A 113,973-nucleotide genomic window follows, 5' to 3' on the forward strand; every position below is an offset into this window, starting at 1 on the left:
GTGGACGACGAGCAGAATGTGCTGACGGCTGTCTGGCCCGAGGTGATCGCCGAGTTGGCGAGTGGTTCCGCGGACGGGGAGATCCAGCCGGTCAGCAAGGCCCACAAGGCGTGGCTGAACACTATCGAACCGATCACCTTCGCGCAGGGCTTCGCTCTGCTCTCGGTGCCGGGCACGATGGCGCAGGTGACGGTCGAGCGGGACCTGCGGGAGCTCATTTTGCGATCCCTGGCCCGCCGCGGTCTCCAGGTCGAGGGCCTGGGCGTGCGTATTCGCGCGCAGCAGCATCCCCCCGCCGGTCGCTCGGGGAATGCCCCGCGGCACGCGCGCATGACCTCCCGGCCCGAACGCCCGCGCGAACCCGAACCCGCGCCTCCCGCGTATCCGGCCGATCCGCCGATGGGCGAGCGTCCACAGCCCATGTATCCGAGTCCGCAGGAGTACGCGGCACCGCGCTACCTGCCTCCCCAGGACTACTCGGCCGAATACGACGAGCGCGATTCCTATCCACCTGTGGAATTCGGGCAGCCGCCGATGGCCGAAGAGTTGCCGATGTCGGCGCCGGACCGTCCGATGCCGGTCGGGGAGCCGCCCGCGCCGCCCCGCCGCCGCGACAACCATCGCAGCGCGCCCATGCCGCCCGGGCAGGAGTCGCTGTTCTCGCCGGACCCCGACGACGGACCCATCCGTCCCGCCTCGCAGCGGTATTCCGACGAACCCCAGCGCTATGCCGATGAACCCGCCCCGCAGCGGTACTCGGACGAGCCCGCGCCCCAGCGTTATTCGGACGAACCCGCGCCGCGCTACTCGGAGGAACCGGCCGCGCGCCGGCCGCTGGACGAGGCGCACGACGACGAACCCGTGGTCAATGTCCGCAATTCGTGGCCGACCTACTTCAACCGGACGCCCGAACGCGAGCCCGCGCCCGCCCCGTCCTCGGCCAGCCTGAACGCGAAGTACACCTTCGACACCTTCGTCATCGGCGCCTCGAACCGCTTCGCGCACGCCGCGGCGGTGGCCATCGCGGAGGCGCCGGCGCGCGCCTACAATCCGCTGTTCGTCTGGGGCGCTTCGGGTTTGGGCAAGACACACCTGTTGCACGCGGCCGGCCACTACGCGCAGCGGCTGTTCCCGGGCATGCGGGTGAAGTACGTGTCCACCGAGGAATTCACCAACGACTTCATCAACTCGCTGCGTGACGACCGGAAGGTGGCGTTCAAGCGCCGCTACCGGGAGACCGACATCCTGCTGGTCGACGACATCCAGTTCATCGAGGGCAAGGAAGGTATCCAGGAGGAGTTCTTCCACACCTTCAACACCCTGCACAACGCCAACAAGCAGATCGTGGTGTCCTCCGACCGGCCGCCCAAGCAGCTGGCGACGCTGGAGGAGCGGCTGCGCACCCGGTTCGAGTGGGGGCTCATCACCGATGTGCAGCCGCCGGAGCTCGAGACCCGCATCGCGATCCTGCGCAAGAAGGCCCGCATGGACCGCCTGGACGTGCCGCACGATGTGCTCGAACTGATCGCCAGCCGGGTCGAGCGCAATATCCGGGAGCTGGAGGGCGCGCTGATCCGCGTCACCGCGTTCGCGTCGCTGAACGGGCAGCCGCTGGATCTGTCGCTGGCCGAGGTGGTGCTGCGGGATCTGATGCCCGACACCGCGACGCTGGAGATCACGGCGGCCACGATCATGGCCGTGACCGCGGAGTACTTCAACACCACGCTGGAGGAGCTGACCGGTCCCGGCAAGGCGCGGCCGCTGGCGCAGGCCCGGCAGATCGCCATGTATCTGTGCCGCGAGCTCACCGATCTCTCCCTGCCCAAGATCGGCCAGGCCTTCGGCCGCGACCACACCACGGTCATGTACGCGGAGAAAAAAGTACGCAAGGAGATGACCGAGCGGCGTCGCGTGTACGACCAGGTTCAAGAACTCACAGCCCGAATCAAACAGCGTTCGCGCTGATCCACAATCCACAGGACCCCACGTCGTCTGACGTGGGGTTCTTTGTTTTCCGGGGTTGTGGATTCCTCGAGGAGTCCTCGAGGAAGGTGTGTGGACTCCTCGAGGAATCCCACTGTTGTCCACCGGGTTGCCCCCAGGCCGTCATGCACAGGGGTGCACAACTTTTCGTGCACAGTTCCCACAGGTGGATTCATCCTCGAGGGCTGACCTGCCCGGATGCGCTCAGCGGCTTGTGGATTCCTCGAGGAGTCCATGTCAGGTCCTCGAGGAATCCTCGAGTTGTCCCCGGTTTCGCTCAGATGTGCGCAGCATGGCCCGAAACGTGGGACCAACTCGAGGATGGCTCGAGGAGAGCTGTGGAGCAGCAGGTCAACTCCACAGCCACGCGTTGTTCATCCTCGAGCCACCCCGACGACATCCACACGCCGCCGGACGCTCCGACCTGGGTGAATGGCCGAAGTCCACAGAACTAACAGGACCTACTACTACTTCAGTTCTTCTTCTAGAAAAGGTTCTTCTAAAACAGGGTGTGTGGAATCTCGGGTTGGGAGGACACGGTTCGATGGGCAGCCCCTCCCCACCCGATCGGGCAGCAAGGAGAAGGACGGGCAAGGGATCGGTGCCGAACGGGTTCAGGGGCAACGACCCTCGGAGCCCACGAGACTTCCGGTGGTGAGCCGGAGGGTCGGCGTAGGCACGTCGGTCTCGCGCAGGTACGGTTTGGTGTCGGCCCCGTGTGCGAGACTGCCGATTACTGATCCGAAGATCCGAACGACCGACAGTGGAGAGGACAGACCGGGCGATGGAGCTTGCAAGCATGAAGTTTCGGGTCGCCCGCGAGGACTTCGCCGAATCCGTAGCCTGGGTGGCCCGCAGCCTGCCGTCGCGGCCTCCGGTTCCTGTGCTCGGTGGCGTGCTTCTCGTGGCTGACGAGGACGGCCTGACGGTCTCCGGTTTCGATTACGAGGTCTCCGCACAGATGCGGGTGGCCGCGGAGGTCGCCGGTCCGGGTCAGGTTCTGGTGTCGGGCCGCCTGCTGGCCGATATCACCAAGGCGCTCTCCAACAAGCCGGTCGACGTGTCGGTGGACGGCACTCGCGTGCTGATCGCCTGTGGCAGCGCGAAGTTCTCCCTGCCGACCATGCCGGTCGAGGACTATCCCCAGCTTCCCGAGCTGCCTCCGCAGACCGGTGAGCTCGCGGTGGACCTGTTCTCCGAGGCGGTCTCCCAGGTGGCCGTGGCAGCCGGCCGCGATGACACCCTCCCCATGCTCACCGGTATCCGCGTCGAGATCGAGGGCCCCAAGGTGGTCCTCGCCGCGACCGACCGCTTCCGTCTCGCCGTGCGCGAGCTGGAATGGCAGCCGGGTCGCGCCGATGTGGAGACCGCGGTGCTGGTCCCGGCCCGCACCCTGTCCGAGTCCGCGAAGACCCTCGGTGCGTCCGATCAGCCGGTGCAGCTGGCGTTCGGTACCGGCACCGACGGCCTGCTGGGCATCGTGAACGGCGGCCGCCGGACCACCACACGCCTGCTCGACGCGGAATTCCCCAAGTTCCGTCAGCTGCTCCCCAAGGAGCACACCTCCATCGCCACCCTCGCGGTGAACGCGCTGACCGAGGCCATCAAGCGTGTGGCCCTGGTGGCCGAGCGCGGCGCCCAGGTGCGGCTGGAGTTCTCCGAGGAGGGCCTGCTGCTCTCCGCCGGTGGCGACGACGCCGGCCGCGCCGAGGAGTGGCTGGAGGCCGAGTTCCGCGGTGAGCCGCTGACCATCGCCTTCAACCCCGGCTATCTGCTCGACGGTCTCTCCGCCTCCCACTCGGATCGGGTGACCTTCGGGTTCACCACTCCCAGCCGTCCGGCCGTGTTCCTGCCGGCGCCGGAGGAAGAGCCCGCCCAGCTGGAGTCGGGCGCGTTCTCGGCGCTCAGCGGCAGCTACATCTACCTGCTGATGCCGGTGCGGTTGCCGGGCTGAGCCCGTTCGGCGACCCATCGGCCCGGCGCGGATGACACACCTGTGCACAGTGTTGACAAACCTGTGAAAAACTCGGCGCGCGTGGCGGATTCGCCGCGCGCGTTCGAGTATCCCCAGCCGGGGCCGGTACTGGACCCGATCGCGGGCATGGTGGACTAGCCGGATGCACGTGCGTGCGCTGTCGCTGCGCGATTTCCGGTCCTGGGAGGCCGCCGAACTCGAACTTTCGCCCGGTGGAACGGTTTTCCTGGGCGCCAACGGGAACGGCAAGACCAACCTGATCGAGGCCGTCGGCTATCTGTCCACACTCGGCTCACACCGGGTGGCGGCCGATGCTCCGCTCATCCGGATCGGCGCGCAGAAGGCCCGGATCGGTGCGACGGTGGTCAATACCGGCCGCGAGCTGCGAGTGGACATGGAGCTGAATCTGGGCGCGGCCAATCGCGCCCAGATCAATCGCTCACCGGTGCGGCGGCCGCGGGAGATCCTGGGGATTCTGCAGACCGTGCTGTTCGCGCCGGAGGATCTGTCGCTGGTGCGCGGGGATCCGGGCGAGCGGCGGCGCTTCCTGGACGAACTGGCCACCGCGCGACTGCCGCGGCTGGCCGGCGTGCGCGCGGATTACGACAAGGTGCTGCGGCAGCGGTCGGCGCTGTTGAAAACGGCTGGGCGCAATGCCCGTTCGGGTGCGCGTGGCGCGGAGATGAGCACCCTCGATGTCTGGGACGGCCATCTGGCGGCGCACGGGGCGGTGCTGCTGGCGCAGCGGCTGCGGCTGGTGCACGACCTTTATCCACATCTTGCACAGGCTTATTCGGATATCGCGCCCGAATCCCGGCCCGCGGCAATCGGTTACCGCAGTGCGAGCCTGCCACCGGAATTCCTGGATCCCGCGCGGGCGCCACAGGCCGAGGACGAGGAGGCGCTGGAGGCGATCCTGCTGTGCGAGCTGGCCGCGGCGCGTCCCAAGGAGCTGGAGCGCGGGGTGTGCCTGGTCGGCCCGCACCGTGACGATCTGGATCTGATGCTGGGTTCCGCGCCCGCGAAGGGCTTCGCGAGTCACGGCGAGTCCTGGTCCTTCGCCCTGGCCTTGCGGCTCGGGGCCTTCCAGCTGCTGCGTTCCGCCGGAACCGATCCGGTGCTCATTCTCGACGACGTGTTCGCCGAACTGGATCGCCGGCGTCGCACCGCCCTGGCGGCGGTCGCCACCGGCGCCGAGCAGGTGCTGATCACCGCCGCTGTGCCCGAGGATGTGCCGCCGGAGCTGGATGCCGCGCCGCTGCGGGTGGAGACCACGGGCGAGGCCGATCACCGGGCGTCCCGGATAGCCGAGTCGGCGTCCATGTGACCTTGCGACGGAATCGCGCGTCGTGCCGGTGAATCCGTCGGTGCGATACGGCAGAATCACGTGACGAACCGCCGATGATCATCGGGATTCCCAGGTGTGGAAGGAGTTGTGGATGGCCGAGCCGACCGAAGGCAACGACCGCACCCCGCCCGAGGCGAATCCTGGTGCCCCCCGCCGATCCAGCGACGAGACCGGCCCGGAACCGGAGTTGCGCGGCGTCGACCTGGCTCGCCGCGCCCTCGAAGAAGCACGTGCCGCGGCGCGCGCGGCCGGTAAGTCGGTGGGTCAGGGCCGAGCCTCGCCGCGCAAGGGTGGCGTCCGTGCCCTGCGGCGGCGCAGCGGCTGGTCGGGTGCGCATCCGGACGAGCGTGATCCGCAGACCCTCTCCGCGCTGGCCATGCAGCTGGCCAAGGGCCGCGGCTGGTCGGCCAAGGTCGCCGAGGGCACGGTTTTCGGCCGCTGGGCCAGCGTGGTGGGCGAGGACATCGCGTCCCACGCGCAGCCCATCTCGCTGGAAAACGGTGTGCTGAGCATTCAGGCCGAGTCCACGGCCTGGGCGACTCAGTTGCGCATGTTCCAGTCCCAGATCCTCGCCAAGATCGCGGCCGCGGTCGGCAACGGTGTCGTCAAACAGCTCCGGATCAACGGCCCGACCGCACCGAGCTGGCGCAAGGGCGAGCGGCATATCAAGGGCCGGGGCCCGCGCGACACCTACGGGTAGGCCGCGAATTCCCGTTCCGGGGTGTTTGTTTCACGTGGAACGAGAAGAGATCGTCACGCGGAGCGGAGATCACGGAGAACCTTCGCGCAAACCGCTCCGGCCCCGCGCTCACATCGCCCGCTGAGGCTTCCGGAACACCCCGCACCCATAACGGGTCATATCGCTGGTCGATTTCATGACCCTACGGCCCACTCAGGGGTGTCATAGGTGGGTTCTCTGTCGGTCGTACCAGTAGGATGGGGGAGTAACTAGCGGCGATACCTCCCGGCGCGTTCCGCAGCGCCCGCGCGTGAGCCCCCGTAATTCTCGAGCAGACAGCGTCTGGGTACTCGAGCAGACAGCGTCTGAGGGCTCCACGCGTGTCATGCACTGTGCCGGGGGGATCAGCAAGTAAGGAGAGCTACCCACCAGTGGCTGCCATGGACTCCAACGCAGAAGGCTCGACCAAGCAGGGCAATCAGTCGTACAGCGCGACCTCGATCACGGTGCTCGAGGGGCTGGAGGCGGTACGCAAGCGCCCCGGCATGTACATCGGCTCCACCGGTGAGCGCGGCCTGCACCATCTGATCTGGGAGGTCGTCGACAACTCGGTCGATGAGGCGATGGCCGGGTATGCCACGCGTGTCGATGTCACCCTGCTGGCCGACGGCGGTGTCGAGGTCGTCGACGACGGTCGTGGTATCCCCACCGATATGCATGCGCAGGGTGTGCCGACCATCGAGGTGGTCATGACCCAGCTGCACGCCGGCGGCAAGTTCGACGGCGAGTCCTATGCGGTGTCGGGTGGTCTGCACGGTGTCGGCATCTCCGTGGTGAACGCGCTGTCCACCCGCCTCGAGGCCGAGGTGAACTACGGCGGCTACCACTGGACGCAGGAGTACAAGGACGCCAAGCCGGGCAAGCTGATCCAGGGCGAGTCGACCAAGAAGACCGGCACCACCATCCGGTTCTTCCCGGACCCGGACATCTTCGAGACCACCACCTTCAGCTTCGAGACGGTCGCCCGCCGCCTGCAGGAGATGGCGTTCCTGAACAAGGGCCTCACCATCACGCTGACCGATCAGCGGATCCACGAGGGCGACATCACCGACGAGGTGGTGAGCGAAACCGCCGAGGCGCCCAAGCATCTCGACGAGAACGCGCCCGCCGCCGAACCGAAGCTGAAGACCCGCACCTATCACTACCCGGGCGGTCTCGAGGACTACGTCCGCCACATCAACCGGACCAAGACGCCGATCCACAATTCGATCGTCGGCTTCACCGGTAAGGGCACCGGCCACGAGGTCGAGGTCGCGATGCAGTGGAACTCGGGCTACTCCGAGTCCGTCCACACCTTCGCCAACACCATCAACACCCACGAGGGCGGCACCCACGAGGAGGGCTTCCGCGCGGCGCTCACCACGGTGGTGAACAAGTACGCGAAGGACAAGAAGCTCCTCAAGGAGAAGGAAGGCAACCTCACCGGTGACGACATCCGTGAGGGTCTCGCCGCCATCGTGAGCGTGAAGATCGCCGACCCGCAGTTCGAGGGCCAGACCAAGACCAAGCTCGGCAATACCGAGGTGAAGTCCTTCGTCCAGCGCACCTGCAACGAGCACATCTCGCACTGGTTCGAGGCGAACCCGGCCGATGCGAAGACGATTGTGCAGAAGGCTGTTTCGTCGGCGCAGGCGCGGGTCGCGGCCCGTAAGGCGCGTGAGCTGGTGCGCCGCAAGTCGGCCACCGATATCGGCGGTCTGCCGGGCAAGCTGGCCGACTGCCGCTCGAAGGATCCGAGCAAGTCCGAGATCTACATCGTGGAGGGTGACTCCGCCGGTGGTTCGGCCAAGTCCGGCCGCGATTCGATGTACCAGGCGATCCTGCCGCTGCGCGGCAAGATCATCAATGTGGAGAAGGCGCGCATCGACCGCGTGCTGAAGAACACCGAGGTGCAGTCGATCATCACGGCGTTCGGCACCGGTATCCACGACGAGTTCGACATCAACAAGCTGCGCTATCACAAGATCGTGCTGATGGCCGACGCCGATGTGGACGGCCAGCACATCTCGACGCTGCTGCTCACCCTGCTGTTCCGCTTCATGCGCCCGCTGGTCGAGCACGGTCACGTCTTCCTGGCCATGCCGCCGCTGTACAAGCTGAAGTGGCAGCGGTCCGAGCCGGAGTTCGCCTACTCCGACCGGGAGCGCGACGGTCTGCTGGAGCGTGGTCTGGCGGCCGGCAAGAAGATCAACAAGGACGACGGCATCCAGCGCTACAAGGGTCTCGGTGAGATGAACCCGAAGGAGCTGTGGGAGACCACCATGGATCCGAGCGTGCGCGTGCTGCGTCTGGTCACGCTCGATGACGCGGCTGCGGCCGACGAGCTGTTCTCGATCCTCATGGGTGAGGACGTGGAGGCTCGCCGCAGCTTCATCACTCGCAACGCGAAGGACGTGCGGTTCCTGGACGTGTAGTCCGGCGGGGCACAGGGGGATCGAACCTCCGGCCCCCTGCCTCCTTGCACTCGGATCCGCCCCAAATGACTTCCTACGGAGACTAATTCATGACTGAGACTTCGCTTCCGCCTTCGGGTGGCGACCGCATCGAGCCGGTCGACATCCAGCAGGAGATGCAGAACTCCTACATCGACTACGCCATGAGCGTGATCGTGGGCCGCGCGCTGCCGGAGGTGCGCGACGGCATGAAGCCGGTGCATCGCCGCATCCTGTACGCGATGTACGACAACGGGTATCGGCCCGACCGCGGCTATGTGAAGTCCGCGCGCCCGGTCGCCGACACCATGGGTAACTACCACCCGCACGGTGACTCGGCCATCTACGACACCCTGGTGCGCATGGCGCAGCCGTGGGCGATGCGCTACCCGCTGGTCGACGGCCAGGGCAACTTCGGTTCCCGCGGCAATGACGGCGCGGCCGCCATGCGCTACACGGAGTGCCGCCTGACGCCGTTGGCGATGGAGATGCTGCGCGAAATCGACCACGAGACGGTCGATTTCATCCCGAACTACGACGGCAAGACCCAGGAACCGGTCGTGCTGCCGAGCCGGGTGCCGGCGCTGCTGATGAACGGCTCCAACGGCATCGCCGTCGGTATGGCCACGAATATCCCGCCGCACAACCTGACCGAGCTGGCCGAGGCCATCTACTGGGCGCTGGACAATCACGAGGCCGACGAGGAGGCCACCCTCGCGGCGTGCATGGAGCGGGTGAAGGGTCCGGACTTCCCGACCTCGGGCTTGATCGTCGGTACCCAGGGCATCCACGACGCCTACACCACCGGTCGCGGTTCGGTCCGTATGCGCGGTGTGGTGGAGATCGAGGAGGACAACCGGGGTCGCACCACGATCGTCATCACCGAGCTGCCGTACCAGGTCAATACGGACAACTTCATCAATGCGATCGCCGAGCAGGTGAAGGACGGCAAGATCGCGGGTGTCTCCGACATCCACGACGAGTCCTCGGACCGTGCGGGTCTGCGCATCGTGGTCACGGTGAAGCGCGACGCCATCGCCAAGGTGGTGCTGAACAATCTCTACAAGCACACCCAGCTGCAGACCTCGTTCGGCTGCAACATGCTCTCGATCGTCGACGGGGTGCCGCGCACGCTGCGCCTGGATCAGATGATCCGGCTGTATGTGAATCACCAGTTGGACGTGATCGTCCGGCGTACCCGGTACCTGCTGCGCAAGGCCGAGGAGCGGGCCCACATCCTGCGCGGTCTGGTGAAGGCGCTGGATCAGCTGGACGCGGTGATCGCGTTGATCCGCCGTTCGGCCGATACCGAGACCGCGCGCAGCGGCCTCATGCAGTTGCTGGAGATCGACGAGATCCAGGCGACCGCCATCCTCGATATGCAGCTGCGCCGCCTGTCGGCCCTGGAGCGTCAGAAGATCCTGGACGAGTTGGCCAGGATCGAGGCCGAGATCGCGGATTTGAACGACATCCTGGCCAAGCCGGAGCGGCAGCGCGCCATCGTCCGTGACGAATTGGCGGAGATCGTCGACAAATACGGCGACGACCGCCGCACCAAGATCATCGCGGCCGACGGCGATGTGCAGGACGAGGATCTGATCGCCCGCGAGGACGTGGTCGTGACGATCACCGAGACCGGCTACGCCAAGCGCACCAAGACCGACCTCTACCGTTCGCAGAAGCGCGGCGGCAAGGGCGTGCAGGGCGCGGGTCTCAAGCAGGACGACATCGTCAAGCACTTCTTCGTCACCTCCACTCATGACTGGCTGCTGTTCTTCACCAACAAGGGCCGGGTGTACCGGGCCAAGGCCTACGAGCTGCCCGAGGCCAACCGCACCGCGCGCGGCCAGCACGTGGCGAACCTGCTCGCCTTCCAGCCGGACGAGAAGATCGCCCAGGTCATTCAGATCAAGTCCTACGAGGACGCGCCCTATCTGGTGCTGGCCACCCGCAAGGGTCTGGTCAAGAAGTCCAAGCTGACCGACTTCGATTCCAACCGGACCGGCGGCATCGTGGCGGTGAACCTGCGCGACGAGGACGAATTGGTCGGTGCGGCACTGTGTTCGGCGGACGACGATCTGCTGCTGGTGTCGGGGCACGGCCAGTCCATCCGCTTCAATGCCAATGACGAGGTGCTGCGCCCGATGGGCCGCGCCACCTCCGGCGTGCAGGGCATGCGCTTCAATGCCGACGATGAACTGTTGTCGCTCAACGTGGTTCGCGACGCGGAGGGCATCTATCTGCTTGTCGCGACGGCGGGTGGGTACTCCAAGCGCACGGCCATCGACGAGTACACGGCGCAGGGTCGCGGCGGCAAGGGTGTGCTGACGATCCAGTACGACGCGAAGCGTGGCAATCTGGTCGGTGCGCTCATCGTCAATGATGATGATGAGCTGTATGCGATCACCTCCGGTGGCGGTGTCATTCGCACCGCGGCGAACCAGGTTCGCAAGGCCGGTCGCCAAACCAAGGGCGTGCGGTTGATGAACCTGGGCGAGGGCGATATTTTGCTCGCGATCGCCCGGAACGCGGATGAGCCCGACCAGGTTGCCGAAGATGACACCAGCGGTTCGGCGAAGCAGTAGTTTCACCACAGCAGCGGCGGCACAAACGGATCGAAGGATTCACCATTGACCACGAATCAGCCGAATGACCAGCGCGGTCATGCCAATGGCGTGACCGAGCGAATCGCCCCGTCCCCGATTCCGCCGCGGCCTATTCCGCGGACCGGCGGGAACGACGGCGGTGCGCCGCAATCACCCGAATTGTCGGACAAGTCCGGCGATTTCGGGCCGGAAGGTAACAATTCGGCAGCGGCCGCGGCACCGGAGGCCGCGGACGCCCAGGGCGGTTCGCCCTTCCAGGAAGGCTGGTCGCAGCTGCCGCAGCGGGAGCCGCAGTCCAACCTGTACCGCCCGGGCCAGGCCCCGACGCCGGGCAGCACCGCCAGCCTCAAGGGCGGCGGTCTGCAGGGCGGCGGCCTCAACGCCGGCGTCTCCAATGCCCGCACGACCACCGACCTGGCGGCCAAGGCGGCGCGCAAGGAGGCGGCCATGGTGAAGTCCGTCGGCATCGACGGACCGACCCGCAGCATCTCCCGCCCTGAACTGGTCAAGGACCTGCCGGATCTGTCCGAGTTGCGGCACCCGTTGCCGCCGCCGGAGCCGATCGCGCCGGCCGGTCCGGTCTCGCCGTCCGCCCCCGCGGCGGTGGCCCAGGCCGCGGCCACCGGTGAGCCGCTGCGCGCCACCGTGCAGCTGCGCCACATCGACCCGTGGTCCACGCTGAAGGTCTCGCTGGTGATCAGCGTGGCCATGTTCTTCGTGTGGATGCTGGCGGTCGGCCTGCTGTACCTGGTGCTCGAGGGCATGGGTGTGTGGGAGCGCCTGAACTCCACCTTCACCGACATGGTCTCGGACAGCTCCAGCTCGGCGCTCATCGACGCGGGCACGGTCTTCGGCTACGCCGGTGTGATCGGTCTCATCAATGTGGTGCTGCTGACGGCGTTGTCCACGGTCGGCGTCTTCGTCTACAACCAGTGCACCGATCTGGTCGGCGGCATCCAGGTCACCCTGGCCGATCCCGACTAGAAACCGCTGTTTCGATCCGCCGCTACGGCCGGTCCGTCCTGCGCTGTGCAGGGCGCTGACCGGCCGTTTTGGTTATCGGCGCTCCGGTACGGTAATCTTCTGCCTCGTTCGAGTCACACACTTCGAACACCCACTGAGGGCCTATAGCTCAGGCGGTTAGAGCGCTTCGCTGATAACGAAGAGGTCGGAGGTTCAAGTCCTCCTAGGCCCACTCAAAAGATCGAAAATGCCTTCCGGGAATCCCGGGAGGCTTTTTTCATTTTCACGATCAGGCCACTGCCGCATCCGGATACGACGCGCACGGAATACGAAAAAGCCGCAGGCTGCGAGGCAGCCTGCGGCTTTTTCGTTTGTGGAGCCTAGGGGAATCGAACCCCTAACCCCTGCCTTGCAAAGGCAGTGCTCTGCCAATTGAGCTAAGGCCCCAGACCTGCACGAAGGTACATGTCGGAGTTGGCCCAGGTCAAACGCCGTGCTCAGTCGGCTGCCGGTTGGTGCTCGGGGCAGTTGACACGGAGGTCACGCGGGGGGAGCGGCTGCTGGAGCAGGTCGCAGCGGGGCGTGCCCGCATCGCCCGGGCGGTAGAAGCGGCAGGTGGTGCAGGTGCGGGCCACCTGCACCACCCCTGCCCGGAGCAGCCCGGCTATCAGGTCGAGCAGGGTGCGCAGGGTCTGATCCTGTTGTGCGCCGGGCAGATCCGCGACGCAGGCGCGCAGCACGTCGTCCTCGGCGCGGATCTCGGCGGCCAGTTCGACGCCGTCGGGGGTGAGGACGATGGCGCTGCGCCGCCGGTCGCCCGGGGCAGGCTGCCGGGCCACATGACCCTTGCGTTCCAGGGCCAGCAGCGAATCCGACACCGTGGGCTGGCTGACCCCGAGTTCGGCGGCCAGCAGCCCGGTGAGGGGTTCCGGCGGCGGACCCTCGGCGAGGGTGCGCAGTAATTCGAGTTGCAGGGGCGTCAGGCCGGTGCGCGAGGCGATGGCCTGACGGTGGGCGCGGACGCCGCGGGCGATCCGGTCCATTGCCGCGACCACCTTGTCCGCGACCTCCGCTCCGGTTCGGTCGACGCCGGTGTTGTCTCCCGCATTCACCACAGGTCAGGACTGTACGGCCTGGCCCACAGCACCGCCGACAGGGTGATCGCCTTGAACCAGGCGTGATACATGACATCGACGTCGGCGGCGGGCGCGCCGGTCGCGCCGAGAAAGTCGCGGACCGTCACGGTGATCGGCACGATGAGCGCGAGCAGATGCCGCAGGGGGATGTGGGTGGCGGGTGAGTCCACCCCATCGGTGCGATTCTTGCCGGAGGTGTGGTGCCGGCGCGCGATCTCCTCTTGGTAGGCCAGCCAGTTCGCGTCGTACTCGCGGGTGCACACATCGGCGATCCACCGCCCGAACCGGGCGCGCACGGCGGCCAGGTAGGCCGGATCGGGTTTCCCGTCGGCGCCGGCGAAGGTGGCGACCAGATGACTGTTCGCGCCGACGAATCCGTACCAGACGTCGAGGATTCGATCGGTCTGCGGCACCAGGATTTCCCCGGCGCGCCGCAGGGCTGCGGCGTCCTCGGCGCTCCACAGCAGCGACCGCTGGAGTTCGGCGAGCTCGCCCAGTGAGATCGGGGAGGACGTGAGATTCGGGCTGTCGTAGGTGTATCCGGCGGGGGCTGGGATCGTCATGCCGAAAACCATAGGAGTCCTATGTTTGTTCGTCAAGACTCCGCCAAGTAGGGTGGGAGACATGAAATTCGTCCTCACCCTCGTTGTGATCGCCGCCGTTGTCTTCGGAATCAGCAAGCTGCGTCAGCGCAATGACGCCGACCTCTGGCACGAGGTCACCACCCGCTGAAAACCGCTGACGGTGTGCCGATTTCGTCAACCCGATGACGAATCGGCCCACCGTTCGCCGGATGCGTCGCGCCGCCGAAAGACACTCCCGCGCAGGCGATCCGGCGGCAGCCCTGACACAGGTGGTGCCCGGTGGCGGCGCGGCCACCGCGGTGGGCGGTATCGCACGCAAGCTGGGTGCGGGATCGCTACTGATACTGGACAACTGCGAACAGGTGCTGACCGGTGCCGCCGAATTGGTCAGTGCGCTGGTGTCATTGACCCGCGACCTGCGGATCCTGGTCACCGGCCGCGCCCCGCTCGGCGTGAATTCCGAAGCGGTGCATCAGCTTCCGACCCTGGGCGGCGCGCACCGTGTCGGGTTCGGTGCGCGGGTCGTGCCCGGCCACCCTGATCTCGCCGCCGTCTGCGGCGATGAGAGCGGACAGGATCTGCACCGTGGTGGTCTTGCCCGCGCCGTTCGGTCCGAGCAGCGAGAAGATGGTTCCGGCTTCGACATTCAGGTCGATGCCGTCGAGCACGTGGTGGTCGCCGTAGGACTTGTGCAGCCCGGTCGTCGTGATCGCCGGTGGGCGCGGGGCGGTGGTCATGGTTCTCCCTCTGGTTCGCGACCGTGGCGGCCGCTGCTGAGAGGAGAGTGCGGGCGTGGATTCACGGCGGTATCACCGCGGTTTCACTCGCTGGCGCCGATGAAACCGATCGGGAAAGTTCGCGGCTGTGACACGAAACAAGCGGGGGTTTTCCGGTCGATTCACGCCGTAAGGTCGAAGTATGGCGCCCACTGAGATGTCCGAACTGGTGCAGTCCGTGGTGGAGCCCTATCTGCTGAGCGGACCGCGCAAGTACAACCGGCACCAGGTGGCGGACCTGACCGGGCTGCCCGAAAGCGTCACCCGGCGGCTGTGGGTGGCGCTCGGTTTCCCGGCCGACCCGGACGACGACGCCGTGGAGTACGGCGATTCCGATATCGAGGGCGCCCGGACCTTCGCCAAACTGCACGTGCTGGCCTCCGCGGACGTGCACCGGCAGACCACCGCGGCGCGCACGCTGGGCCGATCCATGGCCCGGCTGGCCGAGTGGCAGGTCGATCTGGTGACCGAGGAGATCCTGGATCGCATCTCCACCATCACCCGCGAGCGGCCGGACATCGATCCGACCGAGGCCGCCCGCATCGCCACCGACGAGGTGGTCACCGAGTTCGAGACATTGCAGCGCTACGCCTTCCGCCGGCACCTGGACGCTGCGCTGGCGCGGTCGCTGGATGGGGGAGCGGTGGCCGGGGACACGGTGCGCGAGCTGGCCGTCGGATTCGCCGACATGGTCGGTTACACCCGCCTGACCCGTCACCTGGAGGCCGATGAGCTGTCGGCGCTGCTGGAGGCCTTCGAGACGGCCACCAGCAATGCGATCGTCGCCAATGGCGGCTGGGTGATCAAGAACGTCGGTGACGAAGTCATGTTCGCGGCCAATACCGCCCCCGAGGGGGCGCGCATCGCGCTGGCCGTGCAGGAGGCCGCCATCGCCTCGTACGGCGTCACCCAGGAACTGCGGGTGGGTCTGGCCTACGGCGAGGTGCTGCAACGCTTCGGCGACCTCTACGGCTCGGTGGTGAATACCGCGGCACGGCTCACCGGTGTGGCCCGGCCGGGCACGGTGCTGGTCGACGACGGTGCGGCGGCGGCGATCGAGACCGACCCGGAATTCATGCTGCGCCATCTGGCCACGGTGCGGGTGAAGGGCATCAACCGGTTGTACGGGCATGTGCTGCGCCGCAATATGATTCGGCCGTTGGTCTGAGCGATTCCGGCGCCGGACGGTGATCCCGCCGCGGGGCGAACCTACTCCGGGAATGGGGGCGGGCCTCGGCGAAGGGGGGGAGTTAGCCGAGGCCCGCGTAAGGTCGGCCCGGGGGGGAGGGGCCGACGGGAACGATCCTACGCGACGAATTCGGATTGTGTGGCTATCGGGGGCCCGCGTTCCAAGTTTTTTCGCGGAAAAAGTGTCGTACCCGGGTGAGACCATGGCGACGTGACCGAAATGCGCTCTTCGCCGAAATCGATTCGAGTAGTGCACTACTCGCGATCGTGGCCGGTGTGTGGGCGGATCATCGAATCGGCCGCATCCCGTACCGGCAACCCCGAGCACCGCCGGACCCCCAACGGGATGCGGCCTCTTTGGTGTAATGGCAGTTGAGAGCCGTTGCGTCAGACCAACCACGAGACACCAGGAGCATCATGCCCGACGCGATAGTCGCCGAGGGTCTGGTCAAGAGGTACGGCCATCTGGTCGCCCTCGACGGCCTGGACCTGTCCGTTCCCGAAGGCACCGTGACCGCCTTGCTCGGCCCCAACGGCGCGGGCAAGACCACCACCGTGCGCGTGCTCACCACCCTGCTGATCCCGGACGCGGGCCGCGCCACCGTCGCCGGGGTGGACGTGCTGAAGGATCCGCAGCTGCTGCGCTCCCGTATCGGCACCTCCGGCCAGTACGCGGCCGTCGACGAATACCTCACCGGCTTCGAGAATCTGGAGATGGTCGGGCGGCTGTACCACATGGGCGTGCAGCGCAGTAAGGAGCGCGCCCGCGAGCTGCTGGACCGCTTCCGGCTCGCCGACGCGGCCGACCGGCCGGTGAAGGGCTACTCCGGCGGCATGCGGCGGCGGCTCGACCTGGCCGGCGCGCTGGTGGCGAATCCGCCGGTGCTGTTCCTGGACGAACCCACCACGGGCCTGGATCCCCGTGCGCGCCTGGATCTCTGGGATGTCATCGAGGAACTGGTGGCGGGCGGCACCACGCTGCTGCTGACCACCCAGCACCTGGAGGAGGCCGACCGGCTGGCCGATTCCATCGCCGTCATCGACCACGGCCGGGTCATCGCCGAGGGCACCTCAGACGAGCTCAAGGCCATGGTGGGCGGCGACCGCATCGAGCTCGTCGTCGACCATGCCGACAATCTGGCCATCGCACAGCAGGCGCTGGAAGGCTTGGCGCACGGGGAGATTCGCCTCGAACCCGGCCTGCGACGCATCGTCGTGCCGGTCGAGGACGGCTCGCAGGCCCTGGTGGACGCCATCGGGCAACTCACGAAACACGAAGTGCGCATCCATGATGTCGGTCTGCGCCGACCCTCGCTGGATGACGTGTTCCTGTCGCTGACCGGGCACGAGGCCGAGGAGCTGGTCAACGGAAATCGTTCCGCCGACGAGAAGATGGAAGGTGGTGCCCGATGAGCGCAATCCTCGCCGTCGCCGAGAAGCCCTCGCTCGCACAGCGACTCGCCATGGTCGTCAGCGACAGCCTGACCATCACCAAGCGCAATGTCATCAAGATTCGGCGCGTGCCGGACGTGCTGGTCTTCTCGACCTTGGCGCCGATCATGTTCGTGCTGTTGTTCGCCTACGTCTTCGGCTCGGCGATCACCGTGCAGGGCACGTCCTACCGTGAATTTCTGATCGCCGGCATCTTCGCCCAGACGGTGGTGTTCGGGGCCACCTATACCGGTCTGAGCCTGGCCGAGGACATGCAGAAGGGCATCATCGACCGCTTTCGCTCGCTGCCCATGGCGCCGTCCGCGGTGCTGATCGGCCGCACCGCGGCGGACATGGTGACGAATGTGGTCAGTCTGATCGTCATGTCGCTGACCGGCCTGGTGGTGGGATGGCGGATCCGCGGCTCCCTCCTCGACGCCGTGCTCGCGTATGTCCTGCTGCTGTTGTTCGCCTACGCGATGTCGTGGATCCTGGCCACGATCGGCCTGATCGTGCGGGCGCCGGAGGTGTACAACAATGCCAACTTCATGGTGATCTTCCCGCTCACCTTCATCGCCAACACCTTCGTGCCCACCGCCAACCTGCCCACGGTGCTTCGTGTTGTGGCGGAGTGGAATCCGGTGTCGGCGGTGACGCAGGCGACCCGCGACCTGTTCGGCAACACCAGCCCGATGGGGCTGAGCGCGGATGTCTGGCCCATGCGGCACCCGGTCGCGACCACCCTGATGTGGATCGTGGTGATTCTCGCGATCTTCGTGCCGCTGGCACTGAATCAGTACAAACGGTCGGTGAGCCGCTGACCCGTCGGCCGATGCCGCCGACCCGTCAGTGGGTCGGCGTCAGGTCCGGAGTCGGCGCCGAGCCGTTGCGCGAGTAGCCCAGGCGCGGCGGCTCCGCGGCCGGCGCCTGCGGCTGCGGGCGCTTGCTCACGAAGAACGCGATGACGCCGCCCGCAATCGCGACGAGGGCGGCCACGATGATCTTGTTACGAACGCTCCCCAGCTCCATCCGACCATGCTGGCACAGCAATGGAATTCATGCACGAACGGGGGAGCGAACGCGGTTACTCGACGGTAACGCTCTTGGCCAGATTGCGGGGCTTGTCCACGTCCCGGCCCAGCGCCATGGCCGTGTGATAGGCCAGCAGCTGCAGCGGGATGGTCAGGATGATCGCGTCCAGTTCCGGGCACACCGCCGGGACCCGAATCACCGCGTCCGCCAGGCCATCCGGCAGATCGGTGTTGGTGACCGCGATGACCGGCCCGCCGCGCGCCTTGATCTGCTCGATGGTGGTGATGTTCTTGGCCAGCAGCTCGTCGCCGGGGACCAGCACGATGCTCGGCATCTCCGGATCGATCAGCGCCAGCGGGCCGTGCTTGAGCTCGGAGCCCTGGTACGCCTCGGCGTGAATGTAGGAGATCTCCTTGAGCTTCTGCGCGCCCTCGCGCGCCACCGGCCAGGCGCGCACCCGGCCGATGAAGAACATGCTGCGTGCCTTGGCGAATCGGGACGCGATATCGGCGATCTCCTCGTCGGCGGCCAGCACCGCGTCGATCGCGTCGGGCAGCGCGCGCAGTCCGCTGACGATGCGCTCACCGCCGGCCGCGGACAGGTCCCGCACCCGGCCCAGCAGCAGCGCCAGCATGGCGAACGACACCGTCATATTGGTGAGCGCCTTGGTGGAGGCCACCGACACCTCCGGGCCCGCGTGCAGGAACACGCCCGCACCGCACTCCCGGGCGATGGCGCTGCCGACCACGTTCACCGCGCCGATCACCCGGCCGCCCTTGCGCTGCAATTCCTGAACGGCCGCAAGGGTATCCAGGGTCTCGCCGGACTGGCTGATGGCCACGTACAGGGCATCCGGGTCCACCACCGGATTGCGGTAGCGGAATTCCGAGGCGGGCTCGGCGGTGGCCGGAATCCTGGCCAGCTCCTCGACCAGCTGCGCGCCCAGCTGGCCCGCGTAGTAGGCCGAGCCGCAGCCCAGGAACACCACCTTGCTGATGCCGCGCAGCTCCCGCGCGTCCATATTGAGGCCACCCAGGTGAGCGGTGGCGAATCGTTCGTCCAGGCGGCCGCGGAGCGCCCGGCGCACGGCGTCGGGCTGTTCGGCCATTTCCTTGCGCATGAAGTCCGGGTACCCGCCCAGCGCGTAGTCCTCGGCCGCCATATCGATGGTGGTGGGGATCTTGTCGGTGCGGCGCGCCTCGAGACCGAGTGTGCTGGTGCGGAATTCGCCCGCGCGCACGGTGGCAAGCTCGCCGTCGTCGAGGAACACCACGCGCTGGGTGTGGTGCACCAGGGCGGCCACGTCGGAGGCCACGAACATCTCGCCGTCGCCGACGCCGAGCACGATGGGGGAGCCGTTGCGGGCCACCACCAGTTCGTCGGGCCGGCGAGCGTCGAGCACCAGCAGGCCGTAGGTGCCCTCGACCCGGTGCAGCGCGGTGCGGACCGCGTCCTCGAGCGTCTCGGCCCCGTCCAGGGCGGCGGCCACCAGGTGCGCGATGGCCTCGGTGTCGGTGTCGGAGACGAATTCCACCCCGTCGGCGGTCAGCGCGGCGCGCAGTTCCTCGGCGTTCTCCACAATGCCGTTGTGCACGACCGCGATCCGGCCGGAGCCGTCGGTGTGCGGGTGCGCGTTCGCGTCGGAGGGCTCGCCGTGGGTGGCCCAGCGGGTGTGCGCGATGCCCACATTGCCGCGCAGCCGGGCGCCTTCGGCGTCGGCCCGGTCGCGCAGGTCCTGGACCCGGCCCTGGGTCTTGGTGACCCGCAGCCGGCCGCGGTGCGGCACGGCCAGTCCCGCGGAGTCGTAGCCCCGGTACTCGAGCCGGTGCAGGCCCTCCAGCAGGACCGGGACGGCCTCACGGTGCCCGATGTAACCGACGATTCCACACATTGCGCGACGGACTCCTCACCCGTAGACGATGCGACGCAGTTGTCGTTCGGTGAAGTCGGGGGCGGCCACCGGGCGCTGCGCGAGTTCCGCCGCCAGGCGCTGCCAGATCTCGGCATTGCGGACCTGACGGCCCTGCAGTTCGGCATGTCTGCGGCGCACGAACTGCTCGGCGGTCTCGTCGAAGTATCCGACGACATCGGCGACCACGCGGGCCGCGACGGCGGGCGGCAGGCCGGTGGAGGCCGCGACATGGCGCACCAGATCGACCGGAACCCCGTCATTCACCCGACAGAACATGCCATGCCGACGCCGTTTTTGCCACTTTTGTGCCCGAAAACGGGCAGATTCGACCGTGACGACTGATTTTGCAACTTTCGGGGTAACTCGCCGGGTACCCCCGGAACTGTTTCGGCGCCCAACCGCCGGCACGGGTGGGCTACGCCGACGGCGCTCAGCCGCCCGCTGAGGTCCCGGGGAAGCGGGGGAGTGTGCCGATTCCGGGCGCGCCCCAGCACTGCGCCTAGGCTGGCGGGCGTGACCTCACCGAATCAGACCGCCGTGGCGACGCTGCACACCAGCCTCGGTGACATCGAGATCTCGCTCTTCGGTAACCACGCCCCCGCCACGGTCCGCAACTTCCTCGGCCTGGCCGACGGTTCCGCGCCGTACACCACGAAGAACGCCTCCGGCACCGACTCGGGACCGTTCTACGACGGCGCGATCTTCCACCGCGTGATCGACGGATTCGTGATTCAGGGCGGCGACCCCACCGGCACCGGACGCGGCGGTCCCGGCTACGAATTCAAGGACGAATTCCACCCGGAGCTGCGGTTCACCCGCGGCTATCTGCTGGCCATGGCCAATGCCGGGCCGGGCACCAACGGCTCCCAGTTCTTCATCACCCTCGGCCCGCAGCCGGGCCTGAACCGCAAGCACACCATCTTCGGTGAGGTCCTCGACCCCGAATCCCGCAAGGTGGTCGACGCCATCGCCGACTTGCCCACCGATGACGACGACCGGCCCAGGGACGGCGACGTCGTGATCAACAGCATCACCATCTCCTGACATCGGCCGAATCAGGCCAGAGCCGAAGAGAATTCACATGCAACCCCAGCCGCCCGCGCCGACCTGCTACCGCCATCCCGACCGGCCCACCGGTCTGGCCTGTACCCGGTGCGGGCGCTCGGCCTGTCCCGAATGCCTCACCCCGGCCGCGGTCGGCCAGCACTGCGTCGAGTGTGTCCAGCAGGGCCGCAACGACGTCCGGCCGGTCCGCAATGCCGCCGGGACAGCGGTGTCGCGGATACCCAACCCGTACGTCACCTACTCGCTGATCGCGATCAATGTGATCGTCTACGCGGCCACCGCGCTCCAGGCCCACAGTGTGATGGACAACCAGCGATCGCGGCTGTTCTACGACTGGGTGCTGGTGCCCGCCTTCGTCGGCGACGGCGGCTGGGTGCGGGTGCTGGGTTCGGGCTTCCTGCACTACGGGCCGATTCACCTGCTGGCCAATATGTTCGCGCTCTACGTGCTCGGCCCGTACTGCGAAGTGGCGCTGGGCCGTGGGCGATTCGTGGCCGTCTACCTGGCCTCGCTGCTCGGCGGTTCGGCGGCGGTGACCGCGCTGTCGGATCCGCTCACCGCCTCGGCGGGCGCGTCGGGCGCGATCTTCGGCATCTTCGGCGCGGTCGCCGTGATCATGCTGCGCACCCGGCAGAACCTCACCCAGATCGCGGTGCTGCTGGTGATCAACCTGATCATCACCTTCTCGGTGCCCGGCATCTCCATCTGGGCGCATATGGGCGGACTGCTGGCGGGCACGGTCGCCACCACCGGCATCCTCTACGTGCCGCGCTGGCTGGGGATTCGAGAGACCCGCACCGCGCTGAACATCGGCTGGGCGGCGGTGGCGGTGGTGGCGCTGCTCGCGGTGCTGGCGACGGTGCTGGCCGTGCCGAGCCTCTAGCGCGCCAGGTGAATACGCAGCACCTCGAGGACATCCTCGGGGTGCGTGCCCAGATCCCAGCGGCCCAGGATCAGCAGCTTGTCCTCGCCGTGGTGATCCACATCCATCTCGAGCATGGGCATCCGCCGGCCGAGTCGCCGGTAGTACACCACGCGGACGCGCAGGATCTGCTGAGGCGTGTAGCGCTGCGACCCGGTCAGGCCGCGCACCACGATATGCACAGGGTCACCGGGCTCGATCGCCAGGCGCGGCCGCTGCCGCAACCCCATGCCGGTGAGGAAGAGCAGTCCCAGCGCGGCCACTCCGATGAGCAGGCGGCCGGGAGCGTCGTTCGTGACGAAGGCGGCCACGGCCAGCACGATGGCGCCGACGCCGCAGGCCGCGAGCGCGGCCGGGGGTGTGGACCAGGCCAGACGGGAGGAGGGATCGGGGGCTGTCACTGTCCCCACTCCCTCCTCGAGTTGTCCACAGGCTCATCCACAGGTGTGTATGAATAACAATGGTGTAAGCCACACATGTGCTGGACTCAGCGCCAGCGCATGGTCATGATCAGGCCGACGACCATCAGGCCGAACCCGATCAGGAAGTTCCACGCGCCCAGGTCGCTCATCCAGCCGATGTGCTCGTTCGCCAGGTAGTAGACGAGCAGCCAGGCCAGCCCGGCCAGCATGAAGCCGAGCATGATTGCGACGTACCAGACCGGCGACGGTCCTGCCGACTTCACCCGCACTGGGGTGCGGCTGGCCGGGTTGATCGTGTAATCGGTCTTCTTCCGGACCTTTGACTTAGGCATGACGTCCTCGTATTCGGCGGTCTGTCTGCGTAAAGGTTATCCCAGCTCACTCGAGGCATCTCAAGGCGACGACCGGTTTCGGGAGGCGAGAGGGTGACTCGCCGGGTACGTCCAAAATTGTTTCGGCACGCGACCGGCGGCACGGGTGTGGGACACGAAACGCTCCCCAAGCTGCCCGCTGAAGTTTCGGGGAGGTGGGGGAGCCCGTTACTCTCGAATCATGCGTGTACTGGTCGTCGACAACTACGACAGCTTCGTGTTCAACCTGGTCCAGTATCTCGGACAGCTGGGTGTGGATGCCGAGGTCTGGCGCAACGACGATGATCGGCTCGCGGATGTGGACAAGGTTGTGCAGGACTACGACGGGGTGCTGATCAGCCCCGGGCCCGGCACCCCCGATCGCGCCGGCGCCAGCATCGCCCTGGTGCACGCCGCCGCCCGCCACGCCACTCCGCTGCTCGGCGTCTGCCTGGGTCATCAGGCCATCGGAGAAGCGTTCGGCGCCACCGTGACCCGCGCCCCCGAACTGTTGCACGGCAAGACCAGCGAGGTCTTCCACATCGGGGCGGGCGTGCTGGCCGGTCTGCCGGATCCGTTCATCGCCACCCGCTACCACTCGCTGACCGTCCTCGAGGCGACCATGCCGCCGGAGCTGGAGGTGCTGGGCCGCACCGAATCCGGCATCGTCATGGCTATGCGGCATCGCGATCTGCCCATCCACGGTGTGCAGTTCCATCCCGAATCCGTGCTCACCCAGGGCGGGCACCGCATGCTCGCCAACTGGCTGGGCGTGTGCGGCGAGCGGCCGGCGGAGGGACTGGTGCAGACTCTGGAGGCGGAGGTCGCGGCACTGGCATGAGCGGTCAGGGCCCGGAGGCGGCAGCCCGCGTAACCACGCAGGGCCGCCGATCATGCCTGATGGATGCAGCGTCATGAGGCCGCACGTCATGCTGTCGGTGGCCGTCAGCATCGACGGCTATATCGACGACACCGGCCCCGACCGGCTGTTGCTGTCCAACGCAGCCGATTTCGATCGGGTGGACGAGCTGCGCGCGGATTCCGACGCCATCCTGATCGGCGCGGAGACCCTGCGCCGCGACAATCCGCGGCTGCTGGTCAACGGTGCGGATCGGCGCCTGCGTCGGGTCGCTGCGGGCAAGCCGGAGTATCCGGTGCGCGTGATCGTCACCGCCGGTGGTGATCTCGACCCGGAACTGCGGTTCTGGCACTGCGGCGGCGAAAGACTGGTCTACACCACCGATTCCGGGGCCACCCGCATCGGTGACCGTTTGACCGGACTGGCCGGGGTCGTATCCCTCGGCTCGTCGATCGAATTCGATGCCCTGCTCGATGACCTGGGTAAACGCGGCCTGGAGCGGCTCATGGTCGAGGGCGGCGGTGCTATTCACACCGGCTTCCTGTCCGCCGGTCTGGCCGACGAGATCTGGATGGCCGTGGCGCCGGTCGTGGTCGGGGATCCGGCCGCCCCGCGCTTTCTCGGGTCCGCCGCCTTCCCGGGCGGCCCCAATCACCGCATGCAGCTGGCCGATGTGGGCCGGATCGGCGATATCGCGCTGCTGCGCTATCTGCCGAAGGAGGATTCCGATGTCGGATGAGGCACGGCTGGATCGCGGGTGGATGCGCCACGCCATCGGCCTGGCGCGGCTGTGCCCGCACAGCGACACCGCCTTCTCGGTGGGCGCGGTGATCGTGGGTGTGGACGGGGTGGAGATCGCGCACGGGTGGTCGCGGGAGACCGACGACAAGGTGCACGCCGAGGAGTCGGCGCTCGACAAGCTGGAGCCGGACGATCCGCGGCTGCCGTCGTCCACGCTCTACAGCACGCTGGAACCGTGCTCGCAGCGGGCGAGCCAGGATCGGCTGCCCTGCACGGATCGCATTCTCCGGGCCGGTATCCGGCGCGTGGTCATCGCCTGGCGGGAGCCCGGCACCTTCGTGGACAACTGCATCGGGGTGGAGAAGCTGCGCGAGCACGGCGTCGAGGTGATCGAGCTGCCGGATCTGGCCGAAGAGGCCATGTCGATGAACCGTCATCTGCGACTGTAGGTTTCGCGCGCCGAAGGTTTCACATGAAACAAAGGGGGGTTCGCGGACAGTCCGCGAACCCCCTGTTCTCACAGTGGAATCGGCATCACGGCGGGCCGAGCGAGAGCACGCCGGTCGTGATGGTCACCGTCTGGCTCTTGCCCAGCGGCGAGCCCGCGGTGGGCTGCTGGGCCAGGATGCGCCCGACCTCACCCGCGTTCAGGGTGCTCATGTTGTTCTGGCTGACCTGCCCGTTCCAGCCCTTCTGCCGCAGCATGTCCACGGCCTGGGCCGGGGTCATGCCGCGCAGGTCGGGCATGGTCAGCTGGTCACCGCTGGAGACCTGCACGGTGATGCTGGAACCCTTGTCGGCCTGGGTGCCCGCGGGCGGATTGGTGGCGATGACCGTGCCCTTGGGCTGGTTGTTCGGCACCTCCTGCACGGTCACCTTGAAACCGGCGGTGTCCGACAGCGTCGACTGCGCGACGTCGATGGACTGCCCGACCACGTCGGGCACTCGCACCTTGTCCGGGCCGGAACCGAGGGTGATGGTGACCTGCCCGTCGGAGTCGATCTTCTGCCCCGCGTCGGGGGTCTGCCCGACGATCTTGTCCTTGTCCTCGGTGCTGGACGCTTCCCGCTTCACCTCCGGATTCAGCCGCAACCCCTGGGAATTCAGCTGCTGTTCGGCCTGCTGCTGGGTGAGCCCGGCCAGTTTCGGCACCGGCACCTGCTGCGGGCCGGCCGACACCTGCAGGGTGACGGTGCTGCCCTTGTCGACCCGCGAACCGCCCAGCGGCTGGGTGGCGATGACATTGCCCTGCGCCACCTTGGGATCGTTCTTCTGCTGGATGGCGACCGTGAAACCGGCTCGCTCGAGATCGCGTTGCGCCAGTTGGTAGTTCTGATTGGCCACATCCGGCACCGCGACCTGATCCGGATGCGAGCCGGGTCCGATCAACATCCACAGCAGACCGCCGACCGCGGCGATCGCGGCCACCGCGAGCACGGCGATCAACGCCGTGCGCCGGTGCGGGCTCGCCTCGACGATCTCCTGCTCGGTGGTGTCGTCGCGGCGTTCGACGGTGCGGTAGCTGCGCGGCGGCGGCAGTTCGTCGTCGAAACTGCGGTCCTCATCGGTCATCACCATGGGCGCGGTGGGCTTCTGCCCGCCCAGGACCCGGATCAGGTCGGCGCGCATCTCGGCGGCGGTCTGGTACCGGTTGGCCGGGTTCTTGCTCATGGCCTTGAGCACGACCGAGTCGAGTTCGCGCGGCACGCCCGGATGCACCTGCGACGGCAGCCGCGGATCCTCCCGGACGTGCTGGTAGGCCACCGCGACCGGCGAGTCGCCGGTGAAAGGCGGTTCGCCGGTGAGGATCTCGTAGAGCACACAGCCCACCGAGTACACGTCCGAGCGCGCGTCCACCTGTTCGCCGCGAGCCTGCTCGGGCGAGAGGTACTGGGCGGTGCCGATGACGGCGGCCGTCTGGGTCATGGGGTTCGAGCTGTCGGCGAGGGCCCGGGCGATGCCGAAGTCCATCACCTTCACCGCGCCGGCGCGGTTGATCATGATGTTGGCGGGCTTCATGTCCCGGTGCACGATGCCGTTGCGGTGCGAGAAGTCCAGCGCCGCACACACATCCGCGATGACCTCCATGGCGCGCCGGGGCGGCAGCGGGCCCTTGCCGCGCACCAGGTCGCGCAGGGTATCGCCGTCGACGTACTCCATGACGATGTAGGGCAGCGGGCCGCCGTCCACCTCCGCCTCACCGGTGTCGTACACCGCCACGATGGCCGGATGGTTGAGCGCCGCCGCGTTCTGCGCCTCCCGCTTGAAGCGCAGGTAGAACGTGGGGTCGCGGGCGAGGTCGGCGCGCAGCACCTTGATGGCCACATCCCGGCCGAGCCGCAGATCCCGGGCCTTGTGGACCTCGGACATGCCGCCGAACCCGATGATCTCACCCAGCTCGTAGCGGGAGGAGAGGTTCTTCGGGGTCGTCATGGCAATCCTTGCTGCGGGACTGTGGATGAATAGGGGTCGGACTCGTAGACAGGACCGCGGTTACTGCCGGGACTTACTACGCCGGGAGTCACCCCGCCGGGATTCCCGCCGCCGGGACTCGCTCCGCCCGGATTCGCTGGCAATGATGGTATGTCGTTGTTCGGCCAGGGCCAGCGGCCGGTGGTGGTCGGCCGTGTCGAGGTGGTGGTCTTCGGCACGGTGGTGGTGGGCGGCACGGTGGTGGTGGGCGGTGGCGTGGTCGTCGGTTCGGGTGTGGTGGTCGGCGGCGGCTCGTAGGTGGTCACCGCGGGCGGCGGCACCGGCCGTTCCCGGGTGGTCGTGGTGGTCGGGGGCGTGGTGGTGGTCGGCGCGATCACCGGGGGCGCCACCACCGCGCTGGTGCGGGCGGGCGGCGTGGAGTCGTGCGAGGAGCTGCTCATCAGCACGATGGCGGCGGCCGCGCCCAGAATGAGCGCGCCCACGCCGAGCCCGGCGATGGCCTTCTGGCCGGCGGTGAATCGCCCGGTTCCGGGGTCTTCGGCGCCGGTGAAGGTCATCGGGCCCACCGGGGTGCGTGGTCCGGGCATCACGGTGGTCGCGGAGGCGGGCGGCTCGGCGACACCGCGCATGGGCTGCTGCGGCGCGTACCGGGTGGTGGCCTGGTCGGCCCGGGCACCCGGAATGATCATGGTCGGTCCGGGCGGCAACACCCGGGTGGCGCCGGTCATCGGCGGCACGGCCGGCATGCCGCCGGGCGGGGTGGGCCGGCGACCCGACCGCACCGCGGCCACCGCGTCGGCGAACTCGCCGCCATTGGTGTAGCGCTGGCTCGGATCCTTGGCCATCGTGATCTCGATGAGCTCCCGCACATTCGGCGGCAGATCGGCGGGCAGCGGCGGCGGGGCCTCCCGCACGTGCTTCATCGCCACGGTCAGCGCGCCGTCACCGGTGAACGGCCGGGCGCCCGAGAACGCCTCGTAACCGACCACACCCAGGGAGTACACGTCGGAGGCGGCGGTGGCGTCCTCGCCGGTGGCCTGCTCCGGTGCGATGTACTGGGCGGTGCCCATCACCATGCCGGTCTTGGTGACCGGGGAGGCGTCCACCGCCTTGGCGATGCCGAAGTCGGTGATCTTCACCTGTCCGGTCGGGGTCACGAGGATATTGCCGGGCTTCACATCCCGGTGCACCACGCCCGCCAGGTGCGCGACCTGGAGCGCGCGCCCGGTCTGCTCGAGCATGTCCAGACCCTGCGCCACCGAGAGCCGATTCAATCGCGACAGCACCGCGTTGAGCGGTTCACCCTGCACGTATTCCATGACCAGGTAGGCGATTTCGCCGCCCGACCCGTCCTGCGTCTCGCCGTAGTCGTAGATGCTCGCGATACCCGGGTGGTTCAGCTGCGCGGTGGTCCGCGCCTCGGTACGGAAGCGCTGCCGGAAGGTCGGATCGGCGGAGAACTCCGCCTTGAGCACCTTCACGGCGACCCGGCGGTCCAGCCGGGTGTCCAGCGCCTCCCAGACCTGACCCATGCCGCCGGTCGCGATCAGCCGCTGCAGCCGGTACCGGTCCGCGATCATCGCACCGTTGTTCAGCATTCGTGACCCTGTCTACCTTGCACTTTCATGTCGTTCAGCCCCCCAGTCCGGCATCCAGCACCGCTCGCGCGATCGGGGCGGCCACGGAGCCGCCGGTGGCCGCCAGTGCCCGGTCGCCGCCGTTCTCGACGATCACCGCGATCGCGATCTTCGGGTTCTGCGCCGGCGCGAAGGCGATATACCAGGCGTGCGGCGGCGTGTTGCGCGGATCGTTGCCGTGCTCGGCCGTGCCGGTCTTCGACGCGATCTGATACGAGCGCGGCTGCGTCCCTCCCTGCGTGTTCTTCTCCGACTCCAGCATCAGATTGGTGATCTGGGTGGCCACCTGCGGTGTCACCGCCTGGCCCACCGAGGTCGGTTTGGTGGTCTCCAGCGTGCTCAGATCGGGCGCCTGCAGCTGGTCCACCAGATACGGCTTCATCCGCACGCCGCCATTGGCGATGGTGGCCGCGATGACCGCATTGTCCAACGGGGTGAGCGCGACGTCGCGCTGGCCGATGCTGGACTGGGCCATGGCCGCATTGTCGGGAATCGTTCCGACGGTACTGTCCGCCCACGGGATCGGAAGATTGGGGTGCTGGGTTCCGATCCCGAACGCGCTGGCCTCGTCCTTGAGTTTCGCGGCTCCGACCTTCATACCGAGCTCGGCGAAGGCGGTGTTACAGGAGTACTTGAAAGCGTCGGTGAGAGAAGCGGTTTGGGCGTCGCCGGGACCGCAGTGGCTGCCGTTGTAGTTCTCCAGCGTGGTGGTGGTGTCGGGCAGCGTGATCCGCGGCGCCGCGGTGAACTGGTCGTCGGGCTTGGCGATGCCGTTGGACAGCGCGGCCGCGGTCACGATCACCTTGAAGGTGGAGCCCGGCGGATAGGTCTGCGAGACAGCGCGATTCAGCATCGGCTGGCGCGGATCCTGCTGCAGCTGCTCCCAGGTCTTCTGGGTGGCGGCGCCGTCGTGCCCGGCCAGCAGGTTCGGGTCGTAGGACGGGGTGGACACCATGGTCAGGATGCGGCCGGTGCTGGGCTCGACGGCCACCACCGAACCGGTCAGGTTCTTGGCGGTGAGCTGGTCGTAGGCGACCTTCTGCATGACCGGGTTGAGCGTGGTCACCACATTGCCGCCGCGCGGATCCCGGCCGGAGATCATGTCGATGAGCCGGCGCCCGAACAGGCTGTTGTCGGAACCGTTGAGCACCGAGTCCTCGGCGTGCTCGAGCCCGTTGCTGCCGTACTGCATCGAGTAGTAGCCGGTGGCGGGCGCGTAGGCCAGCGGATCGGTCGGGTAGGTGCGCAGGTACTTGTAGCGGTCGTCGGTGGCGACCGACGAGGCCAGCACCGTGCCCGCCGCGGAGATCTGGCCGCGCTGACGGGCGTACTCGTCCAGCAGGACTCGCACATTGCGCGGATCGTTGCGCAGGCTGTCGGCCTTGAACACCTGCACATAGGTGGCATTGGCCAGCAGCGCGACGATCATCACCATGACCGCCAGTGCCACCCGGCGCAGAGGCGTGTTCACGCGCCACCCCCCTCGACCTTGCGCAGCAGTTGAGTCGACGCGTCCGCGATCGGCTCCGCCCGCTTCCGGGCGGGGGCCGGTCGGCGAGCGGCGTCGGACACCTTGATCAGCAGGCCCAGGAGCACGTAGTTGGCCAGCAGGGACGAACCGCCGTAGGACATGTAGGGCGTGGTGAGACCGGTCAGCGGAATCAGCTTGGTGACACCGCCGACCACCACGAACACCTGGATGGCGATCGTGAAGGACAGGCCCGCGGCCAGCAGCTTGCCGAAGCTGTCGCGAATGGCCAGCGCGGTGCGGATCCCGCGAATGGTGAACACACAGAACAGCATCAGGATGGCGGTCAGCCCGATCAGGCCGAGCTCCTCCCCGATGGCGGAGATGATGAAGTCGGTCTTGGCGAACGGCACCTGCGAGGGCCGCCCGCTGCCCAGCCCGGTCCCGGCCAGTCCGCCGGTGGCCAGCCCGAACAGCGACTGGGAGATCTGGTAGCCGGTATTGGAGTAGTCGGCGAAGGGGTGCAGCCAGGTCGAGAACCGCACCCGCACATGCCCGAAGGCGAAGTAGGCGAACACGACCCCGATGGTCAGCAGCACCAGCCCGACCGCCACCCAGCCCACCCGCTCGGTCGCGATGTAGAGCATGCACAGCACGGTGGCGAAGATGAGCAGCGAGGTGCCCAGATCCTTCTCCACCACCAGCACGCCCACCGACAGCACCCAGACCAGCAGGATCGGGCCCATGTCGCGCATGCGCGGCAGCTCCATGCCGAACACGTGCTTGCCCGCGCCGGTGAACAGGTCGCGCTTGGACACCAGCACACCGGCGAAGAACACGATGAGCGCGATCTTGGCGAACTCACCGGGCTGAACACTGAAGCCCGGCAGGCGAATCCAGATCTTCGCGCCGTTCACCATCGAGTACCGGTCCGGCAGCACCGCGGGCAGGGCCAGGGCGATGACCCCGATCAGACCGAGGGTGTAGGCGTAGCGGGCCAGGCTGCGGTAGTCACGCAGCGCGATCAACAACCCCGCGAAAACCACCATCCCCAGCCCCGTCCACAGCACCTGCTGGTTGGCATCGGGGGAGGGGATGGGCAGGGAGGCGAACGCGGCGTCCTGTGCCTGTGCCAGGTCGATGCGGTGGATCACCACCAGGCCCAACCCGTTCAGCAGCGCCACGATCGGTAGTAGCAGCGGATCCGCGAAGGCCGCGAACCGCCGCACCGCCAGATGCGCGACGCCGAACAATGCCATGTACGCGGCACCGAGTTTGGCGATCTCCCAGGTGATCGCCTGCTCCTGACTGGCCTCCACCAGCACCAGCGACACCGTCGTGATGACGGCCGCCAGCCCCAGCAGCAGCAACTCGACATTGCGCCGGGTGGCGGGCGGCGGCGCAGGAGCGAATCCGCCCGGTGGACTGGGAAAAGCCCCAGTGGACGGCGGTGCCGGTGCGGACATCAGTCCGCCGTCCTGCAGTTCTGCCCCGGAGTCTGCGGTGCCGTGGTGGTGGTGACAGGAGCGGTCGGCTGGTCGGTCTTGCGGGGTTCCAGCGGGTGGTTCTCGCCGGTGCGCTCACCGCCGGTGAGGTTGCCGGGCGCGGCCGGGGTGGTGGTGACAGGTGTGCCCGGCTGGTTGGGGTCGGCGGGCGGCGGGACCGGCGTGGTCGACGGAGTGGCCGGCGCCTGCTGCTGCTTCTCGCACGGGGGCAGCAGTTCGCCCTGCACCAGGTTCCGGATCTGCTTGACGGCGTCGTCGCGGGAACCGGGCGGCAGTCCCTTGTCGACCGAATCGCGGCCGCTGGGGCGGAGATCGTTGCGGGTCAGCTGGGCGCAGCCGGAGGGAAACTTGTCGCCGGGCGCGGTCAGCGTCAATTCGCCGCCGCGCGTGACGCATCCGACCTGATCCACATCGCGGATGGAGTAGCCCAGCACCGAACCGGGCAGGCCGCGCAGCACGACCACCTTCTCGCCGTCCACACCGACGTAGTAGTTGCTGCGAATCATGTTGTAGCCCACGGTGAGTCCCGCGCCCACCGCCACCAGCAGGGCCAGCGACAGCGCCAGCCAGCGCAGCTTGTGGCTCTTCTTGGGCGGTTCGGGTTCGGGCTGCGGCACCGCGCGGCGCGGCGTGGCGCGCGGCGGGCGCATGGCGGCGGCCCGGCCGGCGGCGGTGTTCGGCGGGGGAGTGTCCTCGTCCTCGCCGGAGGCCGCGCCCGCCACGATCGGGTGGCTCTGGCCGTAGTCCAGATCGATGACGTCGGCGACCACCACGGTCACGTTGTCGGGACCGCCACTGCGCAATGCCAATTCGATGAGCCGGTCCGCCGACTCGTCGGTGGTGCCCTCGCGCAGCGTGTTGGCGATGGTCTCGTCGCTGACCACGTCCGAGAGGCCGTCTGAGCAGAGCAGATAGCGGTCCCCGGCACGCGCCTCCCGCACCACCAGGGTGGGGTCGATCTCGTTGCCGGTGAGCGCCCGCATGATCAGCGAGCGCTGGGGATGAGTGTGGGCCTGCTCCGGGGTGATCCGCCCCTCGTCCACCAGCGACTGCACGAAGGTGTCGTCGCGGGTGATCTGGGCCAGCTCACCGCCTCTGAGCATGTAGGCGCGGGAGTCGCCGATGTGCGCGAGGCCGAGTTTGCGCCCGGCGAACAGGATGGCGGTGAGCGTGGTGCCCATGCCGTCGAGTTCCGGCTCCTCCTCGACCTGGTCGGCGATGGCCGCATTGCCTTCGTGCACAGCACGATTCAGCTTGCCCAGCAGATCGTCGCCGGGCTCGTCGTCGTCCAGATGCGCCAGGGCGGCGATCATCAGCTGCGAGGCGACCTCACCGGCGGCGTGGCCGCCCATGCCGTCCGCCAGCGCGAGCAGTCGCGCACCTGCGTAGACGGAATCCTCGTTGTTGGCTCGGACGAGACCACGGTCGCTGCGCGCTGCGTAGCGGAGAACAAGTGTCACGATCGCAGCTCGATCACTGTCTTACCGACACGGACAGGGGTGCCGAGTGGAACTCGGACCGGAGTGGTGACCTTCGACCGGTCGAGGTAGGTCCCGTTGGTGGAACCGAGATCCTCGACGTACCAATCCTCACCGCGCGGAGACAGTCGCGCGTGGCGGGTGGAGGCGTAGTCGTCGGTGAGAACCAGTGTGGAGTCGTCGGCCCGCCCGATCAGCACCGGCTGTGTGCCGAGCGAGATGCGGGTGCCGGCGAGAGAACCCTGAGTCACCACGAGATATTTGGCGCCCTTCTGGCCCCGGCGAAATGATGGGAGCACCGCGGAACCGCCTGCGGCCCGAGGCGCGACCCGGAGGCCGGAAGCCGCGTAGATATCGCTGCGCAGGGTTCGGAGCACCGCCCACACGAACAGCCACAACAACAGCAGGAACCCCGCACGGGTCAATTGCAGGATCAATCCCTGCACGGTGCTCCACCTCCTGTTCGACCGTGTCGTAAGTACGGGGCAGTTACGGAGGTGTGGCTCCGTGACCCCCAACCGGTGTGTTGCTGGTCAGCGCGGCCAGAGTCCGCCGCGAGTATTCGCAGCATCATAGGGCCGTCGACCGGTTGCGATCACGATACGACCGAGGAATTCCCAGCCATATCGTGACCTGCACCGCGAGCTTACGGGATCAGACGATCCGGATCAGGATCTCGGAATGTCCGGCGCGGATGACATCCCCGTCGGCGAGCTGCCAATCCTGGACGGGAGACCCGTTGACCAGCGTGCCATTGGTCGAACCGAGGTCCGAGAGCATCGCGGTCTGGCCGTCCCAGCGAACCTCGATGTGCCGCCGGGAAACTCCCGTATCCGGCAACCGGAAGTGCGCGTCCTGCCCGCGGCCGATGATGTTGCTGCCCTCGCGCAACTGGTAGGTACGGCCGGAGCCGTCGTCCAGCTGCAGCGTGGCGGAGTAACCCGAGCCGCCGCGTGCCGGCGCAGCGCCGTAACCGGCCTGCTGCTGACCGTAGCCCTGCTGCTGTCCGTATCCCTGCTCGTCGCCGTAGCCGGCCTGCTCCTGGTACTGGTCGTAGCCTTGCTGGCCGTAGCCCTGCTGCTGCCCGTAGCCCTGGTCGGCGTAGCCCTGCTGCTGGCCGTAGCCGCCCTGCTCGCTGTAGGCCTGGTCGTAGCCGTGCTGCTGTTGGCCGTAGCCCTGGTCGGCGTAGCCGCCCTGCTGCTGGCCGTAACCGCCGCCCTGCTCGCTGTAGGCCTGGTCGTAGCCGTGCTGCTGTTGGCCGTAGCCCTGGTCGGCGTAGCCCTGCTGCTGACCATAGGCCTGCTCGGACTGGCCGTAGCCCTGCTGCTGGCCGTAGCCCTGCTCGGCGTAGCCGCCCTGCTGCTGGCCGTAACCGCCGCCCTGCTGGTTGTAGTCGTAGCCGTTCTGGTAGTCGCCGTAGGCCTGCTCGGACTGGCCGTAGCCGCCCTGCTCGTAGCCCTGCTGACCACCGCGGCCGTACTCGCCGTAACCCTGCTGACCTTGACGGCCCGCAGGCGGGGGCGCGTACCCGCGGTTCCGCGGATCGGACTCCGCGGGCTCACGGCTTGGGTCGTAGCCTGAGTTCTGCGTCATGGGGCCAGCTCCTGGTTGCGGGTTGGGTCGTTGTGGGCGTCCAGGTCCCGGTGACGGGCCTGCCCGCCCACCCGCGTCCGGATCGACCCGGCCGCGTGTCCTGAACTGTCCGGTGTGCAGCGTAGGGGATGCCTCGAACTCCACGTGTACTTCACCGTAGGTCTGCCACCCTTGCTCGCGGATGTAGTCCTGCAGATGCTTGGCGAAAGCACGCTTGGTGAGCTCGTAATCCTGCGTGGCGAGATCGCGATCCGGCTGTCCCTCGCCCTGGACGAGCTGCCGTAGATCCGACTCGTTGACGGTGATGACATAGCTGTTCGGAGCCAGCAGATGCCCACCACCGAGATCCTGGATGTGGTCGGCGGCCTCGCGCTGCAGTGCGGCCTCGACCTCCTGGGGCACGACGCTCCCGCCGAAGGCGCGGGCGAAGACATCGCCGACAGCCCCCTGGAGACGGCGTTCGAATCGGGAAACAATTCCCATGCCCCCTCCCTTCTCGGGTTCTGCCGCTCCGGTGCGGGAGCGTGCGTCGTGTCATCTGTTCCGACCGGCGTGACGTGCGCGATGTGTCCTTGAATAGCAACACGCGGACATGGCGTGTCGCCGCAAGGACACGGTGATTGCATGATATCCACGATCGTCCACACCTGTAACTCTTGGCGGCGAGCCGAGGTTCCCGGGTCGACCGTGGATGGTGATCGCCTGTCCGTACCCCCGATAACCAGGCGATTTCGTTTTGGTGCAGACCCCGTGATACGTTTCTTCACGTCGCTCAGGGCGAGTGGCGGAATGGCAGACGCGCTGGCTTCAGGTGCCAGTGTCCGTAAGGACGTGGGGGTTCAAGTCCCCCCTCGCCCACCACGAGGAAGGCCCTCGATCCGAATCGGATCGGGGGCCTTCTTCCATGTCCGGGTTCGGCTGTGTCCGGTTCGGCGTTTTGCTGTCCGGGTTCGGCGTCCGGGCCGGGAGTGCGATGTCGGATCGGCATCAGTGTGGCGCCCGGAGCCGGCCCGCGCAGGCGGGGTCGTGGCGCGAATCCGCACGGTGTCGGTTCCACTCAGCGAGACTCGAAAAGCCGCTGGTCACAACAGATGTGACGAAGATCGCACACCCTGTTCGGGGTTACCCGCCGGAGGCGTTGCCGGGGGGCGTTTCAGGGCCTTCGCGGGGGCGAAAATCGTTTGCCAGAAGATGTCGAGTTGGGTATGCGCCCGATTAAGGTCCGTCAGTGCCTGATGATCATTTAGCGAAAGCCATTCGAAACAAACTTGAGGTTTGTTTGACCTTGGGTGATCGGTGGGCAATCGGTCTGAGCTGGGGCGAAACGCCAGCTTAACGGGGGTTGAACCGATGGTGAGCGGAAAATTTGCGAGTTTTTGGCAAACCAACTGACGGGGTTCGAAACGCATCGCGCGCCAGGGTTCGAAAGGGGTCTCGAAACGCGACCGCGGGGATAGTTTCGGACCCCTCCGCAGACCGCCCGCAAAGCGTATGCGGAGAATTAGCGATCATGTCGGGTCCCCTACTGGGAAAGGGCATTTCGCCTGGTCGCCTCATATGTCCGGTGGGCAAGTCGGAGGTTGCGTAGCCATAACGATTGTGTAGAGTCGTCGGCAACGCTGGCCGCAGCTGAGCCGGACTCGCTGCGGCCAGTGGAAATCAATCCGAACGGTACCGCGACTACGAAGTCGCCACTCCAACAACCGGTTCCGGACCCTTCTCGATCGAATAGCCCGTGATGTGCTCCGGGCGACCGCTCGCCTCCTGCGCCGAGAGCAGGCGCTCCTGCTCCCGCTCCGCACCGCGGCCGCGCCCCAATACATAAGCCAGGAAACCGAGTTCGGCCAGCGCGCCGATGCCGACCCGGACCGCCGTGGGCAGTCCGCTGGGTGTGACGAAGCCCTCGAGAAACCCCGACACCAGCAGCACACCCGCCAGCCCGAGCGCGATCACCGCGGTCGCCCGGCCCTGCCGCGCCAGCGCCTGCGGGCGGCTCTCCCGGCCCGGATCGATCAGCGTCCAGCCCAGCTTCAGACCCGCCCCGCCGGCCACGAAAATGGCTGTGAGCTCCAGCATTCCGTGCGGCAGGATCCAGCCGAAGAACGGGCCCAGCCGCCCCGCCCCCGCCATCAGCCCGGCACTGATGCCGAGGTTCACGGCGTTCATGGACAACAGGTAGACGGCGGGCAGGATGAGCACTCCGAGGAAGAGCGCCATGGCCGACACCCACGCGTTGTTGGTCCACACCTTGGCGGCGAAGGCGTCGTGCGAATGCTCGTAGTAGTAGGTCTCGAATTCGCCACCGGGCCGCGTCAAGGCATCTGTATCCGTGTCCAGGCCGAGATGCCGGCGCGCGGCCTCCGACCGGGACACCCACGCGGCCAGCCCCGCCGACCCGAGCAGGAACACCGTCGCCACCGACAGCCACCAGGGCCAAGCCCGGTACACGGCGGCCGGGAACCGGTGCGTGAAGAAGTAGGCGATCTCCCGCGGCGTGTCGAAGCGGGCGCTCAGTATCCGGCCCCGCGCCCGGGTCAGCACCGCCGACAGCCCGGCAATGAGCGCCGGATCCGCCTCGCGCGACTGCAGCCGGGCCAGCTGCTGCGACGCCAGGCGATACAGCCGCACCAACTCGTCGGCCTCCGCGCCGGTGAGCCGCCTGCTCCGGGAGGCCAGCTGATCCAGCCGATCCCAGGAGGGCCTGTGCACAAAGGTGTAGGCGTCCAGATCCATGAGTACCCCTCCTGCGCTATGGCTGACAGAATGCTATCCATCGTGTTTCCGCCTGGCTGAGCAAGCCGAGGAGGTTCGCGGCCCGTCTCGTTCTGGACCGAGCGGAGCGGGGGAGCGAAGCGGAGGAGCGCAGGGAGGGAAGAACGAGACCTCCAGGGCCGCGAACCCGCCCGGAGCGAAGCGAAGGGCAATTGGACACTGCACTGTTCACCACCGGCGAAGCCGTGGCCGTCGAGCTGCCGATCGCGCGGATCCCCACGCGGGCCGCGGCCTTCCTGCTCGACCTGCTGCTGCAGGCCGTGATCGGAACGGTGCTGGCGTTGCTGTTCGAGGCGCTGCTGGTGGGGATCGGCGCCGATTCCGCGTGGCGCGACGCCGCCGTGCTGGTGGCCATGGTGAGCGCACTGATCGGCTATCCGGTGCTGTTCGAGACGTTTTCGCGGGGGCGCTCGGTGGGGAAGATGGCGGTCGGGCTGCGCGTGGTGCGCGCCGACGGCGGGCCCATCGACTTCCGGCACGCGGTCACCCGCGGACTGGCGGGGATCGTCGACTTCTGGATCATGGGCACCGGGCTGATCGCCGTCGTGGTGTCGCTGTGCTCGCCCCAGGCCCGGCGGGTCGGGGACGTGCTGGCGGGCACCGTCGTGGTGCACGACCGCAGCCGGCTGCCCTTCGCCGCGCTGGCCGCGCCGCCGCCCTGGCTGGCGGGCTGGGCGCGGCAGCTCGAATTGTCCGGTCTCTCCGACGAATTGGCGCTGTCGACGCGTCAGTACCTGTTGCGGTTCCGCACCCTGACCCCGGAGGTCCAGGACCGGTTGGGCCGGACACTGGTCATCGCGGTGTGCACGAGCCTGCGCACGCTGCCGCCGAACGGCTATCCGCCGCTGCAGATCCTGGGCGCGGTGCTGGCCGAGCGGCAGCGTCGGGCCATCCCGCCCCCGCCCTTCGTGCGGCAGTACCCGACGGCCGTGCCGGTTACAACGCTCCGGTCCGTTTGAGTTCCAGGTATTCGTCGGCCAGCGCTTCCGGCAGCCGGTCGGGTGCATCGGCGATGACACGGACGCCCATGCGGCGCAGCGTCTCCCGGGCCACCGCGTGCTCGGCGATGACATTCTCGGCGGCAGCCGCGGCATAGAGGTCGTCCGGGCCGGAGCGTCGGGTGGCGGCGGCCGCCACCTCCGGATCGGTCACCGCGACCACCAGCACCCGATGCCGCTCGGTCAGCACCGGCAATACCGGTAGCAGGCCCTCCTGCACGGTGGCGGCGTCGAGATGGGTGAACCACACCACCAGGCTGCGGCGCCGGGCGCGCTGCAGCGTCGCGCGCAGCACGCCCTGATAGTCGGTGTCGACCAGTTCGGGCGTGAGCCCCGCGAGCGCGTGCATCAGCTTGATCTGCAAGCGCTTTCCGCCGATGCCGCGCACCTCGGTGCGCAGCCGGCGGTCGTAGGCCAGCAGATCCACCGAGTCGCCGCCGGAGGCGGCCAGCCCGCCCAGCAGCAGGGCCGCCTCGATGGTGGCGTCCAGGCGGGTGCCGTTGCCGACCCGGCCGGCGCTCACCCGCCCGGTGTCCAGCAGCATGACCACGTGCCGGTTGCGTTCCGGACGCCAGGTGCGCACCAGCACGTCATTGGCGCGGGCGGTGGCGCGCCAGTCGATGGTGCGCACATCGTCGCCCGCGACATACTCACGGAACGAATCGAATTCGGTGCCCTGCCCGCGAATCGTGGTGATGTTGCGGCCCTCCAGATGCTGCAGTTGCCGGACCTTGGAGGCCAGCAGCCGCTCACTGCGGAACGCCGGCAGCGCGCGCAGCCGAGCCGGGACCTCGCGCCGCACCTGGCGGCCGGCCATGCCGAGCGGGCCCAGCAGACGCAGTGTCACCGGGCCGGCCACCCGGTCGCCGTGATAGCCGGGCGTCAGTTCGGTGCGCAGCCGAATCCTGGTGTTGGGCGGCAGGTTCAGGGCGTGGGTGCGATGGCGGGCGTGCGCGCTGGGCGGCCAGTCGTCCCACAGCGTGCCGCGCACCGGCCGGGAGCCACCGTTGAGCACCGCCAGCTCCACGTCGATGCTGCGACCGGTGCGCACCGTCGTGACGGGGGCCCGCGAAAGCTCCAGCGCCCCCGGCGATCCCAGCAGCAGCAGGTCGGCCGCGATCAGCGCGACCAGCGTCAGGGTGGCGAGCAGCACACCCAGCCACGAGGGCAGCGCCAGCGTGACGAACAGGGCCGCGAGCACCGCCGCGGCGGCCAGCCGGCCGGTGACGACCACGGCCTACACCGGAACGGGGACGGACATCAGCAGCGAGGCCAGCACGCCCTCGGCGGTGACGCCCTCCACCTCGTGTTCGGGCCGCAGGTGCAGCCGGTGCCGGAGCACTGTCGTCGCAACGGCTTTCACATCGTCGGGTGCCACATAGGCGCGCCCGTTCAGCCAGGCGAAGGCCCGCGCGGCCGCCATCAGCGCGGTCGCGCCGCGGGTGGACGCGCCGTGCGCCACGGCCGGGGAGGTCCGGGTGGCCCGGCACAGGTCCACGGTGTACGCCAGCACCTCGGGGCTGATGGCCACCTGCGCGACGGCGGCCCGGGCGGCCGCGATGTGCGCGGGACCGGCCACCGGGCGCAGTCCGGCGGCGTTCAGATCCCGCGGGTCGAAGCCCGCCGCGTGTCGCTGCAGGATGCGGAATTCGTCATCGCGCCCGGGCAATTGGACGTCGACCTTGAACAGGAACCGGTCCAGCTGCGCCTCCGGCAGCGGATAGGTGCCCTCCTGCTCGATCGGATTCTGGGTGGCGATCACGACGAACGGATCCGGCAGCGGCCGCGGCACGCCGTCCACCGAAACCTGGCGCTCCTCCATGGATTCCAGCAGCGCCGACTGCGTCTTCGGTGGGGTGCGGTTGATCTCGTCGGCCAGCAGCAGGTTGGTGAACACCGGGCCGCGGCGGAAGGTGAACTCGGCCGAGTGCGGATCGTAGATCTGCGATCCGGTCACATCGCCCGGCATCAGGTCGGGGGTGAACTGGATACGGGCGTGCTCCAGATCCAGCGCCGTGGCCAGGGCGCGCACCAGCAGCGTCTTGGCCACGCCCGGAACGCCTTCCAGCAGCACGTGGCCGCGGCACAGCAGCGCCAGCACCAGGAACATGACGGCGTGGTCGTTGCCGACCACCGCCTTGCCGATTTCGGCGCGCAGCGCCAGCAGCGCCTGCTGGGCGTCCTGGGCGGTGGGCGCGTGGTTGGTGTCCACGACGTCCTGGGAGAGTTCGGTCACAAGACCTCCGCTTCGATCCATTCGAGTTGTGCGGCCACGAGTTCCAGGGCGACCCGATCGGCGACCGGGTCGTACAGGGCGGCACGGATGACGGCCGGGTCCGTGCCGGTGCGGGCCGCGATGGACCCGACCACCAGCTCCGCCGGGGTGTCGGCGGTGACGCCGAGCGCGGGCCGCAGCCGGCGCAGCGACGCCGCCCGCAGTTTGGCGGCCACGTGCTCGTGATCGCGGGATTTGCGGTACAGCCCGGCCTGTCCGGCGAGCAGCTCGTGGGCCGGGGCCTCCACCGGCAGCGGTTCGCGCACGATGGCGCCGCGGCGGCGGCCGCGCCACCACAGCACGACGACCCAGGCGATGAGGAACTGCAGGCCACCGAAGGCCAGCCGGCCCGGCAGCTGCTCGAAGATGGAGTCGCTGCCCGCGCCGAAGTTCGGCGGCGGCACATCCGGCCGGTTGGGCGGGCTCGGCGGATTCGACGGTGGCGTTGGTGGCCCGGACCCGGCATGGGTGAGCACGTACACCAGCACCACAACAGCCAGTACGGCCACGACCGCGGCCCAGAAGCGCCAATCCTTCAGCAGCTGTGGCAGTTCCGCGCGCTCGCGGTCCTTCTTCTCCTTGGCGACCTTGGCCTTACGGGTCAGGCGCCGCTCGGTTATCTCGGCCGGGCCGGCCTTGGGCGGCGGCGCGATCGAGTACCGGTCGGCGTGTTCAAGCTGCCGGTACTCCGCCTCGGTGGCATAGCGGCCGCCGTAGACGACCTCGTCGAAACTGTGTGCCGCCGAGGGCAGTTCTCCCGCGTCGGGGATCGCCGTGGTGGCGGCCCGCGCGGTTTCCTGTGCCGTGCGCGCCCGCTCCTCGTCGAGGATGCCGCGCTGCTCCAGCCCGCGGGTGACGGCGCGGTACCGCTCGCGCAGCGCGGCACCGAAATCGCCCCGCCGGGCGGCCTCCTCGGCCGCGGCGAGGTGCGCGGCGGCCGGACCCAGGGCGGGCTCGGGCGGAGCCGCGCCGACGAGATTCGGTGCGGCACCGGCGATCTCCGGCCCGGGCACCCGGTCGGTTCCGGTCATCGGCCGCTCCCGCCGGGCACCCGGATGTCCCACGCCTCGCGGCGGCAGCGCCGGTCGACGTAGGTGACGACCTGCGTCGAGGACTCGACCAGCTCCGCGACCGCCACTATGAGCAGGGTGGCGGTGATGATCAGCACCGTCACCGTCCAGCGGCGGGTGCCGGAGTATTCGGCGGTGAACTGCGGCAGTGCCAGCAGCGGCACCAGCAGCACGAGCAGCAGCCCGCGCAGGTACAGCCACAGCCCGACCAGCTGCCATTCCGTGCCGCCCGCAAGCAGTTTCGCGCGTCGCGCCGCCACGCTGTAGGTGGCCGACTGATCGAAGATGGTGGGCACCAGCGTGAATCGCCGCCCGCGCAGCCAGGCCAGCCAGATCACCGCGGGCGGCACGGTGAAGAGCAGGGGAGTGCCGACGGCCAGCACGCCGAGACCGATGAGCGTGTACATCACCTGATAGCCGAGCAGCGGACCGGCTTCCGCGGCCAGCCGCCGCAGCGCTCCGCGCCAGGTCGCCGGCCTGCGGTACACGACCGCCAACCCGATCGGCACGGTCACCCCGCGGACGAACAAGCGGACCGACCAGGCGCACAGCAGGGTGACCAGCACCGCGCCCCAGAGGGTGCCGCGGTAGGAATTCCCGCTGGCCACGGCCGCGACCACCGTGCCCGCCACGGCCACCACCGAGGCGATCAGCACGGCGACGCCGAGCAGGCCCGCCAGGGTCTTGATCCGCGCCTGGATCAGCGCGAACGGGAGGTCGAGCAGTTCGCGGAACTGCATCGGGCGAATCGGCACAACCACCGGTTCGGTAGAAGTCGGTTCCCCCACCGAGCCGGTCGGCGAACCGACGGAGTCGGCGGCGGTCGGCAACACGCGGCCGAGTCTATCCGGACCAGAGTCTTCGGTCGCCCGATGCGCGTCCGGGCGGCCAACTTCGCACCCCGGGTGTCAGGCGGGGGGTGCGCCCGTCTCCAGCAGCCGGGCCACGACCCGGCGGTAGAGCTCGGGTTCGATCGGCGGCAGGCCCAGCAGGGCGCGCAGGTAGACGCCGTCGCCGACCAGGCGCACGATCTCGGCCCGCACCGGATCCTCGATCTCGTTGTCCAGGGCCGTCTTCCAGGACCCCATCACCTCGGTGAGGGCCCGGTCGGTCTCCGCCTGCGCGGCGTCCTGCGGCGCGTCGACGCTCCGCATGGCGGCCAGCATCGATCGGTAGAGGGCGAGCTCGACGGCGTCGGCGTCGTCCTCGGGATGCGGGGCCTGCAGATACCACTCGGCCACCGAGCGCCCCTGTGCCACCGCGGTTCTCACCTGCTGGTCGGCCCGGTCGGTGACGCGGCGGAGCAGTCCGGCGAGCAGTGCGTCCTTGCTCTTGAAGTGATAGAGCAGCCCGCCCTTGGAGACGCCCGCGGTGGCGGCCACGTTGTCCAGGGTCACCTGGGACAGACCCTTGTCGAGCAGCAGGGTTTCGAGCGCGTCGAGGATCCGGTCGCGGGTGCCGGCGGGATCACGTGTGGTCACGACGGTTGACTGTACCGTCTGGACGGTTCAGAATGCTACTGTACCGTCTGGACGGTTCACTACCCAGAGAGAAAACTCATGAGCACCCACGCGACCGCACGCTCCGGAACTCCCGTGACCATCGACCGGCGCCCCACCGCGGTGCCGCCGAAGGCCCGGCCCAGGGATTGGGCCGGGCTCGGCGTCCTCGCACTCGCACTGCTGCTGATCTCGGTCGACGCCACCGTGCTCGACCTGGCGGTCCCGGCCATCAGCGCGCACCTCGCGCCCACCACGCCGCAGCTGCTGTGGATCATCGACGTCTACTCGTTCGTGCTCGCGGGCCTGCTGGTCACCATGGGCACCGTCGGCGACCGCATCGGCCGCCGACGGCTGCTGCTCATCGGCGCGGCCGGGTTCGCCCTGGCCTCGGCCGTCGCGGCCTGGGCGGTCAACCCCGAGATGCTCATTGCCGCGCGAGTTCTGCAGGGTGTCGCCGGTGCGACCCTGATGCCCGCCACACTGGGCCTGATCCGGTCCATGTTCGCCGACGCACGCCAGCGCACCCTCGCCATCTCGGTCTGGGGCGCCATGGCCGCTTCCGGCGCGGCCTTCGGCCCGCTGCTGGGCGGCTGGATGCTCGAGCACTTCTGGTGGGGTTCGGTCTTCCTGGTGAACCTGCCGGTCATGGCACTGCTGCTGGTCCTGGCCCCGGTCCTGGTACCGGAGTCGCGCGACCCCAACCCCGGCCGCTTCGACCTGATCAGCGCCGGCCTGTCCATGCTGGCCCTGATTCCGATCGTGTACGCGGTCAAGGAGTTCGCGGCCCACGGCCCGAGCCTGAACCTGCTGATCAGCGCCGGTGTCGGCGTGGTCGCGGGCGTGGTGTTCGTGCGCCGGCAGCGCGGCCTGTCCGCCCCGCTCATCGACCTGGACCTGTTCCGGCTGCCGGCTTTCCGGGCCGCGGTGTTCACCAACCTGCTGTCGGTGTTCGCGCTGGCCGGCGTGCTGTTCTTCGGCTCGCAGTACCTGCAGCTGGTGCTGGGCAAGTCGCCGCTGGAGGCCGGTCTGCTGCTGATTCCGGGCACCATCGGCTCCATGCTGGGTGCGCTGGCCGCAGCCTGGCTGGTCCGCTACTGGCGTGCGGCGACGGTGCTCGCGGGCTCGCTGGTGACCGTCGCGATCGGCGCGGGCCTCTACTGGCTGCTGCCCACCGATCCTTCGGGCTCGGTGACCCCGTTCATCGTCGGCTTCCTGCTGATCGGCCTGGGCGAGGGCGTGGCACTGACGGTCTCGGCCGACATGATTGTCAGCACCGCGCCCGAGGCGCGCGCCGGCAATGCCGCCGCCATCTCGGAGACGGCCATGGAGATGGGCATCGCCCTCGGCGTGGCCGTGCTGGGCAGTGCTGTCATGGCCGCCTTCCGCCACGGTCTGGACCTGACGCACGTCCCGTCCGGTCACGCGGACGCGGCCCGCGAGTCGCTGGGCGGCGCGATCGAAACCGCCCGCGCCCTACCGCAACCCGCGGCCGGGGAACTGCTGACCTCGGCGCACTCCGCCTTCGTCAGCGGCATCCACCTGGCGGCCACCTCCACGGCGGCCATCCTGGTCCTGACCGCTGTCGTCGCCTACCGCTCGGCGACGCGGAAGTCGCCGGCGGCGTGATCGACAAGGCTGTGGCCCGGATGTTTCCGTGTTCAACGTGAAACATTCCGGGCCACAGCGGGTTTCGGAAGGCTACTCCTGGCCCCTGCCCGGCGGCAGTTCGCGCGGGCTGCGGTAGTCGAGTTCGGGGTTGCGGCGTGCCGCCAGCGCATCGTGCTGCGGACCCGAGGGCAGGGGATAGCCGGGGTCCACCACCTGGCCCTGGGGGAGGGCCGAGTAGGAGGGGTACTGGGCGTAGGGCTGATCCACCACGCTCGCGGCCACCCGCTGGGCATGCACCTGCTGCGGGGCGCCCTGCGGGAGGTAGCCGTACTGCGGCTGGGCGTAGGCCTGCTGGTGCTGCTGCGCCGAATCCTGGGAATCCACCGTGACCTTGCGCGTGCGGCGCAGCGTGAAGGTGATCTCCTCGGCCTCCTCGAACGCCTGCCGCACGGTGCGCAGCGGGTGGGTGGCGGTGTCGATGGCATTGGCCACGAAGGACGGCACCAGCGGACGGATCCAGCGGGCGGCGGTGTCGGTGAACGGCACCGTCCCGATGATCGGAAGTTCCAGCCCCCCACCCTTGTCCGCGGGCTGTGCGACCGGCACGGCGGGGACGAGCGCCCCACCCTGCGGTGCGGGGGCCAGGGCCCCGGAGGTGAGCTGGGCGGGCAGGTTCGGCGACTGTGTCACGATCCCCTCCTGGGACACGGTGCTGTCCTTTCGATCCCCGGCCGGGCCGGCGGGGAGTTCATGTCTGGTGGCATTGTCGAATTCGGCGATCGCGCGCTGAGTGGGCTCGGTGATGCCGATCTCGAAACTGCCGATGGCGGCGATGATGCGGATGCGCTGCCGTTCCCGGTCGATGGCGGTGTCGGCATGTGCGGCCAGCCGCGCGGCGGTGAGTTGTTGTTCGGCGCGCAGGCTCTCGGTCTCCACGCGTACCTCGGCCTGTTTGACCGCGATGGCGGTGGCGGCGGCCTGGTCGATGCGGTCGGTGGCGGTACGTACCGCGACGGTGCGGTCGAACGCCGTCTCACCCCGCCACCACCGCAGCAGCAGTGGCAGCAGGGCCAGCACGATCATGAGCACGGACACCGCGAGCCGCAACACGAACGGCCCGAAATGTCCGGTGGTGTAGTCGTTCATGGCCACCCAGCGCGCCCCGAGCCCGCGGTCGCCGTCGGTGTAGGCGGCCTTGCGGGCCGTCGCGAGCGCCCTGTCCTTCTCGGTGACCTTGGCGTCGAGCCCGTCGACCTTGCCCTGCGCCGCGCTGAGCTGGTTGCGGGCGTCGTCGAGCATCTGGTTGGCGGTGCGCTCCTCGGGACCGCGCCCGGGCACGCGGGTGATCATGTTCTGCGGGCAGTCCGCCGCCGGGTTGAATTCGCAGCGCGCGATGATCAGCGCGTTGGTGACGTCGTTCTGCGCCTTGCTGATCTGCTGGTCCAGCGCGGTGCGATCGGTCCTGGCCTGCTCCAGCTCGGTGCGCGCGGTGACCACGGCCGGCGCGGATTCCACTGCGTGCTGGGCGGATTCGTCGAGCAGCCGGTTCACGGTGCCGGAGAACAGGATGGTGCAGGCCAATTCGGCGATCATCACCCCGGCGAGCACTGCCACCGCGATGCGGACGCCGAATTCGGCTATCGCCCGGCGATTCTCCCGGCGATCGGGCGTGGCGGCGGTGGCCAGCGCCCGGGTGATGGCCCCCATCAGTACGGTCGCGATGAGCGCGACCGCCACGATGGCGATGACCGGCCAGCGCGCCGCTCCCGTCGCCGCGGCCGTGACGGCGCCCGCGGTGCCCGCGAACAGCGCCACCACGGCGCCGGTGACGGTGTAGCCGCCGCGCTCGGGCCCGTCGGTGAGCTGCGGTTGTGCGCCGCCCAGCCAGACCAGCAAGGCGCCGAGCCCGGCGGACCTGGGGACATGGTGAACGGTCATGGGAGTTCACATCCTCTGAGTCCCGGGTGATTCGGCTTCTCGAAACCGTCGCTGATTCGTTGTCTCAGCGTGACAGGCGTACGGCTGTTCCATCGACCGCGGCGGCTGGGTTGTGGCCAGGCTCACAGTGCCGCGTTTCGGGCATGTGACGTGGTGTTGATCACGTGCGGACCGGCTCGGATGGCACGGAAAACGCGGCTGAGAGGCGGATTTACGGTTTGCTGAACGTGTGCTGAATCCCACATTCAGGAAAAATTCCGTACGGTCCGCAGGTTACCTGCCCATGTCTCCCGGACGGCCGCCGCGGCGACGGAACTTGTCCGGAAAGTTAGCCCGCCAATGCCCGGTTTGCCGGATCCCGTTGTGGGGAAATCTGATTCATTGCAGGTGAGAGGCAGTCTGGAGCTGCGCTGGACCGCCCGGCCGGAGTCCTCGCGTGCGTGCGATGCAGTGGTGAACTCAACTGAAACGCACGTGCACCCCTGCCTTACACTGGAGAACGCGCGTGTGTTGGAGGACCCATGAAGAAGCCCAGCTAGAACCTGGAATTAGTACAACCTAAGTTGGTTGGGCTCAAGTCCTGACTTATCGTTTGCTCTTACGCCGAACTACACAATTCGGCACATCTCCCCATACGGTCAGAGGCCCGATCGGTGCTCAGCCTAGCGGGCGAGAACTGCGCGGTGTGTAGCGAAGACGTAAGGGTTCCGTTACCACCGAGCACCCGACTAGGTAATCGAAGCGGGTGGACAACTGCAAAGTTGACTGCACGGAATGACCATCAGCGCCGCTGGTCTCCGAACGTCCGGACGCAGTCCAGACCGGAGGCGTTCGACGAAGGCCGCATTCTTCGAAGGCCTGTTTTTTGTGAAGGCAGAGGCATGACGCAACTTCCTGGCCACAGGTCCCCTGGACCCATCGGGCTCTATGACCCGGCGAATGAACACGACGCCTGTGGTGTCGCATTCGTCGTCGACATGCACGGCCGCCGCAGCCGCGACATCGTCGACAAGGCTATTACGGCATTGCTGAACCTGGAGCACCGTGGTGCCGCCGGTGCCGAACCCAACTCGGGTGACGGCGCGGGCATCCTGATCCAGCTCCCGGACAAGTTCTTCCGTGCTGTCGTCGACTTCGAGCTCCCCGCCGAAGGTTCGTACGCCACCGGTATCGCTTTCCTGCCGCAGGCTCGCCGCGAGGCCGCCCGCGCCGGGTACGGCGTCGAGAAGATCGTGCGCGAGGAGGGCCTCGAGGTCCTCGGCTGGCGCGAGGTCCCGATCGACGGGTCGTCGCTGGGCGCGCTGTCGCGTGACGCCATGCCGACCTTCCGGCAGATCTTCATCGCCTCGCCCAAGGGTGGCGCCGAGCAGCTGTCCGGCATGGACCTGGAGCGTCGCGCCTACGTCATCCGCAAGCGCATCGAGCACGAGCTCGGCAAGTCGGGCGCCGGCGAGGGCGCGACCGGCAAGGAGTCGGTCTACTTCCCGAGCCTGTCCGGCGAGACCTTCGTCTACAAGGGCATGTTCACCACCCCGCAGCTGCGGGCGTTCTACCTGGACCTGCAGGACGACCGGGTCGAGTCGGCGCTGGGCATCGTGCACTCGCGCTTCTCCACCAACACCTTCCCGTCGTGGCCGCTGGCGCACCCGTTCCGGCGCGTCGCCCACAACGGTGAGATCAACACCGTCTCCGGCAACGAGAACTGGATGCGGGCGCGTGAGGCGCTGCTGAACTCCAACGTGTTCGGCACCGACCACGCGGGCAACAACCGCCTGGAGAAGATCTTCCCGGTCTGCACCCCCGGCGCCTCGGACACCGCGCGCTTCGACGAGGTGCTCGAACTGCTGCACCTGGGCGGCCGCAGTCTGCCGCACGCCGTGCTCATGATGATTCCGGAGGCGTGGGAGCGCCACGAGTCCATGACCCCGGAGCAGCGCGCCTTCTACCGCTACCACTCCTTCCTCATGGAGCCCTGGGACGGCCCGGCCTCGGTGTGCTTCACCGACGGCACGGTCGTCGGCGCGGTGCTGGACCGCAACGGTCTGCGCCCCGGCCGCATCTGGGTCACCGAGGACGGTCTGGTCGTGCTGGCCTCCGAGGTCGGCGTGCTCGACATCGACCCGGCCAAGGTCGTCTACAAGAAGCGCCTGCAGCCCGGCCACATGTTCCTGGTCGACACCTCGCAGGGCCGCATCATCAGCGACGACGAGGTCAAGTCCTCGCTGGCCGCCGAGTTCCCGTACCAGCAGTGGCTGGACGAGGGCCCGACCAAGTTGAGCGACCTGCCCGACCGCCCGCACGTGCACATGTCGCACGACCGCGTGCTGATCCGTCAGCAGATCTTCGGCTACACCACCGAGGAACTGAACCTGCTGGTCTCGCCGATGGCGCAGACCGGTGGCGAGGCGCTCGGCTCGATGGGCACCGACACCCCGATCGCGGTGCTGTCGGCGCGGCCGCGTCTGCTGTTCGATTACTTCTCGCAGCTGTTCGCGCAGGTCACCAACCCGCCGCTGGACGCCATCCGCGAAGAGGTCGTGACCTCGCTGCGCAGCATGATCGGCCCGGAGGCCGACCTGCTGAACCCGGGACCGGAGTCCTGTCGTCAGATCACCCTGACCCAGCCGATCCTGGACAACGACGAGCTCTCCAAGCTGGTCCACATCAACGACGACGGCTCGCGTCCCGAACTGCGTTCGGTCGTGGTGCACGGCCTGTACCCGGTCAAGAAGGGCGGCAAGGGGCTGCGCAAGGCCCTCGAGGCCGTGCAGCGTCAGGTCTCGGCGGCCATCGACGGCGGCGCGCGCATCATCGTGCTGTCCGACCGCGAGTCCAACGAGAAGCTGGCCCCGATCCCGTCGCTGCTGCTGACCGCCGCGGTGCACCACCACCTGGTCCGGGAGCGCACCCGCACCAAGGTCGGCCTTGTCATCGAGGCCGGTGACGCCCGCGAGGTGCACCACATGGCCATGCTGGTCGGCTTCGGCGCGGCGGCCATCAACCCGTACATGGCCTTCGAGTCCATCGAGGACATGCTGGAGCGCGGCGCGCTGCAGATGCCGGGCAGCACCGGCGATCACGCGGCCGACTTCAAAAAGGCCGTCTACAACTACAACAAGGCCGCCGGCAAGGGTGTGCTGAAGGTGATGTCCAAGATGGGCATCTCCACCATCGCCTCCTACCGTGGCGCCCAGCTGTTCCAGGTCGTCGGCCTGGCGCAGGAGCTGGTGAACGAGTACTTCACCGGTCTGAAGTCGCCGCTGGACGGCATCGGCCTGGACGACATCGCGGACGAGGTCGCGCAGCGGCACCGGGTCGCGTTCCTGGAGAACCGCAACGAGCGCGCGCACCGCGAGCTCGAGATCGGCGGCGAGTACCAGTGGCGTCGTGAGGGCGAGTACCACCTGTTCAACCCGGACACGGTGTTCAAGCTGCAGCACGCCACCCGCTCGGGCCAGTACAAGGTCTTCAAGGAGTACACGAAGCTGGTCGACGACCAGTCGGAGCGTCTCGCCTCGCTGCGTGGTCTGTTCAAGTTCAAGTCCGAGCACCGCCACCCGATCTCGATCGACGAGGTCGAGCCGGCGTCGGAGATCGTGAAGCGCTTCTCGACCGGTGCGATGAGCTACGGCTCCATCTCGGCCGAGGCCCACGAGACCCTGGCCATCGCCATGAACCGCCTCGGTGGCCGCTCCAACTCCGGTGAGGGCGGCGAGCACCCGGCGCGTTTCGAGCCCGAGGAGGGCGGCGACTGGCGCCGGTCCGCGATCAAGCAGGTGGCCTCGGGTCGCTTCGGTGTGACCGCGCACTACCTGACCAACTGCACCGACATCCAGATCAAGATGGCGCAGGGCGCGAAGCCCGGTGAGGGTGGCCAGCTGCCGGCCCACAAGGTGTACCCGTGGGTCGCCGAGGTCCGGCACTCGACGCCGGGCGTCGGCCTGATCTCGCCGCCGCCGCACCACGACATCTACTCGATCGAGGATCTGGCCCAGCTGATCCACGACCTGAAGAACGCGAACCCGCAGGCGCGGATTCACGTGAAGCTGGTCGCGGAGCCGGGCGTCGGCACCGTCGCCGCGGGTGTCTCCAAGGCGCATGCCGACGTGGTGCTCATCTCCGGCCACGACGGTGGTACCGGTGCGTCGCCGCTGACCTCGCTGAAGCACGCGGGTGGTCCCTGGGAGCTCGGCCTCGCCGAGACCCAGCAGACCCTGCTGCTCAACGGTCTGCGCGACCGCATCGTGGTCCAGGTCGACGGTCAGATGAAGACCGGTCGCGACGTCATGATCGCCGCACTGCTGGGCGCCGAGGAGTTCGGTTTCGCGACCGCTCCGCTGGTGGTCTCGGGCTGCATCATGATGCGCGTCTGCCACCTCGACACCTGCCCCGTCGGCGTCGCCACCCAGAACCCGGTTCTCCGTGAGCGTTTCACCGGCAAGCCGGAGTTCGTCGAGAACTTCATGCTCTACATCGCCGAAGAGGTGCGGGAGCTGCTGGCGTCGCTGGGTCTGCGGACCCTGGACGAGGCCATCGGCCGGGTCGACCTGCTCGACACCACCGCCGCCAAGGCGCACTGGAAGGCCGCCAAGCTGGATCTGTCGCCGATCCTGGACGACGTCGAGACGGCGTTCATGTTCCAGGACCGCCGCCGCACCAAGGACCAGGACCACGGCCTGGACAAGGCGCTGGACAACGAGCTCATCGCGCAGTCCGCGGACGCGCTGGAGCGCGGCAAGCCGGTCAAGTTCGAATCCAAGATCACGAACGTGAACCGGACCGTCGGCACCATGCTCGGCCACGAGGTCACCAAGCTCTACGGCGGAGTCGGCCTGCCGGACAACACCATCGACATCACGTTCACCGGTTCCGCCGGTAACTCGTTCGGTGCGTTCGTCCCGGCCGGTATCACCCTGCGGGTGGTCGGCGACGCCAACGACTATGTCGGCAAGGGTCTTTCGGGTGGCCGCATCACGGTGCGCCCGTCCGATGACGCGCCGGAGGCGTTCATCGCGGAGCAGAACATCATCGCGGGCAACGTGATCCTGTTCGGCGCCACCAGCGGCCAGGCGTTCCTGCGCGGTGTGGCCGGCGAGCGCTTCGCCGTCCGCAACTCGGGCGCCACCGCGGTCGTCGAGGGTGTGGGCGACCACGCCTGCGAGTACATGACCGGTGGTCGCGTGGTCATCCTCGGCGAGACCGGCCGCAACTTCGGCGCCGGCATGTCGGGCGGTATCGCCTACGTCTACAACCCGAACGGCAGCTTCGAGGCCAACCTCAACACCGAGCTGGTCGACCTCGAGCAGCTGTCGGCCGAGGACGCGCAGATCGTGCACGACATCGTCGGCCAGCATCGCGACGAGACCGGATCGGCTGTCGCCGACAAGATCCTGGGCGACTGGTCGCAGCAGGTGACCAAGTTCGTGAAGGTCATGCCGCGCGACTACAAGAAGGTCCTGCTCGCCATCTCCGAGGCCGAGAAGGCCGGCCGGAATGTCGACGAGGCGATCATGGAGGCGGCGCGTGGGTAACTTCGCACCCATGTCGACGAGGCGCTGTAATCCTTCAAGGCGGCGCGTGGGTAACTTCGCCCTTATGTCGACGAGGCGCTGTGACCATTCGAGGCAGCTCGTGGCTGACCTCACTCTGGCGGTGCAACGCAGCACCACTGTCGTTGTTCCGTGCGCGCTGCGCATTAGTCAGGAGTTCGTAAATGGGTGACGCACAAGGCTTCCTGAAGCACACTTCCCGGGAACTGCCCAAGCGCCGTCCGGTTCCGCTGCGACTGCTGGACTGGAAAGAGGTCTACGAGGAGAAGTTCTCCCACGAGACCCTGCAGAAGCAGGCCAGCCGCTGCATGGACTGCGGTATCCCGTTCTGCCACAACGGCTGTCCGCTCGGGAACCTGATTCCCGAGTGGAACGACCTGGTGTACAAGGGCGCGTGGAAGGAGTCGTTCGATCGGCTGCACGCGACCAACAACTTCCCGGAGTTCACCGGCCGCCTGTGCCCGGCTCCGTGCGAGGCGTCCTGCGTCCTGGGCATCAACCAGGATCCGGTGACCATCAAGCAGGTCGAGGTCGAGATCATCGAGAACGGTTTCGACGAGGGCTGGGTGACCCCGGTCTACCCGACCCGCCTGACCGGCAAGCGCATCGCGGTCGTCGGTTCCGGCCCCGCGGGCCTGGCCGCCGCCCAGCAGCTGACCCGGGCCGGCCACACCGTGACCGTGTTCGAGCGCGACGACCGCATCGGCGGCCTGCTGCGCTACGGCATCCCGGAATTCAAGATGGAGAAGCGCTTCATCGACCGCCGCATCGCGCAGATGGAGGCCGAGGGCACCATCTTCAAGACCGGCGTGAACGTGGGCGTGGACATCACGGCCCAGCAGCTGCGTGAGCAGTTCGACGCGGCCGTGCTCGCGGGTGGCGCCACCATCGCGCGTGACCTGCCGATCCCGGGCCGCGATCTGGACGGCATCCACCAGGCCATGGAGTTCCTGCCACTGGCCAACCGGGTGCAGCTGGGCGACCCGATCACCGACGAGGACGGCCTGCCGCGCATCCACGCGCGTGGCAAGAAGGTCGTCATCATCGGTGGCGGTGACACCGGCGCCGACTGCCTGGGCACCTCGCACCGGCAGGGTGCGGAGACGATCCACCAGTTCGAGATCATGCCGCGTCCGCCGGAGCAGCGGGCCACCTCGACCCCGTGGCCGACCTACCCGCTGATGTACCGCGTCTCCTCGGCTCACGAGGAGGGCGGCGAGCGCGTGTTCTCCGTCAACACCGAGCGTTTCGTCGGCGCCGACGGCAAGGTCACCGGGCTGCAGGCGCACGAGGTGTCGATGGTCAACGGTCGCTTCGAGAAGGTCGAGGGCACCGACTTCACCCTCGAGGCGGACCTGGTGCTGCTGGCCATGGGCTTCGTCGGACCGCAGAAGAACGGTCTGCTCGAGGGCCTGGGCGTGGGCTACGACCAGCGCGGAAATGTCATGCGCGACAAGGAGTGGGCCACCACCGTGCCCGGCGTCTTCGTCGCCGGTGACATGGGCCGCGGTCAGTCGCTGATCGTGTGGGCCATCGCCGAGGGCCGCGCGTGCGCGTCCGCCGTGGACAAGTACCTGGAGGGTGAGACGGCGCTGCCGTCCCCGATCACCCCGACCATGGTCGCCCAGCGATGATCCAGCGCTGAGCCGAAACCCTGAAGAGCGCTCCCGGACTTCGGTCCGGGAGCGCTTTTTGTTATGCAGGGAAACGATCTGAAATGTGTACTAGTCAGTAACTGTGAGCAGTTTTGTCAAACCCTGGACAGGGGACCAGTTACACCTGTTTACTTACTCCCCGTGTGGAGTCCACCCTCCGAGTCGTCCGCAGCGCTCGGTAAGTATGGATCGGTCCCGGAGGATCTCGGGACACTTGGAGGAAAATATGTTCCGTAATCGCCGTGCGGCCGCGATCGCGACCTCTGCCGCAATGGTTTTCGCGGGCCTGAGCATGACCACGCTGGAGACGGGCGCCGCGTCAGCGGATACGACCTGTGCCCTGAGCTCGCATGCCACCAAGAATGACATCAGCACGCTCGGTATCACCATGACGTACGACAAGAGCGCCAACCTGGACTCGATCGGCGTCGGCACCACGGTGACCTACAAGGTCGTCGTCGGCACCACGGGTATCGGTAACCCGTACGTCAACACCATCACCGACTTCCCGCCGTCGGGCTTCGGCGCGCCGGTCAAGGCCAGCATCACCGCCTATCACCTGGCGGGCGGTCAGCGCACCGAGGACGTCACCCCGGAGCCGAACGCCGGCGGCTGGAAGGTGACCAGCACGGGCTGGTTCGTGAACTCCGGTAACCCGGTGACCCTCAACATCACCTACCCGGTTCCGACCAACCTCTCGACCGGTCAGCAGGTCACCAGCGGTGGCGTCGGCGTCGCGGGCACCGTCGGTGTCAGCAACGAGCTCCCCAACCTGACCGCGTGCTTCACCGCCCGGGCCAACACCGTCGGCGAGAGCGCGCTGGGCAGCCTCAACAACAACGGCCTCGGCTCGGCCGACGGTCAGCTCAGCTCGACCGGTTCGCTCAGCACGATCCTGTCGGACGCGATCCGCAAGTACATCGGTAGCTGATTTCCGTTCCGGGCCGATTCGATCGATAGGAAAACCGTACCGATGCCCACCGGTAAGCTCTCGGCGCTCGCCGCGATCTCGGCAATCGCACTCTCCCTGGCATTGTCGTCCGCACCCGGGTGCATCGGTACGGCCACGGCGGATGATTCCACCGGATCCCATCTGGTTTCGATCGATCGGCCCGGCCAGCGGCAACAGGAGATCGCGGTCTATTCGGCCGCGATGGACAGGGTGATCACGCTTCAGGTCATTACCCCGTTCGACAACAGTGTGCCGCGGCCCACGCTGTATCTGCTGAATGGCGCGGGCGGTGGTGAGGATGCCGCGACCTGGTATCGCCAAACCGATATCGTGCAATTCTTCGCGGACAAGAACGTGAATGTTGTTTCCCCGGTCGGTGGCAAATTCTCCTATTACACCGACTGGCAGAAAGACGACCCGAGTCTGGGCCGGCAGAAATGGGAGACCTTCCTGACCGCGGAACTGCCGCCGATCCTGGATTCGGTGCTGCACACGTCGGGCGCGAACGCGATAGCGGGCGTGTCGATGTCGGCGACCTCCGCGCTGAATCTGGCCATCGCGGCCCCCGATCGGTACCGCGCGGTCGCCTCCTACAGTGGCTGCGCCTCGACCGCCGACGAGAACAGCCGCCGGTACATCCAGCTGGTCCTCGACCGCGGTGACGCCGATTCCCGCAATATGTGGGGCGAGCCCGGCGACCCGGACTGGCAGCGGCACGATGCCGTGCTCAATGCCGCCGCCCTGCGCGGGAAGGCGCTGTTCATCTCGAGTTCGACCGGTCTGCCCGGGCCGATGGACACCCTCGATTCACCCTCGATCGGCGGGCGTCCGGCGACGCTGGCCAACCAGATCATCCTGGGCGGCGTGATCGAGGCCGCGACCAACGGGTGCACGCACCAGCTCGCAGATCGCCTCGGCCAGTTGGGGATCCCCGCGCAGGTCGAATTCAGTCCTGCCGGAACGCATTCCTGGCGGTACTGGCAGGACGCCCTGCATCGATCGTGGCCGATGCTCGAGGCCGCATTGCAGGACTGAGGTCCGAAATGTGGCTTCCGGCACAACTTTCGGCCGGAAATCGGACGTCTTCGGCGTCTCGCCTGGCATGGCCGAATAGCCCCCTTTATGCTTGGCGGCGGTGTGTCGCCGATCTCGTCATTCGGTCTGTTCCAGCGCGCTCATACGGGGCGGTTACTTGGGTTAACCCTCAGTGCACCGGACTGTCATCCGGCGACCGCACCATGATCCGGAATCGGGACGCGCAACCTGTCCCGGCACAAGCGGGAACTGGAGCGGTATGCGGTTGAAGAATGTTGTCGCGGCTGCGGGGGCAGCGGCGAGCGTGCTCATGTCGGGAATCGTCCTGGGCAGTGGTCCCGCTACGGCCGCCCCCGGTGCGGGCTGCCCGAGTCTCTACACGGTCGCCGTGCCCGGCACCTGGGAGACCGGCCACGACAAGGACCCCAAGCCCGGCATGCTGGCCGGGGTGACCAACGGATTGCCCGGTGAGGTCGACTATGTGACCTACGCGGCCACCGCCTTCCCCTGGGAGGGCGACGTCTACGCCGCCTCCAAGAAGGAGGCCGTCGACAATGCCCGCGGTCTGGTGCAGGACATGGGCGCGCGCTGCCCGGGCACCAGGATCGCCATCACCGGCTACAGCCAGGGCGCGGACGCAGCCGGCGATCTCGCCGCCGAGATCGGCAGCGGCCACGGCGTGGTGCCGCCGGATCGCATCGCGGCCGTCGCGCTGATCTCCGATCCGCGCCGCTCGCCCACCGACGCCCAGATCGGCCCGATCGCCCCGGGTGCGGGTGCGGGCGGGGTGCGCGTCGGCGGCTTCGGCTGGATCAGCGACAAGGTGCGCACCGTGTGCGCCATCGGCGACCTGTACTGCTCCACCGAGGAGACCGACTTCCTCACCCGCTTCGCGGGTTTCCTGGCGCAGTCGTCCAACCCGAACAACTTCAACCTGTGGCAGACCCAGCTCGAACTCGGGTCCATCCTCAACGACCTGATGGCGCAGGGCGGTCTGCCGACGCTGCAGGCCCAGCTGGCCGATGGTCCGGACAGCGAGTACGCCCACCAGCTCGAGCAGTTCTACCGCAGCGGCAAGCACACCAGCTACGGCAGCTACGGCGTCGGCGGCGGCCAGACCGCGGTGACCTGGATGCACAACTGGATCGCGACCAACGCCTAGTGGACGGCCCGGCGGCGGGTAGCCGGGCCCGCGAAACCTGAAAAGGCCGCTCCCACACTGGGAGCGGCCTTTTCGGTGTCCGAGCCGATGAGGTCGTCGCCGGCCGGGCTACATGCCGAAGGAGCCGGTGGGCGGCAGCCAGGGGGCCGGAGCGGGGTTGTTGTTCCAGCCGTTGTCGCCGTTGTTGTTCCAACCGTTGTCGCCGTTGTTCCAGCCGTTGTTGTTCCAGCCGTTGTCGCCGTTGTTCCAGCCGTCGTTGTCGTGGTCGTGGCGGTGGTGGTCACGGTCGTGATCCCAGGGTCCGTGGTCGTCGATATGCTGGGCGACGACCGGGGTGGCGGCGTCGTCGGGGGTCGCGGCATTCGCGGGGAGGGCGATGACGGCGAGCGGGATGGCGGCCAGGGCACCGGCCGCGGCGAGGCGCAGGGCGAGACGGCGGCGGGGCTTGATGGTGGACATCGGGTGCCTTTCTGTCGGGATCGTGTGCCGCGAGGGGAGCGGCTCACGAGTTCCCATCGAAGGCGTCGGCCCTTGGAACGGTGTGGGATCGGGCTGGGAGTCCGCTGAGCGTCTAGGGGCGCGGACGCTGCATGCGCGGCAACAGGTCCCAGACGTGGCCGTTCTCGTTGACGGTGGCCACGGTGCGGCCGCCGGTGCGCGAGTACAGGATCCGGGTGATCGAGCAGTAGTCGATGGGGAAGGTGAGCGGGCGGGCCAGGCCCAGCACCTCCTGCAGCAGCACGTTGATCACGCCGCCGTGCGCGAAGACGACCACGGTGTCGGTGTGTTCGGTGGCCGCCACGATGCTCGCGATGCTGTCGCGCACGCGGCCGACGAAGGCGTCGCCGTCGATCTGCTCGGGCAGGTGCCCGGCCTTGATGCGCGCGTAGGTTTCCCGGAATTCCTGCTGGGCGTCCTCGATCGGGACGTAGATCGGCAGGTCGCGGTCGTACTCGGCGAGCCCGTCGAGGACATCGATGTCGAGCCCCAGCTTCTCCGCGGTGGGCCTGGCGGTTTCGCGGGCCCGCAGTTGCGGGCTGCTGACCACCCGCGCGATGCGGTGGTGGGCGAGTGCTTCCGGGACCCGGCCCGCCTGTTCGAGGCCGATCGCGGTGAGATCCGGGTCGGCGTGGCCGGATTCGGCCAGGACTCGTTGCGGCTGGGCGTGGCGGACGAGGATCAACTGCACGCCCACTACTCTGCCGCACCCCGGCCGCGGTTCGCAGCAGGGGCTAGCGGTTCTTGCGGCGGCTCATCAGGTAGACGATGCCGAGCACCAGCACCACGATGCCGATGCAGCAGACCGCGAGGAAGCCCCAGAAGCTGGTGCCGCGCCGGCTGCTGGTTCGGCGGGCGGCGGTGTTCTCGAGGGCGGCGTTCCAGGTGTCCGGATGGGTCCACACGTGGTGGTCCAGCAGGGTCGCCTGGGTCATGAGATCTAGGTAGTGCATGGGTTCCCCAATTCGTGTGGCCGGTGGGCCCGCCCCGGGCCGAATCCCAGATTAACCGGCGATCCGGCCCGGGGAATCAGGGTTTTCCCTGGTCCCAATGGGCGCTGTCGGCGTAGCCGTCCTCAGCCTCGCGCATGGCCGGAGCGAATGCGGAGGTACGCCTATCGGGATTCGCTCTGCGCGGTACGGGGTTTCACGAGCGGGAACGGCAGCGTTTCGCGGATGCTGCGGCCGATCAGCAGCATGACCACCCGGTCCACGCCGACGCCGAGACCGCCGGTGGGCGGCATGGCGTGTTCGAGGGCCTGCAGGAAGTCCTCGTCGAGTTCCATGGCCTCCGGGTCGCCGCCGGCGGCCAGCATGGACTGTTCGGTGAGGCGGCGGCGCTGTTCCACCGGATCGGTCAATTCGCTGTAGGCGGTGCCCAGTTCGACACCCCAGGCCACCAGGTCCCAGCGCTCGGTGACGCCCGGAATGTGCCGGTGCGCGCGGGTGAGCGGGGAGACGGAGGTGGGGAAGTCGATGTAGAAGGTGGGTTCCTCGGTGGCCGATTCCACCAGGTGCTCGTACATCTCGAGCACGAGTTGCCCAGCGTCCCAGCCCAATTGGAAGGGCACGCCCGCCTTCTCGCAGAGCAGCCGCAGCCGCTCTTCGTCGGTGTCGGGGGTGATGGTCTCGCCGATCGCCTCGGAGACGGCCCCGTGCACGGTCTTGACCGGCCAGTCGCCGGAGATGTCCACCTCGGTGACGGCGCCGTCGGGTCCGGGGCGCAGCGCCACCATCTTGCCGTTGGCGGCCACCGCGGCCTCCTGGATGAGCTGGCGGCAGGCGTGCATCATGCGTTCGTAATCGCTGTGCGCCTCATAGGCTTCCAGGATGGTGAACTCGGGATTGTGGCTGTAGTCCACGCCCTCGTTGCGGAAGACGCGGCCGAGTTCGAACACCTTCTCCATGCCGCCCACACACAGTCGCTTGAGGTAGAGCTCGGGGGCGATGCGCAGGTACAGGTCGAGGTCGTAGGCGTTGATGTGGGTGGTGAACGGGGTGGCGTTGGCGCCGCCGTGCACCTGCTGCAGGACGGGGGTCTCGACTTCGAGGAATCCCCAGCCGTGCAAGGTGTCTCGCAGGGATCGCACCACCGCGCTGCGCTTGGCCATCACCTCGCGGATATCGGTGTTGATGGCCATGTCGACAAAGCGTTGCCGCACTCGGGCTTCCGGGTCGGCCAGGCCCTTCCACTTGTCCGGCAGCGGGTGCAGGCATTTGCCGATCATCCGCCAGTCCTGGGCGAGCAATGAGAGTTCGCCGCGGCGGCTGCGGCCGATCTGCCCGCTCACCTCGACCAGGTCGCCCAGATCGAAGAATTCGGTGAACGACTCGCTGCGGTCGGCGCCCACCCGGCTGCGGTCGATGAGCAGCTGGATGTCGCCGGACCAGTCGCGCAGTACGGCGAAGATGACGCCGCCGTAGTCGCGAATCCGCAACAGCCGCCCGCAGACTCGCACCGTGGTGCCCTGCGGGCAGCCGCGGGCGGCGGACACGGTGTGGGTGGGCGGGTAGGCGACCGGGTAGGCCTCGACGCCCGATTCCTGGAGCTTCTCCAGCTTGTCCATGCGCACCCGCACCTGTTCGGGGCGGCGCGGGCCCTGCTCCTCGAGCTCCTCCGGCGGCAGGTCGGGCGGGCTGCCGTCGGCGTGCAGGCCGGTCATGCTGGGCGGCACCGAGGGCCGCAGGCCGGTGTGCGCCGAGGCGTCGTGTTCGCGGCCGAAGCGGGGCAGGAAGCCTTCGGCGAGGGCGCTGGCCGTGGCGACGCGCAGCAGGTGACGGCGTTCCTCGAACAGCGAGAACCGGGGCACCCATTCCGGCTGGTACTTCACATTGGAGCGGTAGAGCGCCTCCAGCTGGTACCAGCGGGAGAAGAACATGAGCACGCCGCGCCACAGGCGCAGCACGGGCCCGGCGCCGATGCGGCCGCCCTCCTCGAAGACCGCGCGGAAGACCGCGAAGTTCAACGAGATTCGGGTGATGCCGTACTGCTCGGAGGTGAGGGCGAGCCGCGAGATCATGAGTTCCATCAGCCCGTTGGGCCCGGTGCGGTCGCGGCGCATGAGGTCGAGGGAGACGCCGGTGCGGCCCCACGGCACGAACGACAGCATGCCGAGCACCTGGCCGTTGGGGGCGACGGACTCGACCAGCAGGCAGTCGCCGTCCAGCGGATCCCCGAGCCGGTCGAGGGCCATCGAGAAGCCGCGTTCGGTCTCGGTGTCGCGCCAGGCGTCGGCGCGCCGCATGACGTCGGCCATCTCCTCGGGCGGGACCTCCCGGTGCCGCCGCACCCGCACCGTGATGCCCTGCTTGGCAAGGCGATTGGCGGCCTGGCGAACCGGCTTCATATCGGGTCCGGCGAGGGAGAAACCGCGGGTCTCGAGGATGGCCTCGTCGCCCAGCCGCAGCGCGGACAGTCCTGCCCGCCGGTAGGCGGTCGCGCCGATCTCGCTGGCGCCCATGACCGCCGGGGCCCACCCGTACTGGTCGGCCAGCCGCAGCCAGGCGTCGATGGCGTGACCCCAGGACTCCTTCTGCCCGATGGGGTCGCCCGAGGCCAGGCACACGCCGAGTTCGACGCGGTAGGTGACGGCGGCCTTGCCGCTGGGCGCGAAGACGACGGCCTTGTCGCGGCGGGTGGCGAAGTAGCCGAGCGAGTCCTCGACGTCGGAGCGTTCGATGAGCCCGCGGATGGCGGATTCGTCCAGCCCGGTGAGCGCATTGGAGGAGCGCTGCGACCGGAACAGCGTGATGACGGCGGCCAGCAGCGCGATCGCGCCGAACAGGCCGAGCAGCAGGTTGACCAGGTGCGGAGGGTGCCCGTCGAAGTCCTCGTTGGAGACCAGGATCGCGCCGGTGACCCGGGACACCGCCCACAGCGCGCGTTCGGTGTGGTCGGGCAGGCTGCCGGGGAACAGTTCGACCAATCCCCAGCCGACCAGGCAGCCCAGCGCGAGCCCGCCGGCCAGCACGCCGAGCGCGCGCCAGACCGCGCCGCGCTGCACGTGCGTGTAGAACTCGGACCACGCGGCGATGAGCACGCCGATGACCACGACGTGAATGATCAACGCCACCAGGGCATTGATGTCGCCCTCGGCGGCGAAGTCGAGGGCGTTGGCGAGCGCGAAGGCCGCCATGTACCCGACCAGCAGCCACCAGGCGATCCGTTTGCGGCTGGCGGTGGCGCCCGCCAGCAGGCCCACCACCAGCGCCCACACCAGCGAGGTGTCGGGGGCGTCGAAGTAGTAGGTGTCGACGAAGTGGCGTAGGTGCGAGGTCAGGAACCGCAGCCCGGGCGAGATGCTCCAGGCGAAGCAGAGAACCGAGAAGACGCCGAGCGCGGTGCCCGCGATGTGCGGCACCTCGCGCAGTCGGCCGTGCCCGCGGTGTGGCACCTCCGGCGACCGCGGCTCCGGTCTCTGGTCGGAGTCGTGGGGCAGCCGGTCCTGCGTCGAAGTCACAGCACCAGTGTGAATGTTGCCCATGCCCATGTGCACTCAGAACCCGGTTCGTGTCTCGTGGCCGCCGCGTGGCGGCTGGTGGTGGGGGCGGCATTTGGTGTGGAGGCGGCCGCGGGTGAGGATGTACCACATGTCGGATCCAGTCGATGTCCCGATCGAGGACGATGTCATTCGACTCGGCCAGTTCCTGAAGCTGGCGAACCTCATCGATTCCGGTTCGGAAGCCAAGACGGTTATCGCCCAGGGCCTGGTTCGTGTCAACGACGAGGTGGAGCTGCGACGGGGTCGCCAGCTACATGCGGGCGATGTGGTCGCACTGGCCGGGCACAAAGCCCGGGTCACCAGCGGCTGAGCGCGCTTCGCGGGCAAGGTACTCCCGGATTTGTAGGGGTTCGGTCTGCGCCCCGCGCGGCCGGGCTCACCGCCTTCCCTGCGGGTTGCCGGCGGCGTGACTCCCGCGGGGGCTCGGGGGCTGGGCCCCCGGCTCCCCATTCTCGGGGGTACGAGGGCTGTTACCCCTGAGAGCTTCCCGAGAGTTGGGTCAATCCTCGCTGCGAACGACGACGCCGTCGTGGTCGCTGTAGAGCATGTCGCCGGGAACGAAGGTGACGCCGCCGAATTCGACGGTGACATCCTTCTCGGCGTTCGCGCCGGTCTGGGTGCTCTTGCGCGGGTTGGTGCCCAGCGCCTTGATGCCGATGGGCAGGGTGCGCAGGATCGCCGAGTCCCGGACCGCGCCGTTGACGACGACCCCGGCCCAGCCGTTGTCGACGCCGCGGCCCGCGATGATGTCGCCGACCAGCGCGGTGTGCACGCTCGCGCCGCCGTCCACGACGAGCACGCGGCCCTCGCCGGGTTCGCCGAGGGTCTGCTTGACGAGCAGGTTGTCCTGGAAGGTCCGGATGGTCACGATGCGGCCGGCGAAGACCTCGTGGCCACCGAACTGGATGAACTGGGTGTCGCAGCTGCGGATCTCGGGGCCGATCTCGTCGGCTAGGTCGGCGGTGGCAGTGGCGTTCGCTGATTCGGTCACGGGAACTATCTTGTCAGGGCGAAAATGCGCAAGTCACGAGCGGTGCGATTGCGGTAGGCGGTGTACGCCTGCGTGGTCTCCTCGAAGCGCTCGAAGATCGCCTGCTTGCGGTCCTCGTCGGTGACCAGGGCGGCATCGACCGGAATGTGCTGCCCGGCGATGGCGACCTCGGCGGCCGGACTGGCGAGCAGGTTGGCCGTCCATGCCGGGTGGTGGGCCTGGCCGAAGTTGGATCCGATCACGTAGAGCGTGTCGCCCTCGTGCACGTAGAGCAGGGGAGTTGTGCGCGGCTGCCCGGATTTGCGACCGACGGTGGTGAGCAGGATGACGGGCGCGCCGATCGGGCCGAGGACGGTGTACTTGCCGCCGGTGCGTTCGAGCACCTTGCGATCCAGCGGCGTCAGTTTGCGGATGACCAGCGAGCCGACCTTGGTGGCGGCGAACGGACTGGCCAGGCGGGACAGCAGATTGGTGCGGGAACCCCAGATCCGCTCGGGAAACTGCTCACTCATACCGCGACTCTAGTGGCCCGTGACCGGCGGTGTTGTGCTCTCGCGATGCGCTCCGCGGCTGCTGAACGATCTATCCACAAGAGTTAATCAACCGTGCAGTCGAATTCTCGGGCGCATACTGGCGACACCCGATGAGTCCAGGTCGGGAGAGGCATGAACGTAGAACAGGCGATCGACTCGGGTGCCGTCGACGAGACCCGCTCCTTGCTTGCGTCCGTGCTCTCCGGATTCCAGGCCGCCTGGGAGGCGGCCGCGGCGCCGCCCCGCCTGGCCGAATTCCTGCCGCGCACGCCGCGACTGCGCCGCCTGGTGCTGATCGAACTGATCAAGGTTGATCTGGAATACCGCTGGATCCGCTACGACTTCCCCAAGCGCCTGGCCGACTACCGGGCCGAGTTCGACGAATTGCGTTCCGGTCCACTGCCGCCCGATCTGGCCTACGAGGAGTTCCACGCGCTGCGGCGCTCCGAGTTCCACGGGAACGGTCGCTCCGAGCTCCACGGGAATGGTCACGGTCCGGCGGTGGATGGCGGCTGCCATCCGACCGAGGCCGCCGCCGCCGAATGGGCCGAGCACGACTACCGCAGCACCCTGATCGCCCGGCCCCAGGCCCAGCACGCCCTGGAGGGCATCGAGGTCGGCGATCGGCTGGACGATTTCGATCTGCTGGTGGAACTGGGCAGCGGCGCCTTCGCCCGGGTCTTCCTGGCCCGGCAGCGGTCCATGCAGCGGCTGGTGGCGGTCAAGGTCTCGCAGAACCACGGCACCGAATCCGAGACCCTGGCGCGGCTGGATCACGAGCACATCGTGCGGGTCTTCGACCAGCGGCTGCTCGGCGACCGGGAGCTGAAACTGCTGTACATGCAGTATCTTCCGGGCGGCACGCTATCGAAGGTGCTGGCACTGGTACGCTCTCGCGAGCCGGCGGATCGGGACGGCAGGCTGCTGCTGGAGGCGGTCGACGCGGCCATGCGGGATCGGGGCGGCCTGGTGCCCGGCGAATCATCCACGCGCGCAGCGATGCCGGAGCGCAGCTGGCCGGAAACCGTTGCCTGGCTGGGCAGCCGATTGGCGCGCGCACTCGACCACGCGGCCCGGAACGGGGTGCTGCACCGCGATATCAAGCCCGCCAATGTGCTGCTCACCGCCGATGGCAGCCCGAAACTGGCGGATTTCAATATCAGTTTCAGCCTGCATGTGGCGGGGACCAGCCCGCTGGCCTACTTCGGCGGTTCGCTGGCGTACATGTCGCCCGAGCAGCTGGCGGCCTGCCACCCGCAGCTGCCCGAGACCGCCGCGGATCTGGACGGCCGCAGCGACATCTACGCGCTGGGGGTGGTGCTGTGGGAGCTGCTCACCGGCCGCCGCCCCTTCGACGACGAAACCCGCGCGGGCGATTCGGAATCCTCGCTCGAGCGCATGCTCAGGCTGCGCCGCCACGAGATCGAGCCCGGCCGCCTCGACGACCTGCCGCCGGACTGCCCGGCCACGCTGCGGCGGGTGCTGCTGAAATGCCTGGCCCCCGATCGCGAGGATCGCTGGGCCACGGGTGCGGCACTGGCCCAGCAGCTGGACCTGTGCCTGGATCAGCGGGCCCGGGATCTGGTGGATCCGCCGGCGAGCAGCTGGCGGTCCCGGGTCGGCCCGTGGTCGCTGGTCGCGCTGATCACGGCGGCGAGCATGTTCGGTGACGGGCTCGGCATCGCCTACGCGAACCTGCACAATCATCCGCTGTTCCAGCTCTGGTTCTCGCCGGGGGAGCAGGCACGGCTGCGGTTGGTCGGCAATCTGCTGTTCCTGCTCACCACGCCGTCCGCCATCGTGCTCACCAATTATCTGTGCCGCCGGGCGTTCATCGTGTGGCGCGGACTGCGGCGGGGCCGGACCTACGATCCGGAGACCCTGGCCCGGGCGCGGCGCGACACCCTGATCGACGGCGACCGGGTGGCGCTGCTGTCCTTCGGCTGGTGGGTGCTGTCGGCCGCGCTGACGGCCATCGCGCTGGTCCTGTACACCGGCCTGCCGCCGGGGCGGATTGTGAATCTGGTTGCGACGATGCTGGTTTCGGGTGCGATCGCGGTCGCGTACCCATTCTTCGTGGTGACGTTCTTCGTGGTGCGCTGCTTCTATCCGCGGCTGCTCACCCACGGTGAGACGGCGCGGGATCACGATGCCCTGCGCGCCCTGAGCCGTCGCTGCACCCGGTATCTCGCGGTGGCGGTGGCGATTCCGTTGATCGGAGTGATCGCGAGTCTGACGTTCCTGACCGCCGAAGAGGTTTCGCTGGAGCTGATCTCCATCTACGCGCTGTGCGCGGTGGGTGTCCTCGGGTTCCTCGGCGACTACTGGCTGTTCCGCCGGACCGAGGCCGATCTGCGGGCCTTCGCGGGGGTCGGCGGCTCTGGCGACCCCGGGTGACTAGGCGGACGTGCGGGCGGTGTGGAACGCGGCGACCTGGGTGACCAGATTGTGGGTGGAGCTCTTCACGGCGAGCTTCACGAACGGCTCGATGGTCTTGCCGAGGATCTTGCCCGCGAAGCCGCCGGGGACCCGGTAGTCGACGATGGCGTCGATGGTGCAGGATTCCTCGCCCTTGTCGTGGAAGAGGAAGGTGGATTCGATCTCGAAGCCCTTGATGGACTTCACCGCGATGGCGTAGCCGGGCTCGTGCCGGACGATCTTGATGGTGGAGTGCAGGGTGATCGGGCCCAGCTGGATGGTGCCGTCGAAGGTGGCGTCCACGCCTTCGACCTGGTCGGTCAGCGGGGTGAAGGCGCTGATCTCATTGATGAACTTCGGCAGGTGCCGGTAATCGTTGACGTAGGCGAAGGCCGATTCGGCCGAGGCGGCGCAGTCCGCGACGATCTTGACTTCGGTCATGGGCGCAACTGTAACGTGTTCTAGTTTTCCCTGCAGGTCTTGTGATGCATGCCATCTATGAACCGGCCCACCCGAATTCGAGAACCGCGGACCACCTCACGCGGTGACGGCCAGCGTACCGGCCAGCCCGAACACTAGCGCCATCACCAGCACTTCGGCAATCGCGCGCCGCAGCGAGCCGTCCGCGGTCATGCGGTGATCGGCGACCTTCGGCACCCAGCCGCGCCGCCACCACCAGCCCAGTGCGAGCAGCACCGCCAGCAGCACCGTCTTCGCCAGCAGGATCCGCCCGTACCCGCTGGTGACCAGCGGGCTCACCCCGCCGATCCGCACCAGCCCGTTGATCACCCCGGTCACCGTCACCGTCACCACCAGCGGCAGCGCCCACGTCGAGTACCGCGGCAGCAGCACCGCCCACTCGCCCCGGGTGCGCACGGTCAGCGCCAGCGCCAGCAGCAGGCCGAACCAGGCGCCGGCCGCCAGCGCGTGCAGCGCCGCCAGCACGGAACCGAGCGGCTGCTGCGACATGTGCCCGGTGATCGGCCGCAATGCCAGCGTGACGGCGGTGAACACCAGCACCAGATCGCCGGTGGCCCGGTCGGGCCGCCGGAATCCGAAGGCGCTGTAGATCGCCACCGTGCCGCTGCCGATGAGCAGCGCGATCCCGATCTGCCCGCCGCTCACGTGCGCGAGGTAGTCGCCGAACTGGGCGGCGCTCAGCTGCCGCGCCGTAATGCCCTGCACCTCCGCGGCTTCCAGCGCGAGCATGGCGAATTCCATTGCCGCCCAGAGCGCGGCGAGCACGGCGAGCGGCCGCCACTGCGGTGTCAGCCGGTCCGAGAGCCGCGGCAGCGCGGCCAGGCCCAGCACCGTCGCCCCCGCGCAGTCGGCGAGGACCCGGACCGGGGCCTCGGCCTGCACGGGGTCGGTGGCGGCCAACGCCCAGGCCAGGGCCGCGCCGGCCAGGGCGATCGGGATGACCAGCGCCAGCAGCCATCTCGGTGAGCTGCTACCGCCGTTCGTCCCGCGCTCCCGGCGACGATCGGTGCGGTCGGGCCGATTCACCTGCGCTGCTTGCCCCGTCCGCCGAACAGGGCGAAGGCCAGGCCGCCGCCGAACAGCACCACCGCGCCCACGATGAAGATCCACAGCGGCACACCGCCGCCGTCGGAACCGCCGGACTTGGCATTGGCGTCGGACCTGGGTCCGGGAGTTCCATTGCCCGCCTTGGTCAAGGTGAACGTCCGCTTGCCGCTGACGGGGTGCCCGTCCGCGGACGTGACCCGGTAGGCGATGGTGTATTCGCCGACCGGTCCCAGTTCACCGACCTCGATGCTGATTGTCGGCCCGTCCACCTTCGGCTGCCCCTTGGACCACAGGTTGTGGTCCGGCCCGGTGACCGTCATGGACGGGTAGGCGGGCTGCAGGTTCTCGTTGAAGGTGATGCTCACCGTCGCCGGGGAGGTGTCGATCGACGACCCGTTCTCCGGGCTCGACGAGACCGGCGACGAGTGCGCGCTGGCGACACCGCCGCCCAGCAGCGCGAATCCGGTGACCAGCAGCCCGGTGATCAGACCGGCCAGCAGCTTGCGGCTCATGACCGGCGTCCCCGCAGGACGCTGCCGAGGCCGAGGGCCGCACCCAGCGCGCCCAGAGCCAGGCCCGCGCCGCCGAGCCAGCGAGCGGTGTTGTCGGTGCCCTTGTCGCTCTTGTCGGAGTCGGCCGCGGCGGGAGCATCATCATCTCCGCCATTGCTCTTGGCCAGGGTGAGGCTGGGCGCGGGGTGGTCGGGCTCGCTGCCGTCGGCGTTCATCGGCTGGTTCCACTCGACGACCTTGCCGTCGCTGTAGGTCTGGGTGGCGTTGAAGCTCACCTTCTCCTGCTTGGGCAGCGGGCCCACTGAGAGGGGGAAGCGCTGGAACTGGCCGGGGGCCACGCCTGGGTTGCCCGGGTTAGCGGTCCAGGTGACCGAAACGATGTCGCCCTGGGCGTTCTTTTCGACGCTCGAGGTCCAGCCCGCGATCGGCTCGGTGCGCGCGCTCTTCAGGTTCGGCAGCGCCACGGAAACCTTGGTGGTGGAAGCGGTGTCGGACTCGTCCGGAACCCGGAAGGTGGCAACGGTGTAACCGCCCTGGCTGGCGCCGGGGGCGTCCACGACCACGTGCGCGGCGGCGATGCCCGCGCCGGACAGCAGCAGGCCGGCGGCGGCCACCGACGTGAAGAGGGTGCGCGAAACGGAGGTGTTCATGAATGTATTGCCTTCTCTGACAATGGTTACGGGTAGGTAGGAACCGGGGTTACGCCGTAACCGGTGGCGCGCGTGGACCGCTGGCGCCCAGTGCGAGAAGGGTTTTCGGGGCCGGAATCGATCCGGGGCGGCGCGAATGCGCAACCTGGGCCGGAAGTCCGCCGGGCCGGGTGAGGATCACCCGGACGGCGCGCGAGATCACCCCGTAGAGCCGCTCGGCGACCAGGATCAGGATCGCGCAGCCGACCGCCGCCACCGCGTGTGCCAGCAGCATCGGCCCGTGCGCGGTGAATTCCATTGCCCCGGCGGCATGCCCGTGCTGCACGAGGCCGCTGAGGGCGAGGTGGCAGACGGGCTGGCCGGCCACCATGAGGATCGGCAGCGCGGCGGGGGGCCGCAGCGCTGCCGCGAGCGCGCCGATGACGGCCGCCGCCAGCATCAGCAGCATGAGCCCGGAGGAGCCGGGGTAGCCGCCGCCCGCGAACCCGTGCGCGCCGACCGCCAGGGCCGCCATGGCGACGCCTGCCAGTCCACCGCGCATCGGGCTCATGGGTGTCTCAGCTCACGCCGAGGCGGGCGAGCACGTCGGCCTCGATGCCGGAGAGCTCGTTGGAGATGGACGCGTGCACGGCGCGGCGGCGCGGCACCGGCATCTGGGCGGCGGTGCGCACGGCCGCGGACAGGCTGTCGAGCCGATCGCGGCTGGCGGTCACGAACTTCTTGGTCTCGGTGTCGGAGCTCTTGGTCTCGATCTCCGACAGCGTGGACTCCGCGCCCGCGATGCGCGCCTGCAGCTTCGCGCCCGGGCCGGAGAACTCGCTCAGCTGATCGAGCCCGATGCCCAGCTGCTGGGCGCGGCGGGTGTCGAGCTGCCCGCGCACGAAGGTCGCGCCGCGGTAGGCGAGCGGCGCCAGCACCGGCACCAGCACCCGGGCCACGCCCAGGTACTTGCGGATCGAGGCCGCGCTGAACGGATCCCGTTCGGCCCGGGCGGCGACCTTCTGCGCGGCCTTCTCCTCGGCCTGCAGCTTGGCGATCTCCGCCTTGGCGACCTGCTTCTGCGTGCGCGCTTCCGCTCGGTTCTTCTTGCGCTCGTTGCGCGCGCCGAGCCTGGCCTCCAGACCGGCCTTGTGTTTGAGGGCCTTCGCCTCGGCCCGACGGCTGACCCGCTTCTTGCGCTTGCCGAACAACCCCATTGATGGCCTCCGTCATGCTGGTTCGCCATGGCAGCACAGGGCCGGGGGAAATGCCTGTCCGCCCATGAAACACAGTTTGCGAATCACCCTAACGGGTGGGTTCGCCGCGCAGCGAGCGCCTTGGGGTTTCAGTGCCGGTTCGTAGGAATGTCAGGGGTTGAGGCCATACTGACTGACGTGTATTCGGGCATCGGTGACCATGGTGAGCGTGCGGCATTCCTGGATGCGCGTGCGCTGATCGGCTGTCGGCACCGGCTGCATCTGGATGCGAGTTATCCGGGCATGTTGACCGGGGTCGCCGAGGACGCGGGCGTGCAGCAGCGACGAGAAGCCGCTGCGGCGCACCGATCTCATGTGCGGGACACGCTGGTCGCCGCGGCGCCCGGCAGCTGGACGGTCATCGATCCGAAGCAGCCCGCGCCGCAGCGGGCCGCGGCCACCATGGCCGCCATGGCGGCGGGGGCGGACCGGATCTGGGGCGGGCTGCTGCCGCAGGAGCCCGACACCGGCCGCCGCGGCGGCTGCGAAATCCTGTGGCGCGACAGCGATCGCGGCGGATACATCCCGGTCATCGTGGTGAACCACAAGGTGACCGATCCGCGGCAGCCGGACCCGGCCGACCACCACCCGACGACCAGCGATCTGTACCAGTGGAATCCGCAGCCGGACCGGCACGTCCGCACCCGGCCGCAACCGCGGGACCTGCAGCGCCTCGCCCACCTCTACCGCATGTTGCAGCGGCACGGGCTGGCCAGTCCCGCCCTGGTCGGCGGCGCGATCGGCTATCACTTCGACCGCGTCCTGGTCCACGACCTGGGCCCCGTCCTGGCCGATTACGACATCCGCTACGCGGACCGCATCGCGGTGGTGCGCGGCGAACTCCCCACCGTCCCTTCGAAAGTCCCCGAGTGCCGCCAGTGCCCCTGGTGGAGCCGGTCGCCCGAGGAGGGCGGGCGCAGCTGTGAGCAGTGGCTGTCCGAGCACCGCGATGTGAGCCTGGTGGCGCCGGGCTCGCGCGCGGAGCTGCTGCGCCGCCACGGCGTCGAGACCATCGACGATCTGGCGTCCTGGAGCGGCGACGATCCCGACGACTGGCAGTACGAGCCGTTCACCGAGGCCGTGGTCACCGCCCGCGCCTGGGCCACCGGCGCGCCCCTGGTCCGCCGGGTCGACCGGGTGCGGGTCACCCGCGCCGACGTCGAGGTGGATGTGGACCTGGAGAGCTTCCAGGAGCACGGCGCCTACCTGTGGGGCACCCTGCTGGACGGCGTGTACCGGCCGTTCGTCACCTGGGACCCGCTGCCCACCGAGGACGAGGGCCGCTCCTTCGCCGAGTTCTGGACCTGGCTCATGGAGGTGCGCGCCCAGGCCGCCGCCGACGGCAAATCCTTTGCCGCCTACTGCTATTCGCGCACCGCCGAGGACAAGTGGCTCTACGAGTCGGCCCGCCGCTTCGCCGGCCGTCCGGGCATCCCCACCGAGCGGGAGGTGCAGCGGTTCGTGGACGGCCCGCAGTGGGTGGACATGTTCCAGGCCGTGTCCGAGCAGTTCATCTGCCCGAACGGCAAGGGGCTCAAGAAGATCGCGCCGGTCGCGGGCTTCCACTGGCGCGACGCCGAGGCCGGGGGAGAGGCGTCGATGGCCTGGTATCGCCTGGCCGTCGCGTACGAGGGCGGCGAGCCGGACCTGTCCCAGCGCACCCGCATCCTGGAATACAACGAGGACGACGTGCAGGCCACCAAGGTGCTGCGGGACTGGATGACCGACCGGGCCGACGCCGAGGTTCCGGCCATCGCCGACTTCAGCCGACGTAGTATCGCGTCGTGACCGAACACGTCGAACACCTGGAGTTTCAGGCCGAGACCCATCAGCTGCTGGAGCTGATGATCCACTCGGTGTATTCGAACAAGGACACCTTTCTGCGGGAGCTGGTCTCCAATGCCTCCGACGCGCTGGACAAGCTGCGCCTGGAGACCTTCCGCGACAAGGACCTGCACGCCGACACCTCCGACCTGCACATCGAGCTCGAGGTCGATCGCGACAACCGCGTACTGACCGTCCGCGACAATGGCATCGGCATGTCCCGCGCCGAGGTCGTGGACCTGATCGGCACCCTCGCCAAGTCCGGCACCGCGCAGCTGCGCAAGCAGCTGCTGGAGGCCAAGGCCGGTGACCAGCAGGCCGAGGAGCTGATCGGCCAGTTCGGCATCGGCTTCTACTCGACCTTCATGGTGGCCGACAAGGTCACCCTGACCACCCGCAAGGCGGGCGAGAACACCGGCACCCGTTGGGAATCCGCGGCGGGCAGCTCCACCTACTCGATCGAGGAACTGGACGACGCCCCGCAGGGCACCACGGTGTCGCTGCATCTGAAGCCGGCCGACGAGGACGATCACCTCTTCGACTACACGCAGGAGTGGAAGCTCCGCGAGATCGTCAAGAAGTACTCGGATTTCATCGCCTGGCCCATCCGGATGGATGTCGAGCGCACCGTGCTCGACGGCGAGGGCGAGGACAAGACCGAGAAGACCCTGGTCGAGACCCAGACCCTGAACTCCCAGAAAGCGTTGTGGACCCGCCCGCGCAGCGAGGTCTCCGACGAGGAGTACACGGAGTTCTACAAGCACGTCGCGCACGCCTGGGACGATCCGCTCGAGATCATCCCGATGCGGGCCGAGGGCACCTTCGAATACCAAGCGCTGCTGTTCATTCCCTCGCACGCGCCGTTCGATCTGTTCACCCGCGAGCACAAACGCGGCGTGCAGCTCTATGTGCGCCGGGTGTTCATCATGGACAACTGCGAAGAGCTGATGCCGGAGTATCTGCGCTTCGTCAAGGGCGTGGTGGACGCGCAGGACCTGTCGCTCAATGTGTCCCGCGAGATTCTGCAGCAGGACCGGCAGATCCAGATGATCCGCAAGCGCCTGGTGAAGAAGGTGCTGTCCACGGTCAAGGACCTGAAGAACGCCGAGGACCAGGCCAAATACCAGGACTTCTGGCGTGAGTTCGGCCGGGTGCTCAAGGAGGGCCTGCTCTCCGACCATGACAACCGCGAAACCATCCTGGGCGTCTCGTCTTTCGCGTCCACGCATTCGGACAGCGAGCTGACGTCGCTGGCGCAGTACGTCGAGCGCATGCCGGAGACCCAGTCGGCCATCTACTACATGACCGGCGAGACCCGCCAGCAGATCGAGAACTCCCCGCACATGGAGGCCTTCCAGGCCAAGGGCCTCGAGGTGCTGGTGCTGACCGATCCGGTCGACGAGATGTGGGTCGGCTCGGTCACCGAGTTCGAGGGCAAGCCCATCGTCTCCATCGCCAAGGGCGAGGTCGATCTGGAGACCGAGGACGAGAAGAAGGCCTCCGAGCAGCTGCGCGAGCAGCAGGAGAAGGACTTCGCCGACATTCTCGGCTGGCTGCAGCAGACGCTGGAGGCGGACGTGAAGGAGGTGCGCCTGACCAGCCGGCTCACCACCTCCCCGGCCTGCATCGTGGGTGATGTGTTCGATTTCACCCCGATGCTGGAGCGCATGTACCGCGCCTCCGGACAGGAGCTGCCGCACAGCAAGCGCATCCTCGAGCTGAATCCGGCGCATCCGCTGGTCACGGGTCTGCGGGAGGCGTACGCGGCGGCGTCCGGTGCGGACGAGAAGCCGGTGGAGCTCACCGAGACCGCCGAATTGCTGTACGGCACCGCGGTTCTCGCCGAGGGCGGCGAGCTGAAGGATCCCGCGCACTTCGCCCGCATCCTCGCCGATCGCCTCACCCGCACGCTCTGAGGGTCGCTCGAGAATCGGGCTCCTGCGGTGTTCCGCAGGAGCCCGACCTATAGCAAGCGGGAATTGGTCATGCCCTGTTTATCGCTGGTGTGACGATCCACATCTCCCGGTGATTTCGGGAACTAGCCGCGGACGCGTACGTTGTACGTCTTGGTCGTAAGTTTTTCGTGTTCGTGTTCAACATGCTCGCGCGGAACAGTGTGCGGGCGTCGCTTCACCTTGCCAGGCAAGTTGCAAGCCGCCTTCTGATCGACCCCGGGTACCGCGGCCGCGGTACCCACGCAATAAAAGAAACACCTCGTCAGGAGAAGGTAATGGTTCAGGGCACCGTCAAGTGGTTCAACGCGGAGAAGGGCTACGGCTTCATCGCCCGCGAAGACGGCCCCGACGTTTTCGTCCACTACTCGGAGATCGAGGGCAACGGCTACCGTCAGCTCGAGGAGGGCCAGGCGGTCTCCTTCGAGATCACCGAGGGCAAGAAGGGCCCCCAGGCCGCGGCCGTCCGCCCGCACTAAGGGGGCTGCGGGCTGACCCCGCAACTCACTGAGTCGTGAATTGGCAAGGCCCGCACCGGAATCCGGTGCGGGCCTTGTTGCTGTCCGGGGACAGGGCCCCGAAATTCCCTGATGGGGGGTTCGGGGGCGAAGCCCCCGAGACCCAGCGTCAGCGCGGCGCCATGCGCAGCGCGCCATCCATGCGGATGGTCTCGCCGTTCAGGTAGTCGTGCTCGGTGATGTACTGCGCGAGCTGCGCGTACTCGTCCGGGCGGCCCAGGCGGGACGGGAACGGCACGCCCGACTCGAGGCCCTTGCGGTACTCCTCGGTGACACCGGCCAGCATCGGGGTGTCGATGATGCCGGGGGCGATGGTGTTGACGCGGATGCCGAACTGCGCCAGGTCACGCGCGGCCGGAACGGTCATGCCGGCGACGCCGCCCTTGGAGGCGGAGTAGGCGATCTGCCCGATCTGGCCCTCGAAGGCCGCGACCGAGGCGGTGTTGATGATCACGCCGCGCGAGCCGTACTCGTCGACCGGGTCGGTCTTGGCGATGGCGTCGGCGGCCAGGCGCATCACGTTGAAGGAGCCGAGCAGGTTCACGGTGATCACCGTGCGGAACAGCTCCAGGTCGTGCGGGCCGTTCTTGGACAGGATGCGTCCCGCCCAGCCGACACCGGCGCAGTTGACGACAATACGCAGCGGCACACCGGATTCCACGACCGTGGCGACCGCGGCGGCCACCTCGTCACCGCTGGTGACGTCGGTCGGGATGAGGGTGACACCGGCGGGGACGTTGTCGCCCGCCCGCTCGATGGACTGAGCCAGATCCAGGCCGAACACGGTCGCGCCCGCGTCGGCGAAGCGCTTGGCGGTGGCGGCGCCCAGCCCGGACGCACCTCCGGTGACAATGGCGGCGGAGCCCGAAATCTCCACGGTGATTGGTCCTCTCGACTGTGGACGGCCCTCTCACTGGCCCTCCGTCAATAGGCACCATAGCCCGGCTGTGCGCACGCTTACGCAAGAGGCTCGCAAGATTTGCGAACACGGGTGTTCGTATAAGTGGTAGTTTCGCAGATATGAACGTCAGCACGGCCCGTCCTCGCCGTGGATTCCGCCGTCCGGCCCGGCGAGTGGCCGGCAAACGCATTCTGATCACCGGCGCGGCCCGTGGCATCGGGGCCGCCCTGGCCCGCCAGCTGCACGTGCACGGGGCGCACGTGGCCCTGCTCGGCATCGAGGAGTCACTGCTGGCCCAGGTCGCGGCCGAATGCGGGGACGCGCCCTGGCGCTACTGCGACGTCGGTGACCCCGCGCAGGTGGAGCGGGTCGTCAACTCCCTCACCGCCGAACTGGGCGGCCTGGACGCGGTGGTGTGCAATGCCGGGATCGCCCGGCAACTGTCCCTGCTCGACGGCGACCCCAGCGTGCTCGAGGAGACCCTCACGGTCAATGTGCTCGGCTCCTACTACACGCTGCGCGCCGCCGGACCCCACCTCGCGCACCCCGACGGCTACGTCCTGCTCATCTCCTCGCTCGCCGCGGCCATCCACCTACCCCTGGCCGGCGCCTACAGCGCCTCCAAGGCCGCGGTCGAGGCGCTCGGCGACACCCTGCGGATCGAATTGCGCCACACCGGCGCCCGGGTCGGCATGGCCTACTTCGCCGAACTCGACACCGAGATGACCAGCCGCGGTTTCGGCACCGAGGCCGCGCGCAGCATTCTGGGCCGCTCCACCGTCTCCGGCATCGCCCCCCTGGGCCCGGCCATCGACGCCTGTGAACGCGCCCTGGCCCGCCGCTCCCGTCGCATCGTCTCGCCCTACTGGGTGAGCATGGTGCTGTGGTGTCGTCCACTCACCCAGCGCCTGGTGGACTATTCACTACGCGGGGGCGTGGCCGGCGGACTCGAGATCGCCCGCACCGAACCGGCGGATTTCACCACCGATCAACCGGCCCGCCCCCGCAGAATGAGAAAGCTCGCCTGAATCGCTCGAGGCCAACGGAGTTCTGCACATGCCCGAATCGGCAACCCGCCAACTGCCCCGCGGCCGGCACGGCCTGCCCCGCGAAACCGTGGTGGCCGCCCAGCGCGACCGCATCCTGCTCGCCCTGGCCGAGGCGATGGCCGAGAACGGTTATGTCGGAACGCCGGTGGCCGCGGTGATCAAGCGGGCGGGCGTCTCCCGCGAGACCTTCTACGAGCAATTCCGTTCCAAGGAGGACTGTTTCGAGGCCGCCTACGAGCGCGCCGCGGAACTCATGCTGACCGGAATGCTGGCCGCCACCGGCACGGAATTCGACGGCGAGACCCGCACCGAGCGCATCGAACGCTTGCTGGGTGCGTACCTGGACGCGCTCGCGGGCCAACCAGCTTATGCCCGTTTGTTTCTCGTCGAGGTCTACGCCGTCGGCCCCGAGGCCATCGCGCGCCGCAGCCAGCTGCAGGAGACCTTCGTCGCCATGGTCGCCGATGTGCTCGACGCGGACACCGAGGAGCAGCGCTTCGCCTGCCAGACCCTGGTCGCGGCCCTGAGCGCCATGGTCACCGCCCGCATCGCGGTGGGTGACCTGGACGGGCTGCGAGAGTTGCGGGAGCCGCTACTGGACCTCGTGCGGCGCAGCGGGGACCTGTTCGGCAATACCGTGCTCGGTGACTGAGCTCGCCGGGACGACGGTCTCGGCACGGCGGTGCAGCAGCCACAGCGCGCCGCCGGCGAGCGCCGGCAGGGCCAGCGACAGCACCGCGCCGGCCGGGGTGCCCAGGCCGTGGGCGAAGGCCTCCAGCAGGGTCAGCGCACCGAAGTAGAGGAACAGCAGGCCCGAGCAGCCGGCGATGAACCGCTCCGGAATGTGCTTGCCGACGGTCACGCCGATCAGGATGGCGAGCGCGCCCGCGGCGACCATGCCCGCGACCGACCCGATCCAGACCGCGACCCAGCCGTTCTTGGTGGCCAGGGCCATGGTGGCGAACATGGTGCGGTCACCGAGCTCGGCCAGCAGGAAGGCCGACAGCACCACCAGGAACGCCGAGCGCGACTTCGGCTGCGGCGCGATCTCCGCCTCGTCCTCGCCGGAGTTCGACGGCAGCGTCTCGCGCAGGGTCCACAGGCCGACCGCGATGAGAGTGGCTGCGGCACACAGGGAAATGACTCCGGTCGGCAGCGCCGCGCCCAGGAAGTGGCCGACACCGACGGCGATCAGATTCACCAGCACGCTCGCGACGGTGATGCCCGACAGCACCACCCACCAGTGGTAGCGCAGCGCGAAGGTCAGAGCCATGAGTTGCGATTTATCGCCCAGTTCGGCGAGGAACAACACGCCGAAACTCAGCAATATCGTGGCGATCATGAAGGTCAGCTCCCAGGTCTCCGGCCTGTCGGCTGAAATGCGGGGCGCTTCAGCCGACACCGCACCGGTCAATCGGTTTGGTTCTCGTCGGCCGAAGGTCTCGCCCACCGGAGAAAATCCGGTTCACGCGCCGGATCCGGGAGGATCAGTATGTCGACGGCGTGATTGGGGGCTACTCCCCTTCGCTCGGCCGCAATGCTACTCCGGCAAACCGGGCGCGGGCAAATGGCCGTTACCCAAATCGCAATGCGCACAATAAGTTTGGCGATGCTGCCGGAAGGTTTCGGTTACCCTTACGCGGCCAGCAGCATGGCCAGAACCGCAGTGTCGGGATCACTGATCGGATCCACCCCCACCCGCGAAACCATCGAGGTCACCGTGCCGTCGGTGTCGGTCTCCACCCAGGCCGCCCGATGTTCGAGTCCCAGATGCGGCAGCCCCGGCAGCAGCAGGCACCCCGAGGCCGCGCCCGTGCACTCGGGCAGCGAGGGCCGCGTCTCGCGCGGTGGATGCAACATGATCAGCGCCGGTGGCACATGCCCGGCAAACATGCCTGGCTGCAGCCCTTCCGTCCCCAGCACCGTGCCCTCGGCGATCACCAGCCCCACCATCGCGGGATCCGGGTCCTCCGGCAGTTCCTCACGCGCCCCGAACACCGTCGACGTGGGCAACAACCCCGGCAGACTGGCCACCCGCACCGCGAGCACCAGCAATTGCGCCCATTCCTTGGTGGAGTCCGGCCAGCGTCCGGAGATCACGAAACCCTGCAGCGAACCATGCGCATGGAACGGCATGACGCCGACCTGACCATTCATGATGTGCCTCCCGAACCTCCCGGGGGCGACTGTGCCCGGTGTTGCTGTTGGGAACACCAGGTTGTACCCGAACAGAACTGGCACACAAGTACCAAAGAGTGCTAGCACCCGGACCCCGCAAATGCGAAAGGCCCGCGAACCGATGCGGTTCGCGGGCCTCAGGCGTACGAGCGGGCCGGAGCCCGACGGGCATCAGCCGAAGATCAGACCCTTGCCCTGGTTGACCGCCTTGGAGTAGCGGTCCTGAATCTCGGCCCAGTTCACGACGTTCCAGAACGCCTTCACGTAGTCGGCCTTGACGTTCTTGTACTGCAGGTAGAAGGCGTGCTCCCACATGTCCAGGCCGAGCAGCGGGATGATGCCGAGCGGCACGTTGCCCTGCTGGTCGGTCAGCTGGAAGGTGAGCAGCTTGTTGCCCAGGGTGTCGTAGCCCAGCCAGGCCCAGCCGGAGCCCTGCAGGCCGTTGGCGGCCGCCGAGAACTGCGCGACGAACTTGTCGAAGGAACCGAACTCCTCGTCGATGGCCGAGGCCAGGTCACCGACCGGCTTGTCGCCGCCGTCCTGGGACAGGCTCTTCCACCAGATGGAGTGGTTGACGTGGCCGCCGAGGTGGAACGCGAGGTTCTTCTCGTTCAGGAAGATTGCGGCGTGGTCGTCCTTGGCGCGTGCCTCCTCCAGCTTCTCGAGGGCCGCGTTGACACCCGCGACGTAGGCCGCGTGGTGCTTGGTGTGGTGGATCTCGTTGATCTGCCCGGAGATGAAGGGCTCCAGGGCGCTGTAGTCGTAATCGAGGTCTGGCAGCGTGTAAACAGCCACGATGTCCCTTTCCGTGTCGGGGCCGTGTGCCCTCGGCAGCTGCCGAGGCGCACCCAACCATCATTCGTACACCCGCTCGTCTCCAACCGGGCTGCGCGCCCCCACATTCCACCCGATGTATATCTTTCCCAACCTTTGGAATTCGCCTGAACGCAACATCGTTGCCGGTCGTGCCCGGTCCCGTAGCATCGAGTCATGTCGTGGTACGACGAGTTCGTCGGGCGTGTGCGACTACCGGAACCGATCATGGTGACTGCCGGGCAAGCGTTGCCCGGCCGCTTGGAGCCGCTGGTCGTGCCGGACAAGCACTATGTCAGCGGACATTCCCTCAAACCTCCGTTTCCGGCGGGCACGCAGCTCGCGGTGGTGGCCATGGGTTGCTTCTGGGGTGCGGAGCAGGGCTATTGGGAGCTGGACGGCGTGTACAGCACCGCCGTCGGCTACGCGGGCGGATTCACCCCGAACCCCACCTACGAAGAGGCGTGTTCCGGCCGGACCGGGCACACCGAAGCGGTGCTGGTGGCCTTCGACCCGCAGGTGATCGATTACGCCGCGATCCTGAAGCAGTTCTGGGAGAACCACGATCCGACGCAGGGCATGCGGCAGGGCAATGACCGTGGCACCCAATACCGTTCGGCGATCTACACTTTCGATGACCACCAGCGCGAGGTGGCCGAGGCGACCAGGGCCGGCTATCAGGAACGGCTGACGGCGGCCGGATTCGGCGAGATCACCACCGAGATCGCCGCGCTGCCGGACCTTTCCGCCTTCTTCTACGCCGAGGGCTATCACCAGCAGTACCTGGCCAAGAACCCCGGCGGCTACTGCCCGGACCACGGCACGGGCGTCAGCTGCGCGATCGGGCTTGGCGCGTAAGCACTTCGGCGGATCATCGCGTAGGCACGTCGGCGGACCGCATCGAAAGGGGTTCCGGGACTTGGTCCCCGAACCCCTCGTGCGTGGCCGCCGCTCTCTACAGCGGTGGGACGACATCCGGTCGCATGGTGCGCGGGTCGCCCGCGTCGTGCGCCCGCCACCAGCGGACGCCGCCGGCGATGAAGTCCGGCAACGGGATCGGGTTGCCCTGCTTGTCGGTGACCTCCGCGCCCACGAACCAGACGCGGACGTCGAGTTCACGCGGGTCGACGCCCTCCTCCTGGGAGAACTCCATCATGTGGGCGCTGGGCGTGTCGCTCAGCGTGGTGTCGAAGCTCAGCAGTTTGCGCCACTGGTTCCAGGAGCTGTCGGAGATGTCGAGGAAGTCCCAGCCGTGCAGCGCGCCGCCGCCGAAGCTCTGAACGGCGTCGTGCAGGCCGTCGAGGGTGAGCGGGAGCACAACGGGCTCGAGGTCGTCCCAGCGCTGGCGGCGTAGCGAGGCGGCGACCCGGCTGACCCCGGTGAGGGTCAGATAGATATCGCAGTCCGCCGGTGGGGGACCGTCCTCGGGCAGGGTCAGCACGTCGAGTTCCAGCCGTAGCGTGGCGCGCGGCGTGTCGACCTCGATGCCGAGGCATGTCGCCTCCGACAGCGCGCGGTTGAGTCCGTTGATGTCCAGGCCGTCGAGTAGCCCCCTGCTCACAGTCATAGCGCCAGGCTACCGATCTTGCCTGGCCGGGCCCAGGATTTCCGTTTTTCGGTAGTGTTGTCGTTCTTTTCGAGGGCGCGAGGAACCGTGCGCTCACCTGCGGCGTCAGACTGGATGGGGCCTTCCGGGACAGGGGCCCGAGGTCGGCCGCTCCGGAACGGGGAGGGGACTTCCGGAACGGCCGACCGGGACGAATCGGTCGTCTGTCAACCTGTGGATCAGGTTGTGGATTATGTGGATAACTCCCGAAACCGACCCTGCGCAGGTACGGAACTCCACAGCCCTCGCGCCCGCGTGGCAGGATCGAAACCGTGACGAACCCCCACGTGCCCACGGTGCCGATCGACGCGGTTCCCGCGGAATTCGACGCCGCCGACGGCTGGGGTTCGACCGCGCCCGCTCCCGCCCAGCTCCTCGACGTCCGTGAGGTCGACGAATGGCAGCTCGGCCGCGCGCCCGGCGCCATCCACATCCCCATGACCGACGTGCCCGCGCGGCTCGACGAACTCGACATCGACGCCGAGATCTACGTGATCTGCCGGCAGGGCGGCCGGTCCGTACCGGTGGTGGAGTACCTGAACCAGATCGGCTACGAGGCCGTCATGGTCTCGGGTGGCATGGTGGCCTGGCAGCAGATCGGCAGGCCGCTCACCGGTGACGGCCCCGAGACGAAGATCTACTAGGCGCGGAGAGGTGGAGCGATGAACGGGGGACAGGTGGGCCGATCGCGATCCGCCGTCGTACAGCCGTGCGCCCGCTGTGGCGCGCGCTGGGCGGTACAGGGCAAGCCGCTGCACTGGTGCCCGCGCTGCCACGGTGTCCTGCTCTCGCCCGCACCGGTGGACGCGCCCGCCGAGCGGCGCAACTATCGCTGGGTGGCCCGCCCGCCCGGCCGCAGAACCCATGGCGCACAGCCGGTCCGGCGTCCGGGTCCGCTGCAGACGCCGCGATATCACCGGATTCCGCAGTGGGGCCTGCAGGATCGGCCCCCGGTGGCGGTCGCCGCGCCGCATCGCCCGCTGGCCGCGCTGAGTGACCGCATCACCGGGCTGCTGCCGGCCACCGCCGGCGTGTTCGTGTTCTCCGCCCTGGCCGAACTGGGCCGGTACGGCGTGTTGCTGCGCAACCGCACCCGCCTCATCCCGCCCTGGCTGCTCTGGATTTCCGATGCGGCCGTGACGGTTTCCGCGGTGGTGGCCCTGGCGCTGGCGCTGGTGTCGGCGGTGGCGCTGGTCGGCTGGCTCACCGACACGCGCCGCGCCGCGTACGCGAGTGCGGGCGAGTCGGATCCGCGGTCGCTGCGCGCCCTGGTGCTGGGCTGCGTGGTGCCGATCGTGAATCTGGTGTGGCCGGGTATCTTCCTGACCGAGGCGGCTCGGCTGCGGTCGGCCGGCGGCGCGGATCCGCGGCTGCTGCGGGCGGTCCGGATCTGGTGGGCGGCTTGGCTTCTCAATGCGGTGCTGGTGCTGGTGGCGATCCTGTACCGGTTCGCGTCCTCACTGCAGGTGCAGGCCGACGGTGTGCTGGTGAGCATGTGGGCCGATCTGGTCGCGGCCGGTGTCGCGGTGGCCTCGCTCGGGCTGGTGCACGCCTTCGCGGGCCTGGATCTGCGGGGCCGCCCGAAGGCGCTGCGGCGCTGGGTGATCGCCACCGGGCCCGCGCGGCCTGTGATCGAGCCCGTGCGACGCGCGCCCGCCGCCGTGGTCGGGAATGATGCAGTGGTCGGGGATGATGCAGCTTCCGGGGCTGACGCAGAGTCGTCTCCGGACGCGGAGCAACAGGAGGTAGTGGCGAAGTGAGCCGGGCCAGTCGTGCGCCGTTCGTGGTCGCGCACCGGGGGGCGTCGGCGGCGCGACCCGAACACACCCTCGCCGCCTACGATCTCGCCCTGCAGGAGGGCGCCGACGGCGTCGAATGCGATATCCGCCTGACCCGCGACGGGCACCTGGTCTGCGTGCACGACCGCACCGTGGACCGCACCTCGAACGGATCGGGCGCGGTCAGCGAGATGACCCTGGAGGAGCTGAAGGCCCTGAACTTCGGCACGGCGGAGGAACCGGAGGGCGTGCTCACGCTGTCCGAGCTGATCGAGCTGGTGCTGGACTGGAAGAGCCGTCCCACCAAGCTTTTCATCGAGACCAAACACCCGGTCCGCTATGGAGCGCTGGTGGAGACCACGCTGCTGACCGAGCTCACCCGCTACGGCATCGGCGCGCCCGCCTCGGCGGATCACTCACGCGCGGTGGTCATGTCGTTCGCCGCGACCGCGGTCTGGCGGATCCGCCGTGCGGCCCCGCTGCTCCCGACCGTCCTGCTGGGCGAATCCTCCCTGTACCTGTCCGGCGGCGCCGCCCACACCGTCGGCGCGACCGCCATCGGCCCGTCCGTGCGCACCCTGCGCGAGCATCCGGACCTGGTCGACAAGGCCGCCGCCGCGGGCCGCGCCACCTACGTCTGGACCTGCGACGATCCCGAGGACGTGCAGCTCTGCGCCGACCTCGGCGTGGACTGGGTCGCCACCAACCACCCCGCCCGCACCAAGGCCGTTCTCACCAGCGCCTGAACGCCGCATCGCGGTTCACCCGACCTCGAGCTATCGCAGTCCGCGCCAACCATTTTGGATCGGAAATCCCAGGTGGTTCGCGGCGCGTCTCGTTCTGGACCGACGGAGCGGGGGAGCGGAGGAGGGAAGAACGAGACTTTCAGCGCCGCGAACCCGCCCGGAGCGAAGCGGAGGGCATCGAACACAGTAGGTTTGCCAGTCATGGGTAAGAGCAAGCGCAACAGTCCCAAGCCGGACTCCAATCGGGCGCAGAAGCTGGCCGCCCGCCGCGCCGAACAGGAGGCGGCGGCGCAGGCCGTGACGCGGCCCTTCGAGGGCTTGGCCGCCGAATGCGATCTGGTGGCGCTACGGGAGTTCGTGCCGTCGGCGACCGCGACCTTGAAGCTGTCGCCGAATGTCGCCGCGGAGCGGACCGTCACCCTCGCCACCGTGCTGCCGGGCGCGGTCGCCGCGCTGGTGCGGGCCGGTGACGAGCCGATCGGTTTCGTCGGCACACAGGTGCAGTTCCAGTCCGCCGATCCGGCCGCGGATCTGGCCGCCGCCGTGCTGTGGACCCAGTCCGCCACCCCCGGCGAGTCGCTGAACGCCGCGACCGTGGATGGCACGCCGCGGCTCACCGACGTGCTGGATCCGGGTGCGGCCCTGGATCTGACCGTGCACCAGGACTTCAACTGGTGGGTGCCGGCGGGTGTCACCCCGGATCCGCAGGTGGCCGCCACCATCGAGCAGGCCAATCAGGCCATCATGCCCTCGGCCCGCCTGGAGCTGGGTGCGGACGCGGTCGGCGCGGCCTGGTGGGTGGACGCGGGCGAGAAGGCGCACATCCGCTGGGTGCGGCCGGAGGACGAGGACCAGCTGATGCTGGCGCTGGCGCGGCTGCACGCGGCCGGTGATCTGCACCTGGGTGAGGGTTCACGGTTCGCGGGCTCGTTCCGCACCCACGGTCTGCTGGTGCCGGTCTTCGACCTGGATCGAGAGCGGCACGCGAGCGAGTGGGAGGGCCCGGCCCGCGAGTTCGGTGCGAAGCTGGCGACCGCGCTGAAGTCGGACGCCCCGCTGACCTCCGAGGAGCGCCGCTCCCGCGACGGCCTGCGGTCGCGCCAGGTCACGCTGCGCTGACACTGTCGGGCTGAACCCCGCGGTACCGGCACGTTCCGGGCCGTTCTCCGATGAACTGGATTCACTCGGTGAACGGCCCGGATTTTTTTGCCGGGGATTTTCTGAAAAATGCCTGTTTCGCTCTGAGTGCTCGGTTAGGTTCTCTTCACCCCGGAAGTTCAGGGGGATCCGGTGATCGATCATCACACCGGATATCAGATGAGGAGAAAAACCATGGATGCCATTCTGGCCGTGGTCAAGTCGCTGTTCGGTACGTTGTCCGCCAACGCCACCGGCACCGTCACAGTGCCGCAGAAGTAAGGAAAGGCGGGTACGTATCGCACGAGCACCGAGCACATGCAACAGGCCCGGTCCAGCGCAAGGGACCGGGCCTGCTGTGTGAATCCACCGGGCCGGGAACCGAATTACTTTCGGCTCACGGAGTAATTACAGCGAGCCGCCCGCTGCGTGCGGCGCACCGGACGCGTCCTTCGGAGCGCTCATTTCCCGCTGTACGAAATTCTCCAGGTCGAACAGATTCGCGCTGGCCCGCTCGGCGACGGTGAGCAGGGTATTCATGGTCGCGACTTCTTCGACCTGTTCCTTCAGGAACCACTGCATGAACTGCTCGCCCTGGTAGTCGCCCTCTTCGCGGGCGGTCCGGGCGAGCTGGATGATCTGCTCGGTAACGGCCTGCTCCTGTGCGAGTGCCAGCGCGATGGGCTCCTTGGCATTCGCGAATTGCGTGGTGGCGGCCTCGGTGCCGGGCATCTCGACGGCGATGTCGTGATCGATCAGGTACTGCGCGATCATCATCGCGTGGTTACGCTCTTCGACGGCCTGCTTGTAGAAATACTTGGCCAGGACCGGCAGATCGGCATTGTCGAACCACATCGCCACCGCGATGTACTGGTGTTCGGCATTGAATTCGTTGCGGATCTGATCCTGGAGCAGGGCCTGGAACTTGCTGCGCTTCGTCTGGGTTCGGGTGGACATGCGGATGACATTAATCGCTGGTCAAACCGTGTGTCATCCAAGTACAGCCTTATTGAGTACAGCCTTATTGAGGCAAGTATTGCCTAATTCGGCCTAGCTGCCGACGGTGGTGATCAAGTCCTGCGGGATCTGCTGATCCTTCGCCAGAGCGTCGAAGAAGGCACTCGCCTTCGTCTTGTCCCAGAGCAGCACATTGCCACTGCCGGCGACGTCCTCGAATCCGCCGACCGGGACCGTCGTGGTGATGGGATCGCTGTTCAGCGCATTGCCCAGGCTCGCCAGATCCCAGATGTGCGCGCCCTTGTCGACCTTCAGCGCCGAGGTCAGATCCCGCACCAGCGGCCAGGACCGGAACGGATTGGCCAGCGTGGCCGGGCTCGCCGCCTTCTTCAGCAGGGCGCTGAGGAATTTCCGCTGGTTGAGCATGCGATCCAGGTCCGCGCGCGGGGTGGCGCGGGACCGCACGAAGCCCAGCGCCTCGGGTCCGTTCAGTGTCTGGCAGCCCGCGGGCAGGTCGATACCGGCCAGCGGATCCTTCATCGGCGCGTCCAGGCACATCTGGATGCCGCCGACCGCGTCCACGACATTGGCGAAGCCGCCGAAGCCGATCTGCACGTAGTGGTCGATGTGCACGCCGGTTGCGCCCTCCACCGTCTTGACCAGCAGCGATGCGCCGCCGGAGGCGAAGGAGGCATTGAGCTTGTCCTTGCCGACGCCCGGGATGCTCACATACGAGTCGCGCGGCAGGCTCACCAGCGTCGGCCGCCCCGACTTCGGAATGTGCACCAGGATGACGGTGTCGGTGCGCTCGCCCTCGACATCGGAGGAGTCACCGGTGGACAGCTCCTGCTCCTGCCCCTTGGACAGTCCCGAGCGGCTGTCGGAACCCACCAGAAGCCAATTCGTCCCGGGCGTGTCGCCGATTCGGCCCGAATAGTTCGCGAGGGCGTCGATCCGGGTCAGGTGGGTGTCGACATAGATGGCCGCCGCGATCGGCAGCAGCAGGAGCACCAGCAGCAGCGACAGGATCCAGCGGAACCAGTGCCGCTTCCTCCGGGGCCGGGAGCCGCGCGGCGGGCGGCCGTCGCCGCCACGGCGCTTGCCGGGCGGCGGTGGCGGGGGAGTGCGCGGCGGCTCCTCCCGGAAGGGGACCGGCTGCTGGGTCGGCGCGTGACCCATGGGGGCGGCGGCGCGATCCCGCGGGGGCGGCACTCGATTGCCCTGCGGCGGCATCCCGGGCCCGCGATTGTGATGCGGCGGAACGTGATTGCCCAGCGGCCGCTGCCGCGGGGCCGGATTCCCGGGCGGGACCTGCGAATAAGCCAGGTCCGGACCGGATTCATGGCGTCGGATCACCTGGGTTGGTTCTATCCGCGGCCTGCCGTCGTTAACGGGCCGGCCGTCCGCGTGCGGCCGCTGAGACGAAGGTCTCTGCGATTGCCCGGGATTCGCCGCGGGTCGAGGCGGGTACGCCGGGGGCTCGCCCGGGCGTCCCGGCGGCGGCTCCCGGCGTATCCGTGCAAAGTGCTGGGGGTCGTCGCCGTTCATCACTTGAAACAGTACCGACCCCGGCGCCCGCGTGGCTCGTTCCGATCGGATTACGGCAGCCAGGAGACGTGTCCGTGCAGGAAGGTGTACCCGATGTAGGCGATCGTGTCGATGAGCGCGTGCGCCAGCAGCAGCGGCCAGAGTCGATTGGTGCGCTGCCAGTAGCGTCCGAAGATCAACCCCATCACCAGGTTTCCGAGCCCGCCGCCCAGGCCCTGGTAGAGGTGGTAGCTGCCGCGCAATATCGCCGACGCCAGCAGTGACCGATTCTCCGTCCACCCCAGCGCCCGCAATCGTGAGATCAGGTACACGACGACCAGTACCTCCTCGGCCGCCGAGTTCGCCCACGCGGACAGCACCAGCACCGGCAGCCGCCACCAGTGCGCGAGCGAACTCGGCACGATGGTGACGCTCACACCCAGTGCGTGTGCCGCGAGATACAGCCCCAGCCCGGGGATTCCGATCACGGCCATGAGCGCGAGTCCCGGGAGCACGTCCGCCCGCCAGCGCAGCCGCCGCACCAGTCCGATCGCCTGCGGCGCGATCCCGCTGCGCCACAACAGGTAGAGGCCGAGCGCCGCCCAGCCGAGCAGGCGGGCCACGCTCAGCAGCTGGAAGAGCAGGTCGATGGTCGATCGGGTGGCCCGCGACGCATTCAGCGCGACGGTCTGCCCGCCCACCCCGCCGGGAGCGAGGGCGCTCTCGAGCAGTGACAGTGCCGCATTGGCCCCGCTCAGCCCGAAGGTGACGACCAGCACCACCGCGATCTCGAGTTTGATCGCCCGCCGGCCCGCTTCGGACGATTCGGGCGCGGGCCACACGGGTGCGGGATCAGCCGAAACCATGCCCGTCAATCTAGGCGGGCGCCCGGCGAACTCGTCAGATGCGGTGCAGGCCGCCGTGGAAGGGGTTGCCCGCCAAGGCGTGTACCGCGCGGCTGAGGGATTCGATGTCGTGGGCCGGGGCCTCGAACGGGATGCGGATGTCGTGGTCGGCCTCGATGGCCTCGACGCGCAGGGTGACGCCGTAGCGGTCGATGGCCAGCGGCTGAATGAGGGCGCCGCGGCGCAGGGCGTGCGGCAGGCGGCGGGCCAGGCGATCCACCACATCGGGGTGATCGGCCTGAAGGTGTTGCAGCCAACCGGCTTCCAGCGCGCAGAACGGATCGGGTCGGGCGTCGCGCAGCTGCTCGCGGTCGACCGAGTCGGCGCCGGCGGTGTCGGCCACCACCGCGGAGTCGATGACCAGCCGCAGCAGGACGGCGGTATGGCCGACGTCGAGCAGGTCCGGATGCGGATGGTCGGCGGCGACCGCGCCGGCCAGCGCGCGCTGCGCGTGCGCGGGTACGGCGTGCGCCCAGCCACGCAGCCAGACCAGGGCGCGGACGCGTTCGCGCAGCGCCAGCGGGGCCTGGTCGGTGAGTTCGAGGACCGCGGGGGATCCGTTCGCGCCGCAGCCGAGAACCAGACCGGCGGAGGTGGAGTTCATCGGGACCGCCAGCACCATGTCCCCGCACTGCCGCAGCAGGTGCACGGAGGTGGGCACCGGGTCGAGGCCGGGCAGGGCCAGGACCGCGTGCTCGGCGTGCGCGCAGGCGGTGTGCACGCGTTCGGCGGTAGTGGGTGCGACGACCTGGGCCGCGGGTGGCATACACACCTCCGGGATTGGAATTAGGTAAACCTAAGCTAAGTGACGTGGGTCGCGTGCGCAAGGGCTTCCCGGGTGGCCGCGCCGGCGGTGTCGCGCCGATCGTTACCGTGAAGGCGTGCCGCACGATTCGTCTCCCGCGCCCGAACCGGTCGCCCTCACCCTGTCCGTCCCGCCCCGCCCGGCCCGCGGACTGACCGAGGAGCTGGTCCGCCCGATCTCCGCCGATCCGGGCGTCGAGGTGCTGGACCTGGCGCTCGACGACGAGGCGGTGTCGGAGTTCCTGGTGCGAATCGTGCACGGCGACAGCGGTTTCGTGGCTCGCACCGACTCGGGCGAGCGCGCGCTGGCGGGTGTGGCGGCGACCGTGGCCGCGCTCTGCGGCGAGGACATTCGCGCCGCGCTCGCCGCACCGGACATCGCGTTCCTCACCGGGCTGAAACCGCCCGCGGTCGAGGCGTTCCGTGAGGTGCTGCTGGCCGTCGAAACCGGCGAGGTCACGGCCGTGACCACCGCCCTCGCCGTGCTGGGCGCCTGAACCCGCCGCGTTCGGGGGTGCGAAGTTACCCAGGAGTTGACCAAAGCCGGGGGCGACCGGGCGTACGCAAGTAATGTCGTAACCGTGCCGCGTATCGCCTACTTCGGGCCGTCGGGAACCTTCACGGAGATGGCCCTCGCCAAACTGGAGTCCACCGGAGTCTTCGATGGACCGGTCGAGCGTGTCCCGGCACCGAGCCAGGGCGCGGCCGTCGAGCTGGTGCGGGCCGGTAAGGCCGCCGGCGCGGTGGTGCCGATCGAGAGTTCGGTCGAGGGCTCCATCGCGCCGACACTGGACGCCCTGGCCGTGGGCCCGCGGCTGCAGATCATCGCGGAAACCGACCTGGACGTGGCCTTCACCATCGTGGGCCGCCCCGGCATCGAGCTCGACGAGGTGCGCCGGATCGCGGCCTATCCGGTCGCGGCCGCGCAGGTCCGCATGTGGCTGGCCGTCACCATGCCGCTCGCGCAGCTGTACACCTCGGCCTCCAATGCCGCGGCCGCCGAGGACGTCGTCGCCGGGCACGCCGATGCCGCCGTCTCCACCACGCTGGCCGGCGCCCGCCTGGGGCTCACCACCCTGGCCGACGGCGTCGCCGATGTCGACAGCGCCGTCACCCGCTTCGTGCTGGTCACCGCCCCGCGGCCGGCGCCGCCGCGCACCGGGACCGACCGCACCTCCATCGTGCTGGAGCTGGCCAACGAGCCGGGCTCGCTCATGCGCGCGTTCGCCGAATTCGCCACCCGCGGTATCGATCTCACCCGCATCGAATCCCGGCCCACCCGCACCGGCATGGGCACCTACCGTTTCTACCTGGACTGCGTCGGGCACATCGACGACGCCGCGGTCGCCGAGGCGCTGAAGGCACTGCACCGAACCGCCGCCCGGATCCGATTCCTCGGCTCCTGGCCCGCCACCGCGGCCACCGGCACCCCGCCGCCGCCGGACGCACCCGGCGCGGCCTGGCTGGCCGATCTGAAGAAGGGGGTGGCCGACCTGTGACCGGCAAACTCATCCTGGTCCGGCACGGCGAGACCGAGGGCAATGTCGGCAAGATCCTCGACACCCGGCTGCCGGGCCTGCCGCTCACCGAACGCGGTGTGGCGCAGGCGAAGAGCTACGGCGCGAACCTGACCGTCCCGCCGCAGCGGCTGTTCTCCTCGGCCGCGCTGCGCGCCCGGCAGACCGGTGGCTACATCGAAGCCGCCACCGGCGTCGCACTGGATGTGCTGGAGGATCTGCAGGAGGTGCAGCTCGGCGACCTCGAGGGGTTGAACACCCCGGCCGCGCACGAGGAGTTCCAGAAGGTTTATCACGCTTGGCATTTCGGTGATCTGAGCGTCCGGGTGCCGGGTGGCGAATCCGGGGAGGACGTGCTCGCGCGCTACGTCCCGGCGCTGCAGCGACTACGCGACGACTATCTGAGCCGTTCGGACGCCCACGATGTCATCGTGGTCAGCCACGGCGCGGCAATGCGGCTGGTCTCGCGTGAATTGACCGGGGTGCCCAGGCCTTTCGCCGCCAACAATCACCTGGACAACACCGAGACCATCGAGCTGCAGCCGTTCGAGGACGGCACCTGGGAGTGCACTCGCTGGGGCCGTTATCCCGCACCGTTCGGCGCCGCCATCGCGGCCGGCGGCGACGACCCCATGGGTTAGGCCGGGAATTCCGTTCGCAGCGGCAGGGATTCGATGAGATCCCGCAGCGCCGTGCGCAGCCGGGCCGGGGTGCCGCCCGCCAGCGACGTCCACTTCGTCCCGTCCGCGGCGGGGCCGGTGACGGCGAGAAAACGGCCGTGCCGGGTGTTGTACACCGCGAGGTGGGTGCCCACCATGTCGCGCGAGCCGTCGCCGTAGCGCACGCCGACGATCTCCGCGTGCGAATTCACCTGCACCAGAGCCGAAGCGAGGACCGATGCGTCGCGGGCCGGTGTGCACACCGCGGCCAGTCGCGCGGCCGTGGTGGCGGCGTCGCCCGCGTCGTCGAACACCGGGACCAGATCGGCGGTGGGCGCGTTCATTCCGGACAGTTCCAGCGCATCGGCCGGGCCGAGCGCGGCCACCACGATGCCCGGGAGATCGTGACCGGCCTCGTCGATGACACAGGAGCTCGGGCCGCGCAGCGCCACCACTTCGATGTCGTCACCCCTGGCCACACAGCACCGGTTGACCTGTCCCGCCACATACCAGCGCACGGCCAGCGCCCAGTGCGGCCGGCTGAGCACGCGCAGCCGCTCGGCCAGTTCCGGATGCACCTCGTCACCATCGAGCAGTTCACGTTGGGTCAGGGCGGCGGCCGCCGCGGCCATGGCGGTGTCGTGGTCGGCGGCATTGTCGTAGCGGCCCATGGCATCCAGCACCACGGGCAGCTCGTCGATCCCCAATGTCTCCAGGAGATACTGCATTTCGTCGAGCGACAGCGTGACCGATCGCAGCGTCGACGGCCCGCGGCCCGCGCCGAGGACGGTCACCGGTCGGCTGGCGGGTCGCCGCCGATGACCGCGGGCGCGATGACCCGGCCGTCGGCGAACACCTCCACCGTGCGGCCGTAGTCGTGGCCGCGGTGCGACTCTTCCTCGTCGCCGGCCCGGGTGCCGAGCAGCGTGCCGGTTCCGGCCGAACGTACCGGCGCGGTCGCTGCCGGGGTGGTGGTCACGGTTACCGGTTCGGCTATTGGTGCCGCGGGAGCCGGTGCGCCACAGGAGTTTCCGAGACCCGCGCCCCAGCCCGCGGGCAACTTCAGTGTGCCCGCGCCATTCCCGATATTCACCGACGCGCCGCCGCCGGTGACGGACACGGCCTGCGTGGCCGGCGCCGCGCCGCCCGCGCGGGCGGCCGCGTCACCCGCGCCCGCCGTGTCCGGCAGACCGGAGGTACCGAGGCCGGGCGTCTGCGTCACCACATTGGCGACGGCCGTAATCGCCGTACTCGCAACGTTTCCCGCGCCGGCCACACCGCTGCTGACCACCGTCCCCGCCACCTGCGCAACCTGCGACAGGGCACCGGTGACGGCCGGATTCTGCGCCGCCCCGGCGGCCGCACCGAGCACCGCCTGCAGCGGATCGCTGCCGTAGGTGAGCGTGTCCCCGCCCGCATTGGCCGAGCCCGCGCCCAGGGCGATGGGCGGCGGCATCAGGAACTGGCCGGGCGTGGCCACCATCGAACTCGTTGCGGCCTCATAGGTTTCCATCACCAGCGCGGCCCGGATGTCCAGCGCCAGCTTGGCGGCCTCGGCCGCCTCCGCGGTGCCGTTGAGCGCGCCGCCGCTGGAATAGGCGGCCACCCGTGCAGTTTCGACGGCCGCGATCTCCGGCAGGCTCGGCATGGCGAGGGAGGCCACGGTGTAGGCGGTGGCATTGGCGGCGGCCTTGCCCGCCATGACGCCGGCCATGACGGCCTGCTGTTCGGCCCACACGGTGAAACCGCCCAGCCGGGCCAGCACAGTGAGCCCGTTCAGTCCTTCGAGACCGACCCCGATCTCGGCCATCACCCGCGCCACCGTGGTGGTGGCGTCCACCCAGGAGGCGGTGAGCGCACCCCAGGCGGTGCCCGCGGCCGCGATCGGAATGGCGTGCGCGCCGGCATCGAGGCAGAGGGAATTGAATTCGGCCATCCGGGGCAGCCAGAACACCCCCGTGATTCCCAGCGTCATGCGTGCGTCTCCCCTCTACACCTGAATCGCGGCGATACCGGCCGCGCGCACGGCGTCCTGGGCCAGGTACTGGGCCAGCTGGCTGCGCAGGGTGGCGGCGGCGTGATGCAGTTCGAGAATGCCCTGCGCGATCGAGTGGTCGTGGGTCAGCGCGGCATTGTTGAAATGCGCCGCGGCGAGGAAGGACACCTCTTCGGTGCCGGAGGGGAGCACATGGGTGGCCGGAGCGGTCGCGATCGCGGCCGTGGCGAGGCGTTCGGCGAGCAGATCGAGCTCCAGAGCGGCCGCGAGGATCACCTCGGGCTGCACCAGGACGTGGCCGACCATGATCGGGCTCCCTTCTCCGTTCCACCCCGGTTGTGAGGATTGGACGCGGAGGTTTGCCGATCGGTTCCCGAGACCGCCGGTCAGCCCCATCCCAGCTGATGCAGGCGCTCGTCGTCGATCCCGAAGTAGTGCGCTATCTCGTGAATCACGGTGATCGCCACCTCCTCGACCACCTCTTCTTCGCTGTGGCACATCTCGAGGATGGCCTCGCGATAGATGGTGATGGTGTCCGGCAGCGCGCCCCCGTAGTGGCTGTAGTCCCGGTCGGTGAGGGCGATGCCGTGGTACAGGCCCAGCAGGTGGGGGTCCTCGTCGCTGCGCGGCTCGATGAGCACCACGACATTGTCGATCGCCCGTGACAACTCGGGCGGAATCAGATCGAGGGCGTCGCCGACCAATTCCTCGAAGCGCTCGTCGGACATGGAGACGGGCATGCCTACAGCTTCCGCCGCATCACCGTGGCTGGGGGATGACCGGCGGGGCCGCGCCGGGCAGCGGCGGCGGGGTGTAGCGGCCGTTGTTGGGCGGCGGCACGGGGGCCTGGCCGTCGATCTGGATGTCACCCTTGGCCGATCCGGTGATGGTGGCGAAGCCCTCCTGATCGGCGCCCTTGCCGACCATGCAGTTGAGGCTGCGGGAACCGGCCAGCCAGCTGCGGGTGTCGAGCGCGTCCCAGAACAGGGTGAGCGTCTTGTTGCGTAGTGCGTCGGTCGCGCCGAGGTAGTCTCCGGCGTCCTTTGCGCACTCGTCCTCCATGAACTTGTCCTGATCGTCCTTCGAGGGCGGGCCGCCGTTGAAGTGGGTGGCCAGGTCCACGGTGGAGACGATCTCGAAGGCGTGCGGCTGGGTGCAGTCGACCGGATCGGTGGGCAGGTTGGACTTGATGCCGATGCAGGTGCCGATGTCGTAGACCTTGGACTGATTGATGTCGTGCACGCTGCCAGTGATGGGCTTGGTGGCGAGGCCCTGGCTGCCGGAGACCTGCAGGCCGCAGCGCAGCGTCCGCTCGCCCGCCTTCCAGCCCGCCTCACCCGGATTGATCAGGCCGACAACGAATTTGCCGCGCGGGTCCAGGCGGCCGCCGAGGTATTCTTGGGCGGCGCTGACGCAGTGCTCGTCGCGCAGCTCGGAGAAGCGCAGCGAGTCCGGGAAGCGGGAGCCGGGCCCGAACTCCTTGCCGGGGTACTTGCTCAGGTCGATGTCCGCGGTGACCTCGAACAGGTGCTTGCTGGCGCAGTCGACCTTGGTGAGGTCGCCGGCATTGGCCTTGGACCAGGTCAGGCAGTCGCCCTCCCTGGCGGTGCCGAAGGCCGCGCCCGCGACCGCGCCGGTGGGCTGGGCGGCACCCGGGGCGTGTGCCTTCACGCGATTGGAGTCGAAGCCGTTGGAGACGAACATGGTGATGAGGACGGCCAGGGTGACGCCGACCGCCATGGCCAGCAGCCCCCACCGCACCGTCGACGCCGAGAGCGGACCGTTCTGGTCCAGCTTGGATTCCATGGCGCGGAACGGCGTCAGCAAACGATCCAGCGCCGTCGGTTTCCGACGGTTCGGCGGCCCGGGGCGCTGCGAGGACGGAGAACCGGGCCACTGCGAAGGCATCTTTTGCTCAGGCATCGGCACTGAGCTTAATTGCCTCCGCCTCGCTCCGGCGGGTCCGCGGCCGAGGCGCAGGTCCATGGAGCCGGGCCGCGAACCTTCAGGTGCTGTGGCGGAGTGCGTGGTGGCGCCTCACGACAGGATGAGCTCGGCCGCCTTCTCACCGATCATGACCGCGGGGGCGTGGGTGTGGCCGCGGGTGATCACCGGCATGACCGAGGTGTCGGCCACGCGCAGGCCCTCGATGCCGCGCACCCGCAGTTCCGGATCCACCACGCTGGATTCGTCGCGGCTCATGGCACAGGTGCCGACCGGGTGGTACAGCGTGTGCGAGTGGTCCTCGAGGCAGCGCCGCAGCACCTCCTCCATCGGGGTGTCGGAGGGCACGGCCGGCTGCATGAGCTCTCCGATGTGCTCCTTCAGCGCCGGCTGGTTCGCCAGTTCGGTACAGATGCGCAGACCGGCGAGCAGGGCGGCGCGGTCGGCGGGCTCGGTGCAGTAGCGCGGATTGATGCGCGGCGCGGTGAACGGGTCCGGGGAGGTGAGGGTGACGCTGCCGATGGATTCCGGCTTGAGCAGGACGGCGGCGAAGGTGAGCGCGTGCCCGTCCGGATCACCCAGTCCCTCGGCGATATACGGCGCTGGCGCGAAGATGAGTTCCAGGTCGGGCAGGTCGAGATCCTCACGGCTGCGCACGAACCCGTAGGCCTCACCGATGTTCGAGGTCAGCTGCCCGCGCCGCAGCACCAGGTAGTTGGCGAGCTCGAGCAGGTTCTTGTCCGCGCCGTAGAGGCTGCCCCCGCTGGTCCGGTAGATGATGGGCGCGGCCAGGTGGTCGCGCAGGCCGCGCCCGACCTCGGGCAGGTGCTGCACGACGGGGATTTCCAGCTCCTGCAACCGGTCGCCGTCGCCGATGCCGGAGAGCATGAGCAGCTGCGGGCTGTTGATGGCGCCGCCGGACAGGATGACCTCGCGCTTGGCGGTGATCTGCTTGGTCTCGCCGCCGATCCGGAATTCCACCCCGGTGGCGCGCTTGCCCTCGAACAGCACCCGGGTGGCGTGCGCGTCGGTGACGACGGCGATGTTGCGTCCCTGCTGGCGCGCGGGCCGCAGGTAGGCGTCGGCGGTGCTCCAGCGCGCGCCGCGCTTCTGGGTCACCATGGTCTGCGAGAAGCCCTGTGGCCGATCCTGATTCGCGCGTTCCACCGGGTACCCGGCTTCGGCGGCAGCCTGCAGGTAGGTGTGGGTGAGCGGGCGCGGGCTGCGCTGGCGGGAGATGTGCAGCGGTCCCCTGCGGCCTTCACCGGGTTCGCCGGCCTCCTCGACGTCTTCCATCCGCTGGAAGATGGGGAGCACCTGTTCGAAGGACCAGCTCGGTCCGGCGTAGCGGGCCCATTCGTCGTAGTCGGCGGCGAAGCCGCGCACCCACATCATGGCGTTCATGGAGGAGGAGCCGCCGAGCATCTTGCCGCGCGGCCAGTAGACGCGCCGGTTGCTGAGTTCGGGCTGGGGTTCGGTGCGATAGTTCCAGTCGTTGGGTCCCTGGAACAGCTGGTTGAACGCCGCCGGAATGTGGGCGAATTTGTCGCTGTCCTCACCGCCGGCCTCCAGGACCACGACGCTGACGCCGGGTCGCTCGCTCAGTTTCGCGGCCACTGCGGCCCCCGCGGATCCGGCTCCGACGACCACGAAATCGGCGGTGTGCGGGGTGTATTGGGGCATGCTGACTCCTCGGAAAGACCACGGCGGAGCCGCTGCCGGACTCCCTGCCGTCCCATGCCGCTAACCCTAGGGTGGATATCGGCCGGTCGTGGGGTGGATCGGCGGGATCGGGGGCGAAACCGAGCGGATCAAGATCGAAAACCGAGGCCGTGGACCTACACGAAATCCACTGGCGGCCGCCTACTAGGCTCAATGGCCATGATCGACCTTCGATTCCTGCGGGAAAACCCGGATGTGGTCCGTGCGTCGCAGCTTGCTCGCGGTGAGGACCCCTCCCTGGTGGATGCCCTGCTCGAGGCGGATGCCGCCCGTCGCGCCGCGGTCGCGACGGCGGACAATCTGCGCGCCGAGCAGAAGGCCCTGGGTAAGAAGGTCGGCAAGGCTTCCGCGGACGAGCGTCCGGCGCTGCTGCAGCTGGGTCAGGAACTGTCGGCGAAGGTGAAGGAGGCCGAGGCCGCCGAGACCGCCGCGGACGCCGACCTCGACGCCGCCCAGCGCGCGCTGTCGAATGTGGTGCAGGAGGGCGCGCCCGCCGGCGGCGAGGACGACTACATCGTGCTCGACACCATCGGCACGCCGCGCGAGTTCGATTTCGAGCCCAAGGATCACCTGGACCTGGGTGAGTCGCTGGGCCTGATCGACATGGAGCGTGGCGCGAAGGTGTCGGGCTCGCGCTTCTACTTCCTCACCGGCAACGGCGCGCTGCTGCAGCTGGGCCTGCTGCAGCTGGCCGCGCAGAAGGCGGTGGCCAACGGGTTCACCATGATGATCCCGCCGGTGCTGGTGCGCCCGGAGATCATGCAGGGCACCGGGTTCCTCGGTCAGCACTCCGCCGAGGTCTACCACCTGGAGGACGACGACCTGTACCTGGTCGGCACCTCGGAGGTGCCGCTGGCGGGCTATCACTCGGGCGAGATCCTGGATCTGAGCGCGGGCGCCAAGCGCTACGCCGGCTGGTCGTCGTGCTTCCGCCGGGAGGCGGGCAGCTACGGCAAGGACACCCGCGGCATCATCCGCGTGCATCAGTTCGACAAGGTGGAGATGTTCGTCTACACCACCCCGGACCAGGCCGACGCCGAGCACAGGCGGCTGCTGGCGTGGGAGCAGGAGATGCTCGCCGCCATCGAGGTGCCCTACCGGGTCATCGATGTGGCCGCCGGCGACCTGGGCAGCTCGGCCGCCCGCAAATTCGATTGCGAGGCTTGGGTTCCCACGCAGCAGACCTACCGCGAGCTCACCTCGACCTCGAATTGCACGACGTTCCAGGCGCGTCGCCTGAACGTCCGGTACCGGGACGAGAACGGCAAGCCGCAGATCGCCGCCACCCTGAACGGCACTTTGGCCACGACCCGGTGGATTGTCGCTTTGCTGGAAAACCATCAGCAAGCCGATGGTTCGGTGCGAGTGCCCGCTGCGCTGGTGCCCTTCGTCGGCACCGACGTGCTGGTACCTCGCTGAATATTCGCTACTCGGCGTGGCTTATTCCGCCGGTTGTGTCTACTGGTGGCAGGGCTTGTGTCTAGGCTAGGCAGCGTGCGAGGAATCGGGTCCCGCGGCGATACCCGGACCCGGGTACGGGCGGCGTCGGCGCTGGCGACGGCAATGGTCATGGCTCGGACCACCGGGGCGTTCTACGTCATGGGCGGGGTCCTGGGCCTGGTTCTGACTGCGGTCGCTCCGGGTGAGGAGGGCAATCGGCCGCTGGTGGGCGCGGCGGCGTTCGTGGCGCTGCTGCTGGGCATCAGCCTGCTGATCTGGGGTCCGCGGCTGCCGCATTGGGTGCATCACGCGTATGTGGCGACCGCGACCGTGCTGGTGACCATTGCGGTGCACTGGTTTCCGAATACGGTCGGCGCGATCAGTCTGGCGGCGTTCTATGTGTTCGTCGCCTGTGATGCCGCCATCTTCTTCTCCTGGCGCTGGCTGGGCGGGCACATAGCGTTCGCCATCGCCTGCTGCCTGTGGGTGGTGCCGTCGCGCGGGTTGCCGTGGTGGTCGGGCATCATTCCGGCGGGTATCACGTTCGGAATCGGCATCGTGGTCGGCATTTTGACGCGCATGGCGTCGGACGCCGATATCGATGTGCTGACGGGGCTGCTGAACCGGCGCGGTTTCGATCGGGCGCTGAGCAATGCCATCGCACACGCCACCCGCACCGGCCAGGGCCTGGCCCTGGTGCTGGTGGACCTGGACCGCTTCCAGAAGATCAACGATCATCTCGGTCACCGGGCCGGTGACGCCGTGCTGCGGCGGGTGGCCGACTCCTGGTCGAAACTGCTCACGCCGGAGCAGCGGCTGGCCCGCTACGGCGGTGACGCGTTCGCGCTGCTGCTGCCCGGGACCACCGAGCAGGCCGCGATCCTGCTGACCGAGGAGTTGCGGGCGGCCGTCACCACCGGCTGTTCCGCGGGTGTGACGTCCTGGCAGCCGGGCGAATCCGGGTCGCTGCTGGTGTCGCGCGCGGATGTGGGCCTGTACCGGGCCAAGCAGGCGGGCCGCAATCGCACGGTGCTGGAGTCCTCGCGGCAGCTGCCGCTGGCGGTGGAGCTGCGGGAGGCCATCGATCGCGGCACGCTGGACGTGCAGTACCAGCCGATCGTGAGTCTCACCGATGGCGCGACCCGCGCGGTCGGCGTGGAAGCCCTGCTGCGCTGGTCCTCTCACGCGCAACCCGATGTGACCACCGAGGGGTTGATCCGGGTCGCCGAGGAATACGACCTCATCTCCGATCTGGACGAGCTGGTGTTGCGGCGTGCCTGCGCCGATGCCGCCCGGTTGCAGGAGACCTTCGCCCAGCTGGATCTGACCCTGAACGTCAATGTGAGCGGGCTGGAGCTGGCCGAAACCGAGTACGCCGACCGGGTTTCCGGCATCCTCGCGGAAACCGGCTGGCCCGCCGAGCAACTCGTGCTCGAGGTGACCGAGAGCGAGCTGGCCGCCGAATCCGAGACCGCCATCGCGAACCTGCACAAGCTGCGCGAGTTCGGCGTCCGCATCGCCATCGACGATTTCGGCACCGGCTACTCCTCGCTCAGCCGGCTGGCCACGCTGCCGTCGGACATCCTCAAGGTGGACCAGTCCTTCGTGGCGTCCATCCAGTCGGATTCCCCCGCGCCGCCGCTGCTGGGCGTGATCGCGGCGCTGAGCAAGTCGCTGGACCTGCAGGTCATCGCCGAGGGCGTGGAGAACGAATACCAGGCCGCCGTGCTGACCGAGCTCGGTTTCGCGCTGGCACAGGGCTACCACTACAGCGATTCGCACCCGGTGTCCGAGCTCATCAACGACCTCAATGACCGGCACGGCCTGGTCGGCGCGGCGGTGTCGGAGGGCGAGCCGTCCACGAATGGCTGGATCCCGCTGGATAATCCGCTTGACGGTGGGGCGCCCGGCGCGCAGGGTTGATCCCATGCGGCTGCTCATCTACGCCTGTTGATTCGTACTCCGTAGTGCGCTGCCCCGGGCTCACACCGACCGTGTGGGCTCGACGCGCGCACCGCTCCACTCGATACGGGTACCAACCCACTCGATACGCGCACTGACGCTGCGGGCGATGCTGTTCGCCGTCACGGCGGACCTGATCCCGCTCTACGCGATCTACGCGCTGTTGTTCGCCGACCACGGCCTGAACGCGGCGCAGATCTCGTCGCTGTTCGCCATCTGGTCCGCGACCTCGTTCCTGCTGGAGATTCCCTCCGGCGCCTGGGCCGACACGGTCTCGCGGCGCGGCCTGCTCGCATTGTCGGGTGCGCTGCTGGCGGCGGGCTTCGCGGTGTGGACGCTGTACCCCTCCTACCTGGGATTCGCCGTCGGCTTCGTGCTGTGGGGTACCTCGGGCGCGCTCCGCTCGGGCACCTTCGAGGCGCTGATCTACGACGACCTGCACGCTCGTGCCGCGACGGCCGAATACCCGCGGCTGATGGGCTATGTCCGCGCCGCCACCGAATCGGCCGCGCTGGCGGGCATTCTGGTGGCGGCCCCGCTCTACGCATGGGGCGGCTACGCGCTGGTCGCCTGGTCCAGCGTCGTGATCGCCGCCGTACACACCGCCACCGCGGCCCTGCTGCCGATCGCACCGAAGTCGGTCTCCGCGGCAGACATCGAGGAACTCGAAGACGCGGACGACGGTGTTGCCGAGCAGGAGCCGGACGGCGTCCGAACCGGCGACCGCGACCCCACGTCCGAAACCCGCACAGCCGAACCGGAATCCAGCGGCTACCTGGCCATGCTGCGCGCGGGTATACGAGAGGCATTGCGAGTCCGGGTGATTCGACGCGGCGTCATTCTGGTGGCGCTCCTGAACGGCATCACCGCGTTCGATGAATACTTCGCGCTACTGGCCGACCACGCCGGCGCCGGCCCGTCCCTGGCCGCGGTCCTGGTGGGTGTCACGGTGGCCGGAGCCCTGGCCGGCGCGACCCTGGCGGGCCGCACGGAGGGCATCTCGGCGCGAGTCATGGCCGCTGCGCTGGCCATGGCCGGTGTCCTGTTCATCGCCGGTGCGCTGGTGGCGGGCACGGGCGCCCATCACCCGCAGGCGATGTATGTGCTGACGGCCGTGGGCTTTTCGGCGGTGGGCATCGCCTACGGTATCGACTACAACGCCGATGTGATCGCCTCGGCCCGCCTGCAGGACGCCATCTCGGGCCCGGCCCGTGCGACGGTGACCTCGGTGTCCGGCTTCGCCACCGAGATGATCGCCCTGCTGGTCTTCGCCTTCGCCGCACTGGCCACGACCTGGCTGTCACTGCCGGTGATGGTCGCTCTGCTCGGTGTACCGCTGCTGCTGGCCGCGGCCCTGGTCCCCACCTGGCTACCCAGCGCGACATCGCGCCCGGGCCCAGCGGCGGGTGCGCGCGATTCGGAGCCTGTTGTCCAGGATTCGGAACAGCTGTGAGCTGGAAGGATTACCGATTACAGGCACCGGGCGCGGAGATCCTTCGGTCCGGAAGACCTGCGGCACCGGCGCTGGGCAGACCGATCGGCCGTCGAGCCGGCGCGCGACAGCGCCAGTGCGGCGGCTATCGGAGGCCTGAAGTGGCTCGCCCTCGAACGCGGGTCGTTCTGCGCTGGAACGGGATCCGTGCATGGCGTGGGGCGGTGGGGCAGAGCGCCGCGCGACATGATCCGGTCGATCGGCTCAGGGGCAGGGGAGGCGGGGACAATCGGGCGGTGGCGATGCGGCAGTGGCTGGGGTTCGGGTTCGGGGGTTCCATCGGTGCGGCGGTGGCCGTCCAGGCCCGGGTCAATGGGGAGTTGGGACAGCGGCTGGGGGATGGGATCGCGGCGGCGACCATCAGTTTCGGGAGCGGGTTGCTGATATTGGCTGTGGTCTTCGCGGCCAGTGGGCGGTTGCGTGCGGGCGTGGGACGGGTGCGGGCCGCGCTCGATACGGGCGAGTTGCGCCGGTGGCAGCTGCTGGGTGGATTCTCGGGCGCGTATTTCGTTGCGTGTCAGGGGCTCACGGTGGCAACCATCGGGGTGACGGCGTTCACGGTGGCGGCGGTGGCCGGGCAGTTGGTGAGCAGCCTGGTGGTGGATCGGCTGGGCTGGGGGCCGGGTGGGTCCACACCGGTGACGGCCGGGCGGATCGGTGCGGCGGTGCTCGGCCTGTTCGCCGTGCTGCTCGCGGTGATCGGCCGGAGCGGCACCGGCACGGTCGCCGGGCATTCGGTGGCCTCGGTGCTGCTGGTGGTGTTGCCGCTGGTCGCCGGTCTGCTGGTGGCCTGGCAGCAGGCGGTGAACGGCCGGGTGGGTGTGGTCGGCGGCCCGCTGTCGGCGACGCTGGCCAATTTCGCGACCGGCACGGCGGCGCTGGTGGTCATCGAGGCGGGAGTGCTGGCCCGGCGCGGTGGTTTCGGGCCGCTGCCGAGCGAGCCGTGGCTGTATCTCGGTGGGCTGATCGGGATTTCGTTCGTGGCGCTGGCGGTGCTGGTGGTCCGCTGGATCGGGGTGCTGCTGCTGGGCCTGACCTCGGTGGCGGGCCAGCTGCTGGCATCGGTGGTGCTGGATGTGGCCGCGCCGACCGGCGCCGGGCTGTCGGTCCTCGCCGTGATCGGCTGTGCACTGACCTTTGTGGCCGTGGCGGTGGCCGCCCGTTCCAGGACATCGTGATCACCCTCCGGACGTCGAAGCCGCACACTCCCGGATGCTGCCGCCACGCGGGCGAGTTGTGTGCTTCTCGGCGTGGTGTCGAAAACTGTTCGGGTGATTTGTAATTCGCCGTCAATCTCTATGTGCGATGGTGCGGGAATGGCTATCGACTACTGGGTGTGGGTGGCACGTCTGGTGCTGGCCGTCGTGTTCGGATTGTCGGCGTGGGGGAAATTCGCCGACGGCTCCGGGACGCGGATAGCGGTGGAGGAGTTCGGTATTCCCCTCCCGTGGGTGCCCGGCGTGGCCTGGGGATTGCCGGCGGTGGAGGCGGCCGTGGCGATCGCGGTGCTGCCGCCGTGGACCGCGGCCGGTGCGGCGCTGGTGGCGATTCTGCTGCTGGGAATGTTCACGGGCGCGGTCGTCCGGCTGTTGCGCCAAGGAAAGCGGCCGGTCTGTTCGTGTTTCGGCGCGGGGAGCGCGGCGCCGATCGGCCGTGGGACGGTGATCCGCAATATCGTGCTCATCCTGCTGGCGGGCCTGACCGTCGTCGCGACGCTGGCCGATCCGCAGGTGCCGGGCGTGCTGCCGCTGGATCACGCGGTCGCGCTGGCGGTCGCGGCCGGATTCGCCGCGGTGCTGGTCTCGCTGTGGGGTGAGCTGCGGTCGGTACGCCGCCGCCTGGACGCCATCGAGCGGATGCGGCCGATCCGCCGGGACCGGCCGCATTCCGCGGATCAGACCAGTTTCTTCGAGCGCAGTTCGTGACCCTTGGAGGTCTTGCAGCGGCCCGATTCCAGGTCCCACTGCCAGCCGTGCAGGTTGCAGGTGAGCGTATTGCCCTCGACCACACCGAATTTCGACAGGTCGGCCTTGAGGTGGGGGCAGCGGCGCTGCACCTCCCAGCCGTCGAGCTCGGTGGAGGCGGAATCGTCGTGCGCCTCGGCGAACCAGCCGTCGGCGTAGGCGATGCGCTCGTCGGTGAGGCACTTGAAGAAGGTGTAGAGGAATTCGTTGTAGCCGCCGATGCGCCAGGTGGTGAAGCGCGTCGACAGGAAGATGGTGTTCACCCAGTCCGGCTCGTCGTCGCGCAGCACGGTGCGCACCAGCTGCGGGTCGATGCGGAATCCGTAGCGGTACTTGCCTTCTCCCTCGATGGGCTCACGCACCACCCGCTTGGGGAAGTCGAGCACCACGGTCTCCTCGCCCATGACCAGGCCGACCGGGTAGCCGATGCCGTCGCAGATGAGGTCGCTCTGCGCCATGATCGGCTCGAACTTGGCCTTGAGCGCGGGCAGCAGCGGCTCGCCCTCGGCCGGGGCCCAGGTGGCCTTCTCGGCGGCCAGCACCGGGGCCATGCGCTGGGCCATGGCCTCGATGTAGGCGGCCTTGTCGCCGTAGATGGTGTCCGGGTCGACCGGGTGGGTGAGCGAATTCAGTTCCTTGCCACACAGATCCGCGGTCGAGCCGGGGATCATGAGCAGCCCGCCCTCGTTGCCGTGGATCTTCATCTGATCCAGGAAGACGATCTGGTCGGGGAAGATATTGCCCTCGTCGCCGCGGTCGTCGTTGAGGTAGCGGAGCTCGTCGTCGAGGAAGACCGGCGGGCCGGCCGACGGGACGACCCAGGTGGCCCCGACCTGTTCGATGTAGGAGCGGCAACGGTCCATGCCGCGCTGGCGCTTCTGCTTGCCGAAGTTGGCCTTGGTCTTGGTCGGAATGTCGTACACCATCGGGTACCAGATGGCGCCGGAGTACTGCAGCAGGTGGATGTCCACGTGCCCGAAGGCGTCGTGCAGCACGTCCATGTCGACGGGCCGGGCGTCGTTCATGTTGAAGCACACGGTTTCCCCGTCGTCGACGACCAGGGCGGAGTCGCCGATCGGGCCGTCGGCGGGCGCGCGCAACGCGATGATCATGATGTCCAGGTCGCCGCCCGGACCGGTGACGGTGGTCTTGACCGAGTCCTCGGTCTCCACGAACTTGGTGAAGCCGAGCTTCTCGAGCTCCCGCTTGAGGTCCGGCACCGGATAGTCGGGCAGCAGGACGGTGGCGTCCTTGTTGACCTTGTCGGCCAGGTGCTCGGCGTCCCAGTGGTCACGGTGCAGGTGCGAGACATAGAGGAAATCGCAGTTGCCGAGCTCGTCCCAGTCCAGCTGGGTGTTGTCGGGGAACGGGAACCACGATCCGAAATAGGCCGGATTGACCCACGGATCGCACAGGATCGTTCCGGCAGCGGTTCGAATGTGGAATCCGGCGTGTCCGACGCTGGTGATCTGCACGAGCTTCATTCCTCCCTGACCGTTACCAGCCACCCAGAGTACTGGCTAGCCGGAGACGTCGCCGATGCAGTAACCCTCGGAGCCCGACTTCAAGGTGTATATCTGCTTTGTCTGGTCTCCGGCGCCGGTGGTGACCGGTACGGACACGGTGATATACCCGCCGCGCGGCCACTCCGACTTGATGGACTGGTCCACGAAGGTCCTTACCGACCCCGGCTTCGACGGGTTCACCGCCAGCGGCGCGGTGGCCGGTTTGCCGGTGCTGTCCGGATCCCAGGTCCGGCCCGCGGCGCAGACCAGTGGATACGCGTCCTCCCGGTCAGTGGGATGCAGCGGCCGGCCCATCGAGCGAGATAGGAAGCGCCGCACCGTGTGTCGCGCGTCGGCGTCATTGAAGCCGAGTTCGCCCCCGGTCGGGTAGACGTGCGGGCAGGCGTAGCCGGTGGCGATGTCGCGGTCCTGCGCGGTCACCGTGACCTCGGCGTTCTGCCAGGTCACGGCCTGGCCGCTGGAGACGCCCGGTCCGGCGAGCGCATCGATGATCGCCTGCGGCTCGGCGTACATGCTGTGAATATTGGGCGGCGCCATGGTCCAGCAGCGGTCGGCCAGTTCGTCCAGCCCTCTTGCCCGCAGGTCGGCCGCCCAACGCGCGACGGCCGGCGCGGCATTCGGTTTCCCGGGCGCCGCCCCGACGCCGCCGCTCACGGCCGCGGTCGGGCTGGGGCTACTGCTGGTTTCACTGGACATATCGACGTCGGCCCCGAAATCCGTGCCCTCGATTCCGACTCTCGAATCGCAGCCGCCGGCAAGGCAGGCCGCGCCGACTATCAGCGTCCCGAGCAACCCCTGGTGGAGTCGTGCACGCAACACTGTCCGGCCGTTTTCCACTCGTGCGAACCTCTTTCAGTGTCGAGAAGTCACATCAACCGAATTGCTGTTACCTGGATCACTGGATGCCGCGCGGGCAGCGACTAGGCTAGCGGAACTGTGGAACCCGTCTATTACCCAGTCATCGGCCTGGCCCGCACGATCTTCGCGCTGCAGGGCCTGAAGTTCACCGTCAAGGGCGACGAAAACATTCCGGCGACCGGTGGGGCGGTGATCGCGATCAACCACACCGGGTACATGGACTTCACCTACGCCGGTCTGCCCGCGCGCACCACCGGGCGGTACATCCGCTTCATGGCCAAGAAGGAAGTCTTCGACAGCTCCGTCTCGGGGCCGATCATGCGTGCCCTCAAGCACATTCCGGTGGATCGTGCGGCGGGAGCGGACTCCTACCACGAGGCCGTGAAGCGGCTGCGCGCCGGCGAACTGGTCGGCGTCTACCCCGAGGCCACCATCAGCCGCAGCTTCGAACTCAAGGGGTTCAAGTCCGGCGCGGCCCGCATGGCCATCGAGGCCGGCGTTCCCATCATCCCCATCGTCATCTGGGGCGCCCAGCGAGTGTGGACCAAGGGCTTCCCGAAGCGCCTGGGCCGCACCAACACCCCCATCTCCATCGCGGTCGGCAAGCCCATCCAGCCCTTCGAGCCCGCGGCGGCCCTCACCGACCAGCTCCACGCCACCATGTCCGACATGCTCCTGGACCTCCAGCAGGACTACACCCACGAGCCCGGCGCCTACTGGGTCCCCGCCCGCCTCGGCGGCAGCGCCCCCACCCTCGAAGAGGCCAACGCGATGGACGCCGCCGAAGCCGCCGAGAAGGCCGCCCGCCGCGCGGAGAAGAAGGCCGAGTAAACACGGCCCCTACGTTCAACGGCCTGCTACGGGGAATCGGAGCCCCCGGAGCAGGCCGTTGCTGGTTCGGGCACGGAGCCCGGACAGCTCCGGCTCAGCTCGGGTCGGCGCCGCGAACAGCCGCCAGCCAGGTGGCCGCTGCCGCCGCGACCAGCGTCGCGACCACGAAGGCCGGCCATCCGCCACCGGAGGTGTACACCCACAGCAGCCCCGCGAACGGCCCGGCCACCGCGGACTGCGCATCCAGCAGGAGCCGGCGCCCGATCCCCGTCCGCCCCACCGCCTCCGGATCCGGTCGCACCGGATTATCGATCAGCTTCCCCACCGGCTCCGAATCCCGCAGTCGCCCAGCCGGATACATCCGCCGCCCCCCGACATGCACCGCCCGCCCGGCCAATTCGGCCGTGTCCTGCGTGAGCGTCACCAGCACCGGATCGAAATACACCGGCAGCCAGTGATTCTTCCCCCCGATCGTGAACTCCAGCCACGACCGGCTGACCAGCCGATGCTGCTGCCGCACCCGCCGTACCGCCACCTCCAGGCGCTCCTGCCCGCCGGGCAACCCCCCGGGCAGATAACCCAGCGCGACAGCGAACCGAAACCCGCTGTAGCCCAGGATGAGCACCGCCGTGGTGCCCAGCATGGCCACCTGCTCCGGATCAGCGAACGGGACCCAGGCGAGGGTGATCGCCAGGGTCCCGATCATAACGAGCGCCGGATAGGCCAGGGGATGGCCCGTCCGGAAAATCACTTCAGGAAGCCGATTTTGGTGTAGTCGAGGCTGGCCAGACCGGCCGCGCCGTAGTTGGCGAGGTTGGCGCGAACGGCGACATTGCCGGGCGACTGCAGGAGCGGCATCGAATGGCCCTCGGCGAACACCTGCTTGTCGACCTGGTTCGCCAGGTCGATCGCCTTGTCGGGGTCGAGTTCGGAGACGGTCTTCTCGATCAGGTCATTGAGCTCGGGCGAGCCGATCCGGCCGTAGTTGCCCTGGACGTCGCCGGGGTGGTAGCCCCAGATCTGGTCGAGGCTGCCGAGCGGGAACAGGTCGCCGACCCAGCTCCAGTAAGCGATATCGAAATCGCCGGGCTGAATGACCTTGGTGAAGAAGTCCTGGCCGGGCTTGGTGTCGATGGTGAGCTTCACGCCGATCGCGGACAGATTCTGCTGCATGATCTGCGCCATCTGCACCCAGGTGTCGTCGTTGTACATGACGTCGCGGATCTCGAGCTTGCGCCCGTCCTTCTCCCGGGTGCCGCCGCCGGCGGGCATCTTCCAGCCGAGATCGTCGAGCTCCTTGGCGGCCTCGGTGGGGTCGAAGGCGGGCGCGTTGTCCTGGTAGCCCTTCTGCCCGGCCATGTAGATGTGGTTGTTCAGTGGCTTCGGGTCGTTCACCAGACCGCTCTGGATCGCGGTCGCGATGCCCTGCCGGTCGACGGCCTTGCTGATGGCCACGCGCAGCTTGGGGTCGGCGAGGATCGATCCGGGCGCGCCGTTGAAGGTGAAGTGCGACCACTGGTTACCGGGTGCGCGGCGGATGGCCACGCCGTCGGTGCTCTGCGCGGTCTTGAGATCGTCGCGGCTGCCGATGCCGACGGCGTCGATCTCATTGTTCTGCAGGGCCGGAATCAGCGCCTGGCTGTTGAGGACGCTGAACGTGATGGTGTCCAACTTCGGCGTCGCGCCCCACCACTTCGGGTTGTGGCCCAGGACGATTCGACCCTGACCGCGATCGGTGGACTGCACGACGAACGGGCCGGCGGTCGTCGTGATGGCGTCGACCAGGCCCTTGTTGAAGGCCTCCGGCGTGCCGGTCACGGACTTGGGGTAGAGGAAGGAGTTGCCCGCGAACTGGCCCTTCCACTCCGCGAAGTGCTTGTCGAAGGTGACGACGGCCTGCCGGTCGTCAACCCCGCGCTCGACCTTCCCGACGCGGTCGAAGCCCTGGTTGTTGGCGATCAGGAAATCCTTGTTCCTGCCGCTGAGCGCATTGGCCTGGGAGGCGATGTCCTCCCAGGTGATCGGCGACCCGTCGGACCAGAACGCCTTCGGATTGATCGTGTACGTGACCTGCTGCGGATTGGTATTCGTCAGCTGGACATCGGTGAAGTAATTGGTGTCGATGGACAGATTGCCGGCCGCGTCGGACACGAAGGCGCGCGGCATCATCGACCGCTCCACGGCGGTGATCTCGATATCGTTGCCGTCGATGTTCAGCGTGTTCCAGTTCGCCGGATACGCCGAGATGGCCAGCCGCAGATTGCCGCCGTCCTTCAGGTCCGCGACATCGTGCGGGTTGATGTCGTTGGTGGTGCCGAGTTCGGCCTTGCCCTGCGGGGAGGTGGTGTCACCGCCACCGCATCCGGTCGCCACCATTGTCACGGCGACCAGTGGGACCGCGAGCTTCAAGCCGATCGAGCGAATCCTCACCGGTTGCTCCTTCCGTCGGAGTATTGCTGGAACACTCTGCGCCCCTATCCCGAAACGACCGGGACCGGGACGGCGTCGATGAGGGCGCGGGTGTACTCGTGCCGAGGATCGCCGAAAACCTGCTCGGCCGCACCATATTCGACGATCCGGCCGTCATACATGACCGCGATGTCGTGCGCGAGATTGCGCACCACCGACAGATCATGTGAAACGAACAGATACGACAGTCCCCGCTCGGCCTGCAAGTCGCGCAACAGGTTCAGTACCCCGGCCTGGATCGAGACATCCAGCGAGGACACCGGCTCGTCGAGCACCAGGATCTCCGGATCCAGGGCGAGCGCCCGCGCGATATTGATGCGCTGCTTCTGCCCGCCGGAGAAATCGGTGGGATAGCGATCGGCGTGCTCCGGGCGCAGGCCGACCAGATTCAGCAATTCCCGTACCCGGCGGTGGATTTCGTCATGCGAACGGCCGTCGATGCGCAGCGGCTGGGCGAGCGCGTCGAAGATCGGCAGCCGCGGGTCCAGCGAGGCCGACGGATCCTGGAACACGATCTGGAGCTTGCGCCGGATTTCGCGGCGGCGGGTCTTGGTGAGGGTGGCGACATCGCTGCCGAGCACCTCGATGCTGCCGCTCTCCGGCGCGATGAGTTCCATGATCTGGGTCAGCGTCGTCGATTTCCCGGAACCGGATTCGCCGACCAGCGCCAGCGTGCGGCCCGACTTGATCTCGAAGCTGACGCCGTCCACCGCCTTCACCTCACCGGTCCGGCGTTTGAACACCACTCCGGAGGTGATCGGGAAGGTCTTCTTCAACTCCGAAACCCGCAGGACCACTTGCTCATCGGTGGTGACCGGGACCTCGGCGGGCGGCACCTCGCGGCGATAGGCCGTGAACAGGTCCGCGGATCCGATTTCGGCCACCCGGATGCAGGCGGCGCGATGACCGGGTTCGGTGTCCTGCAGGGGTGGTTCGGCCGCCTGGCAGTCGTCGACCGCAACCGGGCACCGCGGCGCGAACGGGCACCCCGGCGGCAGTGCGTGCATGGCCGGTGGCGCACCGACGATGGGCACCAGCGGTACTCGCGCCGGGCCGTCCAGCCGTGGGATGGACCCCAGCAGGCCGACCGTATACGGCATCCGGGGTGTGGTGAAAAGCTCGGCGGTACGTGCGGTTTCGACGATCCGTCCCGCGTACATGACCGCGACCCGGTCGGCGAGCGTGGCCGCGATACCCATGTCGTGGGTGATGAAGACGACCCCGGCACCGGTGATGTCGCGCGCCTTGCGCAGCAGATTCAGGATCTGCTTCTGCACCGTGACATCCAGTGCGGTGGTCGGCTCGTCGCAGATGATGAGCTCGGGATCATTGGCGATGGCGATGGCGATCACCACGCGCTGCCGCATACCGCCGGAGAACTCGTGCGGAAAAGCCTTGGCGCGCACGGCCGCATCGGGGATGCCGACCAGGTCGAGCAATTCCACCGCCTTCGCGGCGGCCTCGTGCTTGCTCATCTTCCCGTGTGCCAGCAGCGCTTCGGCGATCTGGTCACCGACCCGGTACACCGGCGTCAACGCCGACAGCGGGTCCTGGAACACCATGGAGATCTTGCTGCCGCGCAGCGTGGACAGCTGCCGGTCATCCATGCCGAGTAGTTCCTGCCCGCGCAGCCGGATGGACCCCTGCACCCGGGCTTGATCCGGCAGCAGACCCATGATCGCCAGCGACGATACCGATTTGCCGGAACCGGATTCACCGACAATGGCCAGCACCTCGCCGTCCTGCACGGTGTAGCTGACGCCGCGCACGGCGTCGATGCGGCCTTCTTCACCGGGAAAGCTCACACGTAGATCGGAGACCTCGAGCAGCGGGGCGGTGGTGGTGCGAACCGTCTTGTCCGTCATGCCTGGGCCTTTCGGGCGTTCTCGGCCTTGCTCCCGCGACGCTTGCGGCGCGAGCGCGCCCGCTTCGCGGTCGGGTCGAAGGCGTCGCGCAGACCATCACCGACCAGATTGGCGCACAACACGATCGTGATCAGGAACGCGCCCGGGAACATGAACAGCCACGGATAGGTCAATGCTGATTTTGTGCCCGCCGAGATCAGGGTGCCCAGCGAGACGTCGGGGGGCTGCACACCGAAGTTCAGGTAGCTGAGCCCGGATTCGCCGAGGATCGCGGCGCCCACGGCGAGGGTGGTGTCGATGATCAGGATGGAGGCGATATTGGGCAGGATGTGTGTGGTGATGATCGTCCGGGTGGGCGCGCCCATATACCGTGCGGCCCGGACGAATTCGCGATCTCGCAGGCTCAGCGTGAGCCCGCGTATCAGGCGCGCGCTGATCATCCAGCTGAACAACGACAGCAGCAGAATCAGCAGCAGGATGGACCCACTGCCCTTCATACGCGGCGCGAAGAGGGCCACCATGATGAAACTCGGCATCACCAGCATCAGGTCGACCAGCCACATGATGGCGGTGTCGGTCATTCCGCCGAGCAGCCCGGCCACCGATCCCAGCACGGCCGCGATGGTGCTGGAGATCAATGCGACCGAAAAACCGATGATCAGCGACTTCTGCAATCCGCGCAACGTCTGCGCCAGGATGTCCTGACCGATCTGATTGGTGCCGAACGGATGTCGCGAACTGGGTGGCTTCAGCAGGGCCGTGTAATCGAGCTGCTGGTAGTCATATTTGAGCAGCGGCGGTAGCGCATAGCAGAGGATCAGCATCAGTAGTAGGACCGCCAGGGCGATCACCGACACCTTGTTGCGGAGGAAGCGTCGAACCACCAGTTTGCGGCGGCCCGCCGCCATGGGTTCGGGCGCGCCCGCGACGATGATTTCGGTTTCGGTCATCAGGCACGCACCCTGGGGTCGAGAATCGCGTAGACGATATCGGAGAGCAGGCCCGACAGCAGGATCACCAGGGCAGCGAACGCGGTGATGGTCACCACCGGGTACAGGTCCTGCGTGGAGATCGAATCCACCAGCCATTCGCCGACGCCGTGCCAGCCGAAGATCTTCTCGGTGAAGACGGCGCCGGTGACGAGTCCGCCGAAGCCGTAGGCGAACAGCGTTGCCATGGGGATGAGCGCGGTCCGCAGGCCGTGCTTGAAGAGGGCGCGGGTGCGGGTGAGGCCTTTGGCGCGGGCGGTTCGGATGAAATCGCTCTGGAGCACGTCCAACATGGCGTTGCGTTGGTAACGGCTGTAGCTGGCGGCCGCGCCGAGGATCAGGCCCAGCGTCGGAATCGCCAGGTGCTGAAGGCGATCCACGAACTGATTCCATGCGCCGTGTACGGCGGTCGCGGAGGTCTCACCGGTGTAGTAGAAGACCTGCGTCCCGGTCAGCGTGTTGATCTCCAGCGCACCGTATTTCAAGAAGGTTGCCAGCAGGAATACCGGAGTGCTGAGCAACAGCAAGGATGTCACGGTGGTGGCGTAGTCGCTGAACTTGTATTGCCGGATCGCCCCCGCCGCGCCGATCAGCACGCCCAGCAGGGTGCCGAACACGGATCCGATGATCAGCAGCCGCAGGCTCACCCCGACGCGACGCGGCAGCTCCTCGCTCACCGGCTGTCCGGCCATGGTCTTGCCGAAGTCGCCGTGTGTCACGATGCCGCTGACCCACTCCGCGTAGCGCTGCGGGATCGGCACATCCAGCTTCAGCTCATCGCGTTTGGCGTCGATCACCGACTGCGGTGGGCGCGGGTTGCGATGCTCGAGACTGTCGAGTGGGCGAAAGGTGAGGGACGCGAGACTGAAGGTCAGGAACGACGCCAGTACCAGCAGCACGACATAGTTCAGCGCACGTCGCAGCAGAAAACCGGCCATCATTCCCTTTCGGGGTCGAGTTCTGACCCAGATCATAGGGAGTGAGAACCGTAAACGCGGGGTACGGACCGCGGACGCGACGGCAATCCGTGTGTTATCGCGCGCGTCCCGGTGGGTGTGGGGGTTGCTGGGTGGTGTGATGCGGGGCGGTGTCCGAAAGGTCTCTTTTGTACGGCAGCGCCCGGAATCCACGAGCGCGGCGGTCGTGGCTCGAGGCAGGATGGAATAGGTGACGCTCTTTCACCTGCCCAAACCCAAGATGGTCGCCTCCGATGTGGACGGCACGCTCATCGACCACCGTGAGCAGGTGAGCGCCCGCACCAGGGCAGCGATCAACGCCCTCATCGCGGACGGGGTGCCGTTCGTGCTCGCCACCGGAAGGCCGCCGCGCTGGATCGATCCGGTCGTCGACGGGCTCGGCTTCTCGCCGCTGTGCGTGTGCGGCAACGGTGCGGTCATCTACGACAGCGCCGCGGATCGGGTGCTGGACACCCGAACCCTGGATATCGAAACCCTCACCTGGGTCGCCGATCTGGCCGAGCGCCTGCTGCCGGGCTGCGGCCTGGCCGCGGAACGGGTCGGTTCCAGCGCGCACGACGCGGCCACACCGCAGTTCGTCAGCTCGCCCGAATACGAGCATGCCTGGCTGAACCCGGACGACACCCAGGTCTCCCGCGCCGAAGTCATCTCCGCGCCCGCGATCAAGATGCTGATCCGCCTGCCCGGTGCCGCCAGCGCGGACATGCGCGCCGTGCTGGACCCGCACCTGGCCGGCCGCGCGGACCTCACCTACTCCACGGACAACGGCCTGATCGAACTGTCCGCCCCCGGCGTCACGAAGGCCACCGGCCTCGCGACCATCGCACAGCGCCTGGGCGTCCAGCACAGCTCCCTCATCGCCTTCGGCGACATGCCCAACGACGTCCCCATGCTCCTCATGGCCGGCCACGGTGTCGCCATGGCCAACGCTCACCCGGAGGCGATCGCCGCCGCCGACGAGGTGGCCCCCTCCAATATCGAGGACGGCGTGGCCCGCACCCTCGAACGCTGGTGGTCCTGAACAAGATCAGGGAGCTCTCGATGCGGGAATTCGGGCAGAATTCCGCGCGGAGAACCCCCTGACCATCTAGTTGGGCGCGGCCGCGGG

At 68.3% G+C, this 113,973-nt stretch carries 101 protein-coding genes, 3 tRNA genes and 1 pseudogene (1 of these 105 only partly in view); 47 read left to right on the plus strand and 58 right to left on the minus strand.

From position 1 onward, the window contains the following. From dnaA to ACQP1O_RS00040, 8 genes are all read left to right on the plus strand, one after another. On the plus strand, nucleotides 1–1,965 hold the full coding sequence (gene dnaA / locus ACQP1O_RS00005; RefSeq protein WP_433563901.1) for a chromosomal replication initiator protein DnaA: 1,965 nt from the start codon (nucleotides 1–3) through the stop codon (nucleotides 1,963–1,965). 802 nt (nucleotides 1,966–2,767) lie between these two features. Next, complete coding sequence (gene dnaN, locus ACQP1O_RS00010; protein ID WP_433563902.1) at nucleotides 2,768–3,937, plus strand: DNA polymerase III subunit beta; 1,170 nt, start codon at nucleotides 2,768–2,770, stop codon at nucleotides 3,935–3,937. A gap of 163 nt (nucleotides 3,938–4,100) precedes the next feature. Next, on the plus strand, nucleotides 4,101–5,285 hold the full coding sequence (recF, locus tag ACQP1O_RS00015) for a DNA replication/repair protein RecF (RefSeq protein ID WP_433563903.1): 1,185 nt from the start codon (nucleotides 4,101–4,103) through the stop codon (nucleotides 5,283–5,285). A 112-nt stretch (nucleotides 5,286–5,397) separates the two neighbouring features. Beyond that, nucleotides 5,398–6,006, plus strand: coding sequence for a DUF721 family protein (locus tag ACQP1O_RS00020; protein ID WP_433563904.1), 609 nt, complete (start codon nucleotides 5,398–5,400; stop codon nucleotides 6,004–6,006). A gap of 419 nt (nucleotides 6,007–6,425) precedes the next feature. Beyond that, nucleotides 6,426–8,459: a DNA topoisomerase (ATP-hydrolyzing) subunit B gene (gene gyrB, locus ACQP1O_RS00025; RefSeq protein WP_433563905.1), complete on the plus strand. Its 2,034-nt coding sequence runs from the start codon at nucleotides 6,426–6,428 to the stop codon at nucleotides 8,457–8,459. Between the two features lie 89 nt (nucleotides 8,460–8,548). After that, entirely contained in the window at nucleotides 8,549–11,062 is a 2,514-nt protein-coding gene (gyrA, locus tag ACQP1O_RS00030) for a DNA gyrase subunit A (protein WP_433563906.1), read from the plus strand. A gap of 45 nt (nucleotides 11,063–11,107) precedes the next feature. Then, the gene (locus tag ACQP1O_RS00035; protein WP_433563907.1) at nucleotides 11,108–12,067 is read left to right on the plus strand and encodes a DUF3566 domain-containing protein; all 960 of its coding nucleotides are present in this window, start codon (nucleotides 11,108–11,110) and stop codon (nucleotides 12,065–12,067) included. Between the two features lie 137 nt (nucleotides 12,068–12,204). Then, nucleotides 12,205–12,278, plus strand: a tRNA-Ile gene (locus ACQP1O_RS00040). A 142-nt stretch (nucleotides 12,279–12,420) separates the two neighbouring features. Here the strand turns inward: ACQP1O_RS00040 and ACQP1O_RS00045 are convergent. The 3 genes from ACQP1O_RS00045 to ACQP1O_RS00055 form a co-directional block, all read right to left on the minus strand. After that, nucleotides 12,421–12,493, minus strand: a tRNA-Ala gene (locus tag ACQP1O_RS00045). Between the two features lie 50 nt (nucleotides 12,494–12,543). Continuing rightward, entirely contained in the window at nucleotides 12,544–13,161 is a 618-nt protein-coding gene (locus ACQP1O_RS00050; protein WP_433563908.1) for a MarR family winged helix-turn-helix transcriptional regulator, read from the minus strand. Then, nucleotides 13,155–13,745, minus strand: coding sequence for a protoglobin domain-containing protein (locus ACQP1O_RS00055; RefSeq protein ID WP_433563909.1), 591 nt, complete (start codon nucleotides 13,743–13,745; stop codon nucleotides 13,155–13,157). The genes ACQP1O_RS00050 and ACQP1O_RS00055 overlap by 7 nt, the downstream gene beginning before the upstream one ends. A gap of 61 nt (nucleotides 13,746–13,806) precedes the next feature. On the opposite strand from ACQP1O_RS00055, the gene ACQP1O_RS00060 reads away from it, so the two are divergent. After that, complete coding sequence (locus ACQP1O_RS00060) at nucleotides 13,807–13,914, plus strand: DLW-39 family protein (protein ID WP_354848972.1); 108 nt, start codon at nucleotides 13,807–13,809, stop codon at nucleotides 13,912–13,914. A gap of 334 nt (nucleotides 13,915–14,248) precedes the next feature. On the opposite strand, the pseudogene ACQP1O_RS00065 reads toward ACQP1O_RS00060, so the two are convergent. Beyond that, nucleotides 14,249–14,503, minus strand: a pseudogene (locus ACQP1O_RS00065) (ATP-binding cassette domain-containing protein); the annotation flags it as partial. Between the two features lie 181 nt (nucleotides 14,504–14,684). Here ACQP1O_RS00065 and ACQP1O_RS00070 point away from each other — a divergent pair. From ACQP1O_RS00070 to ACQP1O_RS00080, 3 genes are all read left to right on the plus strand, one after another. Beyond that, nucleotides 14,685–15,710 (plus strand): adenylate/guanylate cyclase domain-containing protein, encoded by a 1,026-nt coding sequence (locus ACQP1O_RS00070; RefSeq protein ID WP_433563910.1) that lies wholly within the window; start codon nucleotides 14,685–14,687, stop codon nucleotides 15,708–15,710. 437 nt (nucleotides 15,711–16,147) lie between these two features. After that, the gene (locus tag ACQP1O_RS00075; protein WP_433563911.1) at nucleotides 16,148–17,143 is read left to right on the plus strand and encodes an ATP-binding cassette domain-containing protein; all 996 of its coding nucleotides are present in this window, start codon (nucleotides 16,148–16,150) and stop codon (nucleotides 17,141–17,143) included. Continuing rightward, nucleotides 17,140–17,982: an ABC transporter permease gene (locus tag ACQP1O_RS00080; RefSeq protein WP_433563912.1), complete on the plus strand. Its 843-nt coding sequence runs from the start codon at nucleotides 17,140–17,142 to the stop codon at nucleotides 17,980–17,982. Before ACQP1O_RS00075 ends, ACQP1O_RS00080 begins: the two co-directional genes overlap by 4 nt. Nucleotides 17,983–18,007: 25 nt before the next feature. Here ACQP1O_RS00080 and ACQP1O_RS00085 read toward each other — a convergent pair whose 3' ends face one another. The 3 genes from ACQP1O_RS00085 to ACQP1O_RS00095 are packed head-to-tail and all read right to left on the minus strand — an operon-like array spanning nucleotide 18,008 to nucleotide 20,369. After that, a complete protein-coding gene (locus ACQP1O_RS00085) occupies nucleotides 18,008–18,190 on the minus strand; it encodes a hypothetical protein (protein WP_433563913.1) in 183 nt (60 codons plus the stop codon). Between the two features lie 55 nt (nucleotides 18,191–18,245). Further along, nucleotides 18,246–20,084 carry a glutamine--fructose-6-phosphate transaminase (isomerizing) gene (gene glmS, locus ACQP1O_RS00090; RefSeq protein ID WP_354847385.1) on the minus strand — a complete coding sequence of 613 codons (1,839 nt, stop codon included), beginning with the start codon at nucleotides 20,082–20,084 and terminating at the stop codon, nucleotides 18,246–18,248. Nucleotides 20,085–20,099: 15 nt separating this feature from the next. Then, nucleotides 20,100–20,369: a hypothetical protein gene (locus ACQP1O_RS00095; protein WP_354847388.1), complete on the minus strand. Its 270-nt coding sequence runs from the start codon at nucleotides 20,367–20,369 to the stop codon at nucleotides 20,100–20,102. Between the two features lie 240 nt (nucleotides 20,370–20,609). On the opposite strand from ACQP1O_RS00095, the gene ACQP1O_RS00100 reads away from it, so the two are divergent. Both ACQP1O_RS00100 and ACQP1O_RS00105 read left to right on the plus strand, forming a co-directional pair. Then, nucleotides 20,610–21,149, plus strand: a complete 540-nt coding sequence (locus ACQP1O_RS00100) for a peptidylprolyl isomerase (RefSeq protein ID WP_433568001.1) — start codon at nucleotides 20,610–20,612, stop codon at nucleotides 21,147–21,149. A 37-nt stretch (nucleotides 21,150–21,186) separates the two neighbouring features. Next, nucleotides 21,187–22,053, plus strand: a complete 867-nt coding sequence (locus tag ACQP1O_RS00105; protein WP_433563914.1) for a rhomboid family intramembrane serine protease — start codon at nucleotides 21,187–21,189, stop codon at nucleotides 22,051–22,053. Here ACQP1O_RS00105 and ACQP1O_RS00110 read toward each other — a convergent pair. Both ACQP1O_RS00110 and crgA read right to left on the minus strand, forming a co-directional pair. Continuing rightward, on the minus strand, nucleotides 22,050–22,493 hold the full coding sequence (locus ACQP1O_RS00110) for a PH domain-containing protein (RefSeq protein ID WP_433563915.1): 444 nt from the start codon (nucleotides 22,491–22,493) through the stop codon (nucleotides 22,050–22,052). The two genes, ACQP1O_RS00105 and ACQP1O_RS00110, sit on opposite strands and share 4 nt — an antisense overlap. A gap of 86 nt (nucleotides 22,494–22,579) precedes the next feature. Next, nucleotides 22,580–22,846, minus strand: coding sequence for a cell division protein CrgA (gene crgA / locus ACQP1O_RS00115; RefSeq protein WP_040862582.1), 267 nt, complete (start codon nucleotides 22,844–22,846; stop codon nucleotides 22,580–22,582). Nucleotides 22,847–23,066: 220 nt separating this feature from the next. On the opposite strand from crgA, the gene ACQP1O_RS00120 reads away from it, so the two are divergent. The 3 genes from ACQP1O_RS00120 to ACQP1O_RS00130 all read left to right on the plus strand — a co-directional run bounded on the left by ACQP1O_RS00120 (nucleotide 23,067) and on the right by ACQP1O_RS00130 (nucleotide 24,913). Continuing rightward, the gene (locus tag ACQP1O_RS00120; protein WP_433563916.1) at nucleotides 23,067–23,705 is read left to right on the plus strand and encodes an aminodeoxychorismate/anthranilate synthase component II; all 639 of its coding nucleotides are present in this window, start codon (nucleotides 23,067–23,069) and stop codon (nucleotides 23,703–23,705) included. A 73-nt stretch (nucleotides 23,706–23,778) separates the two neighbouring features. Then, nucleotides 23,779–24,462, plus strand: a complete 684-nt coding sequence (locus tag ACQP1O_RS00125) for a RibD family protein (RefSeq protein WP_433563917.1) — start codon at nucleotides 23,779–23,781, stop codon at nucleotides 24,460–24,462. Continuing rightward, the gene (locus tag ACQP1O_RS00130; protein WP_433563918.1) at nucleotides 24,452–24,913 is read left to right on the plus strand and encodes a dCMP deaminase; all 462 of its coding nucleotides are present in this window, start codon (nucleotides 24,452–24,454) and stop codon (nucleotides 24,911–24,913) included. Before ACQP1O_RS00125 ends, ACQP1O_RS00130 begins: the two co-directional genes overlap by 11 nt. Before the next feature lie 85 nt (nucleotides 24,914–24,998). Here the strand turns inward: ACQP1O_RS00130 and pknB are convergent, their stop codons facing one another. The 7 genes from pknB to ACQP1O_RS00165 all read right to left on the minus strand — a co-directional run bounded on the left by pknB (nucleotide 24,999) and on the right by ACQP1O_RS00165 (nucleotide 35,061). After that, the gene (gene pknB, locus ACQP1O_RS00135) at nucleotides 24,999–26,897 is read right to left on the minus strand and encodes a Stk1 family PASTA domain-containing Ser/Thr kinase (protein ID WP_433563919.1); all 1,899 of its coding nucleotides are present in this window, start codon (nucleotides 26,895–26,897) and stop codon (nucleotides 24,999–25,001) included. Next, nucleotides 26,894–28,495 carry a protein kinase domain-containing protein gene (locus ACQP1O_RS00140; RefSeq protein ID WP_433563920.1) on the minus strand — a complete coding sequence of 534 codons (1,602 nt, stop codon included), beginning with the start codon at nucleotides 28,493–28,495 and terminating at the stop codon, nucleotides 26,894–26,896. The genes pknB and ACQP1O_RS00140 overlap by 4 nt, the downstream gene beginning before the upstream one ends. 34 nt (nucleotides 28,496–28,529) lie before the next feature. Next, on the minus strand, nucleotides 28,530–30,005 hold the full coding sequence (locus tag ACQP1O_RS00145) for a peptidoglycan D,D-transpeptidase FtsI family protein (RefSeq protein ID WP_433563921.1): 1,476 nt from the start codon (nucleotides 30,003–30,005) through the stop codon (nucleotides 28,530–28,532). Next, a complete protein-coding gene (locus ACQP1O_RS00150; protein ID WP_433563922.1) occupies nucleotides 30,002–31,468 on the minus strand; it encodes an FtsW/RodA/SpoVE family cell cycle protein in 1,467 nt (488 codons plus the stop codon). The genes ACQP1O_RS00145 and ACQP1O_RS00150 overlap by 4 nt, the downstream gene beginning before the upstream one ends. Further along, the gene (locus ACQP1O_RS00155; protein ID WP_433563923.1) at nucleotides 31,468–32,967 is read right to left on the minus strand and encodes a PP2C family protein-serine/threonine phosphatase; all 1,500 of its coding nucleotides are present in this window, start codon (nucleotides 32,965–32,967) and stop codon (nucleotides 31,468–31,470) included. The genes ACQP1O_RS00150 and ACQP1O_RS00155 overlap by 1 nt, the downstream gene beginning before the upstream one ends. Continuing rightward, complete coding sequence (locus ACQP1O_RS00160) at nucleotides 32,964–33,431, minus strand: FHA domain-containing protein FhaB/FipA (RefSeq protein ID WP_040862589.1); 468 nt, start codon at nucleotides 33,429–33,431, stop codon at nucleotides 32,964–32,966. The genes ACQP1O_RS00155 and ACQP1O_RS00160 overlap by 4 nt, the downstream gene beginning before the upstream one ends. Nucleotides 33,432–33,639: 208 nt before the next feature. Then, a complete protein-coding gene (locus ACQP1O_RS00165) occupies nucleotides 33,640–35,061 on the minus strand; it encodes a DUF3662 and FHA domain-containing protein (protein ID WP_433563924.1) in 1,422 nt (473 codons plus the stop codon). Between the two features lie 292 nt (nucleotides 35,062–35,353). Here ACQP1O_RS00165 and ACQP1O_RS00170 point away from each other — a divergent pair. Next, nucleotides 35,354–35,439 (plus strand) — tRNA-Leu (locus tag ACQP1O_RS00170). A gap of 819 nt (nucleotides 35,440–36,258) precedes the next feature. Here the strand turns inward: ACQP1O_RS00170 and ACQP1O_RS00175 are convergent. Further along, complete coding sequence (locus ACQP1O_RS00175) at nucleotides 36,259–37,311, minus strand: stage II sporulation protein M (RefSeq protein ID WP_433563925.1); 1,053 nt, start codon at nucleotides 37,309–37,311, stop codon at nucleotides 36,259–36,261. Nucleotides 37,312–37,502: 191 nt separating this feature from the next. Between ACQP1O_RS00175 and ACQP1O_RS00180 the strand changes: the two genes are divergently transcribed. Beyond that, complete coding sequence (locus ACQP1O_RS00180; RefSeq protein ID WP_433563926.1) at nucleotides 37,503–38,309, plus strand: RDD family protein; 807 nt, start codon at nucleotides 37,503–37,505, stop codon at nucleotides 38,307–38,309. Here ACQP1O_RS00180 and ACQP1O_RS00185 read toward each other — a convergent pair. The 5 genes from ACQP1O_RS00185 to ACQP1O_RS00205 all read right to left on the minus strand — a co-directional run bounded on the left by ACQP1O_RS00185 (nucleotide 38,287) and on the right by ACQP1O_RS00205 (nucleotide 43,174). After that, on the minus strand, nucleotides 38,287–39,582 hold the full coding sequence (locus ACQP1O_RS00185; RefSeq protein WP_433563927.1) for a DUF58 domain-containing protein: 1,296 nt from the start codon (nucleotides 39,580–39,582) through the stop codon (nucleotides 38,287–38,289). The two genes, ACQP1O_RS00180 and ACQP1O_RS00185, sit on opposite strands and share 23 nt — an antisense overlap. Nucleotides 39,583–39,585: 3 nt before the next feature. Beyond that, a complete protein-coding gene (locus ACQP1O_RS00190; RefSeq protein WP_433563928.1) occupies nucleotides 39,586–40,605 on the minus strand; it encodes an AAA family ATPase in 1,020 nt (339 codons plus the stop codon). Further along, entirely contained in the window at nucleotides 40,581–41,654 is a 1,074-nt protein-coding gene (locus ACQP1O_RS00195) for a DUF4129 domain-containing protein (protein ID WP_433563929.1), read from the minus strand. The genes ACQP1O_RS00190 and ACQP1O_RS00195 overlap by 25 nt, the downstream gene beginning before the upstream one ends. Continuing rightward, nucleotides 41,651–42,526 (minus strand): hypothetical protein, encoded by an 876-nt coding sequence (locus ACQP1O_RS00200; RefSeq protein ID WP_433563930.1) that lies wholly within the window; start codon nucleotides 42,524–42,526, stop codon nucleotides 41,651–41,653. Before ACQP1O_RS00200 ends, ACQP1O_RS00195 begins: the two co-directional genes overlap by 4 nt. A 75-nt stretch (nucleotides 42,527–42,601) precedes the next feature. Then, the gene (locus tag ACQP1O_RS00205) at nucleotides 42,602–43,174 is read right to left on the minus strand and encodes a TetR/AcrR family transcriptional regulator (RefSeq protein ID WP_433563931.1); all 573 of its coding nucleotides are present in this window, start codon (nucleotides 43,172–43,174) and stop codon (nucleotides 42,602–42,604) included. Between the two features lie 78 nt (nucleotides 43,175–43,252). Between ACQP1O_RS00205 and ACQP1O_RS00210 the strand changes: the two genes are divergently transcribed. After that, complete coding sequence (locus ACQP1O_RS00210) at nucleotides 43,253–44,821, plus strand: MFS transporter (protein ID WP_433563932.1); 1,569 nt, start codon at nucleotides 43,253–43,255, stop codon at nucleotides 44,819–44,821. 72 nt (nucleotides 44,822–44,893) lie between these two features. Here ACQP1O_RS00210 and ACQP1O_RS00215 read toward each other — a convergent pair whose 3' ends face one another. Continuing rightward, nucleotides 44,894–46,741, minus strand: a complete 1,848-nt coding sequence (locus ACQP1O_RS00215; RefSeq protein ID WP_433563933.1) for a DUF4407 domain-containing protein — start codon at nucleotides 46,739–46,741, stop codon at nucleotides 44,894–44,896. An 881-nt stretch (nucleotides 46,742–47,622) separates the two neighbouring features. Here ACQP1O_RS00215 and gltB point away from each other — a divergent pair. From gltB to ACQP1O_RS00240, 5 genes are all read left to right on the plus strand, one after another. After that, the gene (gltB, locus tag ACQP1O_RS00220; protein WP_433563934.1) at nucleotides 47,623–52,272 is read left to right on the plus strand and encodes a glutamate synthase large subunit; all 4,650 of its coding nucleotides are present in this window, start codon (nucleotides 47,623–47,625) and stop codon (nucleotides 52,270–52,272) included. Between the two features lie 182 nt (nucleotides 52,273–52,454). Next, on the plus strand, nucleotides 52,455–53,924 hold the full coding sequence (locus tag ACQP1O_RS00225; protein ID WP_433563935.1) for a glutamate synthase subunit beta: 1,470 nt from the start codon (nucleotides 52,455–52,457) through the stop codon (nucleotides 53,922–53,924). A 247-nt stretch (nucleotides 53,925–54,171) separates the two neighbouring features. Beyond that, nucleotides 54,172–54,876 (plus strand): hypothetical protein, encoded by a 705-nt coding sequence (locus ACQP1O_RS00230; RefSeq protein WP_433563936.1) that lies wholly within the window; start codon nucleotides 54,172–54,174, stop codon nucleotides 54,874–54,876. Between the two features lie 42 nt (nucleotides 54,877–54,918). Continuing rightward, a complete protein-coding gene (locus ACQP1O_RS00235) occupies nucleotides 54,919–55,932 on the plus strand; it encodes an alpha/beta hydrolase (protein ID WP_433563937.1) in 1,014 nt (337 codons plus the stop codon). A gap of 259 nt (nucleotides 55,933–56,191) precedes the next feature. Further along, on the plus strand, nucleotides 56,192–57,094 hold the full coding sequence (locus tag ACQP1O_RS00240) for a cutinase family protein (RefSeq protein WP_433563938.1): 903 nt from the start codon (nucleotides 56,192–56,194) through the stop codon (nucleotides 57,092–57,094). A gap of 108 nt (nucleotides 57,095–57,202) precedes the next feature. Here ACQP1O_RS00240 and ACQP1O_RS00245 read toward each other — a convergent pair whose 3' ends face one another. The 4 genes from ACQP1O_RS00245 to lysX all read right to left on the minus strand — a co-directional run bounded on the left by ACQP1O_RS00245 (nucleotide 57,203) and on the right by lysX (nucleotide 62,075). Then, nucleotides 57,203–57,553 carry a hypothetical protein gene (locus ACQP1O_RS00245; RefSeq protein ID WP_433563939.1) on the minus strand — a complete coding sequence of 117 codons (351 nt, stop codon included), beginning with the start codon at nucleotides 57,551–57,553 and terminating at the stop codon, nucleotides 57,203–57,205. A gap of 112 nt (nucleotides 57,554–57,665) precedes the next feature. Further along, complete coding sequence (locus tag ACQP1O_RS00250; RefSeq protein ID WP_433563940.1) at nucleotides 57,666–58,283, minus strand: histidine phosphatase family protein; 618 nt, start codon at nucleotides 58,281–58,283, stop codon at nucleotides 57,666–57,668. 43 nt (nucleotides 58,284–58,326) lie between these two features. After that, complete coding sequence (locus tag ACQP1O_RS00255) at nucleotides 58,327–58,527, minus strand: hypothetical protein (RefSeq protein ID WP_379384644.1); 201 nt, start codon at nucleotides 58,525–58,527, stop codon at nucleotides 58,327–58,329. Between the two features lie 179 nt (nucleotides 58,528–58,706). After that, on the minus strand, nucleotides 58,707–62,075 hold the full coding sequence (gene lysX / locus ACQP1O_RS00260; RefSeq protein WP_433563941.1) for a bifunctional lysylphosphatidylglycerol synthetase/lysine--tRNA ligase LysX: 3,369 nt from the start codon (nucleotides 62,073–62,075) through the stop codon (nucleotides 58,707–58,709). A gap of 106 nt (nucleotides 62,076–62,181) precedes the next feature. On the opposite strand from lysX, the gene ACQP1O_RS00265 reads away from it, so the two are divergent. Then, nucleotides 62,182–62,403: an RNA-binding S4 domain-containing protein gene (locus ACQP1O_RS00265; protein ID WP_040802261.1), complete on the plus strand. Its 222-nt coding sequence runs from the start codon at nucleotides 62,182–62,184 to the stop codon at nucleotides 62,401–62,403. 189 nt (nucleotides 62,404–62,592) lie between these two features. Here ACQP1O_RS00265 and rraA read toward each other — a convergent pair whose 3' ends face one another. Next, on the minus strand, nucleotides 62,593–63,084 hold the full coding sequence (rraA, locus tag ACQP1O_RS00270; protein ID WP_364608888.1) for a ribonuclease E activity regulator RraA: 492 nt from the start codon (nucleotides 63,082–63,084) through the stop codon (nucleotides 62,593–62,595). 5 nt (nucleotides 63,085–63,089) lie between these two features. Next, entirely contained in the window at nucleotides 63,090–63,596 is a 507-nt protein-coding gene (locus ACQP1O_RS00275; RefSeq protein WP_433563942.1) for a nitroreductase/quinone reductase family protein, read from the minus strand. Between the two features lie 153 nt (nucleotides 63,597–63,749). On the opposite strand from ACQP1O_RS00275, the gene ACQP1O_RS00280 reads away from it, so the two are divergent. Further along, nucleotides 63,750–66,014, plus strand: coding sequence for a serine/threonine-protein kinase (locus ACQP1O_RS00280; protein ID WP_433563943.1), 2,265 nt, complete (start codon nucleotides 63,750–63,752; stop codon nucleotides 66,012–66,014). On the opposite strand, the gene ACQP1O_RS00285 is transcribed toward ACQP1O_RS00280, so the two are convergent. From ACQP1O_RS00285 to ACQP1O_RS00310, 6 genes are all read right to left on the minus strand, one after another. Continuing rightward, nucleotides 66,015–66,476, minus strand: coding sequence for an SRPBCC family protein (locus tag ACQP1O_RS00285; protein ID WP_433563944.1), 462 nt, complete (start codon nucleotides 66,474–66,476; stop codon nucleotides 66,015–66,017). It abuts the gene before it with no gap. Nucleotides 66,477–66,572: 96 nt separating this feature from the next. Beyond that, nucleotides 66,573–67,541, minus strand: coding sequence for a copper resistance D family protein (locus ACQP1O_RS00290; protein ID WP_433563945.1), 969 nt, complete (start codon nucleotides 67,539–67,541; stop codon nucleotides 66,573–66,575). Then, nucleotides 67,538–68,074 (minus strand): copper resistance CopC family protein, encoded by a 537-nt coding sequence (locus tag ACQP1O_RS00295; RefSeq protein ID WP_433563946.1) that lies wholly within the window; start codon nucleotides 68,072–68,074, stop codon nucleotides 67,538–67,540. Before ACQP1O_RS00295 ends, ACQP1O_RS00290 begins: the two co-directional genes overlap by 4 nt. After that, a complete protein-coding gene (locus tag ACQP1O_RS00300) occupies nucleotides 68,071–68,724 on the minus strand; it encodes a YcnI family copper-binding membrane protein (RefSeq protein ID WP_433563947.1) in 654 nt (217 codons plus the stop codon). Before ACQP1O_RS00300 ends, ACQP1O_RS00295 begins: the two co-directional genes overlap by 4 nt. A gap of 49 nt (nucleotides 68,725–68,773) precedes the next feature. Beyond that, a complete protein-coding gene (locus ACQP1O_RS00305; protein ID WP_433563948.1) occupies nucleotides 68,774–69,274 on the minus strand; it encodes a hypothetical protein in 501 nt (166 codons plus the stop codon). Between the two features lie 7 nt (nucleotides 69,275–69,281). Continuing rightward, entirely contained in the window at nucleotides 69,282–69,920 is a 639-nt protein-coding gene (locus ACQP1O_RS00310; RefSeq protein ID WP_433563949.1) for a DUF6474 family protein, read from the minus strand. 177 nt (nucleotides 69,921–70,097) lie between these two features. Between ACQP1O_RS00310 and ACQP1O_RS00315 the strand changes: the two genes are divergently transcribed. The 3 genes from ACQP1O_RS00315 (at nucleotide 70,098) to ACQP1O_RS00325 (ending at nucleotide 74,214) form a co-directional block, all read left to right on the plus strand. Further along, nucleotides 70,098–71,747: a TM0106 family RecB-like putative nuclease gene (locus ACQP1O_RS00315; protein ID WP_433563950.1), complete on the plus strand. Its 1,650-nt coding sequence runs from the start codon at nucleotides 70,098–70,100 to the stop codon at nucleotides 71,745–71,747. Beyond that, nucleotides 71,744–73,699, plus strand: coding sequence for a molecular chaperone HtpG (htpG, locus tag ACQP1O_RS00320; RefSeq protein WP_433563951.1), 1,956 nt, complete (start codon nucleotides 71,744–71,746; stop codon nucleotides 73,697–73,699). The genes ACQP1O_RS00315 and htpG overlap by 4 nt, the downstream gene beginning before the upstream one ends. 314 nt (nucleotides 73,700–74,013) lie before the next feature. Further along, entirely contained in the window at nucleotides 74,014–74,214 is a 201-nt protein-coding gene (locus ACQP1O_RS00325; protein WP_033085228.1) for a cold-shock protein, read from the plus strand. Nucleotides 74,215–74,362: 148 nt separating this feature from the next. Here ACQP1O_RS00325 and ACQP1O_RS00330 read toward each other — a convergent pair whose 3' ends face one another. Next, on the minus strand, nucleotides 74,363–75,130 hold the full coding sequence (locus tag ACQP1O_RS00330; RefSeq protein WP_433563952.1) for an SDR family NAD(P)-dependent oxidoreductase: 768 nt from the start codon (nucleotides 75,128–75,130) through the stop codon (nucleotides 74,363–74,365). Nucleotides 75,131–75,273: 143 nt separating this feature from the next. Here ACQP1O_RS00330 and ACQP1O_RS00335 point away from each other — a divergent pair, with 143 nt between their 5' ends. Further along, complete coding sequence (locus ACQP1O_RS00335; RefSeq protein WP_433563953.1) at nucleotides 75,274–76,182, plus strand: SDR family NAD(P)-dependent oxidoreductase; 909 nt, start codon at nucleotides 75,274–75,276, stop codon at nucleotides 76,180–76,182. Between the two features lie 28 nt (nucleotides 76,183–76,210). Then, nucleotides 76,211–76,855: a TetR/AcrR family transcriptional regulator gene (locus tag ACQP1O_RS00340; protein ID WP_433563954.1), complete on the plus strand. Its 645-nt coding sequence runs from the start codon at nucleotides 76,211–76,213 to the stop codon at nucleotides 76,853–76,855. On the opposite strand, the gene ACQP1O_RS00345 is transcribed toward ACQP1O_RS00340, so the two are convergent. The 3 genes from ACQP1O_RS00345 to ACQP1O_RS00355 form a co-directional block, all read right to left on the minus strand. Continuing rightward, a complete protein-coding gene (locus ACQP1O_RS00345) occupies nucleotides 76,796–77,545 on the minus strand; it encodes a TMEM165/GDT1 family protein (RefSeq protein ID WP_433563955.1) in 750 nt (249 codons plus the stop codon). The genes ACQP1O_RS00340 and ACQP1O_RS00345 overlap by 60 nt on opposite strands. Before the next feature lie 293 nt (nucleotides 77,546–77,838). Continuing rightward, complete coding sequence (locus tag ACQP1O_RS00350; protein ID WP_433563956.1) at nucleotides 77,839–78,360, minus strand: peptidase; 522 nt, start codon at nucleotides 78,358–78,360, stop codon at nucleotides 77,839–77,841. Between the two features lie 192 nt (nucleotides 78,361–78,552). Further along, a complete protein-coding gene (locus tag ACQP1O_RS00355; protein WP_433563957.1) occupies nucleotides 78,553–79,176 on the minus strand; it encodes a superoxide dismutase in 624 nt (207 codons plus the stop codon). 195 nt (nucleotides 79,177–79,371) lie between these two features. Here ACQP1O_RS00355 and msrA point away from each other — a divergent pair, with 195 nt between their 5' ends. Next, nucleotides 79,372–80,052 carry a peptide-methionine (S)-S-oxide reductase MsrA gene (gene msrA / locus ACQP1O_RS00360; RefSeq protein ID WP_433563958.1) on the plus strand — a complete coding sequence of 227 codons (681 nt, stop codon included), beginning with the start codon at nucleotides 79,372–79,374 and terminating at the stop codon, nucleotides 80,050–80,052. Between the two features lie 97 nt (nucleotides 80,053–80,149). On the opposite strand, the gene ACQP1O_RS00365 is transcribed toward msrA, so the two are convergent. Continuing rightward, nucleotides 80,150–80,761, minus strand: coding sequence for a hypothetical protein (locus ACQP1O_RS00365; RefSeq protein WP_433563959.1), 612 nt, complete (start codon nucleotides 80,759–80,761; stop codon nucleotides 80,150–80,152). Between the two features lie 311 nt (nucleotides 80,762–81,072). On the opposite strand from ACQP1O_RS00365, the gene ACQP1O_RS00370 reads away from it, so the two are divergent. The 4 genes from ACQP1O_RS00370 (at nucleotide 81,073) to ACQP1O_RS00385 (ending at nucleotide 84,443) form a co-directional block, all read left to right on the plus strand. Next, nucleotides 81,073–81,444 (plus strand): rhodanese-like domain-containing protein, encoded by a 372-nt coding sequence (locus ACQP1O_RS00370; protein WP_433563960.1) that lies wholly within the window; start codon nucleotides 81,073–81,075, stop codon nucleotides 81,442–81,444. Nucleotides 81,445–81,462: 18 nt separating this feature from the next. Next, the gene (locus ACQP1O_RS00375; RefSeq protein WP_433563961.1) at nucleotides 81,463–82,560 is read left to right on the plus strand and encodes a DUF4328 domain-containing protein; all 1,098 of its coding nucleotides are present in this window, start codon (nucleotides 81,463–81,465) and stop codon (nucleotides 82,558–82,560) included. Further along, a complete protein-coding gene (locus ACQP1O_RS00380; RefSeq protein ID WP_433563962.1) occupies nucleotides 82,557–83,324 on the plus strand; it encodes a glycerophosphodiester phosphodiesterase in 768 nt (255 codons plus the stop codon). The genes ACQP1O_RS00375 and ACQP1O_RS00380 overlap by 4 nt, the downstream gene beginning before the upstream one ends. 201 nt (nucleotides 83,325–83,525) lie before the next feature. Further along, nucleotides 83,526–84,443, plus strand: coding sequence for a DUF5926 family protein (locus ACQP1O_RS00385; protein ID WP_433563963.1), 918 nt, complete (start codon nucleotides 83,526–83,528; stop codon nucleotides 84,441–84,443). A gap of 426 nt (nucleotides 84,444–84,869) precedes the next feature. On the opposite strand, the gene ACQP1O_RS00390 is transcribed toward ACQP1O_RS00385, so the two are convergent. From ACQP1O_RS00390 to ACQP1O_RS00405, 4 genes are all read right to left on the minus strand, one after another. After that, entirely contained in the window at nucleotides 84,870–85,418 is a 549-nt protein-coding gene (locus ACQP1O_RS00390) for a ferritin (RefSeq protein WP_433563964.1), read from the minus strand. A gap of 93 nt (nucleotides 85,419–85,511) precedes the next feature. Beyond that, nucleotides 85,512–86,966: an LCP family protein gene (locus ACQP1O_RS00395; RefSeq protein WP_433563965.1), complete on the minus strand. Its 1,455-nt coding sequence runs from the start codon at nucleotides 86,964–86,966 to the stop codon at nucleotides 85,512–85,514. A gap of 50 nt (nucleotides 86,967–87,016) precedes the next feature. Then, nucleotides 87,017–87,811, minus strand: coding sequence for a CPBP family intramembrane glutamic endopeptidase (locus ACQP1O_RS00400; RefSeq protein WP_433563966.1), 795 nt, complete (start codon nucleotides 87,809–87,811; stop codon nucleotides 87,017–87,019). Nucleotides 87,812–87,845: 34 nt separating this feature from the next. After that, nucleotides 87,846–88,616 carry a DUF2470 domain-containing protein gene (locus ACQP1O_RS00405; RefSeq protein ID WP_433563967.1) on the minus strand — a complete coding sequence of 257 codons (771 nt, stop codon included), beginning with the start codon at nucleotides 88,614–88,616 and terminating at the stop codon, nucleotides 87,846–87,848. 115 nt (nucleotides 88,617–88,731) lie between these two features. Here ACQP1O_RS00405 and ACQP1O_RS00410 point away from each other — a divergent pair, with 115 nt between their 5' ends. The 3 genes from ACQP1O_RS00410 (at nucleotide 88,732) to ACQP1O_RS00420 (ending at nucleotide 90,812) form a co-directional block, all read left to right on the plus strand. Then, nucleotides 88,732–89,151 carry a hypothetical protein gene (locus ACQP1O_RS00410; RefSeq protein WP_433563968.1) on the plus strand — a complete coding sequence of 140 codons (420 nt, stop codon included), beginning with the start codon at nucleotides 88,732–88,734 and terminating at the stop codon, nucleotides 89,149–89,151. Between the two features lie 84 nt (nucleotides 89,152–89,235). Next, nucleotides 89,236–90,153 carry a prephenate dehydratase gene (gene pheA, locus ACQP1O_RS00415; RefSeq protein WP_433563969.1) on the plus strand — a complete coding sequence of 306 codons (918 nt, stop codon included), beginning with the start codon at nucleotides 89,236–89,238 and terminating at the stop codon, nucleotides 90,151–90,153. Beyond that, a complete protein-coding gene (locus tag ACQP1O_RS00420) occupies nucleotides 90,150–90,812 on the plus strand; it encodes a histidine phosphatase family protein (RefSeq protein WP_433563970.1) in 663 nt (220 codons plus the stop codon). The genes pheA and ACQP1O_RS00420 overlap by 4 nt, the downstream gene beginning before the upstream one ends. On the opposite strand, the gene ACQP1O_RS00425 is transcribed toward ACQP1O_RS00420, so the two are convergent. The 6 genes from ACQP1O_RS00425 to ACQP1O_RS00450 form a co-directional block, all read right to left on the minus strand. Next, nucleotides 90,809–91,624, minus strand: a complete 816-nt coding sequence (locus ACQP1O_RS00425) for an ESX secretion-associated protein EspG (RefSeq protein WP_433563971.1) — start codon at nucleotides 91,622–91,624, stop codon at nucleotides 90,809–90,811. The two genes, ACQP1O_RS00420 and ACQP1O_RS00425, sit on opposite strands and share 4 nt — an antisense overlap. After that, the gene (locus ACQP1O_RS00430) at nucleotides 91,621–92,805 is read right to left on the minus strand and encodes a PPE domain-containing protein (protein ID WP_433563972.1); all 1,185 of its coding nucleotides are present in this window, start codon (nucleotides 92,803–92,805) and stop codon (nucleotides 91,621–91,623) included. Before ACQP1O_RS00430 ends, ACQP1O_RS00425 begins: the two co-directional genes overlap by 4 nt. Before the next feature lie 15 nt (nucleotides 92,806–92,820). Further along, nucleotides 92,821–93,132 carry a PE domain-containing protein gene (locus ACQP1O_RS00435; protein ID WP_433563973.1) on the minus strand — a complete coding sequence of 104 codons (312 nt, stop codon included), beginning with the start codon at nucleotides 93,130–93,132 and terminating at the stop codon, nucleotides 92,821–92,823. An 80-nt stretch (nucleotides 93,133–93,212) separates the two neighbouring features. After that, nucleotides 93,213–93,566, minus strand: a complete 354-nt coding sequence (locus ACQP1O_RS00440; protein WP_433563974.1) for a metallopeptidase family protein — start codon at nucleotides 93,564–93,566, stop codon at nucleotides 93,213–93,215. A 19-nt stretch (nucleotides 93,567–93,585) separates the two neighbouring features. After that, nucleotides 93,586–94,632 carry a septum formation family protein gene (locus ACQP1O_RS00445; protein ID WP_433568002.1) on the minus strand — a complete coding sequence of 349 codons (1,047 nt, stop codon included), beginning with the start codon at nucleotides 94,630–94,632 and terminating at the stop codon, nucleotides 93,586–93,588. 231 nt (nucleotides 94,633–94,863) lie between these two features. Further along, entirely contained in the window at nucleotides 94,864–96,453 is a 1,590-nt protein-coding gene (locus ACQP1O_RS00450; protein ID WP_433563975.1) for a GMC family oxidoreductase, read from the minus strand. A 198-nt stretch (nucleotides 96,454–96,651) separates the two neighbouring features. On the opposite strand from ACQP1O_RS00450, the gene serS reads away from it, so the two are divergent. From serS to ACQP1O_RS00475, 5 genes are all read left to right on the plus strand, one after another. After that, complete coding sequence (serS, locus tag ACQP1O_RS00455; protein WP_433563976.1) at nucleotides 96,652–97,911, plus strand: serine--tRNA ligase; 1,260 nt, start codon at nucleotides 96,652–96,654, stop codon at nucleotides 97,909–97,911. A gap of 75 nt (nucleotides 97,912–97,986) precedes the next feature. Further along, nucleotides 97,987–99,855, plus strand: a complete 1,869-nt coding sequence (locus tag ACQP1O_RS00460) for a putative bifunctional diguanylate cyclase/phosphodiesterase (protein WP_433563977.1) — start codon at nucleotides 97,987–97,989, stop codon at nucleotides 99,853–99,855. Between the two features lie 148 nt (nucleotides 99,856–100,003). Next, nucleotides 100,004–101,347 carry an MFS transporter gene (locus tag ACQP1O_RS00465; RefSeq protein WP_433563978.1) on the plus strand — a complete coding sequence of 448 codons (1,344 nt, stop codon included), beginning with the start codon at nucleotides 100,004–100,006 and terminating at the stop codon, nucleotides 101,345–101,347. Nucleotides 101,348–101,628: 281 nt separating this feature from the next. Next, nucleotides 101,629–102,564 carry a DMT family transporter gene (locus tag ACQP1O_RS00470; RefSeq protein WP_433568003.1) on the plus strand — a complete coding sequence of 312 codons (936 nt, stop codon included), beginning with the start codon at nucleotides 101,629–101,631 and terminating at the stop codon, nucleotides 102,562–102,564. A 138-nt stretch (nucleotides 102,565–102,702) separates the two neighbouring features. Next, a complete protein-coding gene (locus ACQP1O_RS00475; protein ID WP_433563979.1) occupies nucleotides 102,703–103,311 on the plus strand; it encodes a MauE/DoxX family redox-associated membrane protein in 609 nt (202 codons plus the stop codon). Here the strand turns inward: ACQP1O_RS00475 and ACQP1O_RS00480 are convergent. Both ACQP1O_RS00480 and ACQP1O_RS00485 read right to left on the minus strand, forming a co-directional pair. Further along, on the minus strand, nucleotides 103,281–104,825 hold the full coding sequence (locus ACQP1O_RS00480; RefSeq protein WP_433568004.1) for a Rieske 2Fe-2S domain-containing protein: 1,545 nt from the start codon (nucleotides 104,823–104,825) through the stop codon (nucleotides 103,281–103,283). The two genes, ACQP1O_RS00475 and ACQP1O_RS00480, sit on opposite strands and share 31 nt — an antisense overlap. 45 nt (nucleotides 104,826–104,870) lie before the next feature. Then, on the minus strand, nucleotides 104,871–105,572 hold the full coding sequence (locus tag ACQP1O_RS00485; protein WP_433563980.1) for a hypothetical protein: 702 nt from the start codon (nucleotides 105,570–105,572) through the stop codon (nucleotides 104,871–104,873). Between the two features lie 240 nt (nucleotides 105,573–105,812). On the opposite strand from ACQP1O_RS00485, the gene ACQP1O_RS00490 reads away from it, so the two are divergent. Further along, entirely contained in the window at nucleotides 105,813–106,565 is a 753-nt protein-coding gene (locus ACQP1O_RS00490; protein WP_433563981.1) for a lysophospholipid acyltransferase family protein, read from the plus strand. Between the two features lie 94 nt (nucleotides 106,566–106,659). On the opposite strand, the gene ACQP1O_RS00495 is transcribed toward ACQP1O_RS00490, so the two are convergent. From ACQP1O_RS00495 to ACQP1O_RS00515, 5 genes are read right to left on the minus strand one after another with little or no spacing between them, the layout of a single operon-like run. Then, nucleotides 106,660–107,271, minus strand: a complete 612-nt coding sequence (locus tag ACQP1O_RS00495; RefSeq protein WP_433568005.1) for a hypothetical protein — start codon at nucleotides 107,269–107,271, stop codon at nucleotides 106,660–106,662. Nucleotides 107,272–107,312: 41 nt separating this feature from the next. After that, nucleotides 107,313–108,995 carry an ABC transporter family substrate-binding protein gene (locus tag ACQP1O_RS00500; RefSeq protein WP_433563982.1) on the minus strand — a complete coding sequence of 561 codons (1,683 nt, stop codon included), beginning with the start codon at nucleotides 108,993–108,995 and terminating at the stop codon, nucleotides 107,313–107,315. Nucleotides 108,996–109,039: 44 nt separating this feature from the next. After that, on the minus strand, nucleotides 109,040–110,899 hold the full coding sequence (locus ACQP1O_RS00505) for an ABC transporter ATP-binding protein (protein WP_433563983.1): 1,860 nt from the start codon (nucleotides 110,897–110,899) through the stop codon (nucleotides 109,040–109,042). Then, nucleotides 110,896–111,849: an ABC transporter permease gene (locus ACQP1O_RS00510; RefSeq protein WP_433563984.1), complete on the minus strand. Its 954-nt coding sequence runs from the start codon at nucleotides 111,847–111,849 to the stop codon at nucleotides 110,896–110,898. Before ACQP1O_RS00510 ends, ACQP1O_RS00505 begins: the two co-directional genes overlap by 4 nt. Then, the gene (locus tag ACQP1O_RS00515; protein ID WP_433568006.1) at nucleotides 111,849–112,826 is read right to left on the minus strand and encodes an ABC transporter permease; all 978 of its coding nucleotides are present in this window, start codon (nucleotides 112,824–112,826) and stop codon (nucleotides 111,849–111,851) included. The genes ACQP1O_RS00510 and ACQP1O_RS00515 overlap by 1 nt, the downstream gene beginning before the upstream one ends. Before the next feature lie 259 nt (nucleotides 112,827–113,085). Here ACQP1O_RS00515 and ACQP1O_RS00520 point away from each other — a divergent pair, with 259 nt between their 5' ends. Continuing rightward, the gene (locus tag ACQP1O_RS00520; protein WP_433568007.1) at nucleotides 113,086–113,886 is read left to right on the plus strand and encodes an HAD family hydrolase; all 801 of its coding nucleotides are present in this window, start codon (nucleotides 113,086–113,088) and stop codon (nucleotides 113,884–113,886) included. A gap of 66 nt (nucleotides 113,887–113,952) precedes the next feature. Here ACQP1O_RS00520 and ACQP1O_RS00525 read toward each other — a convergent pair whose 3' ends face one another. Then, nucleotides 113,953–113,973, minus strand: the final stretch of a protein-coding gene (locus tag ACQP1O_RS00525; protein WP_433563985.1) for an N-acetylmuramoyl-L-alanine amidase. It continues 2,124 nt past the right edge of the window; only the last 21 of its 2,145 coding nucleotides appear in the window; its start codon lies off the right edge, out of view — the gene reads right to left on this strand; the stop codon is at nucleotides 113,953–113,955.

Source organism: Nocardia sp. CA-151230, from assembly GCF_050942175.1.
In the GTDB taxonomy this organism is placed as follows: Bacteria; Actinomycetota; Actinomycetes; order Mycobacteriales; family Mycobacteriaceae; genus Nocardia.

Coding starts and splice junctions, on each gene's coding strand:
- dnaN (WP_433563902.1), top strand. CDS start 2,768: ATGGAGCTTGCAAGCATGAAGTTTCGGGTCGCCCGCGAGGACTTCGCC.
- recF (WP_433563903.1), top strand. CDS start 4,101: ATGCACGTGCGTGCGCTGTCGCTGCGCGATTTCCGGTCCTGGGAGGCC.
- ACQP1O_RS00020 (WP_433563904.1), top strand. CDS start 5,398: ATGGCCGAGCCGACCGAAGGCAACGACCGCACCCCGCCCGAGGCGAAT.
- gyrB (WP_433563905.1), top strand. CDS start 6,426: ATGGACTCCAACGCAGAAGGCTCGACCAAGCAGGGCAATCAGTCGTAC.
- gyrA (WP_433563906.1), top strand. CDS start 8,549: ATGACTGAGACTTCGCTTCCGCCTTCGGGTGGCGACCGCATCGAGCCG.
- ACQP1O_RS00055 (WP_433563909.1), bottom strand. CDS start 13,745: ATGACGATCCCAGCCCCCGCCGGATACACCTACGACAGCCCGAATCTC.
- ACQP1O_RS00060 (WP_354848972.1), top strand. CDS start 13,807: ATGAAATTCGTCCTCACCCTCGTTGTGATCGCCGCCGTTGTCTTCGGA.
- ACQP1O_RS00070 (WP_433563910.1), top strand. CDS start 14,685: ATGGCGCCCACTGAGATGTCCGAACTGGTGCAGTCCGTGGTGGAGCCC.
- ACQP1O_RS00075 (WP_433563911.1), top strand. CDS start 16,148: ATGCCCGACGCGATAGTCGCCGAGGGTCTGGTCAAGAGGTACGGCCAT.
- ACQP1O_RS00080 (WP_433563912.1), top strand. CDS start 17,140: ATGAGCGCAATCCTCGCCGTCGCCGAGAAGCCCTCGCTCGCACAGCGA.
- ACQP1O_RS00085 (WP_433563913.1), bottom strand. CDS start 18,190: ATGGAGCTGGGGAGCGTTCGTAACAAGATCATCGTGGCCGCCCTCGTC.
- glmS (WP_354847385.1), bottom strand. CDS start 20,084: ATGTGTGGAATCGTCGGTTACATCGGGCACCGTGAGGCCGTCCCGGTC.
- ACQP1O_RS00105 (WP_433563914.1), top strand. CDS start 21,187: ATGCAACCCCAGCCGCCCGCGCCGACCTGCTACCGCCATCCCGACCGG.
- crgA (WP_040862582.1), bottom strand. CDS start 22,846: ATGCCTAAGTCAAAGGTCCGGAAGAAGACCGATTACACGATCAACCCG.
- ACQP1O_RS00120 (WP_433563916.1), top strand. CDS start 23,067: ATGCGTGTACTGGTCGTCGACAACTACGACAGCTTCGTGTTCAACCTG.
- ACQP1O_RS00125 (WP_433563917.1), top strand. CDS start 23,779: ATGAGGCCGCACGTCATGCTGTCGGTGGCCGTCAGCATCGACGGCTAT.
- ACQP1O_RS00130 (WP_433563918.1), top strand. CDS start 24,452: ATGTCGGATGAGGCACGGCTGGATCGCGGGTGGATGCGCCACGCCATC.
- pknB (WP_433563919.1), bottom strand. CDS start 26,897: ATGACGACCCCGAAGAACCTCTCCTCCCGCTACGAGCTGGGTGAGATC.
- ACQP1O_RS00140 (WP_433563920.1), bottom strand. CDS start 28,495: ATGCTGAACAACGGTGCGATGATCGCGGACCGGTACCGGCTGCAGCGG.
- ACQP1O_RS00150 (WP_433563922.1), bottom strand. CDS start 31,468: ATGTCCGCACCGGCACCGCCGTCCACTGGGGCTTTTCCCAGTCCACCG.
- ACQP1O_RS00165 (WP_433563924.1), bottom strand. CDS start 35,061: ATGGGAATTGTTTCCCGATTCGAACGCCGTCTCCAGGGGGCTGTCGGC.
- ACQP1O_RS00175 (WP_433563925.1), bottom strand. CDS start 37,311: ATGGATCTGGACGCCTACACCTTTGTGCACAGGCCCTCCTGGGATCGG.
- ACQP1O_RS00190 (WP_433563928.1), bottom strand. CDS start 40,605: ATGGATCGAAGCGGAGGTCTTGTGACCGAACTCTCCCAGGACGTCGTG.
- ACQP1O_RS00195 (WP_433563929.1), bottom strand. CDS start 41,654: ATGACCGGAACCGACCGGGTGCCCGGGCCGGAGATCGCCGGTGCCGCA.
- ACQP1O_RS00210 (WP_433563932.1), top strand. CDS start 43,253: ATGAGCACCCACGCGACCGCACGCTCCGGAACTCCCGTGACCATCGAC.
- ACQP1O_RS00215 (WP_433563933.1), bottom strand. CDS start 46,741: ATGACCGTTCACCATGTCCCCAGGTCCGCCGGGCTCGGCGCCTTGCTG.
- gltB (WP_433563934.1), top strand. CDS start 47,623: ATGACGCAACTTCCTGGCCACAGGTCCCCTGGACCCATCGGGCTCTAT.
- ACQP1O_RS00225 (WP_433563935.1), top strand. CDS start 52,455: ATGGGTGACGCACAAGGCTTCCTGAAGCACACTTCCCGGGAACTGCCC.
- ACQP1O_RS00230 (WP_433563936.1), top strand. CDS start 54,172: ATGTTCCGTAATCGCCGTGCGGCCGCGATCGCGACCTCTGCCGCAATG.
- ACQP1O_RS00235 (WP_433563937.1), top strand. CDS start 54,919: ATGCCCACCGGTAAGCTCTCGGCGCTCGCCGCGATCTCGGCAATCGCA.
- ACQP1O_RS00240 (WP_433563938.1), top strand. CDS start 56,192: ATGCGGTTGAAGAATGTTGTCGCGGCTGCGGGGGCAGCGGCGAGCGTG.
- ACQP1O_RS00245 (WP_433563939.1), bottom strand. CDS start 57,553: ATGTCCACCATCAAGCCCCGCCGCCGTCTCGCCCTGCGCCTCGCCGCG.
- ACQP1O_RS00255 (WP_379384644.1), bottom strand. CDS start 58,527: ATGACCCAGGCGACCCTGCTGGACCACCACGTGTGGACCCATCCGGAC.
- lysX (WP_433563941.1), bottom strand. CDS start 62,075: ATGGGCAACATTCACACTGGTGCTGTGACTTCGACGCAGGACCGGCTG.
- ACQP1O_RS00265 (WP_040802261.1), top strand. CDS start 62,182: ATGTCGGATCCAGTCGATGTCCCGATCGAGGACGATGTCATTCGACTC.
- ACQP1O_RS00275 (WP_433563942.1), bottom strand. CDS start 63,596: ATGAGTGAGCAGTTTCCCGAGCGGATCTGGGGTTCCCGCACCAATCTG.
- ACQP1O_RS00280 (WP_433563943.1), top strand. CDS start 63,750: ATGAACGTAGAACAGGCGATCGACTCGGGTGCCGTCGACGAGACCCGC.
- ACQP1O_RS00285 (WP_433563944.1), bottom strand. CDS start 66,476: ATGACCGAAGTCAAGATCGTCGCGGACTGCGCCGCCTCGGCCGAATCG.
- ACQP1O_RS00295 (WP_433563946.1), bottom strand. CDS start 68,074: ATGAGCCGCAAGCTGCTGGCCGGTCTGATCACCGGGCTGCTGGTCACC.
- ACQP1O_RS00300 (WP_433563947.1), bottom strand. CDS start 68,724: ATGAACACCTCCGTTTCGCGCACCCTCTTCACGTCGGTGGCCGCCGCC.
- ACQP1O_RS00305 (WP_433563948.1), bottom strand. CDS start 69,274: ATGAGCCCGATGCGCGGTGGACTGGCAGGCGTCGCCATGGCGGCCCTG.
- ACQP1O_RS00310 (WP_433563949.1), bottom strand. CDS start 69,920: ATGGGGTTGTTCGGCAAGCGCAAGAAGCGGGTCAGCCGTCGGGCCGAG.
- ACQP1O_RS00325 (WP_033085228.1), top strand. CDS start 74,014: ATGGTTCAGGGCACCGTCAAGTGGTTCAACGCGGAGAAGGGCTACGGC.
- ACQP1O_RS00335 (WP_433563953.1), top strand. CDS start 75,274: ATGAACGTCAGCACGGCCCGTCCTCGCCGTGGATTCCGCCGTCCGGCC.
- ACQP1O_RS00340 (WP_433563954.1), top strand. CDS start 76,211: ATGCCCGAATCGGCAACCCGCCAACTGCCCCGCGGCCGGCACGGCCTG.
- ACQP1O_RS00345 (WP_433563955.1), bottom strand. CDS start 77,545: ATGATCGCCACGATATTGCTGAGTTTCGGCGTGTTGTTCCTCGCCGAA.
- ACQP1O_RS00350 (WP_433563956.1), bottom strand. CDS start 78,360: ATGAATGGTCAGGTCGGCGTCATGCCGTTCCATGCGCATGGTTCGCTG.
- msrA (WP_433563958.1), top strand. CDS start 79,372: ATGTCGTGGTACGACGAGTTCGTCGGGCGTGTGCGACTACCGGAACCG.
- ACQP1O_RS00365 (WP_433563959.1), bottom strand. CDS start 80,761: ATGACTGTGAGCAGGGGGCTACTCGACGGCCTGGACATCAACGGACTC.
- ACQP1O_RS00375 (WP_433563961.1), top strand. CDS start 81,463: ATGAACGGGGGACAGGTGGGCCGATCGCGATCCGCCGTCGTACAGCCG.
- ACQP1O_RS00385 (WP_433563963.1), top strand. CDS start 83,526: ATGGGTAAGAGCAAGCGCAACAGTCCCAAGCCGGACTCCAATCGGGCG.
- ACQP1O_RS00390 (WP_433563964.1), bottom strand. CDS start 85,418: ATGTCCACCCGAACCCAGACGAAGCGCAGCAAGTTCCAGGCCCTGCTC.
- ACQP1O_RS00395 (WP_433563965.1), bottom strand. CDS start 86,966: ATGAACGGCGACGACCCCCAGCACTTTGCACGGATACGCCGGGAGCCG.
- ACQP1O_RS00400 (WP_433563966.1), bottom strand. CDS start 87,811: ATGGTTTCGGCTGATCCCGCACCCGTGTGGCCCGCGCCCGAATCGTCC.
- ACQP1O_RS00405 (WP_433563967.1), bottom strand. CDS start 88,616: ATGCCACCCGCGGCCCAGGTCGTCGCACCCACTACCGCCGAACGCGTG.
- ACQP1O_RS00430 (WP_433563972.1), bottom strand. CDS start 92,805: ATGACGCTGGGAATCACGGGGGTGTTCTGGCTGCCCCGGATGGCCGAA.
- ACQP1O_RS00435 (WP_433563973.1), bottom strand. CDS start 93,132: ATGGTCGGCCACGTCCTGGTGCAGCCCGAGGTGATCCTCGCGGCCGCT.
- ACQP1O_RS00440 (WP_433563974.1), bottom strand. CDS start 93,566: ATGCCCGTCTCCATGTCCGACGAGCGCTTCGAGGAATTGGTCGGCGAC.
- ACQP1O_RS00445 (WP_433568002.1), bottom strand. CDS start 94,632: ATGGAATCCAAGCTGGACCAGAACGGTCCGCTCTCGGCGTCGACGGTG.
- ACQP1O_RS00450 (WP_433563975.1), bottom strand. CDS start 96,453: ATGCCCCAATACACCCCGCACACCGCCGATTTCGTGGTCGTCGGAGCC.
- serS (WP_433563976.1), top strand. CDS start 96,652: ATGATCGACCTTCGATTCCTGCGGGAAAACCCGGATGTGGTCCGTGCG.
- ACQP1O_RS00465 (WP_433563978.1), top strand. CDS start 100,004: ATGCTGTTCGCCGTCACGGCGGACCTGATCCCGCTCTACGCGATCTAC.
- ACQP1O_RS00470 (WP_433568003.1), top strand. CDS start 101,629: ATGCGGCAGTGGCTGGGGTTCGGGTTCGGGGGTTCCATCGGTGCGGCG.
- ACQP1O_RS00475 (WP_433563979.1), top strand. CDS start 102,703: ATGGCTATCGACTACTGGGTGTGGGTGGCACGTCTGGTGCTGGCCGTC.
- ACQP1O_RS00485 (WP_433563980.1), bottom strand. CDS start 105,572: ATGTCCAGTGAAACCAGCAGTAGCCCCAGCCCGACCGCGGCCGTGAGC.
- ACQP1O_RS00495 (WP_433568005.1), bottom strand. CDS start 107,271: ATGATCGGGACCCTGGCGATCACCCTCGCCTGGGTCCCGTTCGCTGAT.
- ACQP1O_RS00505 (WP_433563983.1), bottom strand. CDS start 110,899: ATGACGGACAAGACGGTTCGCACCACCACCGCCCCGCTGCTCGAGGTC.
- ACQP1O_RS00510 (WP_433563984.1), bottom strand. CDS start 111,849: ATGACCGAAACCGAAATCATCGTCGCGGGCGCGCCCGAACCCATGGCG.
- ACQP1O_RS00515 (WP_433568006.1), bottom strand. CDS start 112,826: ATGGCCGGTTTTCTGCTGCGACGTGCGCTGAACTATGTCGTGCTGCTG.
- ACQP1O_RS00520 (WP_433568007.1), top strand. CDS start 113,086: ATGGTCGCCTCCGATGTGGACGGCACGCTCATCGACCACCGTGAGCAG.